Annotated in this window: 45 protein-coding genes and 1 pseudogene (1 of these 46 running past the window's edge); 30 read left to right on the forward strand and 16 right to left on the reverse strand. The window is 73.1% G+C overall.

What is annotated here, in order from left to right:
• The 4 genes from ACZ7MY_RS11585 (at position 1) to ACZ7MY_RS11600 (ending at position 7,098) form a co-directional block, all read left to right on the forward strand.
• A complete protein-coding gene (locus ACZ7MY_RS11585) occupies positions 1 to 2,166 on the forward strand; it encodes a SpoIIE family protein phosphatase (protein WP_499601164.1) in 2,166 nt (721 codons plus the stop codon).
• Between the two features lie 164 nt (positions 2,167 to 2,330).
• Positions 2,331 to 3,038: a sigma-70 family RNA polymerase sigma factor family protein gene (locus tag ACZ7MY_RS11590; protein WP_499601165.1), complete on the forward strand. Its 708-nt coding sequence runs from the start codon at positions 2,331 to 2,333 to the stop codon at positions 3,036 to 3,038.
• A gap of 234 nt (positions 3,039 to 3,272) precedes the next feature.
• Positions 3,273 to 5,411, forward strand: coding sequence for a SpoIIE family protein phosphatase (locus ACZ7MY_RS11595; protein WP_499601166.1), 2,139 nt, complete (start codon positions 3,273 to 3,275; stop codon positions 5,409 to 5,411).
• A gap of 4 nt (positions 5,412 to 5,415) precedes the next feature.
• On the forward strand, positions 5,416 to 7,098 hold the full coding sequence (locus ACZ7MY_RS11600; RefSeq protein ID WP_499601167.1) for a phytoene desaturase family protein: 1,683 nt from the start codon (positions 5,416 to 5,418) through the stop codon (positions 7,096 to 7,098).
• Here the strand turns inward: ACZ7MY_RS11600 and ACZ7MY_RS11605 are convergent.
• Together ACZ7MY_RS11605 and ACZ7MY_RS11610 are read right to left on the reverse strand one after the other, a co-directional pair.
• Complete coding sequence (locus ACZ7MY_RS11605; protein WP_499601168.1) at positions 7,078 to 9,075, reverse strand: FUSC family protein; 1,998 nt, start codon at positions 9,073 to 9,075, stop codon at positions 7,078 to 7,080. The genes ACZ7MY_RS11600 and ACZ7MY_RS11605 overlap by 21 nt on opposite strands.
• A 156-nt stretch (positions 9,076 to 9,231) precedes the next feature.
• The gene (locus tag ACZ7MY_RS11610; RefSeq protein ID WP_499601169.1) at positions 9,232 to 10,299 is read right to left on the reverse strand and encodes an alkene reductase; all 1,068 of its coding nucleotides are present in this window, start codon (positions 10,297 to 10,299) and stop codon (positions 9,232 to 9,234) included.
• Positions 10,300 to 10,438: 139 nt separating this feature from the next.
• Between ACZ7MY_RS11610 and ACZ7MY_RS11615 the strand changes: the two genes are divergently transcribed.
• The gene (locus ACZ7MY_RS11615; protein ID WP_499601171.1) at positions 10,439 to 10,804 is read left to right on the forward strand and encodes a winged helix-turn-helix transcriptional regulator; all 366 of its coding nucleotides are present in this window, start codon (positions 10,439 to 10,441) and stop codon (positions 10,802 to 10,804) included.
• Between the two features lie 51 nt (positions 10,805 to 10,855).
• Here the strand turns inward: ACZ7MY_RS11615 and ACZ7MY_RS11620 are convergent, their stop codons facing one another.
• Positions 10,856 to 11,380, reverse strand: a complete 525-nt coding sequence (locus ACZ7MY_RS11620; RefSeq protein WP_499601173.1) for a signal peptidase II — start codon at positions 11,378 to 11,380, stop codon at positions 10,856 to 10,858.
• Between the two features lie 166 nt (positions 11,381 to 11,546).
• Between ACZ7MY_RS11620 and ACZ7MY_RS11625 the strand changes: the two genes are divergently transcribed.
• The 10 genes from ACZ7MY_RS11625 to ACZ7MY_RS11670 all read left to right on the forward strand — a co-directional run bounded on the left by ACZ7MY_RS11625 (position 11,547) and on the right by ACZ7MY_RS11670 (position 23,698).
• Entirely contained in the window at positions 11,547 to 12,032 is a 486-nt protein-coding gene (locus ACZ7MY_RS11625; protein WP_499601174.1) for a MarR family winged helix-turn-helix transcriptional regulator, read from the forward strand.
• 302 nt (positions 12,033 to 12,334) lie between these two features.
• Positions 12,335 to 13,297 carry a patatin-like phospholipase family protein gene (locus tag ACZ7MY_RS11630; RefSeq protein WP_499601175.1) on the forward strand — a complete coding sequence of 321 codons (963 nt, stop codon included), beginning with the start codon at positions 12,335 to 12,337 and terminating at the stop codon, positions 13,295 to 13,297.
• Entirely contained in the window at positions 13,294 to 14,520 is a 1,227-nt protein-coding gene (locus ACZ7MY_RS11635) for a macrolide family glycosyltransferase (protein WP_499601176.1), read from the forward strand. Before ACZ7MY_RS11630 ends, ACZ7MY_RS11635 begins: the two co-directional genes overlap by 4 nt.
• Before the next feature lie 3 nt (positions 14,521 to 14,523).
• Positions 14,524 to 15,012, forward strand: a complete 489-nt coding sequence (locus ACZ7MY_RS11640) for a hypothetical protein (protein ID WP_499601177.1) — start codon at positions 14,524 to 14,526, stop codon at positions 15,010 to 15,012.
• Positions 15,009 to 15,977: a hypothetical protein gene (locus ACZ7MY_RS11645; protein WP_499601178.1), complete on the forward strand. Its 969-nt coding sequence runs from the start codon at positions 15,009 to 15,011 to the stop codon at positions 15,975 to 15,977. The genes ACZ7MY_RS11640 and ACZ7MY_RS11645 overlap by 4 nt, the downstream gene beginning before the upstream one ends.
• A 279-nt stretch (positions 15,978 to 16,256) precedes the next feature.
• Positions 16,257 to 19,211, forward strand: coding sequence for a M14 family metallopeptidase (locus ACZ7MY_RS11650; RefSeq protein WP_499601179.1), 2,955 nt, complete (start codon positions 16,257 to 16,259; stop codon positions 19,209 to 19,211).
• 452 nt (positions 19,212 to 19,663) lie between these two features.
• Complete coding sequence (locus ACZ7MY_RS11655; protein WP_499601180.1) at positions 19,664 to 21,259, forward strand: ABC transporter substrate-binding protein; 1,596 nt, start codon at positions 19,664 to 19,666, stop codon at positions 21,257 to 21,259.
• 127 nt (positions 21,260 to 21,386) lie between these two features.
• Entirely contained in the window at positions 21,387 to 21,974 is a 588-nt protein-coding gene (locus tag ACZ7MY_RS11660; RefSeq protein ID WP_499601181.1) for a helix-turn-helix domain-containing protein, read from the forward strand.
• A gap of 93 nt (positions 21,975 to 22,067) precedes the next feature.
• Positions 22,068 to 22,970, forward strand: coding sequence for a class I SAM-dependent methyltransferase (locus ACZ7MY_RS11665; protein ID WP_499601182.1), 903 nt, complete (start codon positions 22,068 to 22,070; stop codon positions 22,968 to 22,970).
• Positions 22,971 to 23,158: 188 nt separating this feature from the next.
• Positions 23,159 to 23,698, forward strand: coding sequence for a manganese efflux pump MntP (locus ACZ7MY_RS11670; protein WP_499601183.1), 540 nt, complete (start codon positions 23,159 to 23,161; stop codon positions 23,696 to 23,698).
• 415 nt (positions 23,699 to 24,113) lie between these two features.
• On the opposite strand, the gene ACZ7MY_RS11675 is transcribed toward ACZ7MY_RS11670, so the two are convergent.
• From ACZ7MY_RS11675 to ACZ7MY_RS11725, 11 genes are all read right to left on the reverse strand, one after another.
• A complete protein-coding gene (locus ACZ7MY_RS11675; protein ID WP_499601184.1) occupies positions 24,114 to 24,605 on the reverse strand; it encodes a hypothetical protein in 492 nt (163 codons plus the stop codon).
• 58 nt (positions 24,606 to 24,663) lie between these two features.
• Positions 24,664 to 25,758, reverse strand: coding sequence for a pyrroloquinoline quinone biosynthesis protein PqqE (gene pqqE / locus ACZ7MY_RS11680; protein ID WP_499601185.1), 1,095 nt, complete (start codon positions 25,756 to 25,758; stop codon positions 24,664 to 24,666).
• The gene (gene pqqD / locus ACZ7MY_RS11685; protein WP_499601186.1) at positions 25,751 to 26,080 is read right to left on the reverse strand and encodes a pyrroloquinoline quinone biosynthesis peptide chaperone PqqD; all 330 of its coding nucleotides are present in this window, start codon (positions 26,078 to 26,080) and stop codon (positions 25,751 to 25,753) included. The genes pqqE and pqqD overlap by 8 nt, the downstream gene beginning before the upstream one ends.
• 5 nt (positions 26,081 to 26,085) lie before the next feature.
• On the reverse strand, positions 26,086 to 26,796 hold the full coding sequence (gene pqqC / locus ACZ7MY_RS11690; protein WP_499601187.1) for a pyrroloquinoline-quinone synthase PqqC: 711 nt from the start codon (positions 26,794 to 26,796) through the stop codon (positions 26,086 to 26,088).
• Between the two features lie 4 nt (positions 26,797 to 26,800).
• Positions 26,801 to 27,688, reverse strand: coding sequence for a pyrroloquinoline quinone biosynthesis protein PqqB (pqqB, locus tag ACZ7MY_RS11695; protein ID WP_499601188.1), 888 nt, complete (start codon positions 27,686 to 27,688; stop codon positions 26,801 to 26,803).
• A gap of 113 nt (positions 27,689 to 27,801) precedes the next feature.
• On the reverse strand, positions 27,802 to 27,897 hold the full coding sequence (pqqA, locus tag ACZ7MY_RS11700) for a pyrroloquinoline quinone precursor peptide PqqA (protein WP_499601189.1): 96 nt from the start codon (positions 27,895 to 27,897) through the stop codon (positions 27,802 to 27,804).
• Between the two features lie 45 nt (positions 27,898 to 27,942).
• Positions 27,943 to 29,643, reverse strand: a complete 1,701-nt coding sequence (locus ACZ7MY_RS11705; RefSeq protein WP_499601190.1) for a PQQ-dependent dehydrogenase, methanol/ethanol family — start codon at positions 29,641 to 29,643, stop codon at positions 27,943 to 27,945.
• A 23-nt stretch (positions 29,644 to 29,666) separates the two neighbouring features.
• On the reverse strand, positions 29,667 to 30,128 hold the full coding sequence (locus tag ACZ7MY_RS11710; RefSeq protein ID WP_499601191.1) for an MSMEG_3727 family PQQ-associated protein: 462 nt from the start codon (positions 30,126 to 30,128) through the stop codon (positions 29,667 to 29,669).
• Between the two features lie 206 nt (positions 30,129 to 30,334).
• Positions 30,335 to 32,614: a catalase/peroxidase HPI gene (katG, locus tag ACZ7MY_RS11715; protein ID WP_499601192.1), complete on the reverse strand. Its 2,280-nt coding sequence runs from the start codon at positions 32,612 to 32,614 to the stop codon at positions 30,335 to 30,337.
• Between the two features lie 33 nt (positions 32,615 to 32,647).
• Positions 32,648 to 34,042, reverse strand: a complete 1,395-nt coding sequence (locus tag ACZ7MY_RS11720; RefSeq protein WP_499601193.1) for a DNA-binding protein — start codon at positions 34,040 to 34,042, stop codon at positions 32,648 to 32,650.
• A 214-nt stretch (positions 34,043 to 34,256) separates the two neighbouring features.
• Positions 34,257 to 34,877, reverse strand: a complete 621-nt coding sequence (locus tag ACZ7MY_RS11725) for a TetR/AcrR family transcriptional regulator (RefSeq protein WP_499601194.1) — start codon at positions 34,875 to 34,877, stop codon at positions 34,257 to 34,259.
• 225 nt (positions 34,878 to 35,102) lie between these two features.
• Here ACZ7MY_RS11725 and ACZ7MY_RS11730 point away from each other — a divergent pair, with 225 nt between their 5' ends.
• From ACZ7MY_RS11730 to ACZ7MY_RS11750, 5 genes are all read left to right on the forward strand, one after another.
• Complete coding sequence (locus ACZ7MY_RS11730) at positions 35,103 to 36,143, forward strand: aldo/keto reductase (protein WP_499601195.1); 1,041 nt, start codon at positions 35,103 to 35,105, stop codon at positions 36,141 to 36,143.
• A 304-nt stretch (positions 36,144 to 36,447) separates the two neighbouring features.
• The gene (locus ACZ7MY_RS11735; RefSeq protein ID WP_499601196.1) at positions 36,448 to 37,182 is read left to right on the forward strand and encodes a hypothetical protein; all 735 of its coding nucleotides are present in this window, start codon (positions 36,448 to 36,450) and stop codon (positions 37,180 to 37,182) included.
• 116 nt (positions 37,183 to 37,298) lie between these two features.
• Positions 37,299 to 37,514 carry a hypothetical protein gene (locus tag ACZ7MY_RS11740; RefSeq protein ID WP_499601197.1) on the forward strand — a complete coding sequence of 72 codons (216 nt, stop codon included), beginning with the start codon at positions 37,299 to 37,301 and terminating at the stop codon, positions 37,512 to 37,514.
• A gap of 128 nt (positions 37,515 to 37,642) precedes the next feature.
• Positions 37,643 to 38,329, forward strand: a complete 687-nt coding sequence (locus ACZ7MY_RS11745) for a TetR/AcrR family transcriptional regulator (protein WP_499601323.1) — start codon at positions 37,643 to 37,645, stop codon at positions 38,327 to 38,329.
• Positions 38,330 to 38,481: 152 nt separating this feature from the next.
• Entirely contained in the window at positions 38,482 to 39,471 is a 990-nt protein-coding gene (locus ACZ7MY_RS11750) for an NAD(P)-dependent alcohol dehydrogenase (protein WP_499601198.1), read from the forward strand.
• Positions 39,472 to 39,582: 111 nt separating this feature from the next.
• On the opposite strand, the gene ACZ7MY_RS11755 is transcribed toward ACZ7MY_RS11750, so the two are convergent.
• Together ACZ7MY_RS11755 and ACZ7MY_RS11760 are read right to left on the reverse strand one after the other, a co-directional pair.
• Positions 39,583 to 40,011, reverse strand: coding sequence for a VOC family protein (locus tag ACZ7MY_RS11755; RefSeq protein WP_499601199.1), 429 nt, complete (start codon positions 40,009 to 40,011; stop codon positions 39,583 to 39,585).
• Positions 40,012 to 40,216: 205 nt separating this feature from the next.
• Entirely contained in the window at positions 40,217 to 40,978 is a 762-nt protein-coding gene (locus ACZ7MY_RS11760; protein WP_499601200.1) for an alpha/beta fold hydrolase, read from the reverse strand.
• 427 nt (positions 40,979 to 41,405) lie between these two features.
• Between ACZ7MY_RS11760 and ACZ7MY_RS11765 the strand changes: the two genes are divergently transcribed.
• The 10 genes and pseudogenes from ACZ7MY_RS11765 to ACZ7MY_RS11810 all read left to right on the forward strand — a co-directional run.
• Positions 41,406 to 42,623: a serine hydrolase domain-containing protein gene (locus ACZ7MY_RS11765; RefSeq protein WP_499601201.1), complete on the forward strand. Its 1,218-nt coding sequence runs from the start codon at positions 41,406 to 41,408 to the stop codon at positions 42,621 to 42,623.
• 265 nt (positions 42,624 to 42,888) lie between these two features.
• Positions 42,889 to 43,653, forward strand: coding sequence for a thioesterase II family protein (locus ACZ7MY_RS11770; RefSeq protein ID WP_499601202.1), 765 nt, complete (start codon positions 42,889 to 42,891; stop codon positions 43,651 to 43,653).
• A gap of 208 nt (positions 43,654 to 43,861) precedes the next feature.
• Positions 43,862 to 46,678: a helix-turn-helix transcriptional regulator gene (locus tag ACZ7MY_RS11775; RefSeq protein WP_499601203.1), complete on the forward strand. Its 2,817-nt coding sequence runs from the start codon at positions 43,862 to 43,864 to the stop codon at positions 46,676 to 46,678.
• 29 nt (positions 46,679 to 46,707) lie between these two features.
• A complete protein-coding gene (locus ACZ7MY_RS11780; protein WP_499601204.1) occupies positions 46,708 to 47,208 on the forward strand; it encodes a PH domain-containing protein in 501 nt (166 codons plus the stop codon).
• Positions 47,205 to 48,824: a PH domain-containing protein gene (locus tag ACZ7MY_RS11785; protein ID WP_499601205.1), complete on the forward strand. Its 1,620-nt coding sequence runs from the start codon at positions 47,205 to 47,207 to the stop codon at positions 48,822 to 48,824. Before ACZ7MY_RS11780 ends, ACZ7MY_RS11785 begins: the two co-directional genes overlap by 4 nt.
• 269 nt (positions 48,825 to 49,093) lie before the next feature.
• On the forward strand, positions 49,094 to 72,487 hold the full coding sequence (locus ACZ7MY_RS11790) for a type I polyketide synthase (protein WP_499601206.1): 23,394 nt from the start codon (positions 49,094 to 49,096) through the stop codon (positions 72,485 to 72,487).
• Between the two features lie 75 nt (positions 72,488 to 72,562).
• The gene (locus tag ACZ7MY_RS11795; RefSeq protein ID WP_499601207.1) at positions 72,563 to 83,758 is read left to right on the forward strand and encodes a type I polyketide synthase; all 11,196 of its coding nucleotides are present in this window, start codon (positions 72,563 to 72,565) and stop codon (positions 83,756 to 83,758) included.
• Positions 83,759 to 83,782: 24 nt separating this feature from the next.
• Positions 83,783 to 108,331: a type I polyketide synthase gene (locus ACZ7MY_RS11800; RefSeq protein ID WP_499601208.1), complete on the forward strand. Its 24,549-nt coding sequence runs from the start codon at positions 83,783 to 83,785 to the stop codon at positions 108,329 to 108,331.
• Between the two features lie 148 nt (positions 108,332 to 108,479).
• A pseudogene (locus ACZ7MY_RS11805) lies at positions 108,480 to 113,468 on the forward strand (type I polyketide synthase); the annotation flags it as partial.
• Between the two features lie 415 nt (positions 113,469 to 113,883).
• Positions 113,884 to 115,343: the start of a type I polyketide synthase gene (locus ACZ7MY_RS11810; protein WP_499601209.1), read on the forward strand. It continues 14,056 nt past the right edge of the window; 1,460 of the gene's 15,516 nt are visible here — the first part of the coding sequence; the start codon lies at positions 113,884 to 113,886; the stop codon falls past the right edge of the window.

Below are 115,343 nucleotides of genomic sequence, written 5' to 3' on the forward strand. Positions count from 1 at the left end.
ATGCGCGCCACACCGGACGACGGTGCCGCCCGGGCGTACGCGGCGAGCCCCGCCGACGCCGCCGGGCCGGCGCTCCGGGCGGAACTCGACCGGCTGCTCGACCTCGCCGCCCGTGACACGGGCGCCCACGCGGGCGCGCTGTTCCTGCTGGTGCCCGAGGGCGACGCGCTGCGGCTCGAGGCGAGCACGGGCATGCCGGTGGACTTCCTCGCGCCGTGGTTCGGGGTGGGCCTGACCAGCCACGTGCCCGTGGCCGACGCGGTGCGCGAGCGGCGGCTCGTGTGGCTCGGCAAGCCCCAGGAACTCGCCCGTCGCTACCCGCGCACCGCGATCGCCATGCCGTACCACTTCGCGGTGGCCGCGGCACCGGTCCCCGGCGGCGAGGCACCCAGGGGGGCGCTCATGCTGTTCTGGCCCTGCTGCGACTCCGCCGAGGTCACCGGACCCAGCCACGAGCGGGTCGCTGACGCCTGCCGGCGTCTGGGACGGTTCCTCCAGGACGCCGCGGACGCCGGGCACCCGGTCACCCCCGCGGCGTACCCGCGGACGCTGTCGCAGCCGCCCGCCCGGGAGCGGGCGCCGGCCGAGACGCTGGCCGCCTCGCGGTTCGCCGAACGCCTGCCGGGAGGCAGCTCCACCCTCGACCTCGAGGGCAGGGTCACCTACATCAGCGAGAGCGCTGCGGCCCTGCTCGGTGAGAGCGTCGCGGGTCTCCTCGGCAAACGCCCCTGGGAGGCGATGGCGTGGTCGACCGATCCCGCCTTCGAGGACCGCTTCCGCGCCGCCGTGGTCAGCCGGCAGCCGGAATCCTTCACGGCGATGGTGCCGCCGGACCGGTGGCTCGCCTTCGAGCTCTACCCCGACGCCTCCGGGGTGAGCGTGCGCATCGTCGGCCTCGGCGCCGACCGCGTGCGGAACGCGGCGCGCCCCGGCACGGCGGCGCCGCGGGGCGCACCGATCCCGCTGGGCGAGATCTACCAGGTGATGCACCTGGCCGCCGCCCTCTCCGAGGCGGTCGGCGTGGGGGACGTGGTCGACCTGGTCGCGGACGAGCTGCTGCCGACCTTCCAGGCCACGACGCTGGCCCTGGCCCTGTACGAGGACGGCGGTCTGCGGTTCGTGGGCTGCCGGGGCCACAACCCGTGCCCCCTGGAGCTCTACACAGGTGCGGTGGTCAACTCCCCGGCCGGGGTCGGGACCCTCGCCGAGGGCGTGCCGGCCTTCTTCGCCACCTTCGAGGAGATGGCCGCCGTCTACCCGCGCGCCTCGCGACGCGAGGGCCTGCAGGCCTGGGCGTACCTGCCGCTGATCGCCTCGGGGCGGCCCGTGGGCCTGTGCGTCCTCGCCTTCGACCGGCCCCACCACTTCTCCGGCAACCAGCGCACCGTGCTGACCGCGCTGGCGGGGCTGGTCGCCCAGGCGCTGGAGCGGGCCCACCTCTACGACACCAGCAAGGAGCTGGCGGAGACCCTGCAGGCGGCCATGCTCCCCGACTCGCTGCCGGACCTCCCGGGACTCGACGTCGCCGCCCGTTACCTGCCCAGCGTCCGCGGCATGGACATCGGCGGCGACTTCTACGACCTGGTCCGCGTCGACGACACCACCGCGGCCGCGATCATCGGGGACGTCCAGGGCCACCACGTCAGGGCCGCCGCGCTCATGGGCAGGATCCGGCCCGCCATCCGCTCCCAGGCCGCCGCGGGGGCGGCACCGGCGGAGGCCCTGCGCCAGGCCAACCGGCAGCTGGTCGACCTCGACCCCGGCCGCTTCGTCAGCTGCCTGTACGCCCGGCTCGACCTCGCGCACGGCCGGGCCCTCCTGGCCACCGCCGGCCACCTGCCCCCCGTGGTGCTCCACCCGGACGGGAACGCGGAGGTCCTCAGGGTGCAGCCGGGGCTGCTGCTCGGCATCGACCCCGAGGCGGACTACCCCACCACAGAGATCCCGCTGGAGCGGGGCGGCGTCCTCGCCCTCTACACCGACGGGCTGGTCGAGACCCCCGGGGTCGACCTCGACGACGCCATGGGCGGGCTCGCCGCCCGCCTCGCGCGGATGGCTCCCGGGCCCGTCGACCGTCTCGCCACGGACCTGATCGACCAGGCCCGCAGGACCGCCCCGCGCACGGACGACATCGCCCTGCTGCTGATCAAGTGCGCCGCCGCATGACCTGCGCCGCCGCCTGACCTGCGCCGCCGCGTGACCCGCGCGGGCCGTCACACCCGTGCGGGGCGTCTCGTCTCCCTCACGGGACCGGGAGGAAGCCCCCGACTTCTGCGAGGTTGATGCGTGCGGCCGCGTTGTGTGGTGTCGTACGAGAGGGAGGATGCCGCATGGACGTTGCCAGGGACGCGGTGCCGATCGTGGAGCTGCTCGACGAGCGCCGGCATCTGCTGGACGTCGCCCACCGGATGTCGGGCAGCCGCCGCGAGGCGGAGGGCGTGATCGACGAGACCTACCGGCGCTGGTACGCGCTGTCCGACGCCGAGCGTGCGCGGATCACGTCGCCCCGGGCCTGGCTGTCGGCGACCGCCGACGGCATCTGCCGGGGCCGCCCGGCCACGCACGACGGGGAACGCGAGGCAGGGCCGGCCGCAGCGGGGGCGGGGTACGAAGAGCTCACCGCCGTCGCGCTCCGCCGGCTCCAGGCACGGCGCTCCGGGCCGTCGGCCGCGCTGGAGCACGACGCGGTCGTCCGCGCCGTCGGGGACGCCTGCCGGGCCGGTGACGCCGCGTCCCTCGCGTCCGCGCTGTCCCCCGACGCCATGGCCGTGTTCGACGGCGGTGGCAAGGTCCGGACTACGGTCCGGTCGGTGCACGGCAGTGAGCAGGTCACCCACAGCCTGCTGACGTTGCTCGGCCCCCACCCGCGCACCACGCTGACCGCCCAGTCCGTGAACAGCCGCACCGGTCTCGTGGCGCGCTGCGACCACACCGTGGCCGCCGTGATCAGCCTCGACGTCAGCGAACGCCGGGTGGCCCAGGTCTGGGCCGTGCTCAACCCGGAGAAGCTGCGCCGGTGGAACCGGAATGCCCCCTGACCTGGGGTGATCGCCCTCGCTGACGGTCGTGGACGGTAGCCGGCCTTGTGGATGCCGTAGTGCCCCTTGGGGCGTATGGTCCGTTTATGGGACCAGAGCGGTGTGGTGGCCGCGGGGCTCAGCGGCACCTACGGACGGCTCGGCGCGCACGGTACCGCCGGTGGCCGTCCCACGCGTCGTCCCGGAACGCAGGCGACGGGGGCGAACGCGGTGACCCGGCATGACGTGAGGCCGATGACGGGCGGCCTGCGGCGGCTCGCCGGCCTGTTCGAGGGTCTCGTCCGCGACACCGACACCGCGGTGGGCATGCTCTACGTGCTCGCGCCGGGGGAGCGGTCGCTGGAACTGGTGGCCCTGTCCGGTACGTCCCAGCGGATCGCCGCCCCCTGGGCGCGGATGTCCCTGGACGACGCGGCGCCGGTCGCGCAGGCGGTACGGGATCATGCGCTGGTGTGGGTGGGCAACTCCCGGGAGCTGGCCCAGCGCTTCCCCCGGGTCGCGCTGGTGGCCCCCTACGAGATCATGCTGGCGGCGGCGCCGATCACCGACGGCAACGTGACGTGGGGCGCGGTGTGCCTGATGTGGCCCGCCTGGCACCCGCCGGTCCTGAGCCCCTTCGAGCGGGACGTGATCGGCATCTTCTGCGGCAGGTCGGGGCGGCTCCTGAGGCACTACGCGGACCGGGGGCATCCCGTCGTCGCCGGCCCGGACGTCCTCACCCTGCGGTCGGTGCGCCGCCGCACGCCGGGCCGGGCCGAAGCCCTCGCGGCGTACGACTTCGCCGAGCGGCTGCCGACCGGATGCTGCTCCCTGGACCTGGAGGGCCGGGTCAGGTTCCTCAACGCAGCGGCCGAGGACCTGCTCGGCGTCGGCGCCGCGGACCTGATGGGATCACCGCCGTGGGAGCGCCTGCTGTGGATGGACGGCCCGGCGTTCGAGGACGCGTACCGCGCCGCCGTCATCAGCAAGCAGACCACCGCCTTCACCGCCCTGCGCCCCCCTGACCAGTGGCTGTCCTTCCGCCTCGACCCGGGGCCCTCCGGGATCAGCGTCACCGTCACCCCGGCGGAGGGGGAGCCCGCGCCGCCCGCCGCCGGCCCGGCCGTCCCTCCCGGCGCCCGCGGATCGGTCGGCGCCTCGGCCATGTACCAGCTGATGTACCTGGCCGCGACGCTCACCGAGGCGGTCGGCGTGCAGGACGTGGTCGACCAGGTCGCCGACCAGCTGGTCCCGGCGTTCGAGGCCCAGGGACTGGTCGTGCTCACCGCCGAGGGCGGGCGGCTGCGCGTCGTCGGGCACCGCGGCTACAGCGACGAGTTCATGGCCCAGGTCGACGGTGCGCCCCTGACCTCCTCCATCGTGACCGCCCAGGCCCTCACCCGCGGCACCCCGCTGTTCTTCCCCAGCTACGCCGACCTGCACCGCGCCTACCCGCTGGCCCTGCGCTTCCGCAACAGGGACGCGTGGGCCTTCCTGCCGCTGATCACCTCGGGACGGCCGGTCGGACTGCTCGTCCTGTCCTACGACCGGTCCCGCCCCTTCCCCCAGGCCGAGCGCAACGTCCTCATCGCCCTGGCCGGGCTGATCGCGCAGGCCCTGGACCGCGCCCACCTCTACGACACCAAGCACCAGCTCGCCCGCACCCTGCAGACCGGCCTGCTGCCCAAGGAACTGCCGCGGATACCGGGCCTCGACGTAGCCGCCCGCTACCTGCCGGCCGGCCACGGGAGCGAGATCGGCGGCGACTTCTACGACCTCATACGCTGCGGCCCCCGCTGCGCGGCCGTCACCATCGGCGACGTCCAGGGCCACAACCTGCAGGCCGCGGCCCTCATGGGACAGGTCCGCATCGCCGTCCACGCCCACGCCACCGCCCACTCCTCACCGGGCGACGTGCTGGCCCGGACCAACCGCCTGCTCTCCGACCTGGACACCGGCCTGTTCACGAGTTGTCTTTTCGCCCACATCGACCTGGAGCGGCACGTCGGCCGGCTCGCCACCGCCGGCCACCCGCCGCCCCTGATCCGCCACCCCGACGGCCGCGCGGGCATCCTCGGCATGACGCCGGGCCTGCTGCTGGGCATCGCGCCGGACGGCGACTACCCCACCGAGGAGATCCCGCTGCCCCCGGGCACGCTGCTGGCGCTGTACACCGACGGCCTCGTCGAATCGCCCGGCGTCGACGCCGAGTCCGCCGCGCGCGACCTGGTGCGGCACCTGGTCGACACGGCCGACCGGGGCGTGGACGCCGTCGCGGACGGTCTCCTCGAACACGCCCTGCGGACCTCCCCCGGAACCGACGACACGGCCCTGCTGATCGTCCGCCCGGACGGTTCCGCGGTCACCCCACCGGCGAACGGAGGGCAGGGATGAACCCATGCGGAAGCAGGAGGACCGACGGAGCGGGGAGGGCCGCGCGGTGACGGCCGGCGACTCCTACGACGCGGTCGTCGTCGGCGGCGGCCACAACGGACTGGTGGCGGCCCTGTACCTGGCGCGCGGGGGGTGGTCGGTGGCCGTGCTGGAGCGCAACGCCCGCGTCGGAGGAGCCATCGCGGACGGCGAGGTGACCCTACCCGGGTTCGTGCACGACCTGTACTCCACCAACCAGAACCTCTTCCTCGGCTCCCGGGCGCACGCCGACTTCGGCGCCGAACTCGCCCGCCACGGGCTGCGGTTCCGCACCACGGACCGGCCGTACGCCAATGTGTTCCCCGACGGCCGCAGCGTCCGGGTCTACGTCGACCACGCGCGCACGACGCAGGAACTGGCCGCACACGACGCCCGGGACGCCGAGGGCTTCGAGGGCCTCTATCGCGAGTACCGGCGGTTCGCGCCCCACCTGTTCGCGCTCTACGGGTCGGCGCTGCCGTCCCGTTCGGCGGCGCGCCAGGTGCTGGGCCTGCTGCGCCGCCACGGTGTGCGCGGCGCGGCGGACCTGGCGCACACGCTGCTCATGAGCACCCGCGAACTGGGCGAGGTCTGGTTCGCCACGCGCGAGGCGCAGGCGATGGCGGCCTGCTGGGGCATGCACCTGGACTTCGCGCCGGACGTCTCCGGCGGGGCGATGTTCCCCTTCCTGGAACTGTTCGCGGACATGGAGAACGGCATGTCCGTCGTCGAGGGCGGCGCGGGGCGGCTGCCGGAGGCGCTCGCGGCCGTGCTCGCCGACCACGGCGGCGAGGTGCGCACCGGTGTCGAGGTCACGCGCGTGCTGTGCCGTGACGGGCGGGCCGTCGGCGTGCGTACGGCGGACGGCGCCACGGTGACCGCGCGGCGCGCGGTGGTCGCCAACACCGCTCCCGGCGTGCTGTACCGGCACCTGCTGGAACCGGAGCAGGTGCCCGCGCGCGTGCGCCGTCAGGCGGACCGCTTCCTGTACGGCCCGGGCACGCTGATGCTGCACCTCGCGCTCGACGGCCCCCTGCCGTGGGCGGCGGGCGAGGAACTGTCCGGCTTCGGGTACGTCCATGTGGCGCCGTACGTCGACGACCTCGCGCGCACCTACACCGAGTCGCAGGCGGGGCTGCTGCCCGCGGACCCGCTGCTGATCGTCGGTCAGACCTCCGCGGTCGACCCCACGCGGGCCCCCGCCGGCCGCCACGTCGTGTGGATCCAGGTCCGTACGATGCCCGTCCGCATCCGCGGTGACGCGGCGGGCACGATCCGGCAGACCGGGTGGCCCGAGGTCGCCGAGGCGATGACCGACCGGGTGCTGGCCAAGCTGGAGCGGTACGCACCCGGCTGCCGGGCCCGGATCGCCGGCGTCACCGCGTACACGCCGCGGGACCTGGAGGTGGCCGATCCCAACCTGGTGGGCGGGGACAGCACCGGTGGCAGCCACCACCTGTCCCAGAACTTCCTGTTCCGGCCGATGCCCGGGCACGGCGGCTATCGCACCGCGGTCCCCGGCCTGTACCTGACCGGTGCCGCGACGTGGCCCGGTGCCGGGAACAACGCCGCGTCGGGGCACCTCGCGGCGTGCCGGGTGCTGAAGGACTCCCGTCCGCGGCCGCGCGCCCGACGCCCCCGGGCGGGCTCAGCGCCGGCCGCGCCGTAGTGGGCGGCAGCGACATTCCTCGGGGTGAGGGGTGCTCAGGGCGCTGTGGAGAGCGTCCAGAGCGGCCTCCAGACGGGCCGGCGTCGTCGGGCCGTGAAGGCCGAGGGGTGGGGGAGGGTCACCCGTCGCCGCGGCATCGGCGAGCGTGTCGAAGGCGTGCCCGACCCGCGCGGCGTCGCCCGGTCCGGGCCGTGCCCGCGGGGGGAGCGGACGGGTGGTGGAGATGGCCAGGTAGCCGAGTTGCTGGGTGGCGGCGATGGCGGGCCAGAGCCGGGCGAGTTCGCAGGGCGCGGGGCGGTCGCCCGCGGCGCTGTCGGCGACGGTGCGGAGGTTGATCAGGTCGGTGCGCAGGCGGTGCCGGGCCGTCGCGGCGGCGGTGTGCCCGGCGTCGTCGTCGTCGGCGGTGAGGATCAGGTGCCAGGCCGCGCCTTCCGCGCGGATGACGTGGGCGAGGGTGCCGGCGAGCCGGACGGTCGAGGTGCGCCGCCACAGCGTGAGACCCGCCGCCACGCCGACGGCGCAACCGCACACCGTGTCGAGGAGGCGGGCGGTGACGAGGTGTTCCACGGGCAGCGCCGGCTGCGCTGCCTCGGTCAGGAACAGCGACAGCGGAGTGATGAAGGCGACGCCGAGGGCGTAGTTGTGGGCAAGGACGGCTTCCGCGGCGAACTGGGCGAGCATCACGGCCGCCACCAGCGCCGCCGCGCCGGGGTGGAACGCCAGGACGGCCCCGCCGAGCAGGACGCCCGCGGCGGTGCCGGCGCCGCGTTGCAGGCCGCGCCGGAGCACGGTGGTGACGTTGGCGCCCTGCAGCACGACGATGGCGGCGCCGGAGGCCCAGTACGGCTGCGCGAGGCCGCTCAGGTGGGCGAGCCAGCCGGCGACGACGGCGCCCGATCCGACGCGCAGCGCTGCGGGCAGGACCAGCGAGTGCCGTTTCCTGGCGGAGGCCAGCAGCCGTGTGGCGCTGGACGGTTCGAGGAGTTCCCCCGTGTCGGCCGGCGGCGCCCCCGACACGGCGTCGCGCACCGCCCGTTCGACCTCGCCGCGTACGGCGCGCCGCGCGGCGGGTTCCGTTCCGGGCCCGGCCTCCGTTCCGGGTCCGGGCTCCGTTCCCGGCACGGGTGCCGGGAGCGGGGCGGCCGTACGGCGCCCGCGGAGGCAGCCGGCGGTGCGGCGCAGCGCCGCGGCCAGTTCGCGCGGGAGCGGCTCGCGCGGGCCCGCGGCGGCCCGGACGGCGGCGGCGAACACGTGGTGGGCCTGGCGTACGGCGGGCCGCAGCCGTGCCCGGCCGCCGGCCCGGAGGGGCTGGGGCGGGGCCGCGACGGCGTACCAGGCGGTGCGCAGCGCGATGGCGGCCTGGTGCTGGGCGGCGTCCTGACGGGGTCCGCCGATCGCGTCGAGGTAGGCGGCGAGTTGTTCGTAGGCGTCCGCGACGGCCCTGGTCTCCGGCCCGTCCCGGTCGATCAGGAACCCCGACATCGAGACCAGCCAGGCGCAGGCCGCGCCGGCCGCGGTGAGAGCGACGCGCTGCCCGGTCAGCGCGGCGTCGGCGGGCAGCGGGGTCGACATCGCACAGGCGAGGGCGAACAGGTAGCCGCCGGGCGGCCCGATCCGCAGCGCGTCGCAGACGTACGTGGCGACCGCGCCGACGAGGCCGATGACGACCGGCGCGAGCCAGGCCTTGCCCCCGGCCAGCGACCCGGCGGCGACGGAGAGCACGAAGCCCGCCCCCACCCCGGCCAGCAGCACCGCCCGCCTGCCGTAGGGCTCCTTGGCACCGTAGACGGCGCTGAAGGCACCCATGGTGGCGGTCAGTCCCCACGCCAGGTGGCCCGTTGCGGCACCGGCGGTCAGGGGGATGCCCATGCTCGACGCCGCGCGCAGACCGGCGGCGTACCGGTAACCGGGACCGCCGCCAGGCCGCAGGGCGTCCCGCAGGAAGCGGCCGGCACGGGTGGCTGGGAACTGGGGCAAGCTCGTGGCCTCCGAACGTCCGGACGGCGATGGACCCGGTGCCCCGCCCGCGCCGTGGGACGAGTCCTACCAGAGCGCCGGGCGCGTCCCCGGGAGGGGAGGCGCCCGGCGCGTCCGCCCGTGGCGCGCCGCCGCCGGGGCGGCGCGCGGGCGGGGTCAGACGAGGGCCGGGTAGTCGGTGTACCCCCGCTCGTCGCCGCCGTAGAAGCTCGCCGGGTCCGCGGTGTTGTAGGGCCCCTGGGCCTTGATGCGGCTGACGAGGTCGGGGTTGGCGAGGAAGGCCCGGCCGAGGGTGACGGCGTCGGCGACGCCCTCGGCGAAGACGTCGGCCACCGCCTCGTGGGGCGGGCGCTCGTCGTCGTACTGGGGGTTGAGGACGAGCGTGCCGGGCCAGGCGGCACGGATCTTGCGCGTCAGGTCGCGTCCGGCCTGCTCACGGGTGTGGACGTAGGCGAGCGGGAGGTCCGCCAGGGCGGTGAGCAGGGTGGTGTACAGCTCGACGGGGTCGTTCTCGACGATGCCCTGGTCCGTGATGCCGGGGGAGATGCGCAGTCCGACGCGCTCCGCGCCGACGGCCTCGGCCACGGCCCTGACGGTCTCCACGACGAAGCGGATGCGGTTCTCGGTGCTGCCGCCCCAGCGGTCGGTGCGGAGGTTGACGCTGTCGGAGAGGAACTGGTGGAGCAGGTAGCCGGAGGCGGAGTGGAGCTCCACGCCGTCGAAGCCGGCGGCGATGGCGTTGCGCGCCGCCGAGGCGTGGTCGGCGATCGTCCCGAGGATCTCCTCCTCGGTCAGTTCGCGCGGGACGTCGTGCTCCTTCGGCCCCTCGGCGGTGTACGTGACGCCGGGCGCCCGCACGGCGGACGGCGCCACGGGGACCAGGCCGGTCAGGTCCCGGTGGCCGATCCGGCCGGAGTGCATGATCTGGGCGAAGATGCGGCCGCCCGCCGCGTGGACGGCGTCGGTCACGGTGCGCCACGCGGCCACCTGCTCGTCGCTGTGCAGGCCCGGGGTCGCGTTGTAGCCCTGGCCGACCCGGCTGGGCTGGGTGCCCTCGGTGATGATCAGCGCGGCCGCCCCGGCCCGCTGCGTGTAGTAGTCGACCATGGCCTCGGTGGCGAGTCCGCCCTCGGCGGTCGCGCGGTTGCGGGTCATGGGCGACATGAAGATCCGGTGGGGGACCTGGGTCTCACCGACGGTGATGGGCTCGAACGGTGTGGTCATCTCTGGTGCTTCCTTGTCCGGCGGAGGGTACGGCCACCCCAGGGATAGGGGCTATCCATTCGAAAGTGGCTGGCCGGGTGAAAGCTAACAGGGTCGACCCCCTGTGGGCAAGTCGCTATCCATTGGTAAGCTGGCTGGTATGAGCGGTTACGAGCCCGACTTCTGCCCTCGCTACCACCTGGCCGTCGAGATGATCGGACGCCGGTGGGCGGGGGTGATCCTGCGTGAGCTGCTCCGTGGCGCGACGCACTTCCGCCAGATCAGCGACGCCATCCCCGACATCACCGACAAGCTGCTGTCGGACCGCCTCAAGCGTTTCGAGCAGGAGGGCGTGGTGGAACGCCACGTCCTGCCGACCACCCCGGTGACCATCGAGTACCACCTCACCGCCAAGGGCCGCGCCCTGGAGGAGGTCGTCCGGGAGATCTCGACGTGGGCCGAGTCGTGGCTGCCGGCCGACGAGGAGGCGGCTGCGTCCGGCGAGGACGTCGAGCCGGCGGCGTGAGCCCGCGCCGCGGCCGCAGGCCCTGCGCGTGTGCCGCGTCCTGCGGTGCGGTTACCGCTCCAGCGCCCCGGTTCCGGCGGTGCCGCTCGCTCCCGCGCCGCTCGCGGCGGCGGCACGCAACGGGACGCCGCGGAAGGTCTGGATGAGCACGATCACGGCACCCGCCGTGACGCACTGGTCGGCGAGGTTGAAGATCCCGGAATCGCCGACCTGGATGAAGTCCAGCACGGCGCCCCTGCCGAACCCGGGGGTGCGGAAGAGGCGGTCGGCGAGGTTGCCGCCGGCGCCCGCGAAGATCAGCCCGAGGCCGGCCGCCCAGCCCGTGGAACGCACGGAACCGGCGACCCGCGTGATGGCCGCCAGCGCCACGATCGCCACCAGGGTGAAGAGCAGGGTCGCGCGGGGTGCGAAGGAGCCGGCCGCCCCGGAGTTGCGGAACGCGGTGAAGGTCACCGCACCGCCCAGGGCGTACCTGGGCTCGTGGCCCTCGACGACCACGGCGGCGATCGCCTTCGTGATCTGGTCCACGGCCAGTCCGGCCGCCGCAACCGTCCACAGCAGATACGCCCGCCGCACCGCCCACCTCCTGATCGCTGGTCCGACCGCACCGAGCGTACGCGCCGCTCCCGGCGGAGGAGCGGGCACCCGGAGCGGGCGCCCGGAACGGGGCGGCGGTGCCCGGCCGGTGTGTGGTATCACTCGATACGGTATTGAATGTGTGGATAGCTGGTAATGTGCGTCCATGACTGCCGACACCCCTCGTGAGGCCGGTGCCCCGCGTGCCACCGACCGTCCCGGCGACACCTCGCCGTTCGCCCTGGGCCTGCTGCTGCGCCGGGCGCACTGGCGCGCCGGTGCCGTGATGGTGGAGGCGCTCAGGCCGCTCGGCATCGAGATGCGGCACTTCGCGGTGCTGCTCGTCCTGGTCGGCCGCGGGCCCACGGTGCAGCGGGACCTGGCCGCGGCGACGGGGTCCGACAAGGCGGGGATCATGCGGGTCGTGGACGACCTGGAGCGCAAGGGGCTCGCGGTCCGCAAGGGCGTCCCGGGGGACCGTCGGGTGCGCGCGGTGGAGATCACCCCGGCGGGCCTGCAGCTGTTCGATGCGGCCCACGAGGCGGCGGCGCCGCTGGCCGAGCGTCTGGTCGCCGACCTGGGTCCCGGTGAGGCCGAACTGCTGACGCGCCTTCTGACGCGCTTCGCCCACTCCGCGGGTGACGAGGTGTAGCCGGACCGCAGGGAGGGTCTTCAGCCGCGTGGCGTGTCCGCCACGCGGCTTTTCGCTGTGTTTCCGCAAGGAATTCTCACACGTGATGGTATCGGATGATACTATCGTTTCTGTCATGAGATGGAGGGGGTGGGAGGTCGAGCCGCGGCACTGGTCCGATGCGGTGCCGCTGAGCTCAAGGAAGGTGGATCATGAGGATCATCCGTGGGCGGACACCGGTCCCCTCGCCCCGCACGGAGGCCCGTGGCGGCCGGCCGGCGAGCGGCGCCGGGCCAGGCGGGCGCGCGCCCACCGTGCCCACCGTGCCCACCGCGGCCGACGGCTGTGTCGGCCGGCCCCGGCCTCCGGCGCCGGAGACCCTGGGCGCCCTTCCCCGGCCCGTGGCCGCGGTGGTCGGCGCCGGCGGCGTGCTCGGGGCGGCACACGTCGGCCTGGGCTACGCGCTGGAAGAGCGCGGATTCGTCCCCGACATGATCGTCGGCACCTCGGTGGGGGCCCTGCTGGGCGCGATCGCGGCCGCCCACCCCGACGGGTCGGCGGCCTGGCTGGAGCGCGTCTGGACCGGCCTGCGCCGCCGCGAGGTGTACCCCCTCGGCTACCCGCCCTCACGGGCCAGCGTCTTCGCCGACCGCGGCCTGCGCCGGCTGATCGCCGGGTCGGGGCTGCCGTCCCGGATCGAGGACCTCCCCGTCCCCTTCACGGCGGTCGCCATGGACCTCGACACCGGGGCCGCCGCGCTCCTCGACCACGGCGACCTGGAGTCCGCCCTGCTCGCCAGCGCGGCCGTCCCCGGGATCCTGCCCCCGGTCGACCGCGAGGACAGGACGCTGGTCGACGGCGGCGTGATCGCCTACCTCCCGGTGCTGGCGGCCCTCCAGGCCGGGGCCGCCAGTGTCGTGGCGCTGTCGACCGGGCCCGAGGGCGCACCGGTGGACCGGGCCGTCCGGCGCCGCGGTGCCGGCGCGGTCGCCTCCAGGGCCGGCGTGCTCCTGATGCGGCACCAGATCGAACGCGATCTGCGTGAGGTGTCCCGGCACGTCCCGACCGTCGTGCTGCCGACCGGCATCGACACCTGGCCCGCGCCCTGGGACTTCGGCCACGCGCAGCGGCTGATCAGCACCGCGCACCGTACGGCGGGGGACTTCCTCGACGCGTTGCGCGTCACCGGACCGGGCCTGTACCGGGCCGACGCACCCCTGCCGCTCCCGGCCGGCCCGTCCTGCCCGGCCGGGGCGGCACCCATCGCACCGGAGGACCTCCCGTGAGCACCGTCGCCTTCCTCAACATCGCCATGCACGGGCGGGTCAACCCGACCCTCCCGGTGGTCGCCGAACTCGTCCGGCGCGGACACCGCGTCACCTACCACACCTCGGCCGCCTTCCAGGAGGAGATCGAGGCCGCGGGGGCCGAGGTGTACCCGTACGCCGGCGGCGAGCGGCCCCTCCCCGATCCGCCGACTCCGGTCGCGCTGCTGGAGGGGCTCGCCCACAGCGCCGTGGCCCTGCTGCCCTCCGTGCTCACGGACCTGCGGCGCATCCGGCCGGACCTCGTCGTCCACGACAACGCCTGCCCGTGGGGCGCGATCGCCGCCCGCGAACTGGGCGTGCCGGCCGCCTCCTCGTTCACGACCTTCGCGTTCAACCACCTCGTGCCGAGCCCCACCCGCGTTTCCCGGGAGCTGCTGGCCGCCGCCGCGGCCAGTCCCCGCAGTCTGCACGGCTACCTGCGGTCGCGCCGGGAGCTGTGCCGGCGCTACGACGCACGCGGACTGCCCCTGACCGACCTGGGCAACATCCGGCAGCCGCTCAACCTCGTCTACACCTCCCGGGCGTTCCAGCCCAGGGCCGGGCACTTCGACGACACCTACCGCTTCGTGGGCCCCAGCATCGGCGCGCGCCCCCGCGACCCCTCCTTCCCCGTGGCCGAGTTGCGCGACCCCGTGGTGTACGCCTCGCTGGGCACGGTGTTCACCTCCGACCCACGACTGCTGCGTACCCTCGCCGGCGCCCTGGCCCCCCTGGCCGGCACGGTCGTCGTCTCCTCGGGACGCACCGACCCCGCCGCACTGGGCCCGCTGCCGCCCAACGTGCTCGTCCGCCCGTTCGTCCCGCAGCCCGAAGTGCTGCAGCGCGCCGCACTGTTCGTCACCCACGGGGGCATGAACAGCGTCAACGAGGCCCTGTACGCCGGTGTGCCGATGCTGGTCGTCCCCCAGGGCGCCGACCAGCCCATGGTGGCCGGCCGCGTCGAGGAACTCGGCGCCGGACTCGCGCTCACCGGCCGGGACATCACCGAGGACGCCGTACGCGGCCGCGCCGCACGGCTGCTCCAGGGGCCCGGATTCCGGGCGGCCACGGCCACCCTGCGGGCCGCCCAGCGCGAAGCCGGCGGATACCGGGGTGCCGCCGACGCGCTCGAGGAGTACCTGGGTGCGTCCCGGTCCACCGGCCGGGCGCCCGCAGCCGCCGCCGGCGTGGGGCGGAGCTGAGCCGTGACACCCCTGGTCATCACACTGCTGACGCTCGCCGGGGTGTCCGAGGCCGCCGGGCGCATCGTGCCGCTGGCCGTGCGGCGTCCCGGCATGCCGCGCACGCTCGTGGCGGGATCGCTGCTGGGCGGGGGCCTGGTCGAGAGCGCCGTGTTCGCGCTGTGGCCGCCGACCGCGGCGACACTGGCCGAACTGGTGCTGTCCCGCCCGCCCGTGGGCGCCGCGCCGGTGTGGACCGCGGACCTGGCGGCCCCGCTGGTCTTCGCCGGCGTCCTCGCCTTCCCCTGGCTCGGACCCTTCCTCCACTTCCTGCTCTTCGCCGGGGTCGGGGCCGGTCTGGCCGGCCCGCTCGCCACGGCCACCGGCGCCGGCTGGTGGGAGGCGGCCAGCTGCGTGGCCGTCGCGGGAGCCGGACTGGGTCTCGCGGTCGAGGCCGTACGGCGCCTGGTCGTGCGGCTGGGCGCGACCGAGCCGCCGGAGGCGATCGCGTGAACGGCTACCTGCTCTGGGCGTTCGCGGTCGGGCCGGCCCTGATCGCCGAAGCGCTGCTGGCCCGGTACGAGGTGCTGGCCTACGGTGCCCGCTGGCGTGCCCCCGTCACCGAACTCCCGGAGGGCGTCCCCTACGCCCGCGGCGCCGGTCCGGGTGACCCCCCGGCCGCCTACCTCGTCTACCTGGACGGCATCGGCAAACGCCGGGTCCGCGACACCCGCGACGGCGGTCAACTCGTCACGGCCCTCCTGGCCAGGGCCCCGGAACTGCGAGTGCTCGGCCAGGTCCAGCCGTACTCGCCCCTCGCCGACCCCCTGGCCGAACGGCCGGTGTGGGCACGGCTGCGCCGCCGCATCGGACTGCTGCTGTTCCTGCACAACGTCATGCAGATCTTCGTCGCCGCCGACCGCCACTACCGGCACCTGTACAACCGGGCCGTCGGCCGCCAGATCGCCACCCAGCTCCGGTTCGCCGGCTACCGTCCCGGCAGCGGCACCCCTGTGGTGCTGCTGAGCTACAGCGGCGGCGCCCAGGTCGCCACCGGCGCCGTCGACGAACTGCACGCCCAACTGCCGGCCCCCCTGCTGCTGATCACCCTCGGCGGCTTCCACAACGGCGCCAACGACCTCACCCACGCCGCGCACCTGCACCGGCTGACCAGCGCCGGCGACCGCATCGAACGGCTCGGCGGCTGGATCTTCCCGCAACGCTGGCCACTGCTCCGGCTCAGCGGCTGGAACCGCGCCCGCCGCGCGGGCAAGATCACCACGCACCGTCTGGATCCGGCCACGCACGTCGGCCCGCAGAGCTACATCAGCCGGACCGCCCGGCTGCCCGACGGCCGCAGCCACCTCGACCGCACCGCCGACACCGTGATCGCGGTCATCCGCAGCCATTTGACCGTTTCCGCATCGCTGCCCTGGGACCCCACGCCGCCAAAGGGCCTTCCGGACCGGGAAAGCTGAGCACCGGCCGACCCGCGAACGCGGAATGAGGTATTCCCGTCGATAGCAGGCTACCGCGAAGTAGACGCGGCCTATCACAAAGCGCGTTCACGGCGATCCCGCAATTCCCCACAGTCCGCGACCCGGCTTTCGAGCAATGGCGGCCGAATTCACCGCCACCGGACGGGAAATGACCGCCCTGCGGCGCACCCGCCTCCCCGGACACGTCTTTCCCCGCATCTTGACTGGCGCCCCGACTTCTTATGGGATGGCGCCTCTGTCCTGGAACGACGTGAAGGGATGCTCGTGAGAACCAGATCCTTAACGATCGCTGCTGTCGGTGCCCTCATCCTGTGCGGTGCGACGGTGGCGCCCATGGCACAGGCCCGCGACTCGGGCACGGCCGCCACCGAGGCGGACACCGTCAAGGTGTACCGCGCAGAAGTGACCCGAGGTCAGATCCCGCTGCTGCTCCAGGCCGGCCAGGACGCGCACGAGTTGAGCGAGCGGCCGCCGGCGCAGGGCACGGCCACGGTCGAGGTCTACCTCACCGGCAAGCAGGCGAAGGAACTGGAGAAGGAAGGCGTACGGCTCACCGAGCGCACGCTCGGAGCGAGGGCCGAGGCGCGCGTGCAGGGCGCCGCCGACAAGGTGTTCCGCCCGTACAGCGGCAAGGGCGGCATCAAGGAGGAGATCCTCGCCACCCAGCGCGCCAACCCCGGTCTGACCAAGGTCGTCTCGATCGGGAAGACGGTACGGGGGCAGGACATCCTCGCCCTCAAGCTCACCAAGGACGCCGCCAGGACGAAGGACGGCTCCAAGCCCTCCGTGCTGTACATGTCCAACCAGCACGCGCGTGAGTGGATCACGCCGGAGATGACCCGCCGGCTCATGCACCACTACCTGGACAACTACCGGACCGACAAGCGGATCAAGAAGCTCGTGGACTCCACCGAGCTCTGGTTCCTGATATCCGCGAACCCGGACGGCTACGACTACACCTTCCAGAGCGAGGACAACCGCCTCTGGCGCAAGAACCTGCGGGACAACAACGGCGACGGCGTCATCACCGCGGGCGACGGCGTCGACCTCAACCGCAACTTCGCCTACAAGTGGGGCTACGACAACGAGGGCTCCTCGCCCAATCCGGCCAGCGAGACCTACCGCGGCGCGAGCCCGAACTCCGAGCCGGAGACGCGGGCCCTGGACGCGTTCCAGAAGCGCATCGACTTCACCTACGGCATCAACTACCACTCCGCCGCCGAACTGCTCCTGTACGGGGTGGGCTGGCAGGTGGCCACGGACACCCCCGACGACGTCCTGTACAAGGCGCTCGCCGGCACGCCGGACAACTCCGCGATCCCCGGCTACCACCCGCAGGTCTCCTCCGAGCTGTACACCACCAACGGCGAGGCGGACGGCCACGCGTCCAACGTCAACGGCCTGGCGATGTTCACGCCCGAGATGTCGACCTGCCAGACCGCGTCGGACATCGACCCCGACGACCAGTGGGTGGCCTCCGACTGCCAGTCGGGCTTCAACTTCCCGGACGACGAGAAGCTGATCGAGGACGAGTTCGAGAAGAACGTCCCGTTCGCGCTCTCGGTCGCCGAGACGGCGGCCCACCCCGACGTGCCCTCCTCCTCCGTGGGCCTGGACGCCGCCGACTTCACCCCGGGTTCCTTCACCACCTCCTACTCGCGCGGTGACGACCAGCAGGTCTCGGTCGTCGCCCGCAAGTCGCTGCGTGACAGGGAACTCAACTACCGCGTCAACGGCGGCCGCACGAAGGACGAGTCGCTGCGCTCCTGGCGGGGCGGCGAGACCTACGGCGGCGAGGACAACCTCTACTTCGACGAGTACCGTGCCACGGTCCGCGACGGGGACGTCGGCGACAAGGTCGAGGTGTGGTTCACCGGCCGGACCAAGAGCGGCAAGAAGGTCTCCAGCGAGCACTTCACGTACACCGTCGCCGACCGCCCCTGGGCGGACACCCTCGTCGTCGCCGAGGAGGGCGCGGCCGCCACGCAGACCAAGGCGTACGTCGACGCGCTGAAGGCGAACGGCCACCGCGCGGCCGTCTGGGACGTCGCCACGCAGGGCGTGCCCGACGCGCTCGGGGTCCTGGGCCACTTCGGTACCGTCGTGCACTACACGGGCGCGGCGCTGCCGGGCAACCCCACCCAGCTCGAGCTGCGCGCCTACCTCAACGAGGGCGGCAAGCTGATCGAGGCGGGCGAACGGACCGGCGGCAACGTGGCCCTGGCCGACGGCACCCCGTCGAACGACTTCGCGCAGTACTACCTCGGCGCGTACTCGCGCACGTCGACCAACGGCGCCACGGGCTTCGCCGGCGCGGGTGCGCTGGCCGGAGCCGGCGGTCCGCTCGGTGCCGCCACCGGCAACCCGCTGGACACGGCCGGAACGTACCGGGTGACCTCCGACTGGCTCGCGCCCGCCACGTTCCCGCAGTTCGGCAGCAAGGGAGCCGGCCGCTACACCGGGTCCGTCGCCTCGGACGCGCCCTACGCGGGCTCCTTCATGGCGGCCGCCGTCCACACCGACGACGCCTACAACCGGCTCACCCGGACGATCGACCTCAGCGGTGTGACCGCGGCCGATGCGCCGACCCTGCGCTCGCGGTTCCTGTGGGACACCGAGCCCGGCTACGACAACGCGATCCTGGAGGTCCACACCGTCGGCGCCGACGACTGGACCACCCTCCCCGAGGCGGGCGGTGCCACCGGTACGGCCGTGCCCGCCGAGTGCGAGGCCGGGTTCTACATCGCCGAGCACCCGTGGCTGACGCACTACCTGACCCCGGGCGCGAGCGGCTGCGGGGCGACCGGCACCTCGGGCGTCTGGAACAGCTTCACGGGCTCCTCCAGGGGCTGGCAGCAGGTGAACTTCGACCTGAGCGCCTACGCGGGCAAGAGGATCGAGGTCTCGCTCAGCTACGTCACCGACCCGGGCTCCGGCGGTCAGGGCGTCCAGGCCGACGAGGCCTCGCTGGTCATCGGGGGCGCGGTCACCGAGACCGAGGGCTTCGAGACCTCCCTCGGCCCCTGGGCCGTCTCCGGACCGCCCGCGGGCAGCCCGCCCGCCCAGCGGGACTGGACGCGCACCGGCCCGCTGACGCAGGGGGCGGTCGTCACCGACGACACCGTGCTGCTGGGCTTCGGCCTCGAGCACGTCACCTCGGCGGCCGATCGCGCGACACTGGTCCGCCAGGCGCTCAAGGCACTGCGGCGATGACGGTCCGACCCGCCCGGCGACCCTGAGGGCGGGACACGAGGAGCAGTACGTCAGGCGGTCCGTACCCATCGCGGGTACGGACCGCCTTTCGCTTTCCCCCCGGCGCCGTCCACACGGGAGCGGGCCGGAGCGGGCCGGAGCCGGCCGACAGGGACACGCGGCGGCCGCGACCCCCCGGTAGTTCCGCCGGGCGCGAGGGCTTCTCCACCGTGCGGCAATCCGGCGTTCACCAAGCGGCGGCTAGGTTCGATGTTTTGGGCGTGAGCGCCGGTGCGGCGATGCACGGCCTGATCTGCATATGTCATCCCATGCCGCCGTTCCGGCTGGTCACCCCGGTTTCCCGCCCCCGGGTGACGCCTGGCAGGATGAGCGACCGTCTGACGCGAATCGGAAAATAGTAACTGTATGCGCGTGAGCCAGCACAGGTTACCGCAAAGTAGTGAGGAAGTCTTGTGAGGAATCGAGTCCAGCGACTGGCGCTCCCGCTCTCCGTGACCGTGACGGCGGCCGTGGTCGCCGGCTGCGGCACGGGAGGGGCCGACGGGGGAGCCGCCGGGAAGTCCCTCACGATGGGCATCACGGACAAGGTGACCGCGGTCGATCCGGCGTCCGGCTACGACGTCGGCTCCTGGATCGTCTTCAGCAACGTCTTCCAATCGCTGCTGAGTTTCCCCAAGGGCGCGACCACGCCCGAGCCGGAGGCGGCGGAGAGCTGCAAGTTCACCGACGAGGGCAGCAAGACCTTCGACTGCACGCTGCGCAAGGGCCTGAAGTTCAGCAACGGTGAGGCGCTGACGTCGCAGGACGTGAAGTTCTCCTTCGAGCGGACGGTCAAGATCAACGACGAGAACGGTCCCGCGGTGCTGCTGGACTCGATCAAGACGATCGACACCCCGTCGCCGGAGCGGGTGGTGTTCCACCTGAAGTACTCCGACGCGACGTTCCCGATGAAGATCGCCTCGGGTGCGGGGTCGATCGTGGACCACACGCAGTACCCGGCGGACAAGCTGCGCACCGACGGCGGGGCGACGGGCTCGGGCCCGTACAAGCTGGACTCCTACGAGGCCGGCGACAAGGCGGTGTTCACCGTCAACGAGGGCTACCAGGGGTCGGCGGAGATCCGTAACTCCGGTATGACGATGAAGTTCTTCGGTGACGAGCCGGCGTTGAAGACGGCGGTCGAGGACGGGTCGGTGGACCTGGCCTACCGTGGTCTGGACTCGGCCGACATCGCGTCGCTGCAGCGCAGTTCGATAGCCGGCGACACCGGGATCCAGGTGGTGGAGGGCACCGGTGCCGAGGTCCAGCACCTGGTGTTCAACGTCAAGGACCCGGTGGTGGGCAACAAGGCGGTGCGCCGGGCGGTGGCGTACGTGATCGACCGCAAGGCGTTCATCCGGGACGTGTACCAGCGTACGGCGACGCCGTTGTACTCGATCGTGCCGCAGGGCATCACCGGTCACAACACGGCCTTCTTCGACCGGTACGGCGAGGGCGGCGACGTGGCGGGCGCGCAGTCCGCGCTGTCGCAGGCGGGGATCACCTCGAAGGTGAAGTTCACGCTGTGGGCGACGCCGGTGCGTTTCGGGCCGGGCACGGTGGCGGAGCTGAAGGCGATCGCCAAGCAGCTCAACGACAGCGGGCTGTTCGACGTGGACGTCAAGACCACCGACGCCGACCAGTACGCCAAGGACATCGAGGCGGGCAAGTACGCGGCGTACGTGCGCGGCTGGGTGCCGGACTACCCGGACCCGGACAACTTCACCGCCCCGTTCTTCGGTGACGGCAACGTGCTGTCCAACAACTACGTCAACAAGAAGATCACCGGGCAGCTGATCCCGCGCACCGCCGCCGAGGCCGGCCGCGGCGACACCACCGCCGACTTCGAGGACCTGCAGTCCGCGGTGGCGGACGACGTTCCGATGATCCCGCTCTGGCAGGGCAAGCAGTACGTGGTCTCCAAGGACAACATCAACGGCCTGGAGTGGACCCTCGACCCCTCCACCGTCTTCCGCTTCTGGGAGATCCAGAAGGGCGCGTCCCAGTAGCCGACGCGCGACCGGTCGTCGACCACCGTCGGCGCCGACGCGGCAGCCGTGCTCCTCGCGGTTGCCGCGTCCCGGCGGCGCGGTCACGGAACGGGCGGTCTTGCCGTGAGCGCATAGAATCTTGCCCATGACGCAAGGCGATGGTGATCTGGACGGCCTGGTGAGGCAACGCATCCGCGCCCTGCGCGTCGCCCAGGGCTGGTCCCTGGAGGAACTGGCCGCCCGCGCCAACGTCAGCCAGTCCACGCTGTCCCGGATCGAGAACGGGCAGCGCCGGCTCGCCCTCGACCAGCTCGTCATCCTCGCCCGCGCCCTGGACACCTCCCTCGACCAGCTGGTCGAGACCGCTTCGGACGACGTCATCTCCCACCCGACGGCCGACAGGGCGCGCGGGCAGCTGCGCTGGCCGATCAAGGCGGAACCCGGCATGACCGTCGTACGGCAGCGCATGACGAGCCCGCCGCCCGACCAGCCGTCGCGCATGCGCGCCCACCCCGGCCGGGAATGGCTCGTCGTCCTGTCCGGCACCGCGGTCCTGCTGCTGGGCGACCGGCGGCTGCGGGTCGAGACCAACCAGGCGGCGGAGTTCCCCACGATGCTGCCGCACGCCATCGGGGCCGAGGGCGGACCGTGCGAGATCCTCGGCATCTTCGACCGCGACGCCCGGCGCGGGCACCAGCGCGGCGAGGACGCCGGGAAGGCGTCATCACCGTGACGGTTTGCGCGTGCCGCAGCCCGGCCGGCCATCGTCTTGCGCTTTCCGGAAGCCACCGGGCCGCGGGCCTACCGCCCGGTTAGCGTGGCCGCCATGAACGCCCCCCGCCCTCAGGCAGCGCACCACGGCGCGCCCCACGTCCACGCAGACGTCGACGTCCACGAGCACGGCCAGGACCACGAACACGACACGGAAGGCCAGGCGGAGATCCTCGACCTGGACGCGGACGTGCTCGCCGAGCACACCGCGTCCATCACGGCCTGGCTGCCGGTCGGGAACGGCCCCCGCCGTGTCGTGGACCTCGGCTGCGGCACCGGAGCCGGAACCCTCGCCCTGCTCCGGCGCTTCCCCGACGCCCGGGTGACGGCCGTCGACTCCTCCGCCCCGCACCTGCAGCGCCTGCAGGCCAAGGCAGCCGCGGCCGGAGTGACCGACCGCGTACGCCTCGTCCACGCCGACCTCGACGCGACGGCCTGGCCCGACCTCGGCACCCCGGAACTCGTGTGGGCCTCGGCCTCCCTGCACCACATGGCCGACCCCGGCAGGACCCTGCGCCGGGTCCACGACCTCCTGGCCCCGGGCGGCCTCCTCGCCGCCGTCGAACTGGCCGGGTTCCCGCGCTTCCTGCCCGAGGACGCCCCCGACGACGCGCCGGGCCTCGAGGAGCGCTGCCACGCCGCGCTCGACCGCCGGCACGCCGTGCACCTCCCGCACCGCGGCGCGGACTGGGGGGCCGAGCTGACCAGGGCCGGATTCACCGTCGAAGCCGAACGCACCCTGGCCGTGGACATCGCGCCGCCGCCCACCGAGACCGTCACCCGCTACGCCCTCAGCACCCTGCGCCGGATGCGCGCCGCCGTCGCCGACGCCCTGACGCCGGACGACCTGGCCGCCCTGGACCGCCTGCTCGACGCCGACGCCCCCGGCGGCCTCGCGCGCCGCACCGACCTGCGGGTCCGCACCGAACGCACGGTCTGGGCCGCCCGCCGGCCCTGAGCCGCTCCCCGGCCGGCGGAAGCGGCACCCGGGCCCCGGCGAGTAGTGTGGGAAACGCCCCGGACACCGCTTCGCGGCCGCGTTCCCGGGCCCGTCCGGGGCACGGGCCATCGTCCCTCACCTGACGGCCGGTCCACGGGGCGTACCGGCTCCGCCGCCGTCGGTCGTCGACGGGCAGCGACATCGCCATGATCTGGGAAGTACTGGTGCTGGGCTTCGTGCTCAGCCTCGACAATTTCCGGGTGTCGATCGCGCTCGGCACCGTCCCGTTCAGCCTGAGGCGCGCCGTGCAGGTCGCGCTCACCTTCGGGTTGTGGGACGCGGTCATGCCCCTGGTCGGGCTGTTGATCGGTCGCCGGATCGGGGATTCCGTCGGGGACGTCGCCGACCTGGTGGGCGCGGCCGCTCTCGGCGGGTACGGTCTCTACCTCGTCGTCTCGGCCCTGCGGAACCCCGAGCCCCAGGAGTTGGACCACCCGTGGGCGTTGTTCGGCATCCCGTTGACGCTGAGCCTGGACAACCTGTTCGCCGGGGCGAGTCTGGGTCTCCTCGGGCTCTCTCCGTGGTTCTCGGCCGCCGTCTTCGGAATCGTGACGGCGGTGATGTCGCTGCTCGGGCTGCGCCTCGGGCGGGCCGCGGCACGTCTGATCCGCCTCCGCCCGGACCTGCTGAGCGGGGTCACCCTGATCATCGCCGCGGTGGCGCTGCCGCTGTGGCTCGGTGGCTAGTCGTTCGGCCCGGCCAGGTGGTGGACGCGGCTGGTGGGTGATGTGCCTTTCCACAGGGAGCCGGTTCGTCAACGGGTCGCGGCGTTCGGTCTCATGGCGGTTGGGCGGGCTGGGCCTGTTGCGACAGTCGATTCTCTGCGCAGAAGGCATCAAGCCGGGCCGGGCCGTCCGCGCGGACGCCAGACGGTGCTGGCGAGCCCGCTCGGGTCGCCCCGTGGGGCGATCTGCCGGAAGGCTGTGGGCTGTGAAGGCTGGGCCTACGGTCAGTCCACGCTGCGGCGGCGGGGCAGACGTGGACAAGGGGCCTCGCCGGTCTCCAAAGGGTCTGGGCCCGGAGATCGCCACCTGCCGCCGGTTTCCGTTCTGTCCGTCACAAGCGAAGACGCGGACAAGATGGGGCAGGCAGTCCCGCGGCTCACATCGGAAGCGTGGAGGCCTCGCCGACGGCAGCGAGCAGTTCGAGGGGCAGCTCTCGATCGACTTGGCCAATGGTGAGCCCGAGCCGACGACCAATAGACGGAACCTGCCACATCCGCATGCTCCCGGCAAGCATGCTCAGGGAGCCCATGGGCTCGGGCGGCTCGATGCCTGAGCAGTCCGGGTTGTCGAGCCCGAGATAGGGCCACAGATCGACCACGGTCGGACTGCCCCAACGCGCGGCCAGCACCGTTGCCAGTGCGGTGAGGTCTGCCTCCAGCTCCTCCTCGGCCGCCGTGAACACCTCCGGACCAGGAGCGTTCCAGAAGTCCCGGCTCTTCCGGAGAACAGCGATGTGATAGCCCGGGCCGCCCCATCCGTGTTGCGTCTTCGACTGGCCTTCCTGTTCGGGGAACGGCAGAGCGATCAAGGCGTCGATGATCGACAACTGCTCCTCGGTGGAGCTTGCGGACCGGGGCTGGATCGGCATGGCCGAAGTGTAGGACTGGTGACGGATGTCGTGCCCAGACGACAGCTTTCGCGCCCGGTCACACCCCACCGGCAACGCGGTGCGGGCGGGGGACCAGGCGCGGGGGGCCGGTCCGCGAGCCGGTGCCGGCGGCCTCGACCGCCTCGGCCACCAGGTGGTGGTCGGGCGACAGGTGGCAGACCGGGTCGGTGCGGGCCGCGTCGCCGGTGAGCAGGAACGCCTGGCAACGGCAGCCGCCGAAGTCCACCTCCCGGCGGAAGCAGCTCCGGCAGGGCTCCGGCATCCAGTCCGTCCCCCGGAACGCGTTCATCACCGGCGACTCGGCCCAGATCCACGCCAGTGGGTGCTCCCGCACGCCGGCCCGCGGCAGCGGCAGGGACTGCGCCGCCGGGCAGGGCAGGACGTCGCCGTTGGGCGTCACGGTCAGCTGCCGGGACGCCCACCCGCCCATACAGGGTTTCGGGTAGCGGCTGTAGTAGTCGGAGATGACGTAGACGACGTCCATGCGGTCCCGCAAGCGTTCACGGGCGGCCCGTACGACGGCCTCGGCCGCCTCCAGCTGTGCCCGGCTCGGCAGCAGCGCGGCACGGTTCCGCCAGGCCCAGCCGTAGTACTGGGTGTTGGCCAGCTCCAGCCGGTCGGCGCCCACCTCCTCGGCCAGGCCGAGCACGTCGGCGACACGGTCGATGTTGTGCCGGTGCAGCACCACGTTCACGGTGAGGGGCCAGCCCAGTTCCTTGACCAGGTGCATCGCCTCGATCTTGCGCCGGAAGGACGGAGTGCCGGCGATCCGGTCGGAGGCGGCCGCCTCGGCGGCCTGGACGCTGACCTGCACGTGGTCGAGCCCGGCGGCCCGCAGCCGCTCGGCCCTCGGACGGGACAGGCCCAGCGCGCTGGTCACGAGGTTGGTGTACAGCCCCAGGTCGTGGGCGGCCGCCGTGATCTCCACCAGGTCGCGCCGCAGCAGTGGTTCACCGCCGGACAGGTGGCACTGCAGGACTCCCAGCTCGCCGGCCTCGGCCAGGACCCGCCGCCACTCGTCCGTGGTCAGCTCGTCCCGGTAGCGGGCCATCTCCAGGGGGTTGGAGCAGTACGGGCAGGCCAGCGGGCAGCGGTAGGTGAGTTCGGCGAGCAGCCCGAACGGGCTATCCATCGGTGAGCTCCATCCAGCGCCGGGCGACGAGCCGGGTCAGGAACCGCCGTACCTCGTCCTCGGGGACGGTCCGGTAGCGGGCGCCCAGTTCGGTCACGATCCCGGTCACGGTGTGCCGCCCGTCGCACAGTTCGAGGATCGCCGCGCCGGTGCCGTTCAGGACCACCACGGTCTCGGGGTGCAGCAGGACGTGGCGTTGCCTGGTCCGGCAGAAGCCGAGCCGGACGTGCCGTGCCAGCCGGGGCCGGTCCGGGCCGCACACCTCGACGCCGGGTCCCGTCCTGGTCCTGGTGCGGGTCGCTGCGGTCGGGGTCGGGTCCATGGCGGTCACTCCGGGTAGGCGCGGTCGATGGCGTCCATCAGGCTCCACAGGACGTCGCACTTGAAGGACAGCGCGGCGACGGCGCGTGCCCGGGACCCGTCGGAGAGGCAGTGCGAGGTCACGACCTGGAGGGCGTGCTCGCAGTCCCGCGGCGCCTGTTCCAGGCGGGTCCGGAAGTAGGCGAGGCCCGCGGGGTCGATCCACGGGTACCAGCGCTCGAAGGCGGCCAGGCGTGCGGCCATCAGGTCGGGTGCGAACAGCTCCGTGAGCGAGGACGCCACCGCCTCCACCCAGGGGCGGGTCCGGGCGAAGTCCACGTAGGCGTCGACGGCGAACCGCACTCCGGGCACCAGGTGCCGGTGGTCGCGGACCTCCTCGCGGGTCAGCCCGGCGGCCTCGCCGAGGCGCAGCCACGCCTCGATGCCGCCCTCGCCGGCGGCGGTGCCGTCGTGGTCGGTGATCCGCCGGATCCAGCGGCGGCGGAACTCCAGGTCGGGGCAGTTGGCGAGGATCGCGGCGTCCTTGCGGGGGATGTTCTCCTGGTAGTAGAAGCGGTTGGCCACCCAGCCGCGGACCTGGTGCCGGCTCAGCGCGCCGACGTTCATCCGGACGTGGAACGGGTGCTGGTCGTGGTAGCGGCGCGAGTGGGCCCGCAACGCCTCGACGAAGTCGTCGACGCCGCTGCGCCCGGTCGTCCTCGTGGGTGTCGTCGTCACGGCCCTACACCTGGATCTCGAGGCCGTCCGTGGCCACTTCGACGCCGTTCTCCCGCAGCGCTCGCCGCTCGGGCGCGTCCTCCAGGAGAACGGGGTTGGTGTTGTTGACGTGGACGAGGACCGTCCGTCCCGCGCGCAGCGACGGGAGCTGCGCCAGGCTGCCGTCCGGGCCGTCGATCGGCAGGTGGCCCATCTCCCGGGCCGTGCGGCCGGTCAGGCCGAGCCGTACGAGCTCGTCGTCGTGCCAGCAGGTGCCGTCGAACAGCAGGCATCCGCAGTCCTCGAGCTCCGTGCGCAGCGCCGGCGTCAGCGACTGCACCGCCGGCAGGTAGACCAGTGTGCCCCCGCCGTCCTCGTCGGTGAGCCGGTAGCCCACGACGCGGCCGTGGTCCTGGTCGGCCGCGAACCGGGCGCGCTTGGCGGTGGGCACGTCGAACGCCCGGCAGGTCAGCCCGTCCGCCAGGGCCAGGTCGGTGCCGGGCACCACCGCCCGCCACTCGACCGTGCAGTAGTGCCGCAGCGTGCTGAGGATTCCCGAGCCGTCGCACAGCGTCTTGTGCGCCGCCGGCGTGGCGTACACCCGCAGGGCGCGGGCCTCGCGCAACAGCAGCAGGCCCAGCGTGTGGTCCAGTTCGGCGTCGGTGAGCAGCACCGCCTCCAGCGGCGTCGTCCGGTCGCCCCGCGGGTGCAGGGCCGGGAAGGCCTCGAACTGGGCGCGCAGGTCGGGGGAGGCGTTGAGGAGGAACCACCGGCGGCGGTCGACGCTGACGGCGACCGAGGACTGCGTGCGCGCGGGGCCGGCCCCGGAGCGGACCGCGGCGCACACCGCGCACCCGCAGTTCCATTGCGGGGACCCGCCTCCCGCTGCCGAGCCCAGCACCCGCACCAGCACGCCGGCCCTCCATTCGTCCCCTGACCGGGTCCGTCGAGGGCCCGGCCGCATGTCGGTGTCCCGAGCCGTCCGGGGGGCCGCCGGAACCGTTCCGGCGCGCCGACCCGCACCCTCTAGTCCTCCAGCCGGGCGACGTAGGCGGTCACCTCGGCCGCGACGGGGATCTCCTCGAACTCGGGCGTCTCCCACACGATGAGCTGGGATTCCATGGACTCACCTCCTCTCCGCCGGACACGGCGGTCAGCGGCCGTCGGCTACGACCATTCCGGGAGGGCGAAGGTGATCAGGGCGCTGCCGTGCCCCGCGCCGAGCATGCCGGGGAGGAATCCCTCGGCCCAGCCGCCCCAGCCGACCGGTACGGCGACGTACTGCCTGTCGTCGACCATGTAGGTGGTCGGGCTGCTGTGGTGGCCGCTCCCGCACTGGAACTGCCACAGCGACTGCCCGGTACGGGCGTCGAGCGCGTTGAACTCCCCGGAGGGCTCTCCGGCGAACACCAGGTCCCCGCCGGTGGCCAGCACCGAGGCGCACATCGGCAGTTCGTTGCGCCAGCGCCACTTCTCCTCGCCGTCGGCGTCGAACGCGCTGACGGATCCCGCCATGTCCTCGATGTCCACCTGAACGCCCGCGCCCCAGTACGGGATGCTCTCCTTGAACTCGCGCCGCCGCCGGGTGGCCGTGGCGCCCGTGTCCTGGACGGGGACGTAGAAGAGGCCGGACTTCGGGCTGTAGGCCGCGTGGGTCCATTCCTTGGCGCCGGCCGGACCCGGGTAGAAGTGGACGGGCTCTCCCTCCTTGTCCGGGTACAGCTTGGCCGTCACACGGCCGTCCCTCGTGATGGCGCCCCACGTGATGCGGTCCACGAAGGGGGTGATCCCGACCCGCGCCCCGTTCGTGCGGTCCAGGACGAAGAAGTAGCCGTTCTTGTCGAAGTGCCCGAGCAGTTTGCGGCCGTCCCGCTCGAACAGGATGCACTCGGCGATGCTGTCGTAGTCCCACACGTCGTGCGGGGTGCACTGGTAGTGCCAGCGCAACCGGCCGCTGTCGACGTCGACGGCGATGACGCAGTCGGTGAAGAGGTTGTCGCCCTCGCGGACACCTCCGTCGAAGTCGGGTGCCGGATTGCCGGTGCCGACGTACAGCAGGTTGGTCTCCGGGTCGAACGTGCCGGTCACCCAGCAGTTCGCCCCGCCACGCGCCCAGGCCTCGCCGTCGGCGGGCCAGGTCTGCGAACCCGGCTCCCCGGGCTTGGGCACCGTGTAGCAGCGCCACTGGTGCTCGCCGGTGCCGAGGTCGAACGCGTCGAGGTGACCGCGCACGCCGAACTCGCCGCCGGAACTGCCGACGACGACCATGTTCTTGACGACCAGCGGGGCGAGCGTGGCGCTCTCCCCGGCCCGGACGTCACCGTAGGTCCGGTCCCAGACCCGCTTTCCGGTGGTGGCGTCGAGTGCGAGCAGACGGGCGTTCGGCGTGACGGTGAAGACCTTCCCCTGGGCCACGGCGACCCCGCGGTTCACGTTCCCGCAGCACAGGGACACGTCGAAGGGGACGGCGTGCTTGTACCGCCAGATCTCCACACCGGTCTTCGCGTCGAGCGCCCAGACCCAGCCGTCCCAGCCGGACAGGAACATGACCCCGTCGACGACGATGGGGGCGGCCTCGAACGAGTAGGTCGACGCGCCCGCGATCAGACCGGTCGTGCCGGCCTGGAAGACCCATGCCGGGACGACGCGCTTCACGCTGTCGGTGTTGATCTGGTCCAGCGGGCTGTAGCGCTGCCCGTCGTAGGCGCCGTAGTAGGTGAGCCAGTTGTGCGGCTCCCGGCGCGCGTTGAGCAGGCGTTCGTAGTCGACGCCGGCCACCACGGGCGGTGCGACGTCGCCGCCCGCCACCTTGCCGCTCAGCATGCCCTGGTCGACGGCCTCACCCGCGTCCACGTAGTCCACGGTCATCGGCCTCTCCCTCCTGCTTCTGCCTACGGCCGCGGTTGCTCGGGGCGGTCGAGGCGGGCCTCCGGCGGAGCTTCCCCCATGACGACGATGGCCCCGGTCAGCCCCCGGCCCTCGTCGTTGCCGGTGGGCGAGCCGAACCAGTAGTAACCCGGTCCGTCGAGGTTGAGCGTCGCCCGGCCGCGCGAGTGGTTCACCAGCCAGATGAACTTCCGGTCGCCGTTGCTCGGCAGGAGCGCGCAGTGCGTGTTCTGGTCGTCGTTGAGGAGCTCGAGCTCGATATCCCCTCCATGGGGCATGACCAGGATGGAGGGGTCCCAGGCCAGCTCGTCCGGGTGGATCCGGATGGTGGCCTGCATGGTGCCGTCGGCTTTCTCGACGGCGTACCCGATGCTCCCGGTCCCCAGCACCTGACCCAGCGCCGCCTTGTTCTGTTCGGCCAACCCGATCTTGTCCAGCAGGTCGGATCGCTCCTGCATGGTCGTCATCGGGGCGTCACTCCCCTCATGCCGAATCCCGCTCCGCCGTCCGTCCGGATCGTCCTCGCACCGCGTGCGCCGAATGCCCCGCACCGGACCGAAGCGGACGGGAAAGCGGTCGATCTGCCCCCGAAAATCACGCTACGCCGCACGGATCACAGCGACAAGGGAGGTCCGTCCGGGCGGGACGGCTCCTGCCGTTCGTCCGTGACGGGCTACCGTTCGTCCCCGGTGCGGCACCGCTCGGAGGGCCGGGGGAGGTCGTACCGGTCCAGGTTCATGACCTTGTCCCACGCGGCGACGAAGTCCGCCGCGAACTTCTCCCGCGCGTCGTCGCTCGCGTAGACCTCGGCGACGGCACGCAGTTCGCAGTTCGAGCCGAAGACGAGGTCGACGCGGCTGCCGGTCCACCTGACCTCGCCGGTGGCCCGGTCGCGCCCCACGAAGGTGTCACCGGCCGCGGACGCCGGCTCCCATGCGGTGCCCGGGTCGAGCAGGTTGACGAAGAAGTCGTTGCTGAGCGCCCCGGGCCGCGAGGTGAACACGCCCAGCGGCGACTGCCGGTGGTTGGCACCCAGCACCCGCAGGCCCCCCACCAGGACGGTCATCTCGGGCACGCTCAGGTCCAGCAGGTTCGCCCGGTCGACCAGCAGGTGCTCCGGCGGCAGCCGGCCGCCCTTGCCCCGGTGGTAGTTGCGGAACCCGTCCGCGACCGGTTCGAGGGCCGCGAAGGACTCCGTGTCGGTCCACTCCTGTGTGGCGTCCGTCCGTCCCGGCGCGAAGGGGACCCGTACGTCGTGGCCGGCCGCCGCGGCGGCCCGCTCGACGGCGGCGGCCCCGCCGAGCACGATCAGGTCGGCCAGCGAGATCCTCGCGCCCCCGGCCCCGGACGCGTCGAAGGACTCCTTGATCCCCTGCAGGGTGCGCAGCACCCGCGCCAGCGTGCCGGGGTCGTTGACCTCCCACCCGCGCTGCGGGTCGAGGCGGACGCGCGCGCCGTTCGCCCCGCCGCGCCGGTCGCTGACGCGGAACGTCGACGCCGACGCCCACGCGGTCGAGACGAGCTGGGGGACCGACAACCCGCTCGAGAGGATCCGCTCCTTGAGCGCGGCGACGTCCGCCGGCCCGACGAGTTCGTGGTCCACGGCCGGGACGGGATCCTGCCAGAGCAGCGTCTCCCGCGGGACCAGCGGTCCGAGGTAGCGCCGGACCGGGCCCATGTCGAGGTGCGTCAGCTTGAACCAGGCCCGGGCGAACGCGTCCGCGAGCAGCTCCGGGTCCGCCAGGAAGCGCCGTGAGATCGGCCCGTAGACCGGGTCCAGCCGCAGCGCCAGGTCCGTCGTGAGCATGGTCGGGGCGTGCGACGCCGACGGGTCGTGGGCGTCCGGTACGGTGCCGGCGCCGCCGCCGTCGGCCGGGATCCACTGCCACAGGCCCGCGGGGCTCAGCTCCAGGTCCCACTCGTAGCGGAACAGGGTCTCGAAGAAGCCGTTGTCCCACGTCGTGGGGGTGGGGGTCCACGTGCCGTCGAGCCCGCTGGAGATGGTGTCCGCGCCCTTCCCGGTGCCGTAGCCGCACTTCCAGCCCAGGCCCTGCTGTTCGAGGGGAGCGCCCTCGGGCTCCGGGCCGAGGTGGGTGCCCGGGTCGGCCGGACCGTGGGTCTTGCCGAAGGTGTGGCCGCCCGCGATCAACGCGACGGTCTCCTCGTCGTTCATCCCCATGCGCCGGAAGGTCTCGCGGATGTCCCGGGCCGAGGTGAGCGGGTCCGGGACCGTGTTCGGCCCCTCGGGGTTGACGTAGATGAGGCCCATCTGGTCGGCGGCCAGCGGCTCCTGCAGCTCCCGGACGCCGCCATGGCGTTCGTCACCGAGCCAGTCGCGCTCGGGACCCCAGTGGACGTCCTCGCCGGGCTCCCAGACGTCGGCCCGGCCGCCCGCGAAGCCGAAGGTCCTCAGCCCCATCGTCTCCAGGGCGCGGTTGCCCGCGAAGACCATCAGGTCGGCCCAGGAGACCTTGCGGCCGTACTTCTTCTTCACCGGCCACAGCAGCCGGCGTGCCTTGTCGAGGTTGCGGTTGTCCGGCCAGCTGTTCAGCGGCGCGAAACGCTGCATGCCCGCGCCGGCCCCGCCGCGGCCGTCGTGGACGCGGTACGTGCCGGCGCAGTGCCACACCATCCGGATCACCAGCGGCCCGTAGTGGCCGAAGTCGGCCGGCCACCACTCCTGGGACGTGGTCAGCACCTCGTCGACGTCGCGCGCCAGGGCGTCGAGGTCGAGCGTGCGGAACTCCGCGGCGTAGTCGAAGTCCTCGCCCATCGGGTCGGCGTCGGCGGGGTGCTTGCGCAGGATGCCGAGGTCGAGCCGGTTCGGCCACCAGTCGCGGTTGCGCGTGCCGCCGGCCGGGCAGCCGTGGTGCCCGGCGGGGACGGAGAGGCCGAGCCCGCCCGCCTCGCCGGCGTTCGTCCCGCCGGTGGCGGCGTCCGGATTCTGGGACACGGGGATCTCCTTCCGCATCGGAGGCGTCGGGGTTCAGAGGTTCAGCGCGCGCCGCACGGCCGGCGCGTTCCGCCGGGAGACCGGCACCATCTCGCGCGCACGGTCGTCCATGACCAGGGACAGCTCGCCCTTGAGCCCGCGCTCGACCTCACGGACGCGGCTGAGGTTGACCACGTACCGGCGGTGCACCCGCAGGAAGCCGACGTCCGCGAGGTCGTTGTCGAGCCTGTCCAGGCTGAGGGACGCGGCCCGCAGCCGGCCCTGGTCGGTCGAGAGCCACACATCGTTCCCGTGCGATTCGGCGACGGAGACCTCCGACAGCCGCAGCAGCACCATCCGGTCGCCGCGCAGCGCGACCAGCCGGCGCGGCGGCACCCGGGGGTGCCCGGAGCCCTCCGCCCGGGGGAGCCGCGCTCCGTCGGCGACCCCGAACAGGACCAGGTTCCCGATCAGGTGGCCGCAGGAGAAGACGGGCCGGAAGCTGATCGACGTCGGCTCGTCGGCGAGGTGGGCGAAGATCTGCGTCGACCCGACCCAGCCGGGGTCGTGGACGGCCTGCCTGCCGGCGTACCGGGCGGCCGCGAGGAATTCCGGCAGGCCGGGGTTCCACCGCAGGGTGGGGTCGATCGCCGGGGTGCACGCGGGGACGCCTAGGAGCACGCTCGCCATGTCGTCGGCGATCACCACCTTGCCCGCGGTGTCCACGGCGGCGAGCGCCGCCCCCGTCGTGGCCCTGGCCCGGGTGTACGCCGCGACCAGCTCCGCACCGCTGTCCCGGGCCCGCGTCTTCAGCGGGTACCGGGTCATGGTGACGGCGCTCGACAGCCAGGTCTCGACGCCCGCGGGAAGTCCGCCGCGCCAGCAGGAGACGCCGAGGACCGCGATCGGCTCCCTGGTCACCACGTCACGCACCGCGATGCCCGCGCACACCCAGTCGTGCAGGGCCCGGCACCAGTGCTCCGCGCCCCTGATCGGCACCGGCCCGTGCGCCTCGAGCGCCGTCCCCGTGGCGTTCGTGCCGACCGCGCACTCGGACCAGCAGAACCAGGGCGCCAGGTTGCGTTCGCCGGCCCGGGCGAGCGTGGTGCGGTCACCCCACGCGGCGAGGATCCGGCCGCCGGCGTCGGCGACGGTGACGATGCCGCCGACGTCGCCCACCTCGTGCGCCACGGCGGCGGCGCGGAAGCCCAGCTCGGCGAGGACGACGTCGTCCTCGGGCGCGCGTTCCCGCTCCGCGGCGGCCACCGGGGCCTTGGCGAGGTGGGGGTCGACCCGGTACCGCTCCCGGCAGCGGTGCCAGGAGATCGCCACCAGCGGCCGGACGCCGGGGACATGGTCTTCGCCCTGGACGAACCGTTCCCACGCGGCGAGCACGGGGCCGCTGCCGAGGTTCGCCGAGGTGGGGTCCAGCCGATGTGTGTCCCTCATGGTTCAGAACCGCCTCCGGTCCCTCCCCGATGCCCGACGGCGCGGGCACCATCCGTGCCGGCCGCCGCTCGTGGCGGCCCGCCCGCCACGGACCGGTCGCCGCGTCGCGGATCCTCTCGCCGTCCACCTCCCACCTTAGTACCGCCGGGCTGCCGGGCAGATGCCCGAGAGCCGCGTCCGCGGGGCGGGGCGGCGGCCGAGGCGGGGAGCGACGTTACGCGTCGGGACGGCGGTAGACGCCGTGCCACCAGGTCTGCGCCAGCTCGCGGGCGAACGCGGGGTCGCTCGCGGCGTCGGCGGTGGTGACCTGGTCGGTCAGGGCGCGTTCGCCTCCGATGACGATGATCCGCGTGGCGCCGACCGGGTCGAGGCCGGTGGGGGTGCGGCCGGCCGCCTGCTCGGCGCGGAGGATCGCGACCGTCCAGTCGGTGAACTGGTGGAGCTCGGCCGTGAAGTGGTCGCGCACGGCGCTGTCGTACGTCGCGACCTCCGCGAGCGCTCGCCGGACGGCGACGTGCCGGCGGTAGACCTGGATCACGTCGAGGAAGACCGCCTCGAGGCCCTCGACGCCGTCCGACGGCTGCCAGGCCGACGTGACGTCGAACGAGGAGGCCATGAGCTGGTTCGCCAGCCGCAGCAGCAGGTCGACCTTGTCGCGGAAGTGGCTGTAGAAGGTCGAGCGGGCGACCCCGGCCTCGGTGCAGATCCGCTGCACGCCCAGTTCCGTGAAGTTGGCGCCCGCCGCCAGCAGGCGTTGCGTCGCGGCCAGGACGTCCGCCTCGGCCGAGGTGGGGCGGCCGACCTTCGCGGTGCGCCGGCGGGTGATCGAGGGCATGTCCGGATCCTGGGGTCGTGGCGGTGTCGGTCGGTCGGCGGCCGGTCGGCGGCCGGTCGTGGGCCGGTCGTCGCGAAGGGCCGTGGGCTCGGCGGCGGACGTCAGATTACACGCTGTCCGGACATCGTGTAGCGTAATTTCCGGACGCTGTGTCCGGACGTGTCGGCCGGAAAGCTGGGGGACCCGCCGCCACGGGCAAGCACGTGTGCGCATGAGGAGTGACTGGTGAAATATCGACTGCTGGGACGCACCGGGGTCTGGGTCTCCGAGATATCCCTGGGCGCGATGACCTTCGGCGGCAAGGACCACCCGGTCTACGGCACCCACGGGGCGCTGGGACAGCAGGAGGCCGACCGCGTGGTCGGCGCCGCGCTGGACGCCGGGATCAATTTCATGGACACCGCCGACGTCTACGCCGACGGCGAGAGCGAGGAACTGCTCGGCCGGGCGCTCGGCCGGCGCCGGCGGGACGTGGTCCTGGCCACCAAGCTGCTCGCCCCGGTCGGGCCGGGACCCAACGACCAGGGGCTGTCGCGGCTGCACGTGATGCGCGCCCTGGAGGACAGCCTGCGCCGGCTGGGGACCGACCACATCGACCTCTACCAGATCCACAACCACGATCACCTGACGCCGCTGGAGGAGACGCTGAGCGCCCTCGACGACGCCGTGCGCCAGGGCAAGGTCCGCTACATCGGCTGCTCCAACCTCGCCGCCTGGCAGATCAGCAAGGCGCTCGGCATCTCCGCACTGCACCACCAGGCGGCGTTCGTCGCCAACCAGACGCACTACTCCCTGGTGGCGCGTGACGCCGAGCACGAACTGGTGCCCCAGGCCGAGGACTCGGGCGTGGCCCTGACGGTGTGGCAGCCGCTGGCCGGCGGGTTCCTCACCGGCAAGTTCGACCGCGGCGGGGTCGCCACGGAGCCGGACTCCCGCCGCGCCCGCAACGGCTACGACTTCGTGCCGTTCGACGAGGAACGGGGCTTCGCGGTGCTCGACGTCGTCCGGCTCGTCGCGGCGCGGCACGGGGTGAGCCCGGCGCAGGTCTCGCTGGCCTGGCTGCTCGCGCAGCGCGCCGTCACCAGCGTCATCGTCGGCGTCCGCACGCAGGCGCAGCTCGCGGACAACGTCGCCGCCGGCGGCCTGACCCTGACCGAGCGGGACCTCGCCGAACTCGACGAGGTCAGTCGGCCTCCGGCGGCCTATCCGAGCTGGATCCAGCAAGGCTTCGCACCGGTACGGATCCCGGCCGGCAACCTGGCCTGACGGGCCTGCCGCTCGGGCACCGGCCGCGCCGACCGGCGTGAGGTGCCCGAGCGGGAAGGCCCGTGGGGCGGCGTCCACGGCCGTCTCCGGCGCCCGTGCGTGGACGCGGCGCCGCGCACGGCCGGTTCCCCGTCCGTCACCGGACGCCCTGCCCGGGGAGACCGTCAGGCGATAGGATCCGGGCGTGCGTTGATCTTCCGGGCGGCCGCCTCGCGCAGCCGCGGACGGTGCCGGGCGCCTCCCATGACGGGGGCGCCCGGCAGGCATGCCCGTCGTCGCCGTCACCCCACCGGAGAGCCGCACCATGACCGATCAGCAGCCCCTCACCTACGAGACGTTCGTCGAACTCGCCGCCGCCGATCCAGCCGTGGTCGGCCTCGTCCTGAAAGGCTCGCGAGCCCACGACGGCATGACCACCCGGCACTCCGACCACGACCTGTACGTGGTCGTCGCCGACGACGCCACCACCGGCCTCACGCGGTTCGCGGGCCACCGCACCACCGAACTCGACCTCGTCGTCCTCCGGCTCACGGAGTTCCGCGCGGCCGGGATGCCCGGTTTCGAACGCTACGCCCTCGCCCGGGCGCGGGTCGTGCTCGACCGGCTCGACGGAGGCATCGCCCGCGCCCTCGCCGACAAGGCCCGGCTGGGTGCCGACGAGGCGTTCCGGGTCTCCGTCGGCCGGCTCGACGCCTACGCCAACTCCCTTTACCGCTCCGTCAAGAACCACCGCGACGGGCAGGCCCTCGCCGCCCGGCTCGACGCCGCCGACAGCATGGCGTTCCTGCTCGAGCTCCTCTTCGCCCTCGACCGCCGCCCCCGCCCGTACAACAGGTACCTGGAGTGGGAGCTCGCCCGGTACCCGCTGCCGGGCTGGGACACCGGCGTGCTGCTCGACGCCGTGGACCGCGTCTCGGCGACCGGCGACGTGTCCGCGCAGCGGCGGCTGTTCGCCCGTGTCGAGGCGGTCGCCCGCGCGGCCGGACACGGCGAGGTGCTGGACGCGTGGGGCGAGGACCTCGGCCTGATGCGGCCGTGACGCCTCGGCCGCTGCGCGGCCCGGGCGTCCGGGCGCCGTTACGTGCGCTGGTGCGCCCCTGCGAAGCCGATGGAAAGCACCGCACATGCGACAACTGTGTCCATAGGCTGACAGCGATGTGTCGGGGCGGGGTGTGCGAGCGGGGGGTGCGCGGTGCGGGGTCGGGCCTGGCCGCCCAGGCCCTGTCCTACGGGGCGATCCTGTGCGCCGGGCCGGTCGTCGCGAGCACGACCGGCTACTACGGCGAGGGGGTGACGTTCCTGCTGCTGGCGGCCGCGGCCTGCACCGCCCTGGCCGCCGTACGGCACCCGCGCCGCCGCGGCGAGGGCTGACCGCCCGCTCAACCGCCCGCGCAACCGCCCCGGACGTGGGGGAGGATGGGGCGGGCCCGCGGGTGCGCCGCCGGCGCCGCCGACGGGCCCGGTCGAGCAGTCGGAAGAGAGGGACGGTGGAGATCGCCATGCAGTCCGGTGCCGCGGCGCGGCCCCGCAAGCCGCTCAGCAGGGAGCGGATCCTGGGCACCGCGGTGGCCCTGGCCGACGACGGCGGGGTCGCCGCGTTGAGCATGCGGAAGATCGCGGCGGCGCTCGGTGTGGTGCCGATGGCGCTGTACAAGCACGTGGCGAACAAGGACGAGTTGCTGGACGGCATGATCGACGCCCTGGTCGGTGAGATCGACCCGCCCTCCGGAGGGTCGGACTGGCAGCAGGTCGTGCGGCGGCGCGTGCTGTCGGCGCGCCGGATGCTGTTGCGCCACCCGTGGGCGCCGGGCGTGATCGAGGCCCGGATGAAGGCGCGTTCGGCCCCGACCCCGGCGGTGCTGGGCTACCTGGACTCGATGATCGGGATCTTCAGGGCCGGGGGGTTCACGGTGGACCTGGTCCACCACGCGATGCACATCATGGGCAGCCGTGTCCTGGGCTTCTCCCAGGAGTTGTTCGAGGACGCCCCCGGCGGCGAACCGGACCCGGACGCCCTGCCGCCCGAGGAGATGGCGGCGCGCTACCCGCACGTCACCGAGCTGGCCATGGCGGTCGCCCACGACCCGGAGTCCGTCGTCGGCGGCGGCTGCGACGACCAGCTGGAGTTCGAGTTCGCCCTCGACCTGATGCTGGACGGCCTGGAGCGGCTCCGGCTCGCCGCCTGACCCGGCCGCACGAACTCGCCGGCCCGCCGCTCGGGCGCGCGCCGGCCTCGCCAAACGACGTTCCGCCACCACCTCCCCGCCCGCGCCCCTTGACGGGTGTACGCCGTACACCTACGGTGCGTGGCAAGGGAGTTCGGACATTGGGGGGCTCGATGCGAGCGATCGTCCAGAAGAGGTTCGGCCCGCCGGACGTCCTGCGGCTGCAGGACGTCGACCGGCCCGAGGCGGGCGCCGGTGAGGTGCTGGTGCGGGTGCGCGCGGCGGCGCTCAACCCGTACGACTGGCACATGATGCGCGGCGACCCGTATGTGGCGCGGCTGATGGGCGGCATGGGGCTGACCCGCCCGAAGAAGGAGGTGGCGGGCATCGACGCGGCCGGTCACGTGGAGGCGGTCGGCCCCGGGGTGCGGGGTGTCCGGCCCGGTGACGCGGTGCTGGGTTTCTGCCCGGGTGCCTTCGCCGAGTACGCGTGCACCACCGCCGACCTGCTGGTCCGCAAGCCCGAGGGGCTGACGTTCGAGCAGGCCGCCGCGGTGCCGATGGGGGCGGTGACCGCGCTGCGCGGCATCCGGACCGTCGGCGAGGCGAAGGCCGGGTGCCGCGTCCTGGTCAACGGGGCCGGGGGCGGCGTGGGCAGCTTCGCGGTGCAGATCGCCTCGGCCCTGGACGCCGAGGTCACCGCGGTGTGCAGCCCGGGGAACGCGGAACTGGTGCGTTCGCTGGGCGCCGCCCATGTCGTCGACTACACCCGGGAGGACTTCACGCGCTCCGGCGCGCGCTACGACCTCATCCTGGACAACGTCGGCAACCACCCGCCCGGGCGTCTGCGCCGGGCGCTCACCCCGGCGGGCATCCTGGTGGCCAACGGCGGTGGATCGCCCGGCCGCGTGGTCGGGGCGGTCGGTTCGACGCTGCGCGTGGTCGCGGCCAACGCGTTCGTCCGGCAACGGCTGCGCGTGATCCTCCCGGCGGCACCCGCCGGACCGACGCACGAGGACCTCCTCGCCGTCACCGCGCTCATCGAGGCGGGCCGCCTCGCCCCCGTCGTCGACCGGACCCATCCGCTGGAGGACACCGCCGAGGGCATGCGCCACGTGGAGCGGGGCCACGCCCGCGGCAAGACCGTGATCACCGTCGGCTGAACCGCCGGTCCGCCGGTCCGCCGGTCCGCCGAACCGCCGGTTCTCCGTGCGCGGTCGACGCCGAAGGACCTCGGGGGCCGGGCTCCTGGAGCCCGGCCCCGGGGCCGTCGCCTACGGGCGGGCGTAGGGGCGGGTCATGACCTCCAGGTTGTGGCCGTCCGGGTCGGCGAAGTACGCGCCGCGGCCGCCGAAGAGGCGGTTGATCCGGCCGGGCTCGGTGTGACCGGGGTCGGCGTAGTGGGTGACGCCCACCGCCCGCAGCCTGGCGATGACCGCGTCGAACTGCTCCTCGGTCACGAGGAACGCGTAGTGCTGCGACTGGACCGGCTCGTCGCGCTTCTCGTAGTAGTCGAGTGTGACGCCGTTGCCGAGCTCCACCGGGAGGAACGGCCCGAAGGGGGCGCCGACCTCCAGGCCCAGGACCACGGCGAGGAACTCGGCCGACAGCCGCCGGTCCCTGGCGTAGACGGCGGTGTGGTTCAGCTGGGCGGGGGCCGGTGGCGGCTCGGACGGGTGGGTGCCGCGCTGGTCGTTCTGCATCGGTGGCATCGTTCTCCGGGTCTCGGGTGCGCTGGGAGAGGCGCCGTGTGGAGGCGCCGCGAGGAGACTCGGAAGGGGAGGCGGGGCTCTTGCCCGCCCCGTGCTCACGCCGGGGCCGGGGACCCTTTTCGTGCATGGCTCGCGGCCGACCCGGCAGTCACCTGGGAGAATCTAGTGGCTGCCGGGCGGCCGGGCAACGGCGGGGTCAGCCGGCGGCGTTCGCGGCCGCCTGCTCGATGAGGCGGGCGACCGCCTCGGGCCGGGAGACGGAGACCGCGTGGGAGGCGTCGACCTCCACGGTGTGGGCTCCGGCGCGCTCGGACATGAACCGCTGCGCGGCCGGCGGGATGTTGCGGTCGGCGGTGGCGACGAGGCTCCAGGAGGGGATCGTCCGCCACGCGGCGGCCGTGGCCGGCTCCTCCAGCGCCGCGGCGGCGACGGGGCGCTGGGTGGCGGCTATCAGGTCGGTCACGGCGTGCGGCACGTCGGCGGCGAACTGGTCGTGGAACGCCTCGGCCCTGATGGAGAGGTCGGTGCCGGTGCCGCCGTCGGCCAGGGGGAAGGACCGCGCGTCGAGGGCCGGGCCGAGGGTGCTCCCGGGGTACTTGTTCGACAGCTCCAGGGCGCTCTCACCCTTCTCGGGGATGAAGGCGGCGATGTACACCAGGGCCTTGACGTCGGCGTTCCCGGCGGCCGCCGCGCTGATCACGGCGCCGCCGTACGAGTGCCCCGCGAGGACGACGGGGCCCTCCACGCCCTTCACCACGCTCGCGACGTACGCGGCGTCAGTGGCGAGGCTCCGCAGCGGGTTGGCGGCCGCGACGACCGGATACCCGGCTTCCCGCAGGTGCGCGACGACACCGTTCCAGCTGGAGGAGTCCGCGAAGGCGCCGTGCACCAGGACGACCGTGGGCTTGTGCGGGGCGGGGCGGGTGGCGGTCGTGTCGTTGGCGGTCGTGTCGTTCATGGCGGTCGTTCTCCTCGGGCGTCGCGTGTCGTGTCCTTCGCCGGTGCGCCGTTGTGGCGCCTGCCGACACCGAGAAACTTAGCGCCACACTGCCTCGCGCACAAGTTAATTGTGGGCAACCAAAAGCGGTCCACCCGTCTCCGGTACGGACGACCTGAGCCGGCGAGCGGTGAGGCGGCGAGCGGTGAGGCGGCGAGCGGTTCGGCGGCCGGCTCCCGGTCGAATGCGCCAAGTGCCCTGGTTTCACGGTGACTTGGCGGTGGCCGGATGTAGTGGTGCCGCCCCTGCGGCCGGCGCATCGGGCGCTACGGTCGGCGTCACAGAACCGGTGCGGGGCCGGTCAGTTGACGTGGAGCCGTGAGCGCTGCGGGCGTTCGGCCCGCGTGACTCCGTCCCGCGCTCCTTGACCGACGACAGAGAGAACCGGATGCGCTTCACCGTTGCGAGCATCACGCTCGCGAGCACCGCAGTGATCACCACCCTGGCCGCCTCGCCGGCCGTCGCCGCGACCCCGTCGCCGGCCGCCCCGGACATCGCCGGTGTCCTGGCCGTCCAGAAGCAGGCGATGGCGAACGGCGCCCCGGGCGCGCTGACCCGTATCGACTCGGGAGCCGTCAGCTACCGCATCGCCTCCGGGCAGGCGGACACCGTCGCCCGTACCGCGATGGACGCGGACCGGCGGTTCCGGGTCGGCAGCGTCAGCAAGAGCTTCACCACGGTGGTGCTGATGCAGCTGGTCGCCGAGGGCCGCATCGACCTCGACGCCCCGGCGAACGCCTACCTGGCCCGGCCGCTGCCGGACGACCGCATCACCGTGCGGCACCTGCTCAGCCACCGCAGCGGTCTGTGGGACTACACCAACGACATGTTCTACTACACCGTCCCGGGCTTCGAATCGGTGCGGAACAAGGTCTTCACGTACCAGGAGCTCATCGACCTCTCCACGGCCCACCAGCCGACCAACGAGCCCGGTGCGGCCTACAGCTACTCCAACACCAACTTCGTGGTGCTCGGCGCGCTGATCGAGGACGTCACCGGTGTCCCGATGGCGACCCACTACCAGCAGCGGATCTTCACTCCCCTCAAGCTGAGGAACACCTCCTACGTCCACCCGGACACCGCCATCTCCGGCTCCCACGCCCACGGCTACCTGCGCCCGGACGACACCACGCTGCCGCTGGTGGACTCCACCGAGCAGACCGTCTCCTGGGCCCAGTCCGCCGGTGCGGTGATCTCCAACGCCGCCGACCTCAACCGGTTCTTCTCCGCCCTGGTCTCCGGCAGGCTCGTGCCCGCGGCGCAGCTGCAGCAGATGATGACCATGGTCCCGGTCAACGCCGACGGCACCCAGTCCTACGGGCTCGGCCTGCGCGCCAGGAAGCTGTCCTGCGGTGTGACCGTCTACGGCCACACCGGCACCGTGCAGGGCTTCTACACGTACGCGTTCACCACGGCCGACGGCAAGCGCAGCATGACGTCCATGGCCAACACCTCCAACAACGGCACCGTCAACACCGTCCTCGGCGGCACCCTCGAAGCCGCGTTCTGCGGCACCACCGCCGCCAAGACCGCCACGCTCAAGTCCACCGAGGGCGAGACCTTCACCGAGGACATCGCCCCGCAGGTCGTCCGCCACAACCGGTAGTCACCGCGCTCCGGGTTCACCGGACCGGCGCCGCGCACCGGCACACCCCCCGGCCGGTGCGCGGCGGCGCCGCGACCGGGCCGTAGGGGCCCGGCCCGTGGACGTCCCACCAGGGGTGTTTCGCTGCCCGTAGGGGTGCCGATTAGGGGTACTCCCCGCTTCTGCCGCTCTGCTAGACATGGCGCTGTGAAGGAAACGTGTTCATGCCCATGGAGGCATCGGACACGCGATCCCATCCCGACGTTGAGTGGAAAGTCTCATTCAAGTGGCAGAAAACTTGGTCTCCAGCCGCTGGATCCGTCGCTACCACCCGTCGGAGGAGGCCCGGGTACGCCTGGTCTGCCTGCCGCACGCCGGTGGCTCGGCCTCGTTCTACTTCCCCATGTCGCAGGCGCTCGCCCCCGAGCTGGACGTCCTGTCGGTGCAGTACCCCGGGCGGCAGGACCGCAGGGACGAACCCGGTATCACCGACATGGCCGTCTACGCCGACGCGCTCACCAAGGAACTCCTGCCGTGGATCGACCGCCCGCTGGCCTTCTTCGGGCACAGCATGGGCGCCGTCCTGGCCTTCGAGGTGACACGGCGGCTGGAGCGCGACCACGGGGTGAGCCCGCTGCGGATCTTCGCCTCCGGGCGCCGCGCACCGTCGAGCCACCGGCACGAGACCGTCCACCTGCGCGACGACGACGGCGTCGTCGCGGAGATGCGTGAACTCAGCGGAACCGACGCGCGGATCCTCGGGGACGAGGAGATCCTCCGCATGGTGCTGCCCGCCATCCGCAGCGACTACACCGCCGTGGAGAACTACCGCGCGGCACCCGAGGACGGCGTGCGCGCGCCCATCACGGTGCTCACCGGCGAAACGGATCCGAGGACCAGCCGTGAAGAGGCCGAGGCCTGGGCGCGGCACACGACCGGCGAGTTCGAAATTCACTGTTTCGCCGGGGGTCACTTCTTCTTGGCGAACCATCAGGAACACATCATGAAGCTCGTCTCCGAGGGACTGACCTCGGCTGCCCGGACCCTCTGACCAGGCACTTCGGGCACAACGGGGGCGGAACCCGCCGGACATCGACGTCACGGCGGACAACCGCATGGGGCAGGGCCGGCACAACGGCCCGGCAGTCTGCACGAGCCCCGCGGTGCACAGGTGACAAGACGGCACGGCCCCGGCCCACCGGCACGGCCCGCTGTCGTCACGTCCTCCGTAGACGTGTGGTACCAGGAGGGGAAACTCCGTGTCGGCAAGGCTGTTCGAGCGCGAGAAGCAGCTGGGCACCCTGAACGAACTCCTCGGCAGCGCGATGCGCGGCCGGGGGCGGGTCGCAGTGATCAATGGGGCCGTCGCGAGCGGGAAGACCAGCCTCCTGGAGCAATTCACCGACGAGGCCGTCTCCGCCGGCGCGCTCGTCCTCGAAGCCTCGGGATCCCGCTCCGAGCGCTACCTGCCCTTCGGCATCCTGCGCAGGATCCTCGACAGCGCCGGACAACTGTCGCCCGAGGTCCATGCATACGCCACCGAACTGCTGGACACGGCCGCCGAGGAGACGGCGCAGACCGCCGACGGCACCGAGGCCGGCATGCGCGTCATGCCGCACCTGTCGACCGCCCTGCTGCGGCTCGCCGGGAACCGGACCATCGTCATCGCCGTCGACGACGTCCACCACGGCGACGAGCTCTCCCTGCACTTCCTGCTCTGCCTGGCCCGCCGCGTACGCCAGGCCCGCGTGCTGATCGTGCTCACCGAGGCCGTACGGCTGCGACCGGCGCAACTCGCCTTCCACGCCGAGCTGCAGCGCCAGCCCAACTGCACCGGCATCCGGCTGCGGCTGCTCACCCCCGAGGGCACCGCCGGCGTCCTCGGCGACCACCTGCCCGAGGCGGCGGTACGCCGGCTCTCGGCCGGCATCCACCAGACCACCGGCGGCAACCCGCTGCTGCTGGAAGCACTGCTGGAGGACGGCCCCACGGCCGGCCCCGGCGACACCTTCCGGCAGGCCGTCCTCGACTGCCTGCACCGCGGCGACCCCGAGATGCTGACCGTCGCGCGCGGCGTCGCCGTCCTCGGCGACGGCTGCTCCGCCGTACAGCTCAGCCACATCGTCGACCTGCACGTCAAGCCCACCGAGCAGGCACTGCAGGACCTCGAGCGGTGCGGCGTGCTCCACAAGGGCGCCTTCCGCAGCCCCGCAGCCCGCGAAGCCGTCCTGGACGCGGCGCCGCCCGCCGCGCTGTCCGCGCTCCACCTGCGGGCCGCCAGGCTGCTCCACCACGAGGGCGCCGCCTGCCTCGACGTGGCCCGTCACCTCGTGGCCGCCCGCCGGCACGTCGAGGAGTGGGCGATCCCCGTCCTCCAGGAGGCCGCCGAGTACGCCCTCATCGACGACCAGGACCAACTCGCGCTGCACTGCTGGGAACTGGCCGTCGCCTCGTGCCCCGAGGGCTCGCGGCGCGCCGCTCTCAAGTCCCGGCTGGTGAGCCTGGTGTGGCGCAGCAGCCCCGCCGCCGCCGAGAGCCACCTGCGGCAGCTCTGCCGCGAACTGGCCGCGGGCCGGCTCTCCGACCCCGACGTGATCCAGGCCGTGTCGGCGCTCGTGTGGATGGGACAGATCGAGGGCACGGGCGACGCACTGCGGCACCAACTGGCCGCAGCCGAACCGGCGTACGGCCCGGCCACCCTCGCCACCGCCCGGACCTGGCTGACGACGATCAGCCCGCCGCTCGCCGCCCTCCTCCCGGACGCCGCCCCGTCCGCCGGCCCGCCGCCCGGCGCCGCGGACGCTCCCGTCGCGGCCGGACCGGCCACGGCCGGCTACGACGCGGCGGACTGCGCCTACGTCCAGGCCGCCGGGACCGTCCTGACGGCCCTGCGCGAACGACGGGCCGACGCCGCCATCGCGGAGGCCACCGAGGTCCTGCAGCGCTACCACCTGGGCGACCGCACCGTACAGCCCCTCGTCGTCGCCCTGCTGACCCTGGTCTACGCGGGCCGCCTCGACCTCGCGCTCGCGTGGTGCGAACGGCTCCTCGGTGAGTGCTCCGCGCGCAACGCCCCCACCTGGCACGCCGCCCTCGGCGTCGTCCGCGCCGAGATCGCCCTGCGCCGGGGTGACCTGCCCGGCGCGGCGGCCCAGGCCCGCCAGGCACTGTCCCGGATCTGCACCCAGAGCTGGGGCGTCGGCATCGCCCTGCCGCTGTCCATCCTGATCGAGGCCGAGGTCCAGATGGGCAACCACGAGGAGGCGATGAGCCTGCTCGAACAGCCCGTCCCCGAGGCCATGTTCTCCACCTTCCTCGGGCTCCACTACCTCAGGGCGCGGGGCCGCTGCCACCTGGCGACCGGCCGCTACCACGGCGCGCTGCGCGACTTCCTCACGTGCGGCGAACTGATGGAGGCCTGGGACATGGACGCCGTGGAACTCGTCCCCTGGCGCTTGGACGCCGCCGAGGCATGGCTGGCCCTCGGCAACACCGGACGCGCCCGCGAGTACGCGGAACAGCAGAGCCGGCGCGACACCGGAATCGAGGGCAGCCGCTCCCGCGGCGCGCTGCTGCTCATGCTCGCCCGCACCGGAGGCGACCTCAAGTACCGGCTGGGGCGCCTCACCGAGGCCGTCGAGCTGCTGGAAGGCGGCGAGGACCGTCTGCAGTTCGCCGTGGCACTGGGTGAACTGGGCCGCGGGTACCGCGCGCTGGGCGACTTCAACCGCGCCCGGATCCTCGTCCGCAAGGCCTGGCACGTCGCCAAGTCCTGCGGCGCCGAGCCCCTGTGCCGGCAGTTCATGCCCGGCGGCCAGCCCGGCGCCGAGCCCGCCGAGGGCGCCGGCCGCGAGGCCGAACTCCCCAAGGAGGCCGAGGTCCTGTCGGAGGCCGAGGCGCGCGTGGCGCTGCTGGCCGCACGCGGGCACACCAACCGGGAGATCGCGACCAAGCTCTACGTCACCGTGTCGACGGTCGAGCAGCACCTGACCCGCATCTACCGCAAACTGCACGTGAAGCGCCGCCGGGACCTGCCGGCCCGGCTGTCCGACCTGAGCCTGACCGGCGTCGCCTGAGCCGGCGGCCGGTCGTGGAGGAGGCGGCAGTGGAACGCACGCACGACGTCGGGCTCCGGCCCCCGCGCCACCGCGTCGACCGGCGCGCGCCGGCCTGGTGGACGCTGCAGGCGGCGGTGTTCGCGCTGCCGCTGCCCCTGGTGTTCGGCCTGCTGTACCTGTTCATCCCGCCCGCGCGGTTCGTCTTCGGCTGGCTGTTCCTGGCCTTCCTCGTGCCCGGCGTCGCCTACACGGCCGTCATGCCCGCCTGGCGCTACCGGGTCCACCGCTGGGAGGTCACCGACGAGGCCGTCTACGCCGCTTCCGGCTGGCTCTGGCAGACCTGGCGCGTCGTGCCGCTGTCCCGTGTCCAGACCGTCGAGACCCTGCGCGGCCCCCTCCAGCAGCTCTTCGGACTGTCCGGGGTGACCGTCACCACCGCCTCCACCTCCGGCGCCGTGCGGATCAAGGGCATTGACCAGCGGACCGCGCGGGACCTCGTCGGACACCTCACGACGGCCACCCAGGCCACACCGGGAGACGCCACATGAGCGGGGGCCGAACGGGCGCGGCCGGGGCCGAGGGCACCGGCTGGCGCCGGCTCAGCCCCCGTCTGCTGCTGGTCAACCTCGGCATGCTCACCGGGCCGCTCGCGCTGTTCGCCCTGACGCTGCTCCTGACCGGTCCCGATCTGCAGGCCCTCATCTCCCTCGGCTCGCTGCTGACCACCTTCCTGGTGATCACCTGGATCGGTACGATGCGGCTGCTCACCACCCGCTTCCGGATCGCGGACGGCCGCGTCGAACTGCGCTCCGGGCTGCTCTTCCGCAGCGACCGCTCGCTCCCCGCCGACCGGATCCGCAGCGTCGACGTCCACGCCAAGCCGCTGCACCGCCTGTTCGGCCTCGTCTCCCTGCGCATCGGCACCGGCGGACAGGGTTCGCCTGCCGCCCGCGAACTGCGGCTGGGAGGCATCACCCGCGGCCACGCGGACGAGATCCGCCGGCTCCTGCTGGACCGGGACGGCCGGGCCGGCGCCGGAACCCGGGCCCCGGGGCCGGACGGGGACGGCCCGGGGCCCGGTCCCGTCGCCGAGCTGGACTGGGCGTGGCTCCGTTACGCGCCGTTGAGCCTGTGGGGGCTGGGTGCCGTCCTCATCGGGGTCGGCACGGTCGCGCGGGTCCTGGGCGAGATGAAGATCAACCCCCTGGACCTCGCCGTCGTCGTGGACCTCAGGGACCGCTTCGGCTCCGTCCCCTGGTGGTTCGGCGTCCTCACGACCGTCGTCGTCCTCCTCGTCGTCGGCGCCGCGCTCTCCACCGCGGCCTTCGTGGAGGGCTGGACCGGCTACCGGCTGGAGAGGGAGGGGGACGACGCCTACCGGGTCCGCCGCGGTCTGCTCGTCCACCGGTCCGTCACCATGGAACGCCGCCGCCTGCGCGGCGTCGAACTCGCCGAGCCCATGCCGCTGCGCTGGGCCGGCGCCGCCCGCCTGGACGCCGTCGCCGGCGGCCTCGGCAGCAACGAGGAGAACCGCAGCCGACGCTCGCTCACCCCCGCCGTGCCCCGACGGGAGGCCCTGCGGGTCGCCGCCGACGTCCTCGCGGAAGAGCTGTCCCCGACGGAGACGGCGGACCTGCGGCCGCACCCACCGGTCGCCCTGCGCCGCCGGACCAACCGCGGTCTGCTGGCCCTCGCGCCCCTCGTCGCCGGCCTGTTGGGACTGGGACCGTGGCTCGGACCCGTCCCCGTGCACGCGGCCTGGATCACCGCGCTCGTCGGCGTACCGGTCGTCCTCGCGCTGGCCCACGACGCCTACCGCGCCCTGGGCCACGCCCTGCGCGACCGCTACCTCGTCGTCCGCGCGGGCACCTTCACCCGCCGCACCGCCGCGGTCCACCACGAGGGCGTCATCGGCTGGAAGATCACCCGCACCGCCTTCCAGCGCCGCAAGGGACTGCTGACCCTCGGCGCCGCCGTCGCCGCGGGCGACGGCTGCTACAAGGTCCGCGACGTCGCGGTCGCCGACGGGCTCGCCCTCGCGGAGGAGGTGACGCCCGGGCTGCTCGGCCCGTTCGTCGAACGAGCGGCACGGAACGCGCCGCCGGACGGGACGGGCCACGGCACGCGGAACGCACCCGGGGGGCGGAAGGACACCCGTCCGTAACCGGAAACCCCGCCGGGAACCGTCACTTCGCGGGCCCGATTCCGCGTACCGCCGGAAAGGCCGCCCGGGAATTCTCGCCGTTCTTTCCGTTCTTTCTTGCAATTGCCGCCGAACTCCGCGCATCCTGGTGCAGTCGCACCTCAGACCGCTTGAGTCCGGGATCCCCGACTAGGGGCCCGTAGGGGATTGTTAGGGGTTTCTCCCCCTTCCCGCGCATGCGAGAGTGACCCCTGGTCTTGGGTTCTTGTCCGGGGGTAATGGAGCGTGCGATGCTGAATCAGTCCGGCGATTTCCCGACCGAGATCGACGCCGCTCCCGAATCCGCGCCCGACCCCCTCCCGTGGCCGGAGCGGCTGGCCCCCCTGACCGAGACCGAGCAGCACGCCACCCTGCTCGAATGGGTCGCCTCACTGGTCTCCGCCGCCCTCCGCGACTCCGCCCCCGCCGTACTCGACCCCCGGCGGCCCTTCCTGGAACTCGGCTTCGACTCCCTGGCCGCCGTCGACCTGCACGCCCGCCTCACCGCCGGAACCGGCCTGCGACTCCCCGTCACCCTCGCCTTCGACCACCCCACCCCCGACGCCCTGACCCGGTACCTGCGCGCCGCGCTCCTCGGCCTGGACGACACCGCCGGCACGCCCGTCACCGCCGCCGTCAGCAGCGACGAACCCATCGCCATCGTCGGCATCGGCTGCCGTTTCCCCGGCGGGGTGCAGAGCCCCGAAGCCCTCTGGGACCTCGTCGCCGCCGGCACGGACGCCGTCACCGAATTCCCCACCGACCGCGGCTGGGACCTCGAATCGCTCTACGACCCCGACCCCGGACGGGCCGGAACGAGTTACACCCGCGAAGGCGGATTCCTCCACGACGCCGGCCAATTCGACGCCGGCTTCTTCGGCATATCCCCGCGCGAAGCACTCGCCATGGACCCGCAGCAGCGTTTGCTGCTGGAGACGTCCTGGGAGGCCTTCGACCGGGCGGGCGTCGACCCCGCCGGACTGCGCGGCGGCCAGGTCGGCGTATTCGTCGGCGCGGAAACCCAGGAATACGGCCCCCGGCTCCAGGACGCCACCGACGGATTCGAGGGGTACCTTGTCACCGGCAACGCGGCCAGCGTCGCGTCCGGCCGCATCGCCTACACCTTCGGGTTCGAGGGCCCGACGGTCACCGTCGACACCGCCTGCTCGTCCTCCCTCGCCGCCCTCCACCTCGCCGTCCAGGCCCTGCGCACCGGGGAGTGCTCCCTCGCCCTGGCGGGCGGCGTCGCCGTCATGGCGAGCCCCGGCTCCTTCATCGCCTTCAGCCGCCAGCGCGGCCTCGCCCCCGACGGCCGGTGCAAGCCGTTCGCGGCCGCCGCCGACGGCACCGGGTGGGGCGAGGGCGCCGGCATGCTGCTGGTGGAACGCCTCTCCGACGCCCGGCGCAACGGGCACCCGGTGCTCGCCGTGGTGCGCGGTTCCGCCATCAACCAGGACGGCGCCAGCAACGGCCTGACGGCCCCGAGCGGCCCCTCGCAGCAGCGCGTCATCCGTCAGGCGCTCGCCAACGCCGGCCTGTCGAGTGCGGACGTGGACGTGGTCGAGGCCCACGGCACGGGCACCACGCTCGGCGACCCCATCGAGGCCCAGGCACTGCTCGCCACGTACGGCCGGGGCCGGACCGAGGGCAGCCCCCTGTGGCTCGGATCCCTGAAGTCGAACATCGGCCACACGCAGGCGGCGGCCGGTGTCGCCGGCATCATCAAGATGGTCATGGCGATGCGGCACGGCGTGCTGCCGCGGACCCTCCACGTCGACGAACCCACCCCGCACGTCGACTGGACCGCCGGAGACGTCTCCCTGCTGACCGAGCCCGTCGACTGGCCCCGGGGCGAACGGCCGCGCCGCGCCGGCGTGTCCTCGTTCGGCATGAGCGGCACCAACGCGCACGCCATCATCGAGGAACCCACGGCCGAGGACGCGCGAGCCGGCACCGGCACCGCCACCGGCCTCGACGGCGCGGCACCGGCCGCCGCCCCCCTCGGCCACGACGAAGGAGACGGCGACGACCGGCCGCTCCTGCCCTGGGCCCTGTCCGCGAAGACCCCGGAAGCCCTGCGCGCCCAGGCCCTTCGGCTCGCCGACCGCGTCACCGCCGACCCCGGCCTCACCCCGGCCGACGTCGGCCACTCCCTCGCCACCACCCGCGGCGTCTTCGAACACCGCGCCGTGGCGCTGGGCACCGACCGCGAGACGCTCCTGCAGGCGCTGAACGCCCTCGCCCACGGCACCGGGACCCCCGCCACCGTCCACGACGAGCCCGCCACCGGCCGGCTCGCGTTCCTGTTCACCGGGCAGGGAAGCCAGCGCCTGGGCATGGGCCGTCAGCTGTACGACACCCACCCCGAGTTCGCCGACGCCCTCGACGACGTGTGCTGGTACCTCGAGGACCAGCTCGAACGGCCCCTGCTCGACGTACTGTTCGCCGAAAAGGGCACACCCGAGGCCGCGCTCCTCCACGAGACCGCCTACACCCAGCCCGCGCTGTTCGCGGTGGAAGTGGCGCTGTACCGGCTGCTGGAGAGCTGGGGCCTGCGGCCGGACGTGGTGTCCGGCCACTCGGTCGGCGAGATCGCCGCGGCGCACGTGGCGGGCGTGTTCTCGCTTGAGGACGCGTGCGCCCTGGTCGCCGCACGCGGCCGGCTGATGCAGGCGCTGCCGGGTGGCGGCGTCATGATCGCCGTCCAGGCCGCGGAGGACGAGGTCCTGCCGCTGCTCGACGCACGCGTGAGCGTCGCCGCCGTCAACGGCCCGGAGTCGGTGGTCATCGCCGGCGACGAGGACGCCGCGAAGGACGTCGCCGCCCACTTCACGGCACGGGGACGCAAGACCAGGCGGCTCGCCGTCAGCCACGCGTTCCACTCGCCGCACATGGACGGCATGCTGGACGAGTTCCGCCGCGTGGCGCAGGTGATCGAGTACGGCACCCCGACGCTCCCGCTGGTCTCCCTCCTCACCGGACGCACCGCCACCCCGGACGAACTGGCCGACCCCGAGCACTGGGTGCGGCACGTCCGCGAGGCCGTCCGCTTCCTCGACGGCGTCCGCACCCTCGAAGGCCGCGGCGTCACCACGTACCTCGAACTCGGCCCCGACGCCGTGCTCACCGCGATGGCGCAGGAGTGCGTCGACCCCGAGGGCACCGCCTTCGCCGCGGCCCTGCGTTCCGGCCGCGCCGAGGACGTCACCCTGCTCACCGCCGTCGCCCGCGCCCACGTACGCGGCGCGGCCGTCGACTGGAGCCGCCTCTTCGGCGGCACCGGCGCACGGCGCGTGGACCTGCCGACGTACGCCTTCCAGCGCTCGCGCTACTGGATGGACGCGGGCCCGGGGGCCGCCGCCCACGTGGCACACGGCCCGGACACCGCCGACACCGCCTTCTGGGACGCGGTCGAGCAGGAGGACGTGGCCGGACTCGCGACGGCGCTCGGACTCGACGGCGACCTCGACGGCGACCGGCCGCTCAGCGAACTGATTCCCGCCCTGTCGGCGTGGCGCCGACGGCGGCGTACCGAGTCCGAGGCGGACGGCCGGCGGTACCGGGTGGTGTGGCAGCCGCTCACCGAGGCCTCCGGCGCGCGCCTGTCGGGCGAGTGGCTGGTCGTGGTGCCGACCAGGAGCGACGTTGCCGGGCCGGTGGTGGGCGCGCTGGCGGGGCGTGGTGCGGAGGTGCGCCGGGTCGAGGTCGAGCCGGGGACGGACCGTGCGGCGCTGGCGGGGCTGGTCGGCGGTGCGTACGCGGGTGTGGTGTCGCTGCTCGGGCTCGTCGACACGGTGGCGTTGGTGCAGGCTTTGGGTGATGCCGGGGTGGGCGGCCGGTTGTGGTGCCTGACGCGGGGTGCTGTGTCGGTCGGCCGTTCGGATCGGCTGGTGTCGCCGGTGCAGGCGCAGGTGTGGGGTCTGGGGCGTGTGGCCGCGCTGGAGGTGCCGGAGCGCTGGGGCGGTCTGGTCGACCTGCCGGAGGTGCTGGACGAGCGGGCCCTGTCGCGTGTGGCCGGGGTCCTGGCAGGCTCCGTTGAGGACCAGGTGGCTGTGCGTTCGTCCGGGGTGTTCGGGCGTCGTCTGGTGAGGGCGGTGCTGCGGGAGGGGGCGGGGTCGTGGTCGCCGTCGGGCACGGTGCTGGTGACGGGCGGTACGGGTGCGCTGGGTGGCCGGGTCGCGCGGTGGTTGGCCGAGGCTGGTGCCGAGCGGCTGGTGCTGACCAGCCGGCGGGGGATGGACGCGCCCGGTGCGGCTGAGCTGGTGGCGGAACTGGGCGTCGAGGTCTCCGTCGTCGCGTGCGATGTCTCGGACAGGGAGGCCCTGCGGGCGCTGCTTGCCGAGCACGCCGGCTCGCTGACCGCCGTCGTTCACACGGCGGGCGTCCTGGACGACGGTGTGCTGGATGCTCTGACTCCTGAGCGCATCGACGGTGTGCTGCGGTCGAAGGCCACGTCGGCCCTCCACCTGCACGAGCTGACCATCGAGCTGGGCGTTGAGCTGGATGCCTTCGTGCTGTTCTCGTCGATGAGCGGCACGGTCGGTACGCCTGGGCAGGGTAATTACGCGGCTGCGAACGCCTTCCTGGATGCGTTGGCGGAGCAGCGTCGTGCGGAGGGCCTGGCGGCGACGTCGATCGCGTGGGGTCCGTGGGCCGAGGGCGGCATGGCCGCCGACGAGTCCATGGACGCCCGCATGCGGCACGAGGGCGTGCCCCCCATGCAGCCCGAGCCCGCCTTGGCAGCCCTGGCCCCGGCGGTCGGCACGGGCGAGGCGTCGCTCATGGTCGCGGACGTCGACTGGGACCGCTTCGCCCCCTTCATGACGTCCGTCCGACCGCTCCCGCTGATCGGCGGCTTCGTCGCGCACGGGGAGACCGTCACGGCAGCCGACGTGGCAGGCACCGCCGCCCGCCGGCTCGCGGGGCTGACGGAGACCGAGCAGGAGCGGGAACTGCTCGACCTGGTCCGTACGCACGTCGCGGCCGTCCTCGGCCACGGCGGCGTCGACGCCGTCGGGGCCGACCGCGCCTTCAAGGAGCTCGGCTTCGACTCCCTGACGGCCGTCGAACTGCGCAACCGCCTCGGCGCGGCCACCGACCTGCGACTGCCCACCACCCTCGTCTACGACTACCCCACCTCGGCCGCGCTCGCCGGGTTCCTGCGCCGCGAGCTGCGGGGCGCACGACCCGCGGAGACGGACCCGGTCGCCACGGCGGCGGCGGTCGACGACGACCCGATCGCGATCGTCGCGATGAGCTGCCGGTTCCCCGGCGGGGTACGGACCCCGGAGGAACTGTGGAGGCTGCTCGCCGACGGGGCCGACGCCGTCGGTGACTTCCCGTCCGACCGCGGCTGGGACCTGACCGGCCTCTACAGCGCCGACCCCGACCGTCCCGGGACCACGTACACCCTGGCCGGCGGGTTCCTCCACGACGCCCCCGAGTTCGACGCGGACTTCTTCGGGATCTCGCCGCGTGAGGCGCTGGCCATGGACCCGCAGCAGCGGCTGCTGCTGGAGACGTCCTGGGAGGCCTTCGAGCGGGCCGGCATCGACCCCTCCTCGCTGCGCGGCAGCCGGGCGGGCGTCTTCGTCGGCACCAACGGCCAGGACTACCTGTCCCTCGTCATGGGCGGGACGGACGGCCTCGAAGGCCACGTCGGCACCGGCAACGCGGCCAGCGTCGTCTCCGGGCGGCTCTCCTACGTCTTCGGGCTCGAAGGCCCCGCGATCACCGTCGACACGGCCTGCTCGTCCTCCCTGGTGGCGCTGCACCTCGCCGTCCAGGCACTGCGGCAGGGCGAGTGCTCGCTCGCCCTGGCCGGTGGCGTGACGGTGATGTCGACGCCTGAGGCCTTCGTCGACTTCAGTCGTCAGCGGGGTCTGGCGGAGGACGGCCGGATCAAGGCCTTCGCGGCGGCCGCGGACGGCACGGGGTGGGGTGAGGGCGTCGGCATGCTGCTGGTGGAGCGGCTGTCGGACGCGCGGCGCAACGGTCACCCGGTGCTGGCGCTGGTGCGGGGTTCGGCGATCAACCAGGACGGGGCGAGCAACGGTCTGACGGCGCCGAACGGCCCGTCGCAGCAGCGCGTGATCCGCCAGGCCCTGGCGAGCGCCGGGCTGGCGGCCACTGACGTGGACGCCGTGGAGGCGCACGGCACGGGCACCCGGCTGGGTGACCCGATCGAAGCGCAGGCGCTGCTGGCGACGTACGGGCAGGGGCGGTCGGCGGAGCAGCCGCTGCTGCTCGGCTCGATCAAGTCGAACATCGGCCACACACAGGCCGCGGCCGGTGTCGCGGGTGTGATGAAGATGGTGCTGGCGATGCGGCACGGCGTGCTGCCGTCGACCCTGCACGTCGACGAGCCGACGCCGCACGTGGACTGGACGGCGGGAGCTGTCTCCCTGCTGACCGAGGCCGTCGAGTGGCCGGAGACCGGACGGCCCCGGCGGGCCGGCATCTCGTCGTTCGGTCTCAGCGGCACCAACGCCCACACGATCGTCGAGCAGGCCCCGGCCGCGGCGGCCACAGGGGACGACGCCGAACCCGCGGTTGACGGCACGGTGCCCTCGGTACTGCCGGTCCTCCTCTCCGCGCCGGGCACGACCGGGCTGCGGGCCCAAGCCGCCCGCCTCGGCGCCCACATGACGGCGCACCCCGCGGCGTCCACCCTCGACACCGCCTACACGCTGGCGACCGCTCGCGCCGCTCTGGAGACGCGCGCGATCCTGGTCAGCGGCACCGAGGACCGCGACGCGCTGCTCGCGGGCCTCCACGGCCTCGCCGCCGGGGAACAGCCCCCGGGCCTCGTGCAGGGCACTCCGACGACCGGCGCGCTCGCCTTCCTGTTCACGGGGCAGGGGAGCCAGCGGCTGGGGATGGGGCGTGAGCTGTACGAGGCCTACCCGGTGTTCGCGGACGCGTTGGACGCGGTCTGCGCCCGGATGGACGCGTACCTCGATGTGCCGTTGAGGGATGTGCTGTTCGGGGAGGACACGGGGGTTCTGGATCGTACGGAGTTCGCGCAGCCCGCGTTGTTCGCGGTGGAGGTGGCGCTGTTCCGGCTGTTGGAGTCGTGGGGTGTGCGACCGGACTTCGTGTCGGGGCATTCCATCGGTGAGATCGCGGCTGCGCATGTGGCCGGGGTGCTGTCGCTGGAGGACGCGTGTGCTCTGGTGGCGGCGCGTGGGCGGTTGATGCAGGCGCTGCCGGCCGGCGGCGTGATGATCGCGGTGGAGGCTTCGGAGGACGAGGTCCTGCCGCTGCTGAACGAGCGGGTGAGCATCGCTGCCGTCAACGGGCCTTCGTCGGTGGTGATCGCGGGTGACGAGGATGCCGCTCTCGCGATCGTGGAGTCGTTCCCGGACCGGAAGTCGAAGCGGCTGACGGTCAGTCACGCGTTCCACTCCCCGCACATGGACGGGATGCTGGACGCCTTCCGTGAGGTGGTGGCGGGGCTTTCGTTCGAGGCCCCCCGCATCCCGGTCGTCTCGAACCTGACGGGCGCCGTGGTCGCCGACGAGATGGCGTCGGCGGAGTTCTGGGTGCGGCATGTGCGGGAGGCTGTCCGCTTCCTGGACGGTGAGCGCGCGCTGGAGGCGGCCGGGGTCAGCACGTTCGTGGAGCTGGGTCCGGACGGTGTGCTGTCGGCGATGGCGCAGGAGTGGGTGACGGGCGAGGGCGCGGTCTTCGTTCCGGTGCTGCGCAAGGGGCGTGCGGAGGCTGAGACGGCCGTCACGGCTCTGGCGCAGGCGTACGTGCGGGGTGTGGCGGTGGACTGGGCCGGATTCTTCGCCGGCACGGGTGCGCGGCGGGTGGACCTGCCGACCCAGGCCTTCCAGCGGACGCGGTACTGGCCGGAGGCACGGCAGGCCGACATCACCCTCGCCGGGAAGAGCGTCGACACCATCGACGCGCGCTTCTGGGACGTCATCGAGCAGGAGGACCTGACGTCCCTCGGGGCCATGCTCGGCCTCGACGACACCGCCGCCTGGGGAAGCATGGTCCCGGCTCTCTCGGCCTGGCGCCGGCGCAGTCAGGATCAGGCCCTTGTCGACGGGTGGCGATACCGGACGAGCTGGAAGCCGCTGCAGGCCGCCCCCGAAGCGCGTCTGTCGGGTGCGTGGCTGGTCGTGGTGCCGGCTGGCGGCGACGTTGCCGGCCCGGTGGTGGATGCGCTGGTGGGGCGTGGTGCGGAGGTGCGGCGGGTCGAGGTCGAGCCGGGCACGGATCGCGTTGCGCTTGCTGGGCTCGTTGCTGGTGAGTACGCGGGCGTGGTCTCGCTGCTCGGGCTGGCTGAGTCGGTCTCTTTGCTCCAAGCTCTGGGCGATGCCGGGGTGGGTGCCCGGTTGTGGTGTCTGACGCGGGGTGCGGTGTCGGTCGGCCGGTCGGATCGGCTGGTGTCGCCGGTGCAGGCGCAGGTCTGGGGTCTGGGCCGGGTGGCGGCGCTGGAGGTGCCGGAGCGCTGGGGCGGTCTGATCGATCTCCCTGAGCTGCTGGACGAGCGTGCGCTGTCGCGCGTGGTCGGGGTGCTGGCCGGTTCTGGTGAGGACCAGGTGGCGGTTCGGTCGTCCGGGGTGTTCGGGCGTCGTCTGGTCCGCGCGTCGCTGCCGGAGGGTGCGGGGTCGTGGTCGCCGTCGGGCACGGTGCTGGTGACGGGCGGTACGGGTGCGCTGGGTGGCCGGGTCGCGCGGTGGTTGGCCGAGGCTGGTGCGGAACGGCTGGTGCTGACCAGTCGCCGCGGGATGGACGCTCCGGGTGCCGCGGAACTCGTTGCCGAGCTTGGCGTTGAGGTCTCCGTCGTCGCGTGTGATGCCTCTGACCGTGACGCGCTGCGTGCTGTACTCGCCGAGCACGCCGATTCCCTGACCGCCGTCGTCCACACTGCCGGCGTCCTGGACGACGGCGTTCTCGACTCCCTCACTCCGGACCGTCTTGAGACCGTCCTGCGGGCGAAGGCGACCTCGGCCTTGAATCTGCACGAGCTGACGATCGAGCTCGGTGTGGGGCTGGACGCCTTCGTGTTGTTCTCGTCGATGAGCGGCACGGTCGGTACGCCTGGGCAGGGTAATTACGCCGCTGCGAACGCCTTCCTGGATGCGTTGGCGGAGCAGCGTCATGCGGACGGCCTGGCGGCGACGTCGATCGCGTGGGGTCCGTGGGCCGAGGGCGGCATGGCCGCTGACGAGACGATGGCCGCCCGAATGCGTCGTGACGGTGTGCCGCCGATGCGGGTGGATCTGGCGGTCGACGCCCTGCGGCGGGCGGTCGGTTCCGGTGAGCCCGCGCTCACCGTGGCGGACGTGGAATGGGACCGCTTCCTCGCAGGATTCACCGCCGTCCGCGACAGTGAGCTGTTCAGCGAACTGCGGGTCGCCCGCGAAGCGGGCAGGGCAGGGACTGCCTCGGCGGACGCCACCGGCGAGGCCCCGGATTCCGCGTCCTTCGTCGGCAGGCTGGCCTCTGCTGCCGGGGCCGAGCAGGAGCGGATGATGCTGGACCTGGTGCGTACCCAGGTGGCGGCTGTTCTTGGTCATGCAGGTGTCGATGCGGTCGGGGCCGGGCGGGCGTTCAAGGAGCTGGGCTTCGACTCGCTGACGGCGGTGGAGCTGCGGAACCGGCTTGGTGCGGCGACGGAACTGCGGTTGCCGGCGACGCTGGTCTACGACTATCCGACGTCCGCTGCGCTGGCAGAGTATCTGCTGGGTGAGCTGCTGGAGACGGCCCCCTCCGGGGACGTCGACCTGCCCGCGGTGGTCGCCACGGACGACGATCCGATCGCGATCGTGGCGATGAGCTGCCGTTTCCCGGGTGGTGTGCGGAGCCCCGAGGACCTGTGGCGGCTCCTGGTGACGGGGACGGACGCGGTGGGGGAGTTCCCCGTCGACCGCGGCTGGGACCTGGGACAGCTCTACGACCCCGACCCGGACCGAGCCTGTACGTCGTACACCCGCGAAGGCGGCTTCGTGGACGGCGCTTCGGAGTTCGACGCGGACTTCTTCGGGATCTCGCCGCGTGAGGCGCTGGCGATGGACCCGCAGCAGCGGCTGCTGCTGGAGACGTCGTGGGAGGCGTTCGAGCGGGCCGGGATCGATCCCTCCTCGCTGCGCGGCAGCCGGGCGGGCGTCTTCGTCGGCACCAATGGACAGGATTACCTCTCCCTCGTCGCCCGCGAGCCCGACGGCCTGGAAGGACACATCGGCACCGGGACCGCGGGCAGTGTGATGTCGGGTCGGGTGTCGTACGCGCTGGGGCTGGAGGGGCCGGCGGTGACCGTGGACACGGCCTGTTCCTCGTCGCTGGTGGCTCTGCACTGGGCGGTGCAGGCGTTGCGGCAGGGCGAGTGCTCGATGGCGCTGGCGGGCGGCGTGACGGTGATGTCGACGCCTGAGGCCTTCGTCGACTTCAGTCGTCAGCGGGGTCTGGCGGAGGACGGCCGGATCAAGGCCTTCGCGGCGGCCGCGGACGGCACGGGGTGGGGTGAGGGCGTCGGCATGCTGCTGGTGGAGCGGCTGTCGGACGCGCGGCGCAACGGTCACCCGGTGCTGGCGCTGGTGCGGGGTTCGGCGGTGAACCAGGACGGGGCGAGCAACGGTCTGACGGCGCCGAACGGTCCGTCGCAGCAGCGGGTGATCCGGCAGGCCCTGGCGAGCGCCGGGCTGTCCGCCGCGGACGTGGACGCCGTGGAGGCGCACGGCACGGGCACCCGGCTGGGTGACCCGATCGAGGCCCAGGCGCTGCTGGCCACCTACGGCCAGGAGCGCGCCGAGGGCCGACCCTTGCTCCTCGGCTCCATCAAGTCGAACATCGGCCACACGCAGGCCGCGGCCGGTGTCGCGGGCGTCATCAAGATGGTCATGGCGATGCGGCACGGGGTGCTGCCGCAGACGCTCCACGTGGACGAGCCCACCCCGCACGTCGACTGGACGGCCGGAGCTGTCTCCCTGCTGACCGAGTCCGTCGAGTGGCCCGACACCACGCGTCCGCGCCGGGCCGGCGTCTCGTCGTTCGGCATCAGCGGCACCAACGCCCACACGATCATCGAGCAGGCCCCGGAGCCCGCGCCCGATGCCGCCGAATCTCCGTCGCGTACGCCCGGCGTGCTCCCGCACCTCCTGTCGGCCAAGTCCCCCGAGGCCCTGCGCGCCCAGGCAGCCGCCCTCAGCGCGCGCCTGTCAGAGGCCGGGACGGCGGATGGCAACGCCTTGCGGCCCGTCGACCTCGGCTACTCCCTCGCAACCGGTCGCGCGCACCTGGACCATCGTGCGGTCGTCTCGGCGGACAGCACGGCCGAGGTGGCGGACCTGCTCGCGCGGTTGGCCTCCGGTGACGACGTCCCCGCCATCACTTCCGGCACGGTGGAAGACGGGCGTACGGCGTTCCTGCTCACGGGGCAGGGCAGCCAGCGGCTCGGGATGGGGCGTGAGTTGTACGAGGCCCATCCGGTGTTCGCGGACGCGTTGGACGCGGTCTGCGCCCGGATGGACGCCCATCTCGATGTGCCGTTGAGGGATGTGCTGTTCGGGGAGGACGCGGGGGTTCTGGACCGGACGGAGTTCGCGCAGCCCGCGTTGTTCGCGGTGGAGGTGGCGCTGTTCCGGTTGGTCGAGTCGTGGGGTGTGCGACCCGACTTCGTGTCGGGGCATTCCATCGGTGAGATCGCCGCGGCACACGTGGCGGGTGTCTTCTCGCTGGATGATGCGTGTGCTCTGGTGGCGTCGCGGGGCCGGTTGATGCAGGCGCTGCCGGCCGGCGGCGTGATGATCGCGCTGGAGGCGTCGGAGGACGAGGTCCTGCCGCTGCTGAACGACCGCGTGAGCATCGCGGCCGTGAATGGGCCATCGTCGGTTGTCATCGCCGGTGACGAGGACACGGCCACGGCGATTGCGGGGTCTTTCGCGGGGCGGAAGTCGAAGCGTCTGACGGTCAGTCATGCGTTCCACTCGCCGCACATGGACGGCATGCTGGACGGCTTCCGTGAGGTCGTGGCGGGGCTGTCCTTCGAGGCTCCGCGCATCCCGGTCGTCTCCAACCTGACCGGTGCCGTGGTCACCGACGAGATGGCCTCGCCCGACTTCTGGGTGCGGCACGTCCGCGAGGCTGTCCGCTTCCTTGATGGTGTCCGTGCGCTGGCGGCTGCTGGGGTCAGCACGTTCGTGGAGTTGGGTCCGGACGGCGTGCTGTCGGCGATGGCGCAGGAGTGCGTCGACCCCGAGGGCGCCGCCTTCGTCCCGCTCCTGCGCGCCGCCCGCCCTGAGGCCGAGAGCCTGGGCGACGCCCTCGCGCGAGTCCATGTCATAGGCCTCGCGATCGACTGGCACGCGTACTTCGCCGGTTCGGGCGCTCGGCGCGTGGACCTCCCGACCTACGTGTTCCAGCGGCAGCGGTTCTGGCCGGAGCTCTCCACGGAGGTCGTCCGCGACACCGCATCCGATGCCGCGGATGCCTGGTTCTGGGATGCGGTGGACCGCGAGGACCTCGCGTCGCTGACCGCCACACTCGACACCGAGGCCACGACCGCCTGGGGCAGTGTCCTGCCCGGACTGGCCGCGTGGCGTCGTCAGGCCCGGGAGCGGTCGGAGGCGGACGGCTGGCGGTACCGCGTGACGTGGACGCCGCTGACCGCTCCTGCCGCCGATCGCCTGTCGGGTGCGTGGCTGATGGTGGTGCCGGTCGGGAGCGACGTTGCCGGGCCGGTGGTGGGTGCGCTGGTGGGGCGTGGTGCGGAGGTGCGCCGGGTCGAGGTCGAGCCGGGCGCGGATCGTGCGGCGTTGGCGGGGCTCGTTGCCGGTGCGTACGCGGGTGTGGTGTCGCTGCTGGACCTCTTCGGCACGGTGGCGTTGGTGCAGGCTTTGGGTGATGCCGGGGTGGATGCCCGGTTGTGGTGTCTGACGCGGGGTGCGGTGTCGGTCGGCCGGTCGGATCGGCTGGTGTCGCCGGTGCAGGCGCAGGTGTGGGGTCTGGGGCGGGTGGCTGCGCTGGAGGTGCCGGAGCGCTGGGGCGGTCTGGTCGACCTGCCGGAGATGCTGGACGAGCGTGCGCTGTCCCGTCTGGTGGGTGTGCTGGCCGGTACGGGTGAGGACCAGGTGGCTGTGCGTTCGTCCGGCGTGTTCGGGCGACGGCTGGTCCGCGCGTCGCTGCGGGAGGGGGCGGGGTCGTGGTCGCCGTCGGGCACGGTGCTGGTGACGGGCGGTACGGGTGCGCTGGGTGGTCGTGTCGCGCGGTGGTTGGCGGAGGCTGGTGCCGAGCGGTTGGTGCTGACGAGCCGGCGGGGGATGGACGCGCCGGGTGCGGCTGAGCTGGTGGCGGAGCTGGGTGTCGAGGTGTCGGTCGTCGCTTGTGACGCTTCCGACCGTGATGCCCTGCGGGCGCTGCTCGCCGAGCACGCCGACTCGCTGACCGCCGTCGTCCACACGGCCGGCGTCCTGGACGACGGTGTGCTGGACGCTCTGACTCCTGAGCGCATCGACGGTGTGCTGCGGGCGAAGGCCGCGTCGGCCTTGAATCTGCACGAGTTGACGATCGAGCTCGGTGTTGAGCTGGACGCGTTCGTGCTGTTCTCGTCGATGAGCGGCACGGTCGGTACGCCTGGGCAGGGTAATTACGCGGCTGCGAACGCCTTCCTGGATGCGTTGGCGGAGCAGCGTCGTGCGGAGGGCCTGGCGGCGACGTCGATCGCGTGGGGTCCGTGGGCCGAGGGCGGCATGGCGGCGGATGAGGGGCTTGTGTCCCGGATGCGTCGTGATGGCGTGCCGCCGATGCGGGTGGACCTGGCGGTCGACGCCCTGCGGCGGGCGGTCGGTTCCGGTGAGGCCGCGCTCACCGTGGCGGACGTGGAATGGGACCGATTCCTCGAGGGATTCACCACCGTGCGCCGCAGCTCGCTGTTTGCCGAGCTCTCTGAGGCGCGCGCGAAGCGGGCAGAGGTGGCGGAGGCGGCCGCCGACGCCGGAGGCCCGACGTCTCTCGCGAAGCGGATGTCCACCGTCGCTGGGGCTGAGCAGGAGCGGATGCTGCTGGAGCTGGTCAGGAGCCAAGTGGCGGCTGTCCTGGGCCATGCCGGTGTCGATGCGGTGGGGGCCGGTAGGGCGTTCAAGGAGCTGGGCTTCGACTCGCTGACGGCGGTCGAGTTGCGCAACCGGTTGCATGCGGCGACGGAGCTGCGGTTGCCGGCGACGCTCGTCTACGACTACCCGACGTCCGCTGCGCTCGCCGGGTATCTGCGGGACGAGTTGCTGGGGACGATCCGGGTCACGGATGCCGACCTCCCCGCGGCGGTCGCCACGGACGACGATCCCATCGCGATCGTGGCGATGAGCTGCCGTTTCCCCGGCGGCGTCACGACTCCCGAAGAACTGTGGCAGTTGCTGGTGACGGGGACGGACGCAGTGGGGGAGTTCCCCGTCGACCGCGGCTGGGACCTGGAGGAGCTCTACAGTCCGGACCCGGATCGTCAGGGGACGTTCTATGCCCGTGGCGGTGGATTCCTCTACGGGGCCGCCGAGTTCGACGCGGACCTCTTCGGGATCTCGCCGCGTGAAGCGCTGGCCATGGACCCGCAGCAGCGGTTGCTGCTGGAGACGTCGTGGGAGGCGTTCGAGCGGGCCGGCATCGCCCCCTCCTCGCTGCGCGGCAGCCGGACCGGTGTGTTCGTCGGTACCAACGGACAGGACTACTACCTCTCCCTTCTCGCCGGGGAGACCGAGGGCCTCGAAGGTCACCTCGGGACGGGCAATGCCGGCAGTGTGATGTCGGGTCGGGTCTCGTACGCGCTGGGGCTTGAGGGGCCGGCGGTGACCGTGGACACGGCCTGCTCCTCGTCGCTGGTGGCGTTGCACTGGGCGGTGCAGGCGCTGCGGCAGGGCGAGTGCTCGATGGCGCTGGCGGGCGGCGTGACGGTGATGTCGACGCCTGAGACCTTTGTCGACTTCAGTCGTCAGCGGGGTCTGGCGGAGGACGGCCGGATCAAGGCGTTCGCCGCGGGCGCGGATGGTACGGGGTGGGGTGAGGGCGTGGGCATGCTGCTGGTGGAGCGGCTGTCGGACGCGCGGCGCAACGGCCACCCGGTCCTCGCCCTCGTCCGGGGATCGGCGGTGAACCAGGACGGCGCGAGCAACGGTCTGACGGCGCCCAACGGCCCATCGCAGCAGCGGGTGATCCGCCAGGCCCTGGCGAGCGCCGGGCTGTCCGCTGCCGATGTGGACGCGGTGGAGGCGCACGGCACGGGCACCCGGCTCGGGGACCCGATCGAGGCGCAGGCCCTGCTCGCGACGTACGGCCAGGACCGCTCGCCGGAGCAGCCGCTGCTGCTCGGCTCCATCAAGTCCAACCTCGGGCACACGCAGGCCGCGGCCGGTGTCGCGGGCGTCATCAAGATGGTGCTGGCGATGCGGCACGGGGTACTGCCGCAGACGCTCCACGTGGACGAGCCGACCCCGCACGTCGACTGGACGGCCGGAGACATCGCCCTGCTCACCGAAGGGCGGGAGTGGCCGGTGACGGGCCGTCCGCGCCGGGCCGGTGTCTCGTCGTTCGGCATCAGCGGCACCAACGCGCACACGATCATCGAGCAGGCCACCGAGGTCGCGCAGACGGACGTGGCGGACGAGGCGGACACCGATCGTCCGGCGACATCGGCATGGGTGCTGTCGGGCAAGTCCGAGGATGCCCTGCGTGACCAGGCGGCACGCCTTCACGCCCGCCTCGACGCCCACACCGACCTGCGCCCGGTGGAGATCGGCCGTGCGCTGGCGACCGGTCGGGCCGCGCTCGACCACCGAGCCGTCATCGTCGCCGGCGACCGCGACGCGTTCCTCCAGCGGCTTGCGTCCGTGGCCGGCGGAGAGTCCGCAGGTGTGGTGACCGGATCCCCGGTCGCGGGCAAGCTCGCGTTCCTGTTCACGGGGCAGGGCAGCCAGCGGCTCGGGATGGGGCGTGAGCTGTACGACACGTACCCCGTCTTCGCGGACGCGTTGGACGCGGTCTGCGCCCGGATGGACGCCTACCTCGATGTGCCGTTGCGGGACGTGGTGTTCGGGGACGACGCCGAGGTCCTGGACCGGACGGAGTTCACCCAGCCCGCGCTGTTCGCGGTGGAGGTGGCGCTGTTCCGGTTGTTGGAGTCGTGGGGTGTGCGTCCGGACTTCGTGTCGGGGCATTCGGTGGGTGAGATCGCCGCCGCGCACGTGGCGGGTGTCTTCTCGCTGGAGGACGCGTGCGCTCTGGTGGCGTCGCGGGGCCGGTTGATGCAGGCGCTGCCGGCCGGCGGCGTGATGATCGCGCTGGAGGCCTCGGAGGACGAGGTCCTGCCGCTGCTCACCGACCAGGTGAGCATCGCCGCCGTCAACGGCCCGCGGTCGGTCGTGGTCGCCGGTGACGAGGACGTCGCCATGACGATCGCGGCGTCCTTCGCGGGGCGGAAGTCGAAGCGGCTGCAGGTCAGCCATGCGTTCCATTCGCCGCACATGGACGGGATGTTGCAGGCGTTCCGTGAGGTGGTGTTCGGGCTGTCCTTCGAGGTGCCGCGGATCCCGGTCGTCTCGAACCTGACCGGTGCCGTGGTCACGGACGAGCCGGCGTCCGCGGAGTTCTGGGTGCGGCACGTCCGTGAGGCCGTGCGCTTCCTGGACGGCGTCCGTGCCTTGGAGGACATCGGGGTCACCACGTACGTCGAACTCGGCCCGGACGGCGTGCTGTCGGCGATGGCGCAGGAGTGCGTGTCGGGCGAGGGCGTGGCCTTCGTTCCGGTGCTGCGCAAGGGCCGTCCGGAAGCCGAGACGGCCGTGACGGCTCTGGCGCAGGCACACGTGCGAGGAGTGGAGGTCGACTGGCGGACGTTCTTCGCCGGGGCCGGCGACCGGTACATCGACTTGCCGACTTATGCGTTCCAGCGGCAGAGGTACTGGCCGGAGCCCATCGACGCGTCCCGGCCCGGTGCCACCGCCGATGCCTCGGACGCTCGCTTCTGGGACGTGGTGGAGCGGGAGGATCTGGCGTCGCTCCTGGCCGAGTTGGACGTGTCCGGTGATGCGTCGCTGGGTGAGGTGCTTCCGGCGTTGTCGGCGTGGCGCCGGCAGGGCCGGGAGCGGTCGGAGGTGGACGGCTGGCGGTACCGGGTGGTGTGGAAGCCGCTCGTCGAGGCCTCCGGTGCGCGGTTGTCCGGATCGTGGCTGGTGGTCGTGCCGGCCGGGGGCGCCGACGACGCACCGGTGGTGGGCGCGCTGGCGGGCCGGGGCGCCGACGTCCAGCGGGTCGTGGTCGGCCCGGGCACGGATCGCGCGGCGCTGGCGGACCTGGTCGACGGTGCGTACTCGGGTGTCGTGTCGCTGCTGGACCTCGCCGGCACGGTGGCGTTGGTACAGGCCCTGGGCGATGCCCGAGTGGACGCCCGGTTGTGGTGTCTGACGCGGGGTGCGGTGTCGGTCGGCCGGTCGGACCGGCTGGTGTCGCCGGTGCAGGCGCAGGTGTGGGGTCTGGGGCGGGTGGCTGGGCTGGAGGTTCCGGAGCGTTGGGGTGGCCTGATCGACCTCCCCGGGCTCCTGGACGAGCGGGCGCAGTCCCGTCTGGTGGGTGTGCTGGCCGGTTCCGGTGAGGACCAGGTGGCCGTGCGCTCAACCGGTGTCTTCGGCCGACGGCTGGTCCGCGCGGCGCTGCCGGAGGACACGGAGTCGTGGGTCCCGTCCGGGACGGTGCTGGTCACGGGCGGCACGGGCGCGCTGGGCGGCCGTGTCGCGCGGTGGCTGGCGGGCGCCGGTGCCGAGCGGCTGGTGCTGACCAGCCGGCGCGGCATGGAGGCGCCCGGTGCCGCGGAGTTGGTGGCGGAACTGGGCGTCGACGTCTCGGTCGTCGCGTGTGATGCCTCCGATCGGGAGGCCCTGCGTGCGGTGCTGGCTGAACACGCCGATGCGCTGACCGCCGTCGTGCACACGGCTGGTGTGCTGGACGACGGGGTGCTCGATGCCCTGACCCCGGAACGTCTCGAGGCCGTTCTGCGGGCGAAGGCCACGTCGGCGGCGAACCTGCACGAGCTGACGAGCGAGCTCGGCATCGTGCTGGACGCGTTCGTGCTGTTCTCGTCGGTCAGTGGCACGGTCGGCACGTCCGGGCAGGCGAACTACGCGGCTGCGAACGCCTTCCTGGACGCTTTGGCGGAGCAGCGCCGGGCGGACGGTCTGGCGGCGACGTCGATCGCGTGGGGTCCGTGGGCCGAGGGCGGCATGGCCGCCGACGAGGAGATGGCGGCCCGCATGCGCCGAGGCGGGGTCCCGCCGATGAAGGCCGGGTCCGCCGTCACAGCGATGGGACGCGCCGTCGGCGCCGCGGACTCCACCGTCGTGATCGCGGACTTCGTCTGGGAGCGCTTCGCCTCCGAGTTCACCGCCGGGCGCCCCAGCAACCTCTTCGCCGCTCTGGTGGATGCAAGGCCTGTCCCTGCGGACGCCGCCACACCCGATGCGTCGGTCGTCGTGGCGTCGACCACCCTGGCCGAGCGGCTGGCGGCCCTTCCCGCGGCTGAGCGGGAGCGTGAACTGCTCGCACTGGTGCGTGCCCAGGTCGCTGCTGTGCTCGGTCATGCCGGGGTCGACGCGGTGGGGGCCGGGCGGGCGTTCAAGGAGCTGGGCTTCGACTCGCTGACGGCGGTCGAGCTGCGTAACCGGCTGGGTGCGGCGACCGAGCTGCGGTTGCCGGCGACGCTGGTCTACGACTACCCGACGTCTGCGGCGCTGGCGGAGTACCTGCGGGGTGAGCTGCTGGGGACGGTGCGGGTCGCGGATGCCGATCTGCCCGCGGCGGTCGCCACCGATGACGACCCGATCGCGATCGTGGCGATGAGCTGCCGCTTCCCGGGCGGCGTGCGGACTCCGGAAGACCTCTGGCAGTTGCTGGTGACGGGGACGGACGCGGTGGGGGAGTTCCCCATCGACCGCGGCTGGGACCTGGAACGGCTCTACAGTTCCGACCCGGACCGTCAGGGGACGTTCTACGCCCGCGGAGGTGGATTCCTCTACGACGCCGCCGAGTTCGACGCGGACTTCTTCGGGATCTCGCCGCGTGAGGCGCTGGCGATGGATCCGCAGCAGCGGCTGCTGCTGGAGACGTCGTGGGAGGCGTTCGAGCGGGCCGGCATCGACCCGACCTCGTTGCACGGGAGCCAGGCGGGCGTCTTCGTCGGCACCAACGGGCAGGACTACGCGACGGCACTCCAGGCCATCCCGGAGGGGATCGAAGGGTTCCTGGGCACGGGCAACGCGGCCAGCATCGTCTCCGGCCGGCTCTCCTACGCCTTCGGGCTCGAAGGCCCCGCGATGACGGTCGACACCGCCTGTTCCGCGTCCTTGGTCGCCCTGCACCTCGCCGCTCAGGCCCTGCGCAGCGGTGAGTGCTCGCTCGCACTGGCCGGCGGTGTGACGGTCATGTCGTCGCCTGGCACGTTCATCGACTTCAGCCGGCAGCGCGGGCTCGCCGAGGACGGCCGGATCAAGGCGTTCGCGGCGGCCGCGGACGGTACGGGGTGGGGTGAGGGCGTGGGCATGCTGCTGGTGGAGCGGCTGTCGGACGCGCGGCGCAACGGTCACCCGGTGCTGGCGCTGGTGCGTGGCTCGGCGGTGAACCAGGACGGTGCGAGCAATGGTCTGACGGCGCCGAACGGCCCGTCGCAGCAGCGGGTGATCCGGCAGGCCCTGGCGAGCGCCGGGCTGTCCGCTGCCGATGTGGACGCGGTGGAGGCGCACGGCACGGGCACCCGGCTGGGTGACCCGATCGAGGCGCAGGCCCTGCTGGCCACGTACGGCCAGGACCGGATGCCGGAGCAGCCACTGTTCCTGGGGTCGATCAAGTCCAACCTCGGGCACACGCAGGCGGCGGCCGGTGTTGCGGGCGTCATCAAGATGGTCATGGCGATGCGCCACGGGGTGCTGCCGCAGACCCTCCACGTCGACGAGCCGACCCCGCACGTGGACTGGTCGGCCGGCGAGATCGCCCTGCTCACCGAACGGCAGGAGTGGCCCGACACCGGACGGCCCCGGCGCGCCGGTATCTCGTCGTTCGGCATCAGCGGCACCAACGCCCACACCATCCTGGAGCAGGCCCCGGACGACATCGCCGTGACGGCCGTGTCGGACCGGCCCGCCGTGACGCCGTGGGTGCTGTCGGCGAAGAACGGGACGGCGCTGGCCCTCCAGGCCGACAGGCTCCGGGCTCGTATCGCAGCCGATCCGCTGCTGGAGCCGGTCGACGTGGCCTACACCCTGGCCACGTCGCGGGCGGCTCTGGAGCGGCGTGCGGTGTTCGTGGCGGGGGAGCGGGAGGAGTTCCTGGAGGCGCTCACGGCCGTGGCAGCGGGCGAGGAGGCGTCCGACCTCCACCTGGGGACAGCCGCTGACGGCGCGCTCGCGTTCCTGTTCACAGGGCAGGGCAGCCAGCGGCCGGGGGCGGGACGGGAGCTCTACGACAGCTACCCGGCCTTCGCGGACGCCTTGGACGCGGTCTGCGCCCGGATGGACGCGCATCTCGATGTGCCGCTGCAGGATGTGCTGTTCGGCGACGACGGCGACCTGCTCGACCGGACCGGGTACACGCAGCCGGCGCTGTTCGCGGTGGAGGTGGCGCTGTTCCGGCTGGTCGAGTCGTGGGGCCTGACGCCGGACTTCGTGTCCGGGCACTCGATCGGTGAGATTGCCGCCGCCCACGTGGCGGGTGTCTTCTCGCTGGAGGACGCGTGCGCCCTGGTGGCGGCGCGCGGGCGGTTGATGCAGGCGCTGCCGGGTGGTGGCGTGATGATCGCGTTGCAGGCCTCGGAGGACGAGGTCCTGCCGCTGCTGAACGAGCGCGTGAGCATCGCGGCCGTCAACGGGCCGCAAGCGGTGGTGGTCGCAGGTGACGAGGACGCGGCCACGGCGATCGTGGCGCGGTTCGCGGACCGGAAGTCGAAGCGGCTGACGGTCAGTCACGCCTTCCACTCGCCGCACATGGACGGGATGCTGGCGGACTTCCGCAAGGTTGCCGAGGGCCTGTCCTACGCTTTGCCCCGCATTCCGCTCGTCTCCAACCTGACCGGCGCCCTGGTCACGGACGAAGTGACCTCGCCCGACTTCTGGGTGCGGCACGTCCGTGAGGCCGTTCGCTTCCTGGACGGCGTACGCGCTCTGGAGGAAGCCGGGGTCACGACCTACCTGGAGCTCGGCCCGGACGGTGTGCTGTCCGCGATGGCCCAGGAGTGTGTGACCGGAGAGGGTGCGACCTTCCTCCCCGTCCTGCGCAAGGGCCGTCCGGAGCCGGAGACGGCCGTGACCGCCCTCGCCCGGGCCCACGTCCGCGGCGTCACCGTCGGCTGGGAGCGGTTCTTCGCCGGGACCGGCGCCCGCCGCGTCGACCTGCCCACCTACGCCTTCCAGCGCGAGCGCTACTGGCTGGAGGAGGCCGACGCCGTGACCTCCGGCGAGGACGTCGACAGGCGGTTCGGTGCGGCGGACGGTGCCGACGCACCGTTCTGGGAGGCCGTCGACAACGCGGACCCCGCCGCGCTCACCGGAACCCTGGGCGTCGACGCGGACCAGCCGCTGAGCGCACTGCTGCCCGCCTTGTCGGCATGGCGGCGGCAGCGCCAGGAGGAGTCCGCCGTGGACGGCTGGCGGTACGGCGTCACCTGGAAGCCACTGGGCCTTCCCGCCACCGGCGGCCCGTCCGGGACATGGATCGTCGTGAGCACGGCGGAGGACAGGGAGGGAGGCCTTCCCGGCGTCTCCGGCGCCCTGGCGGCGCGCGGGGCGGACGTGCGGAATCTCGTCGTCACCGAGGCCCAAGCCGGCCGGGAGGCACTCGCGGGCCGGCTGCGCGAGATCGCCGGAGCGAGCGGGACCGGTCGTGTCGCGGGCGTCGTGTCGCTGCTCGCCTTCGCCGAGCAGCCGCATCCCGTGCACGGCGCCGCGCCCGCGGGGCTGTTGCTGACGGGATCGCTGGTGCAGGCACTGGGCGACACCGGCATCACGGCACCGCTGTGGTGCGTCACGTCAGGGGCGGTCGCGACCTCGCCGTCCGACCGCCTGACGAGCGTCCCGCAGGCCCAGGTGTGGGGCCTGGGCCGGGTCGTGGCCCTGGAGCACCCCGACCGCTGGGGCGGCCTCGTGGACCTGCCGGGGACCGTGGACGATCGGGTCCTGGACCGGCTGCTCGGCGTCCTCGCAAGCCGCGGGGACGAGGACCAGATCGCCATCCGCCCAAGTGGCCTGCTGGCCCGCCGCATTCAGCACGACCCCGACCGCACGCCCGCGGCGGAGCGTACGCCGTGGCGTCCCCGCGGCACCGTCCTCGTCACCGGCGGAACGGGCGCCCTCGGCGGCCACGTCGCCCGCTGGCTGGCGGCCCACGGCGCGGAGCACCTGGTGCTGGTCAGCCGGCGCGGGCCGCAGACACCCGGCGCGGACGGACTGGTCGCCGAGATCGGCGCCCTGGGCGCCCGGGCCACGGCCGTGGCCTGCGACGTGACCGACCGCCAGGCCGTCGCCGACCTGCTGGCGCGGCTGCGCGAACCGCAGGCCGACGGAACGGGCGGGCCGGGTCTCACCGCGGTCTTCCACACGGCGGGCGCCGGGCAGTTCGCGCCGCTGGCCGAGACGGGCCCCGGCGACATGGCCGACGTCGTCGCCGCCAAGGTCGCCGGCGCCGCCCACCTCGACGAACTCCTCGGCACGGCCGACCTCGACGCCTTCGTCCTCTTCTCCTCCATCGCGGGTGCGTGGGGCAGCGGCGGCCAGGCCGCCTACGCCGCCGCCAACGCCCACCTCGACGCCCTGGCACAGCACCGCAGGGCCCGCGGGCTGACGGCGACCTCGGTGGCCTGGGGCCCCTGGGCCGAGGGCGGCCTCGTCGCCGACGACGGCGCGGAGGAGCAGCTGCGCCGGCGCGGACTGCTCGCGATGGCGCCGAACCGGTCCATCGCGGCGCTCCAGCGTGCCCTGGACGGGGACGAGACCACCGTGATCGTGGCCGACGTCGACTGGCACCTGTTCGCCCCGGCCTTCACCGCCGCCAGGCCGCGCCCGCTGATCGGCGACCTGCCCGAGGTGCGCCGCGCGCTCGCCGCAGGACAGGAAAGCGCCGCTGCGTCCACGGACGAAGCCCCCGACCTCCAGGCCCAGTTGCGGGGGCTTCCCGTGGCCGACGCGGAGCGGGTCGTGCTCGACCTGGTCCGCGCGCAGGTCGCGGCCGTCCTCGGTCACCAGGGCGCGGCGTCGGTCGAGGCCGGACGCGCCTTCAAGGAACTGGGCTTCGACTCGCTGACCGCCGTCGAACTGCGCAACCGGCTGCAGACCGCCACCGGGCTGCGCCTGCCGGCCGCCCTCGTCTTCGACCACCCGACCCCCGCGGCGCTCGCGGCGCACATCCGGGCCGAGGTCGTCGGCGAGGACACCACCCCCGCACTGCCCGCCCTCGCGGAGATCGACAAGCTCGAGTTCCTCCTGTCGTCCGTCCCCGAGGACACCACCGAACGCGCCCGCGTCACCGCACGGCTCGAATCCCTCCTGGCGAAGTGGAACAGGGCGGAACGAGCGGCCACCGGAGGGGGCGAGGACGAGGACGTCGAAATCGCGTCGGCGTCCGCCGACGACCTCTTCGACCTCATCAACAAAGAATTCGGAAAATCCTGAACCGATGGCTGATCCGACGACCCGACCGATGTCCGTACGGCCGCATTTCGCGATTCCCCAGGGGGTGACGTTCCGGTGACCAGCGCGAACGAAGAGAAGCTTCTCGAAAACCTGAAGTGGATGACGGCCGAGCTGCGCCGGTCCCGCCGCCGTGTCCAGGAGATCGAGGCCGACGCCGCCGAGCCCATCGCCATCGTGGCGATGAGCTGCCGCTTCCCCGGCGGGGTCAGGTCGCCGGAGGACCTGTGGCGACTGGTCGACGAGGGCGGCGACGCCATTTCCGGATTCCCCGCCGACCGCGGCTGGGACGTCGAATCCCTCACCGGTTCCGATCCCGACCGCAAGGGTGCCTTCTACAACACCGGCGGTGGATTCCTCGACGACGCGACGCTCTTCGACCCCGCGTTCTTCGGGATATCGCCGCGCGAGGCGCTGGCGATGGACCCGCAGCAGCGCCAACTGCTGGAGGTCACCTGGGAGGCGTTCGAGCGAGCCGGCATCGACCCCTCGACCGTGCGCGGCAGCCGTACCGGCGTCTACGTCGGTGCCAGCGCGATGGGATACGGAGCCGACCTCAGGGAGGTCCCGGAGGAGCTGGAAGGGCTGCTGCTGACCGGCGGCGCCACCAGTGTCCTGTCCGGCCGCGTCAGTTACGTCTTCGGGCTCGAGGGCCCGGCCGCCACCGTCGACACCGCGTGCTCGTCCTCCCTCGTCGCCCTGCACCTGGCGACCCAGGCGCTGCGCCAGCGCGAGTGCTCGCTCGCCCTGGTCGGCGGTGTGTGCGTGATGCCCAACACCGACGTGTTCGTCGAGTTCAGCCGTCAGCGCGGCCTGGCCCCGGACGGGCGCTGCAAGTCCTTCGCCGCCTCCGCCGACGGCACCGGATGGTCCGAGGGCGTCGGCGTGCTGCTGGTCGAGCGGCTGTCCGACGCGCTCCGCTACGGTCACCCGGTGCTGGCGGTGGTGCGGGGCTCGGCGGTCAACCAGGACGGTGCGAGCAACGGCCTGACGGCACCGAATGGCCCGTCCCAGCAGCGCGTGATCCGTCAGGCCCTGGAGAACGCCCAGCTCTCCGCCGCCGAGGTCGACGTCGTCGAGGCCCACGGGACGGGCACCCGCCTCGGGGACCCGATCGAGGCGGAGGCCCTGCTGGCCACCTACGGTCAGGATCGCCCCGAGGGCCACCCGCTGCGCCTCGGTTCGCTGAAGTCCAACCTCGGCCACACCCAGGCGGCCGCCGGTGTCGCGGGCGTCATCAAGATGGTCATGGCGATGCGGCACGGCGTGCTGCCGCAGACCCTGCACGTCGACGAGCCCACCCCCGACGTCGACTGGTCGGCCGGGGACGTCGCCCTGCTCACCGAGCGGATGCCGTGGCCCGGGACGGGCGCACCGCGTCGCGCCGCCGTGTCGGCCTTCGGCGTCAGCGGCACCAACGCCCACACGATCATCGAGCAGGCCCCGGAGCCCGAGCAGGCCCCGGAGCCGCAGCCCGTCGCACCGGCGCGCGTGGTGCCGTGGCTGCTGTCGGCGAAGGGGCAGGAGGCTCTGCGCGACCAGGCCCGCCGCCTGTCCGCGTACGTGGACGAGCACACCGGGCTGCGCGCCGTGGACGTCGCCCACTCGCTGGCGCAGGGACGTGCCGCGTTCGCGGACCGTGCGGTGGTCGTGGCCGGGGATCGCGCGGGCCTGCTGGCCGCGCTGAACGCACTCGCCGACGGCGACCCGGCCGCCGGTGTGGTGACGGGGTCGCCGGCCGAGGGCAAGGTGGCGTTCCTGTTCACGGGGCAGGGGAGTCAGCGACTGGGGATGGGGCGGGAGCTGTACGACGCCTATCCGGTGTTTGCCGATGCGCTTGATGCGGTGCGTGAGCGGCTGGGTCTGGATGTGCTGTTCGGGGATGACGCGGAGGCGTTGGACCGGACGGAGTTCGCGCAGCCGGCGTTGTTCGCGGTGGAGGTGGCGCTGTTCCGGCTGCTGGAGTCATGGGGCGTGAAGCCGGACTTGCTGTCCGGGCATTCGGTGGGTGAGATCGCCGCCGCGCATGTGGCCGGGGTGCTGTCGCTTGAGGACGCGTGCGTGCTGGTCGAGGCTCGTGGGCGGTTGATGCAGGCGCTGCCGGGTGGCGGTGTGATGATCGCGGTGCAGGCGTCGGAGGACGAGGTCCTGCCGCTGCTGAACGAGCGGGTGAGCATCGCAGCGGTCAACGGGCCGCAGGCGGTCGTGATCGCGGGCGACGAGGATGCCGCTGTCGCGATCGTAGAGGTGTTCCCGGACCGTAAGTCGAAGCGGCTGACGGTCAGCCATGCGTTCCACTCGCCGCACATGGACGGCATGCTGGACGCGTTCCGCGAGGTCGTGTCCGGGCTGACGTTCGCAGCCCCGCGCATCCCCGTCGTCTCCAACCTGACCGGCGCCCTGGTCACCGACGAGATGTCCTCGCCCGACTTCTGGGTGCGGCACGTTCGCGAAGCCGTCCGCTTCTTGGACGGCGTCCGCGCCCTGGAGACCGCCGGCGTCACCACGTACCTGGAACTCGGCCCCGACGGCGTGCTGTCGGCCATGGCGCAGGAGTGCCTGACCGGCGAGGGCGCGGCCTTCGTCCCCGTCCTGCGCAGGGACCGGTCCGAGGCCGAGACCGCCACCTCCGCGCTCGCCCACGCCCACACCCGGGGGATCGCGGTGGACTGGGCCGGGTACTTCGCCGGGACCGGCGCCCGGCGCGTCGATCTGCCCACCTACGCCTTCCGTCGGCAGCGCTACTGGATCGAGCCGCCGGTCCCGGGCATCGGGGACGTGCGTGCCGCCGGGCTGGAGGCCGTCGATCACCCCCTGCTGGGCGCGACCGTCGCCCTCGCCGACGGCGAAGGGTTCCTCCTCACCGGCCGCCTCTCCCTGGACACCCACCCCTGGCTCGCGGACCACACCGTCTGGGGCTCCGTGATCCTGCCCGGCGCGGCCGTCGTGGAACTGGCCGTACGCGCCGGTGACCAGGTCGGCTGCGACGTGCTGGAGGAACTCACCCTCCAGGCCCCGCTGGTGCTGCCCGAGCGCGGCGGCGTGCAGGTGCAGATCCACGTGGGCGCACCGGACGCCGACGGCACGGGTCGGCGCACGTTCACGCTCGCGTCCCGCGTCCAGGACGGCGCCGGCGACGAGCCGTGGGTGCGGCACGCCGACGGCGTCCTCGCCCGGGGTGCCGCGCGCCCGGACTTCGAGTTCACCCAGTGGCCCCCGGCGGGCGCCGAACCCGCCGAGTCGGACGACCTCTACGACGTGCTGGCCGGGCTCGGCATGGGCTACGGGCCGGTGTTCCGCGGTCTGACGGCCGCGTGGCGGCGCGGGGAGAGCGTCTACGTCGACGTCGCGCTGCCCGAGGGGTCCGCTCCGGCCGCGCGGGACTTCGGCCTGCACCCGGCCCTGCTCGACGCCTGTCTGCACGCGCTGGCGCTGGGCGGGCTCGGCGGTACCGTGGGAGTGGGACGCCTGCCGTTCGCCTGGACCGGGGTCACCCTGCACGCCGCCGGCGCCGAGGCGCTGCGCGTCCACGTCGCGCGCACGGGCACGGACGGCATACGTCTGGAGATCGCCGACACCTCCGGCGCACCCGTCGCCACCGTGGACGCCCTCGCCCTGCGCACCGTCTCGGCGGAGCAGGTGCGCGTCGCCGAAGCGGCCCACCTGGAGTCGCTGTTCGGCGTGGAATGGTCGCCCGTTACCGTTGGGCGCGGTGAGGGCCCGCAGGGACGGCGCTGGGCCGTGCTCGGCCGGGACGAACTGGGCCTGGCCTCCACGGGTGCGGAGGTGGTGGAGTACGCCGATCTTGCCGCGCTCCGCAAGGCGTTGACGGCAGGGGAGCCGAGCTTCGACGCCGTCTTCGTCCACCTGCCGGCGACGGATCACGACGATGTGGCCGACGGGGTGCATTCGGCCGTGCGGGGTGCGCTGGCGACCGTGCAGGAGTGGCTCGCGGACGAGCGCCTCGCGGACGCGCGGCTGGTGTGGCTGACGTCGGGTGCCGTGACCACGGTGCCCGGTGGCGCGGTCACGGATCTCCCGGGCGGCGCGGTGCGGGGACTTCTGCGCTCGGCGCAGTCGGAGCACCCCGACAGCTTCGTGATGGTCGACCTCGACGGCGACCCCGCCTCCGCGCGGGCGCTTGCGGCCGCCCTGGCCAGCGGCGAGCCGCAACTCGCCGTCCGCCGAGGCATGGTGCAGACGCCCCGGCTGGCGCGGGTCCCCGCCACGACACCGCTGACCCCGCCGGCGGACACCAGCGCCTGGCGCATGGACATCCGGGACAGGGGTACGGTCGACAACCTCGTGCTCGTCCCGAGTCCGGAGTCCGAGGCGCCGCTGGCGCCCGGTGAGGTGCGCGTCGCCGTCCGAGCGGCCGGCCTGAACTTCCGTGACGTCCTGAACGCCCTGGGCATGTACCCGGGTGACGCGGGCCTGATGGGCGTTGAGGGTGCGGGCCTGGTCGTGGAGACCGGTCCGGGTGTCACCGATCTCGCCCCCGGTGACCGTGTGATGGGCATGCTGCCGGGTGCGTTCGGGCCGTTGGCCGTTGTCGACCGGCGGATGGTCGCGCCGATGCCGGAGGGCTGGACGTTCGCCGAGGCGGCGTCGGTGCCGATCGTCTTCATGACGGCGTACTACGCGCTGCACGACCTTGCCGCACTGCGCGGCGGTGAGTCCGTTCTCGTGCATGCGGCAGCGGGTGGTGTCGGCATGGCCGCCGTCCAGCTGGCCCGCCACTGGGGCGCCGAGGTGTATGCCACCGCGAGCCCCGGCAAGTGGGACACCCTGCGCGGGCTGGGTCTGGCCGACGATCGCATCGCCTCCTCCCGCACCCTCGACTTCGAGGACGCTTTCCGCGCCGCGACCGGTGGGCGGGGTGTCGACGTCGTTCTGGACTCTCTGGCACGGGAGTTCGTGGATGCTTCGTTGCGGCTGCTGCCGCGTGGCGGGCGCTTCGTGGAGATGGGCAAGACCGACGTCCGCTCACCCGAGGACGTCGCCGCCGCCCACCCCGGCGTCACCTACCAGGCCTTCGACCTGACCGAGGCCGGCCTCGACCGCATCCAGGAGATGCTCACCGAACTGCTGGCGCTGTTCCGGTCCGGTGCCCTGCACCTGCTCCCGGTCTCGGCATGGGACCTGCGCCAGGCCCCCGAGGCGTTCCGTCATCTGAGCCAGGCACGCCATGTGGGGAAGATCGTGCTCACGGTTCCCCGTGACTGGGACCCGGACGGCACCGTCCTTATCACCGGCGGAACGGGTGCTCTTGGTGGACTGGTCGCCCGGCACGCCGTCACCGCGCGCGGCGCCCGCCACCTGCTGCTGACCAGCCGCCGTGGTGAGTCGGCGGCCGGAGCCCGTGAACTCGCGGATGAGCTGCGCGCCCTGGGCGCCGAGGTCACCGTCGCCGCCTGCGACACCGCCGACCGCGACGCACTGGCCGCCCTGTTCGACTCCGTACCGGCCGAGCACCCTCTGACGGCCGTCGTGCACACCGCGGGCGTCCTCGACGACGGCGTCATCGACTCCCTCACCCCGCAGCGGCTCGAGAAGGTCCTGCGTCCGAAGGTCGACGCGGCGCTCCACCTGCACGACCTCACCCGCCGGCTCGACCTCGCCGACTTCGTCGTCTTCTCGGCGATCGCCGCGGCCCTCGGGGCGCCCGGGCAGGCGAACTACGCCGCCGCCAACGCGTTCCTGGAAGGCCTCGCGGAGCAGCGGCGAGCCCAGGGACTCGCGGCCACCGCCCTCGCCTGGGGCCTGTGGGCCCCGCAGGTGGGCGGAATGGCCACGCACCTGGACGATAGCGATCTCCAGCGCATGGCCAGAGACGGCGTGGGCGCCCTCTCGAGCCAGGACGGCCTCGCCCTCTTCGACACCGCGCTGTCCGTCGGCGCGGCCGTGCTCCTGCCGATGAAGCTCGATCTCGGCGTCCTGCGCGGTCAGGCCCAGGCAGGTGCCCTGGCGCCGCTGCTGCGCGGTCTCGTGGGTGCCCCCACGCGCCGGGCCGCGGCCTCCGCCGGTGGCGGCGGAGGGGAGGACGGGCTGCGGGCGCGTCTGGCGGGGCTCGTCCCGGCCGAACGCGACCGTGTCCTGCTGGATCTGGTCCGCAAGCAGGTAGCCGTCGCGCTCGGCTATCCGGGTCCGGCCTCCGTCGAGCCGGGCCGCTCCTTCAAGGAACTGGGCTTCGACTCGCTGACCGCCGTCGAATTGCGCAACCTGCTGGGTGCCGCTACCGGTCGGCGCCTGCCGGCCACCCTCGTCTTCGACTACCCGACCGCCACCGCGCTCGCCGGCCACCTGCGCCAGGAACTCCTCGGCGACGTCACGGACGGGAACGCGGACGGGGTCGGGACCGCCCTCGCGCCGACCGGATCGCGCACGGTCTGCGCAGACGACGACCCCATCGCGATCGTCGCCATGGGCTGCCGCTACCCCGGCGGCGTCCGCAGCCCCGAGGACCTGTGGCGCCTCGTCGAGACCGGCGGCGACGCGATCTCCGGCCTTCCCGGCGACCGCGGCTGGGACACCGCCGAACTCCTCGCCCACGGCGACGCGCAGACCTTCCAGGGCGGCTTCCTGTACGACGCCGACACCTTCGACGCGGACTTCTTCGGGATATCGCCGCGCGAGGCGCTGGCCATGGATCCGCAGCAGCGGCTCCTCCTGGAGACCGCCTGGGAGACGATCGAACGCGCGGGCATCGACCCGACCACCTTGCGCGGCAGCCAGGCGGGCGTCTTCGTGGGAGCCGCGTACACCGGGTACGACGCACAGCTCGAGCGGAACGGCACCGACGGCGTCCTGGGCCATGTCATGACGGGCAACGCGGGCAGCGTGATGTCGGGGCGTGTCTCGTACGCGCTGGGGCTCGAAGGCCCGTCGGTGACCGTGGACACGGCGTGCTCGTCATCGCTGGTGGCGCTGCACTGGGCGGTGCAGGCGCTGCGTAACGGCGAGTGCACCGTGGCGCTGGCCGGCGGCGTGACCGTCATGTCGACCCCGGCCACGTTCAGTGAGTTCAGCCTCCAGGGCGGCCTCTCGCCCGACGGCCGCTGCAAGGCGTTCGCCGCCGCGGCCGACGGCACGGGGTGGGGTGAGGGCGTGGGCATGCTGCTGGTGGAGCGGCTGTCGGACGCGCGGCGCCACGGGCACCCCGTGCTGGCGGTGGTGCGGGGTTCGGCGGTGAACCAGGACGGTGCGAGCAACGGTCTGACGGCGCCGAACGGCCCGTCGCAGCAGCGGGTGATCCGGCAGGCCCTGGCGAGCGCCGGGCTGTCTGCTGCCGATGTGGACGCGGTGGAGGCGCACGGCACCGGCACCCGGCTCGGGGACCCGATCGAGGCGCAGGCCCTGCTCGCGACGTACGGGCAGGGCCGCTCGCCGGAGCAGCCGCTGCTGCTCGGCTCGATCAAGTCCAACCTCGGGCACACGCAGGCCGCGGCCGGTGTCGCGGGCGTCATCAAGATGGTGCTGGCGATGCGGCACGGCGCGCTGCCGCGCACGCTGCACGTCGACGAGCCGACCCCGCACGTCGACTGGTCGACGGGGGACATCGACCTGCTCACCGAGCAGCGGGAGTGGCCCGAGACGGGGCGTCCGCGCCGGGCCGGCATCTCGTCGTTCGGCATCAGCGGCACCAACGCCCACACGATCATCGAGCAGCCCCCGGGCGACGTCGCGGAGGCCGCCGAGGCCCCCGCGCAGGCGCCCGGCCTCCTCCCGTACGTCCTCTCGGCCAGGACCCCCGAGGCCCTGCGCGACCAGGCTCGACGCCTGCTGCCGGTGGTCGAGTCCGGCGCCGCGCCTCTCGCCGACCTGGCCCACTCGGTGGCGACCACCCGGGCGGCCCTCGGCGAGCGGGCCGCGATCGTCTCCGGCGACACCGATGGGCTGAAGACGGCCCTCGTGGCACTCGCCGAGGGACGGCAGGCCCCCGGCCTCGTCCAGGCGACGGTCACCGCCAGCCCGCTCGCGTTCCTGTTCACGGGGCAGGGCAGTCAGCGGCTTGGGATGGGGCGCGAGCTGTATGACACGTACCCCGTGTTCGCCGGGTCACTGGACGCGGTGTGTGCGCACCTGGACCGGCATCTCGAAGTGCCGCTCAAGGACGTGCTGTTCGGGGACGACGCCGATGTCCTGAACCGCACGGAGTTCACGCAGCCGGCGTTGTTCGCGGTGGAGGTGGCGGTGTTCCGGCTGGTCGAGTCGTGGGGTGTGCGACCGGACTACCTGTCCGGTCACTCCATCGGTGAGATCGCTGCCGCGCATGTGGCTGGGGTGTTGTCGCTTGAGGATGCGTGCGCGCTGGTCGCGGCGCGTGGGCGGTTGATGCAGGCGCTGCCGGGTGGCGGTGTGATGATCGCCCTCGAAGCGTCGGAGGGCGAGGTCCTACCCCTGTTGGACGAGCGGGTGAGCATCGCCGCGGTCAACGGGCCGCGGTCGGTGGTCATCGCGGGTGACGAGGACGCCGCGGTCGGCGTTGCGGCGTCGTTCGAGGACCGCATGTCGAAGCGACTGACGGTCAGCCACGCCTTCCACTCGCCGCACATGGACGCCATGCTCGCGGACTTCTGGAAGGTCGCCGAGGGGCTGTCCTACCGGGCCCCGCGCATTCCGCTGGTCTCCAATTTGACCGGTGCCCTGGTGACGGACGAGGTGACGTCGCCCGAGTTCTGGGTGCGGCACGTCCGTGAGGCCGTGCGCTTCCTGGACGGCGTCCGCGCGCTGGAGGCCGCAGGCGTCACCACGTACATGGAGCTGGGCCCGGACGGCGTGCTCTCCGCCATGGCCCAGGACTGCGTGACCGGGGAGGGCGCCGCCTTCGTTCCCGTCCTGCGCAAGGGCCGACCCGAGGCCGAGACGGCCGTGACCGCCCTGGCGCATGCCCACACCCGCGGCGTCACCGTCGACTGGGCCCGGTTCTTCGCCGGGACCGGCGCCCGCCGCGTGGACCTGCCCACCTACGCCTTCCAAGGGCAGCGCTACTGGCCCGAGCCCGCCGTTCCGCGCCCCGCGGCCGACGGCACACGTGACGCGGTGGACGCCCGCTTCTGGGAGGTGGTCGGGAACGCCGATCCCAAGGGCGTCGCCGACGAGTTGGGCATCGACGCCGACCAGCCGCTGAGCGCCCTGCTGCCCGCCCTCTCGCTCTGGCGCCGCGACCAGCAGGCGCGCACCCAGGTGGACGCCCGGCGCTACCGCGTCACCTGGAACCCGTGGCCGAGCGGGAACGGGAACGGTGACGGCACCCCCACCGGTGTCTGGCTGGTGGCCCTCCCGGCCGCCCACGCCGACAACCCCTGGGTGGGTGCCGTGACGGCGCGCATCGAGGCCGGCGGTGCCCGCGTCGTACCGGTCGTGCTCGACTCCGCCGACGCCGACCCGGACGCGATCGCCGCTCGCCTGCGCGGACATGGCGCCGTCGCAGGTGTCCTGTCCCTCCTCGCGCTGGACGAGCGACCCCACCCGCAGCACCCCGGAGTCCCCGTCGGCCTCGCGCTGACCTCCGCGCTCGCCGAGGTGCTGACGGGCGAGGCCGCGGGGGTCGACGGGCCGCTGTGGTGCGTGACCCGCGAGGCCGTCGCGGCCGTCGCCGCGGACGGGCTCACCGGCGCCGCCCAGGCCCACGTCTGGGGACTGGGCCGGGTCGTGGCCCTGGAGCACCCCGACCGCTGGGGCGGGCTCGTCGACCTGCCCGCCGAGTGCGACGAACGGACCCTGGACCGCCTGGCCGCGCTGCTCGCCGGAGCGGGCGACGAGGACCAGCTCGCCGTCCGTGCGTCCGGAACCTTCGTACGCCGCCTGGAGCACGCCGCGGCCCAGGGACCGGCCGCCGCGACCTGGACCCCGCGCGGCACCGTGCTCGTCACCGGCGGCACGGGCGCGCTCGGCCGTCACACGGCCCGCTGGCTCGCCGAGCACGGCGCGCAGCGGCTCGTCCTCGTCAGCCGCAAGGGAGCCGACGCCCCCGGCGCGGCGGACCTCGAGAAGGAACTGGCCGGGCTCGGCGCCGAAGTGACGCTCTCCGCCTGCGACGTCGCCGACCGGTCCGCGCTCGCGGCACTCGTCGATCGGCTGGCCGCCGAGGGCAGCCCGGTACGCGCCGTCGTGCACGCCGCCGGCGTCTCCCAGCCGCCCGGGGCGCACACCGATCTGCCCGGCCTCTCCCACGTCGTGGCCGCCAAGACCGCCGGTGCCGTGAACCTCGACGCGCTCTTCGGCACATCGGACTCCCTCGACGCCTTCGTGCTCTTCTCGTCCATCGCGGGTGTCTGGGGCAGTGGCGGACAGGGCGCGTACGCTGCCGCCAACGCCTTCCTGGACGCGCTCGCCGAGCGCCGCAGGGCCCAGGGCCTGCCCGCGACAGCCGTCGCCTGGGGCCCGTGGGCCGACGGCGGCATGGCGGCCGAGGGCGACGCGGAGGAGCAGCTGCGCCGCCGCGGCCTGCCGCCCATGGCCCCGGCCGACAACCTGCTGGCGCTGGAACGCGCCGTCGCCGCCGACGAGTCGACCGTGACCGTCGCCGAGGTGGACTGGGCGCGCTTCGCGCCCGCCTTCACCGCGGCCCGGCCCCGCCCGCTCGTCGCCGACCTCCCCGAGGTCCGCGACGCGCTGCGCGCCGACCCGCCGGCCGCCGCGGACGGCACCGACGACCCGTCCTCCGAGACGCTCCGGCGCCTCGCCGAACTCACCGGCGAAGACAGGCATGCGGCCCTGCTGGACCTCGTGCGAGAGCACGCCGCCGCGGCCCTCGGACACGCCTCCGCCGACGCCGTGGCCGCCGAACGCGCCTTCAAGGACCTCGGCTTCGACTCGCTGACCGCCGTCGAACTGCGCAACCGCCTGGGTGCCGCGTGCGGGCTGCGGCTGCCCTCCAGCCTCGTGTTCGACTACCCCAACCCCCGCGCCCTCACCGGCCACCTGCTCCACAGCCTCTTCCCCGAGGCCGCCGGCACCACGACCGCCCACCCCGTGGACACCGACCCGCAGGACGCCGAACTGCGCCGGACGCTGGCCACCATCCCGCTGGGCCGGATCCGCGAGGCCGGGCTGCTGGACACCCTGCTGCGGCTGGCCGCCCCGGACGACACACCCGCCGGCGCGGCCGACACCGCCGACCCCGCGGATGCCGCGGACTCCATCGACGCGATGGACCTCCAAGCCCTCCTCGACCTGGCACTCGACGGCCACGGCGACCCTGACGGGTCCCACGGCGGCGCCACCGACGACGACAGCAACCGATCCTGACGTGCCCGAAGTGCGGAGTATGTGATGACCACCCCGAACGAAAAAGTCGTTGAAGCGCTGCGGGCATCCCTGAAGGAGACCGAGCGGCTGCGCCGCCGGAACCGGGAGCTGACCGACGCCTCGCGCGAGCCGATCGCCATCGTCGCCATGGGCTGCCGCTTCCCCGGCGGCGTCCGCTCGCCCGAGGACCTGTGGAACCTCGTCGACACCGGCGGCGACGGCATCACCGGCTTCCCCGTCGACCGGGGCTGGGACATCGAGTCGCTGTACGACCCGGACCCCGACCACGAGGGCACCACTTACGCCCGCCACGGCGGCTTCCTCCACGACGCGGGCGACTTCGACCCCGCGTTCTTCGGGATCTCGCCGCGCGAGGCGCTCGCCATGGACCCGCAGCAGCGCCTGCTGCTGGAGGTCACCTGGGAGGCGTTCGAGCGGGCCGGCATTGACCCGGCCACCCTGCGCGGCAGCCGTGCGGGCGTCTTCGTGGGCGCCTCCGCCAACGCGTACGGCGCCGGCGCCGGGGACCTCCCCGACGGCGTGGAGGGCCACCTCCTCACCGGCACCGCCTCCAGCGTCGTCTCCGGCCGCCTCGCCTACGTCTTCGGCCTCGAAGGCCCGGCCGCCACCATCGACACGGCGTGCTCGTCCTCCTCCGTCGCCCTGCACATGGCCGTCCAGGCGCTCCGCCAGGGCGAGTGCTCCCTGGCCCTGGCCGCCGGCGTCACCGTGCTCGCCGGCCCCGACGTCTTCGTCGAGTTCAGCCGCCAGCGCGGACTGTCCCCCGACGGGCGCTGCAGGTCCTTCGCGGAAGCGGCCGACGGCACCGGATGGTCCGAGGGCGTCGGCGTGCTCCTCGTCGAGCGCCTGTCCGACGCGCTCCGCAACGGCCACCCGGTGCTGGCGGTGGTACGTGGTTCCGCCGTCAACCAGGACGGCGCCAGCAACGGACTGACGGCGCCCAACGGCCCGTCCCAGCAGCGCGTCATCCGCCAGGCCCTCGAGAACGCCCGCCTGACCCCCGCCGACATCGACGCCGTCGAGGCCCACGGCACCGGCACGACACTCGGCGACCCCATCGAGGCGCAGGCCCTCCTCGCCACCTACGGCCAGGAGCGGCCCGAGGACCGGCCACTGCTCCTGGGCTCCCTCAAGTCCAACATCGGCCACACCCAGAACGCCGCGGGTGTCGCGGGCATCATCAAGATGGTCATGGCGATGCGGCACGGCGTACTGCCCCGCACCCTCCACGTCGACCGGCCGACCTCGCACGTCGACTGGTCGTCGGGCGCCGTGTCCCTGCTCACCGACGCCGTGGACTGGCCGGAGACCGGCCGCCCGCGCCGCGTCGGCGTCTCGGCCTTCGGCGTCAGCGGCACCAACGTGCACACCATCATCGAGCAGGCTCCGGAGCCCGAGGAGCCGGACGCCCCGGCACCCGCCGCCTTCGGGGGCGCGGTGCCGGTGCTGCTCTCGGCGAAGGGACGCGACGCGCTGCGCGAGCAGGCCCGCCGCCTCCACGCGTACGTCGAGGAGAACTCCGGGTCACGCGCGGTGGACGTCGCGCACGCCCTGGCCACGACCCGTGCCGCCTTCGAGGACCGCGCCGTCGTCGTCGCCGAGGACCGCGCCGGCCTGCTGTCCGGCCTCGCCGCCCTGTCCGAGGGCGAAGCCGCGCCGGGCGTGGTGACGGGCTCGCCCGTCGCCGGCAAGGTGGCGTTCCTGTTCACGGGGCAGGGCAGCCAGCGGCTGGGGATGGGGCGTGAGTTGTACGACACGTACCCCGCCTTCGCGGAAGCGCTGGACGCGGTGCGTGAACGGCTCGGGCTGGACGTGCTGTTCGGGGACGACGCGGAGGCGCTGGACCGGACGGAGTTCGCGCAGCCTGCGTTGTTCGCGGTGGAGGTGGCGCTGTTCCGGCTGCTGGAGAGCTGGGGCGCGAAGCCGGACTTCCTGTCCGGGCATTCGGTGGGTGAGATCGCGGCCGCACATGTGGCCGGGGTGCTGTCCCTTGAGGACGCGTGCACGCTGGTTGAGGCGCGTGGCCGTTTGATGCAGGCGCTTCCGACCGGTGGCGTGATGATCGCGGTGCAGGCGTCGGAGGACGAGGTTCTGCCGCTGCTGAACGAGCGCGTGAGCATCGCGGCCGTGAACGGGCCTTCGTCGGTTGTCATCGCCGGTGACGAGGATGCCGCTGTCGCGATCGTGGATTCCCTCGGGGACCGGAAGTCGAAGCGGCTGACGGTCAGTCACGCGTTCCACTCGCCGCACATGGACGGGATGCTGGAGGCATTCCGAGAGGTCGTGGCGGGGCTCTCCTTCGAAGCCCCGCGCATCGCGGTCGTCTCGAACCTGACCGGCGCTCTCGTCACCGACGAGATGGCGTCGGCGGACTTCTGGGTGCGGCATGTGCGGGAGGCCGTGCGTTTCCTCGACGGTGTGCGCGCGCTGGAGACCGCAGGCGTCACCACGTACGTCGAACTCGGCCCGGACGGCGTGCTGTCGGCGATGGCGCAGGAGTGCGTGACCGGCGAGGGCGCGGCCTTCGTTCCCGTCCTGCGCAGGGACCGGCCCGAGGCCGAGACCGTCACCACCGCGCTCGCCCACGCCCACGTCCGCGGGGTGCCGGTGGACTGGGCCGGGTACTTCGCCGGGACCGGCGCCCGCCGCGTCGACCTGCCCACCTACGCCTTCCAGCGGCAGCGCTACTGGATCGAGTCGGGCCGCGGCGCGGGGGACCTGCGCGCCGTCGGCCTCGAGGCCGTGGGCCATCCCCTGCTGGGCGCCACCGTGGCGCTCGCCGACTCCGACGGCTTCCTCTTCACCGGCCGCCTCTCGCTCGACACGCACCCGTGGCTCGCCGACCACGCCGTCATGGGCTCCGTGCTCCTGCCCGGTACGGCCTTCGTCGAGCTGGCCGTACGCGCCGGTGACCAGGTCGGCTGTGACGTACTGGAGGAACTCACCCTCCAGGCACCCCTCGTGCTGTCCGAGCGGGGCGGCGTGCAGGTGCAGATCCACGTGTCCGCGCCGGACGCGGACGGCACGGGTCGGCGCACCTTCACGCTCTCCTCCCGCGCCGAAGGCGGCGCGGCCGACGAATCGTGGGTGCGGCACGCCGACGGCGTCCTCGCCCAGGGCGCGGCACGCCCGGACTTCGAGTTCGCCCAGTGGCCTCCGGCGGGCGCCGAGGCCGTTCCGACGGAGAACCTGTACGCGGAGCTGTCCGCGCTCGGCATGGCCTACGGCCCCGTCTTCCGCGGGCTGACGGCCGCGTGGCGGGACGGGCAGAGCGTCTACGTCGAGGTCGAACTGCCCGAGGGGAACGCCACGGCGGCCCGGGACTTCGGCCTGCACCCCGCCCTGCTCGACGCCTGCCTGCACGCGCTCGGCCTCGGCGGGCTCGGCGGCAACGACGGCGAAGGACGCCTCCCGTTCTCCTGGACGGGCGTGACCCTGCACGCCGCGGGCGTGGAGGCCGTGCGCGTCCGGCTCGCACCGGCGGGGACGGACGGCGTGCGGCTGGAGATCGCCGACACCTCCGGTGCGCCCGTCGCCACCGTGGACGCCCTCGTGCTGCGCACCGTCTCCGCCGAGCAGGTGCGGGCCGCCCGCGCCGCCCACCACGAGTCGGTGTTCCGTGCCGAGTGGACCCCGCTGCCGGGTACCCCCGACAGCGCCTCCGAGCCGCGCCGTTGGGCCGTCGTGGGCGGGGCCGCCGCTGTCGCCTCGCTGCCGGCTGCGCTGCCCGGCGAGATCGGCGTGCACGCGGACCTCGCCGCCCTCGCCGCGGCCGTCGAAGCCGGGGCGCCCGTGCCGGACGCCGTGGTCGTCGGATACGGCCCGGCGGAGGAGTTGTCGGCCCCGGCCGTGCACGCTGCCACCCACGACGCGCTCGCGCTCGCCCAGGCGTGGTGCGCGGCGGAGCCCTTCGCGGGCGAGGCCTTCGCCGGCTGCCGTCTGGTCGTCGTCACCCAGGGCGCGATCGCCACGGGCGACGGCGCCGGGAGCGCCGACCCCGTGCACGCCGCCGTCGTCGGCCTGCTGCGCTCCGCGCAGTCCGAGTACCCCGACCGCCTGCTGCTCGTCGACACCGACGGACACGAGGACTCCGCCCGCGCCCTGCCGTACGCCCTCGACGCGGCCCTCGCGGCGGACGAACCCCAACTCGCCCTGCGCGCGGGCTCCGTGCACGCCCTGCGGCTGGCCCGGGCCGCCCGCCGGGACGACGACGGCGACGCCGCCGTCACCGCGTACGCACCCGACAGGACCGTGCTCATCACCGGCGCGGGCGGCATGCTCGGCGGCCTGGTCGCGCGCCGCCTCGTCACCGAGCACGGCGTACGCCACCTGCTGCTCGTGGGACGCCGGGGCGGTACCACCCCGGAGGCCGAGCGGCTGCGGGACGAACTGACCGCGCTGGGCGCCACCGTCACCTGGGCGGCGTGCGACGTCGCCGACCTCGAAGCGCTCGCGGACGTGCTGCGCGGCATCCCCGCCGCACACCCGCTCGGCGCGGTCGTCCACACCGCGGGCGTGCTCGACGACGGTGTCATCACGTCCCTCACCCCGGAGCGGCTCTCCGCCGTCCTGCGTCCCAAGGCGGACGCGGCGCTCAACCTGCACGACCTCACCCGGGACCTCGACCTCTCGGCCTTCGTCCTCTTCTCCTCCATCGGCGGCGTCTTCGGCGGCCCCGGCCAGGGCAACTACGCGGCCGCCAACGTCTTCCTCGACGCCCTCGCCCACCACCGGCGCGCCCAGGGCCTCCCCGCCACCTCCATGGCCTGGGCCCTGTGGGCCGGCGACGCCGACGACGCGACCGGCGGCGCGGGCATGGCCGGCACCCTGGACGAGGCCGACATCAGCCGCATGCGGCGCACGGGCCTGCCCCCGCTGACCACCGCGGAAGGCCTGGAACTCTTCGACCTCGCGCACCGCGTCGACGAGGCGACTCCCGTCCTCATGCACGCCGACCTGGCCGCCCTGCGCAACCAGGCCGGGTCCGGCGCCCTGTCGCCGCTCCTGCGCGGCCTCGTCCGGGTGCCCGCCCGCCGGGCAGCCGCCACCACCGGCACCGCGGGAGAGGACGGCCTCCGGCAGCGGCTCGCGGGGCTCGCCCCGGCCGAACGCGACCGCGCCCTGCTCGACCTCGTACGCAAGCAGGTCGCCACCGCCCTCGGCTACCCCGGACCGGCCTCCGTCGAGCCCGGACGCTCGTTCAAGGAGCTCGGCTTCGACTCCCTCACGGCGGTCGAACTGCGCAACCTGCTCGGCGCCGCCACCGGCCGACGCCTGCCCGCCACCCTCGTCTTCGACTACCCGACCGCCACCGCGCTCGCCGGCTTCCTGCGCGAGGAAGTCGTCGGCGACCTGACGGACGGGGCCTCCATCACCACCCACCGGGCCGGCGACCCGGCGCAGGCCGGCTCGCGCGCCGGGACGACGCGGACCGGCGCGGACGACGACCCCATCGCCATCGTCGCGATGAGCTGCCGCTTCCCCGGCGGCGTCACGTCCCCCGAGGACCTGTGGGAGCTCCTGGCCGACGGGCGCGACGGCATCACCGGTTTCCCCGCCGACCGCGGCTGGGACCTCGACCACCTCTACAGTGACGACCCCGACAGCGAGGGCACCAGCTACGCCCGCGAAGGCGGCTTCCTCCACGACGCCGCCGAGTTCGACGCCGACTTCTTCGGCGTCTCGCCGCGCGAGGCGCTCTCCATGGACCCGCAGCAGCGGCTGCTGCTGGAGACCACCTGGGAGACGTTCGAGCGCGCCGGCATCGACCCCACCACGCTGCGCGGCAGCCGCACCGGCGTCTTCGTCGGCTCCAACGCCCAGGACTACCTGCACCTGTGGCTCAACGACGCCGACGGCCTCGAAGGCCACCTCGGGACCGGCAACGCGGCCAGCGTCGTCTCCGGCCGCATCTCCTACACCTTCGGCCTCGAGGGCCCGGCCGTCACCATCGACACCGCCTGCTCGTCGTCCCTGGTCACCCTGCACCTGGCGGCGCAGGCACTGCGCCGCGGCGACTGCTCGATGGCACTGGCCGGCGCCGTCACCATCATGTCCACCCCGGGCGCGTTCACCGAGTTCAGCCGCCAGCGCGGCCTGGCCGCCGACGGCCGCATCAAGGCGTTCGACGCCTCGGCCGACGGCACGAGCTGGTCCGAGGGCGTCGCCCTGCTCCTCGTCGAGCGCCTGTCCGACGCGCGCGCCAACGGGCACCCGGTGCTCGCTGTGATGCGCGGCTCGGCCGTCAACCAGGACGGCGCGAGCAACGGCCTCACGGCGCCGAACGGTCCGTCCCAGCAGCGCGTCATCCGGGAAGCCCTCGCCGACGCCGGCCTGTCGGCCACGGAGGTCGACGCGGTGGAGGCCCACGGCACCGGCACGACCCTGGGCGACCCGATCGAGGCCCAGGCCCTGCTCGCGACGTACGGCCAGGGCCGCCCCGACGGCCGGCCGGTGTGGCTCGGCTCCGTGAAGTCGAACATCGGCCACACCCAGGCCGTCGCCGGAGCCGCCGGCGTCATCAAGATGGTCATGGCGATGAGCCACGGCGTCCTGCCCCGCACCCTGTACGTGAACGAGCCGACGCCGTACGTCGACTGGTCGGCGGGAGACATCGCCCTGCTGACGGAGGCGGTCCAGTGGCCGGAGACCGGCCGCCCGCGCCGCGCCGGCATCTCCTCCTTCGGCTACAGCGGCACCAACGCCCACGCGATCATCGAGCAGGCGCCTGATGTCGTCGTGCCCGCCCAGCAGGAGCCGGCCCGCGACCTGCCCGTCGTGCCCTGGCTCGTCTCCGGCCGGACGGCGGACGCCTTGCGTGCCCAGGCCGAGCGCCTGCACCCGACGGCCGCCGGCATCGCGGACACGGGCGAGCTCGACTTCGCCTACTCCCTCGCCACCAGCCGCGCCGCCCTGGAACACCGTGCCGTCGTTGTCGCCGGGGACCCGGCCGCCCGACTCGACGCCCTCACCGCCCTGGCCCGCGGCGACCACGCACCGGGCCTGGTGCACGGCGCCGTGACGACCGGCGCGCTCGCCTTCCTGTTCACGGGGCAGGGGAGCCAGCGGCTGGGGATGGGGCGTGAGCTGTACGACGCCTATCCGGTGTTCGCACGGGCGTTGGACGCGGTGCGTGAGCGGCTTGGGCTGGATGTGCTGTTCGGTGAGGACGCGGAGGCGTTGGACCGGACGGAGTTCGCGCAGCCGGCGTTGTTCGCGGTGGAAGTTGCCTTGTTCCGGCTGCTGGAGAGCTGGGGAGTGCGCCCGGACTTCGTGTCCGGTCACTCCATCGGCGAGATCGCCGCGGCCCATGTCGCCGGGGTGCTGTCGCTGGACGATGCGTGCACGCTGGTCGAGGCTCGTGGGCGGTTGATGCAGGCGCTGCCGACGGGTGGCGTGATGATCGCGGTGCAGGCTTCGGAGGACGAGGTTCTGCCGCTGCTCACCGAGCGGGTGAGCATCGCCGCGGTCAACGGTCCGCAGGCGGTGGTGATCGCGGGTGATGAGGATGCCGCGGTCGCGATCGTGGATTCTCTCGGGGACCGGAAGTCGAAGCGGCTGACGGTCAGTCATGCCTTCCACTCCCCGCACATGGACGGGATGCTGGACGCGTTCCGTGAGGTGGTGGCGGGGCTTTCGTTCGAGGCTCCGCGCATCCCGGTTGTCTCGAATCTCACCGGTGCGGTCGTAGCGGATGAGATGTCCTCGCCCGACTTCTGGGTGCGGCACGTCCGTGAGGGCGTTCGCTTCCTGGACGGTGTCCGTGCCTTGGAGGCTGCCGGGGTCGGCACGTTTGTGGAGCTGGGTCCGGACGGTGTGCTGTCGGCGATGGCGCAGGAGTGGGTGACGGGCGAGGGCGCGGTCTTCGTTCCGGTGCTGCGCAAGGGCCGTCCGGAGGCTGAGACGGCCGTCACGGCTCTCGCGCAGGCGTACACGCGGGGCGTGGCGGTGGACTGGGCCGGGTACTTTGCTGGCACTGGCACGCGGCGCGTGGACCTGCCGACGTATGCCTTCCAGCGGCGGAGGTTCTGGCCGGAGACCGTGCTCTGGGCGGCCCCGCAGGCCACAGCGCCGGATCAGGCGAGCGCGGTGGACGCCAGGTTCTGGGATGCGGTCGAACGCGAGGACTTGGACTCCCTGGCCGCCGAGTTGGACGTCTCCGGTGATGCGTCGCTGGGTGAGGTGCTTCCGGCGTTGTCGGCGTGGCGTCGGCAGGGCCTGGAGCGGTCGGAGGTGGACGGCTGGCGGTACCGGGTGGTGTGGAAGCCGCTGGCCGAGGCTTCCGCCGCCCGTCTGTCCGGGTCGTGGCTGGTGGTCGTGCCGGCCGGGGGCGCGGACGACGCACCCGTGGTGGATGCGCTGGTGGGGCGTGGTGCGGAGGTGCGCCGGGTCGAGGTCGAACCGGGTATGGATCGCGGGACGCTGGCGGGTCTGGTTGCCGGTGAGTACGCGGGTGTGGTCTCGGTGCTGGGGCTCGTCGACACGACGGGTCTGATCCAGGCGCTGGGCGATGCCAGGGTGGATGCACCGCTGTGGTGTCTGACGCGAGGCGCTGTCTCGGTTGGCCGGTCGGATCGGCTGGTGTCGTCGGGGCAGGCGCAGGTCTGGGGTCTGGGCCGGGTGGCGGCGCTGGAGGTGCCGGAGCGTTGGGGCGGTCTGATCGATCTCCCTGAGCTGCTGGATGAGCGTGCGCTGTCGCGTGTGGTCGGGATCCTGGCCGGCTCCGTCGAGGACCAGGTGGCGGTTCGGTCGTCCGGTGTGTTCGGGCGACGGCTGGTTCGGGCTGTGCTGCCGGAGGGGGCTGGGTCGTGGTCGCCGTCGGGCACGGTGCTGGTCACGGGCGGCACGGGCGCGCTGGGTAGTCGTGTCGCGCGGTGGCTGGCGGAGGCTGGTGTCGAGCGCCTGGTCCTGACCAGTCGGCGCGGCATGGAGGCGCCCGGTGCTGCCGAGTTGGTTGCGGAGCTGGGCGTCGAGGTCTCTGTCATCGCGTGTGACGCCGCTGACCGCGAAGCGCTGCGCGCCGTGCTTGCCGAGCACGCCGACTCGCTGACCGCAGTCGTCCACACCGCTGGCGTCCTGGACGACGGCGTCCTCGACTCGCTGACCCCGGACCGTCTCGAGACCGTCCTGCGGGCCAAGGCTACCTCCGCCCTCAACCTGCACGAGCTGACGACTGAACTCGGCGTGGAGCTTGACGCCTTCGTCCTGTTCTCGTCGATGAGCGGCACGATCGGCGCCGCCGGGCAGGGCAATTACGCTGCCGCGAACGCCTTCCTGGACGCTCTTGCCGAGCAGCGGCGTGCGGATGGTCTGGTGGCGACGTCGATCGCGTGGGGTCCGTGGGCCGAGGGCGGCATGGCGGCCGACGAGGCGATGGCCGCCCGGATGCGCCGTGGTGGGGTTCCGCCGATGCGGGCAGACCTGGCCATGGTGGCGATGCACCAGGCCGCCGGATCTGCTGAGGCGGCCCTCCTGATCGCCGACTTCGACTGGGAGCGTTTTGCGGCCGGTTTCACGTCTGCGCGTCCCAGCAGGCTGCTCGTGGAGCTCCAAGAGACGGCCATCGTTGCGCACAAGGAGAATGCGAACGACGGCTCCGATTCTGCTGGTTCGTCGTTTGCTGTGCGGTTGCGGGGGATGTCTGAGGGCGACCGTGCGCCGTTTGTGCTGGAGTTGGTGCGTCGGCTGGTTGCCGAGGTTCTGGGGCATGGGGGTGTCGGTGATGTCGAGGCGGGTCGGGCGTTCAAGGAGTTGGGTTTTGACTCGCTGACGGCGGTGGAGCTGCGTAATCGGTTGGGTGCGGCGACGGAGCTGCGGTTGCCGGCGACGTTGGTCTACGACTATCCGACGTCGGCTGCGCTGGCGGAGTATCTGCGGGGTGAGTTGCTGGGGACGGTCCGTGTTGCGGATGCGGATCTGCCGGCGGTGATCGTTGCGGATGATGATCCGATCGCGATTGTGGCGATGAGTTGCCGGTTCCCGGGTGGTGTGCGGAGCCCCGAGGACCTGTGGCAGTTGCTGGCGTCGGGGACGGATGCTGTTTCGGGGTTGCCGTTGGACCGTGGCTGGGATGTCGCGGGGTTGTATGACGCTGATCCTGGTGCGCAGGGCACGTCGTATGCGCGTGAGGGTGGCTTCGTTTATGACGCGGCTGACTTCGATGCGGACTTCTTCGGGATCTCGCCGCGTGAGGCGCTGGCGATGGATCCGCAGCAGCGGATGCTGTTGGAGACGTCGTGGGAGGCGTTCGAGCGGGCCGGCATAGACCCGGCTTCTCTGCAGGGCAGTCAGACCGGTGTGTTCGTCGGCACGAACGGCCAGGACTACCTGTCGGTGCTGCTGGAGGATTCCGAAGGCCTGGAAGGCCACTTGGGCACGGGCAACGCGGCGAGCGTGGTCTCGGGTCGCATCTCCTACACCTTCGGCCTCGAGGGCCCGGCGGTGACGGTCGACACGGCGTGTTCTGCCTCGCTGGTGGCGTTGCACTGGGCGGTGCAGGCCCTGCGCAATGGCGAGTGTTCGCTGGCGCTGGCCGGTGGTGTGACGGTGATGTCGACGCCCGGCACCTTTGTGGAGTTCAGCCGTCAGCGTGGTCTGGCGGAGGACGGCCGGGTCAAGGCGTTCGCCGCTGCCGCTGATGGCACGGGCTGGGGTGAAGGTGTCGGCCTGCTGCTGGTCGAGCGGCTGTCGGACGCGCGGCGCAACGGTCACCCGGTGTTGGCGTTGGTGCGGGGTTCGGCGATCAACCAGGACGGTGCGAGCAACGGTCTGACGGCGCCGAACGGCCCGTCGCAGCAGCGCGTGATCCGCCAGGCCCTGGCGAGCGCCGGGCTGGCGGCCACTGACGTGGACGCGGTCGAGGCGCACGGCACCGGCACCCGGCTGGGTGACCCGATCGAGGCGCAGGCGCTGCTGGCCACCTACGGTCAGAACAGGCCCGAGGACCGGCCGCTGCTGCTCGGCTCGATCAAGTCGAACATCGGTCACACGCAGGCCGCGGCCGGTGTCGCGGGTGTGATGAAGATGGTGCTCGCGATGCAGCACGGGGTGCTGCCGCAGACCCTGCACGTGGACGAGCCGACCCCGCACGTGGACTGGACGGCGGGTGACATCGCGCTGCTCACCAAGCAGCAGGAGTGGCCGGAGACCGGACGGCCCCGTCGAGCGGGTATCTCGTCGTTCGGGTTCAGCGGCACCAACGCCCACACCGTCATCGAACAGGCACCGGAGGCCGCCGAGCTCGATGACTCGGAACTGCCCATCGAAGAACTGCCGTTCCTGCCGCTGGCACTGTCCGCGAAGACCGACATCGCCCTGCATGAGCAGGCGGCGAATCTCCGGGACCGGCTCGTTGCGGCTCCGGAGGTGCGGCTGTCCGACGTGGGGCGAACGCTGACGACGGGCCGCTCGGCTCTCGAACGTCGTGTGGTGGTGACGGCACAGGGCCGTGACGACGTACTGGCCGCGCTTGAGGCGCTGGCCGAGGGCGCCCCCGCTCCCGGCACGGTGACCGGATCCCCGGTCGCGGGCAAGCTCGCCTTCCTGTTCACAGGCCAGGGCAGCCAGCGGTTGGGGATGGGGCGTGAGCTGTACGGCGCGTACCCGGCCTTCGCGGACGCCCTGGACGTGGTCTGTGCGCATATGGATGCGCACCTTGATGTGCCGCTGAGGGACGTGCTCTTCGGGGAGGACACCGCGGTTCTGGACCGGACGGAGTTCACCCAGCCGGCGCTGTTCGCCGTCGAAGTGGCACTGTTCCGGCTGGTTGAGTCGTGGGGCGTGAGGCCCGACTTCCTGTCCGGCCACTCCATCGGCGAGATCGCCGCTGCCCATGTGGCCGGGGTGCTGTCGCTGGAGGACGCGTGCGCGCTGGTCGCCGCTCGTGGGCGGTTGATGCAGGCGCTGCCGGGTGGCGGTGTGATGATCGCGCTGCAGGCCTCGGAGGACGAGGTCCTGCCGCTGCTGAACGACCGCGTGAGCATCGCCGCGGTCAATGGCCCTTCGTCGGTGGTCATCGCCGGTGACGAGGACGCGGCGGTCGCGGTCGTCGCGCGCTTCGAGGGACGGAAGTCGAAGCGGCTGCAGGTCAGTCACGCGTTCCACTCGCCGCACATGGACGGCATGCTGGACGCCTTCCGTGAGGTCGTGGTGGGGCTTTCGTTCGAGGCCCCGCGTATCCCCGTGGTCTCCAACCTGACGGGTGCCGTGGTCACCGACGAGATGGCCTCGCCCGACTTCTGGGTGCGGCACGTCCGTGAGGCTGTGCGCTTCCTGGACGGTGTCCGTGCGCTGGAAGCGGCCGGGGTCAGCACGTTCGTGGAGCTGGGTCCGGACGGTGTGCTGTCGGCGATGGCGCAGGAGTGCGTGACGGGCGAGGGCGCGATCTTCGTTCCGGTGCTGCGCAAGGGCCGTCCGGAGGCGGAAACGGCTGTTTCGGCTCTGGCGCAGGCGCACGTCCGGGGTATCGAGGTCGACTGGCGGAAGTTCTTCGCCGGGACCGGTACGCGGCGGCCGGACCTGCCGACGTATCCCTTCCAGCGAAAGCGGTACTGGCCGGAGGCGGCGCTCCCGGGGAACGCTCTGGCCGGTGGTGCCGTGGACACCGTGGACGCCCGCTTCTGGGACGCCGTCGAGCGCGAGGACCTCACGTCACTGGTCACCACCCTCGGTGCCGATGACGACACTGCTTGGGCGAGCGTCCTGCCTGGTCTGTCGGCGTGGCGTCGGCAGGGTCGTGAGCGGTCGGAGGTGGACGGCTGGCGGTACCGGGTGGTGTGGAAGCCGCTGGCCGAGGCTTCCGGTGCTCGTCTGTCCGGGTCGTGGCTGGTGGTCGTGCCGACCGGGGACGACTCGCTGGTGGCGGACGCACTGGCGGATCGAGGCGCGGAGGTGCGCCGGGTCGCGGTCGAGCCGGGTATGGATCGCGGGACGCTGGCGGGTCTGGTTGCCGGTGAGTACGCGGGTGTCGTGTCGCTGCTCGGGCTTGTGGAGTCGGTCTCGCTGCTGCAGGCGCTGGGCGATGCCCAGGTGGATGCCTCGTTGTGGTGTCTGACGCGGGGTGCGGTGTCGGTCGGCCGGTCGGACAGGTTGACCTCGCCGGTCCAGGCTCAGCTGTGGGGTCTCGGCCGGGTGGCCGCCCTGGAGGTTCCGGAGCGTTGGGGCGGTCTGATCGATCTCCCTGAGCTGCTGGATGAGCGTGCGCTGTCGCGTGTGGTCGGGATCCTGGCCGGCTCCGTCGAGGACCAGGTGGCGGTTCGGTCGTCCGGGGTGTTCGGGCGGCGGCTGGTCCGCGCTGCGCTGCCGGAGGGCACGGCGTCGTGGATCCCCTCGGGCACAGTCCTGGTCACCGGCGGCACGGGCGCGCTGGGTGGCCAGGTTGCGCGGTGGCTGGCCGAGGCTGGTGCCGAGCGGTTGGTCCTGACCAGCCGGCGCGGCATGGACGCGCCGGGTGCGGCTGAGCTGGTGGCGGAGCTGGGCGTTGACGTCTCCGTTGTGGCGTGTGATGCCTCCGACCGGGAGGCCCTGCGGGCGCTGCTCGCCGAGCACGCCGGCTCGCTGACCGCTGTCGTCCACACGGCGGGCGTCCTGGACGACGGCGTGCTGGATGCCCTGACGCCGGAGCGCATCGGCGGTGTTCTTCGGGCGAAGGCCACGTCGGCGCTCAACCTGCACGAGCTGACGAACGAGCTGGGCATCACCCTCGCCGCCTTTGTCCTCTTCTCTTCTGCCGCCGGTGTATGGGGAGCCGCGGGTCAGGGCAATTACGCTGCCGCGAACGCCTTCCTGGACGCTCTTGCCGAGCAGCGTCGTGCGGATGGTCTGGCGGCGACGTCGATCGCGTGGGGTCCGTGGGCCGAGGGTGGCATGGCGGCCGACGAGGCGATGGCCGCCCGGATGCGCCGTGGCGGGGTCTCCCCGATGAACGCGGCGACGGCGGTGACCGCCCTGCACCGCGCGGTGGGTGCCAAGGACACCGTCGTTGCCGTCGCGGACATGGACTGGGAGCGCTTTGCTCCTGGATTCACGTCCGCGCGTCCCAGCAGGCTCCTTGCCGAGCTGCCGGAGGCGATGGCGGTCGCCCGCGTTGAAGAGGGCACGGATGAGTCCTCTCAGGCGGTCGGTTCGTCGTTTGCTGTGCGGTTGCGGGGGATGGCGGAGGGCGATCGTGCCCCGTTTGTCCTGGAGTTGGTGCGGCGTCTGGTTGCCGAGGTTCTGGGGCATGGGGGTGTGGGGGATGTCGAGGCGGGTCGGGCGTTCAAGGAGCTGGGCTTTGACTCGCTGACGGCCGTCGAACTGCGTAATCGGTTGGGTGCGGCGACGGAGCTGCGGTTGCCGGCGACGTTGGTCTACGACTATCCGACGTCTGCTGCGCTGGCGGATTATCTGCGGGGTGAGGTGCTGGGGACGGTCCGTGTTGCGGATGCGGATCTGCCGGCGGTGATCGTTGCGGATGATGATCCGATCGCGATCGTGGCGATGAGTTGCCGGTTCCCGGGTGGTGTGCGTTCTCCGGAGGATCTGTGGCAGTTGCTGGCGTCGGGGACGGATGCTGTTTCGGGGTTGCCGTTGGACCGTGGCTGGGATGTCGCGGGGTTGTATGACGCTGATCCTGGTGCGCAGGGGACGTCGTATGCGCGTGAGGGCGGCTTCGTTTATGACGCGGCTGACTTCGATGCGGACTTCTTCGGGATCTCGCCGCGTGAGGCGCTGGCGATGGATCCGCAGCAGCGGATGCTGTTGGAGACGTCGTGGGAGGCGTTCGAGCGGGCCGGCATTGATCCTGTGACGCTGCAGGGCAGTCAGACCGGTGTGTTCGTCGGCACGAACGGCCAGGACTACCTGTCGGTGCTGCTGGAGGATTCCGAGGGCCTGGAAGGCCACCTCGGGACCGGCAACGCGGCCAGCGTCGTGTCGGGTCGGCTGTCGTATGTGTTCGGGCTGGAAGGCCCGGCGGTGACGGTCGACACGGCGTGTTCGGCGTCGTTGGTGGCGTTGCACTGGGCGGTGCAGGCGCTGCGTAATGGTGAGTGTTCGCTGGCGCTGGCCGGTGGCGTGACGGTGATGTCGACGCCGGGCACCTTTGTGGAGTTCAGCCGGCAGCGCGGCTTGGCGGAGGACGGCCGGGTCAAGGCGTTCGCCGCCGCCGCTGATGGCACGGGGTGGGGTGAGGGTGTTGGTCTGCTGCTGGTCGAGCGACTCTCGGACGCCCGGCGCAACGGTCACCCGGTGCTGGCGTTGGTGCGGGGTTCGGCGATCAACCAGGACGGGGCGAGCAACGGTCTGACGGCGCCGAACGGCCCGTCGCAGCAGCGCGTGATCCGCCAGGCCCTGGCGAGCGCCGGCCTGTCGGCCACCGATGTGGACGCGGTCGAGGCGCACGGCACCGGCACCCGGCTGGGCGACCCGATCGAGGCGCAGGCGCTGCTGGCCACCTACGGTCAGAACAGGCCCGAGGACCGGCCGCTACTCCTGGGCTCGATCAAGTCGAACATCGGTCACACGCAGGCCGCGGCCGGTGTCGCGGGTGTGATGAAGATGGTGCTCGCGATGCAGCACGGGGTGCTGCCGCAGACCCTGCACGTGGACGCGCCGACGCCGCACGTCGACTGGTCGGCGGGCGACATCGCGCTGCTCACCGAGCAGCAGGAGTGGCCGGAGACCGGACGGCCGCGTCGGGCGGGCATCTCGTCGTTCGGGTTCAGCGGCACCAACGCCCACACCGTCATCGAACAGGCACCGCTGAACGACGACGTGGAGCAGGTCGCTCCGCAGGACGAGGAGAAGCGGTACCTCCCCCTGGCGCTCTCGGCGAAGAGTGACAGTGCCCTGCGTGAGCAGGCCGGGAATCTTCGTGCGCGGTTGGTCGGGGCTCCGGAGGTGCGGCTGTCCGACGTGGGGCGGACGCTGACGACGGGCCGTTCGGCTCTCGAACGGCGTGTGGTGGTGACCGCCCAGGGCCGTGAGGATGTGCTGGCGGCGCTTGAGGCGCTGGCCGAGGGAAGCCCCGCTCCCGGCACGGTGACCGGATCCCCGGTCGCGGGCAAGCTCGCCTTCCTGTTCACGGGCCAGGGCAGCCAGCGCCTGGAGATGGGCAGGCAGCTCTACGACACCTACCCGGCATTCGCCGAAGCCCTGGATGCGGTCAGCGCCCACCTCGACACCCAGCTCGAACGGCCCCTGCAGACCGTTCTGTTCGGGGACGACGCGGAGGCGCTGGACCGGACGGAGTTCACCCAGCCGGCGCTGTTCGCCGTCGAGGTGGCACTGTTCCGGCTGCTGGAGTCCTGGGGGGTGAAGGCCGACTTCGTGTCCGGCCACTCCATCGGTGAGATCGCCGCCGCGCACGTTGCGGGAGTCTTCTCACTGGAGGATGCCTGCGCGCTGGTCGAGGCGCGTGGGCGATTGATGCAGGAACTGCCCGGCGGTGGCGTGATGATCGCGGTGCAGGCGTCGGAGGACGAGGTCCTGCCGCTGCTGAACGACCGCGTGAGCATAGCTGCGGTCAACGGTCCGCAGGCGGTGGTGATCGCGGGGGATGAAGACGCCGCCACGGCGATCGTGGAGTCCTTCCCGGACCGCAAGTCGAAGCGCCTGACGGTCAGCCACGCCTTCCACTCCCCGCACATGGACGGCATGCTCGACGCCTTCCGCGAGTTGGTGTCCGGGCTGTCGCTCGAGGCCCCGCGCATCCCCGTGGTCTCCAACCTGACGGGCGCGGTGGTCACCGACGAGATGGCCTCGGCGGACTTCTGGGTGCGGCACGTCCGCGAGGCCGTCCGCTTCCTCGACGGCGTCCGCACGCTGGAGGCCGAAGGAGTCACGACCTACCTGGAGCTCGGCCCGGACGGTGTGCTGTCGGCGATGGCGCAGGAGTGCTTGACGGGCGAGGTAGCCGCGGCTTTCGCCCCGGTGCTGCGCAAGGGTCGGCCCGAGGCGGAGACCGCCGTCACGGCGCTCGCGCAAGCGTACGTCCGAGGCGTGGAGGTGGACTGGACCGGATTCTTCGCCGGGGCTGGCGGACGACTTGTCGATCTGCCGACATACGCCTTCCAGCGCAAGCGGTACTGGCCAGAGGCGGCACTGACCGTTAACGCGTCCGGCGGCGGGACCGTGGACACCATCGACTCCCGGTTCTGGGACGCCGTCGAGCGCGAGGACCTGGCCTCGCTGCTGGCGGAGTTGGACGTCGCGGGCGATGCGTCGCTGGGTGAGGTGCTTCCGGCGTTGTCGGCGTGGCGTCGGCAGGGTCGGGAGCGGTCGGAGGTGGACGGCTGGCGCTACAGGGCAGTCTGGAAGCCGCTGACCGAGGCCCCCGGCGCGCGCCTTTCCGGGTCGTGGCTGGTGGTCGTGTCGACCGGGGGCGCTGATGATGCAGCGGTCGTGGGCGCGCTGGCCGGGCGTGGTGCGCAGGTGCGCCGGGTCGAGGTCGAGCCGGGCACGGATCGTGCGGCGCTCGCGGGTCTCGTCGCTGGTGAGTACGCCGGTGTGATCTCGCTGCTGGGGCTCGTCGACACGGTGAGTCTGATCCAGGCCCTCGGCGATGCCCGAGTGGGTGCCCGGTTGTGGTGCCTGACGCGAGGCGCCGTTTCGGTCGGCCGTTCGGACCGGCTGACCTCGCCGGAGCAGGCTCAGCTGTGGGGCCTGGGTCGGGTCGCCGCCCTGGAGGTGCCGGAGCGCTGGGGCGGTCTGATCGACCTGCCCGAGGTGCTGGACGAGCGGGCGCTCTCGCGCGTGGTCGGTGTGCTGACCGGCTCCGGTGAGGACCAGGTGGCCGTGCGCTCCTCCGGGGTGTTCGGGCGACGGCTGGTCCGCGCTGCGCTGCCGGAGGGTACGGCGTCGTGGGCCCCGTCGGGCACGGTGCTCGTGACCGGTGGCACGGGCGCGCTCGGTGGTCATATCGCCCGGTGGCTGGCGGGTGTGGGTGCCGAGCGGCTGGTGCTGACCAGCCGGCGCGGCATGGACGCGCCGGGTGCCGCGGAACTCGTTGCCGAGCTGGGCGTCGACGTCTCCGTCGTCGCCTGTGACGCCTCCGACCGCTATGCGCTGCGGGCACTGCTCGCCGAGCACGCCGGCTCGCTGACCGCAGTCGTCCACACGGCGGGCGTCCTGGACGACGGCGTCCTCGACTCCCTGACCCCGGACCGTCTCGAGACCGTCCTGCGAGCCAAGGCCACGTCCGCCCGCAACCTGCACGAGCTGACGACCGAACTCGGCATCACTCTCGACGCCTTCGTCCTCTTCTCCTCGACGAGCGGCACGATCGGCGCCGCCGGCCAGGGCAACTACGCGGCCGCCAACGCCTACCTCGACGCCCTCGCCGAGCAGCGCCGGGCCGACGGCCTGGCCGCGACGTCGATCGCGTGGGGTCCGTGGGCCCAGGGCGGCATGGCGGCCGACGAGGCGATGGCCGCCCGGATGCACCGCGGCGGCATTCCTCCCATGGACGCCGCTCGTGCCATCTCGGCCCTGCGGCGTGCGCTGGAGGCAGGGGACGCCGCCGTCGCCATCGCGGACATCGACTGGGAGCGGTTCGCCCCCGGCTTCACCTCCGTCCGGGGCAGCATGCTCCTCGCCGATCTGCCCGAGGTCCAGCGAGCCCTCGCCCCGCGTACCGGCGAGGCCGGGGACGCCCGGGGCGACGGGAACGCGGCACACGGTGCCGACTCGCTCGCGGAACGGCTCGGGAAGCTGAACGAGCCGGAGCGGGAGCGGGCGCTGCTCGACCTCGTGCGCGGGGAGGTGGCGGCGGTCCTCGGTCATGCCGGAACGGAGACCGTCGGCGCGGAGCGGGCGTTCAAGGAACTGGGCTTCGACTCGCTGACCGCCGTCGAGCTGCGCAACCACCTGGGTGCGGCGACCGGGATGCGCCTGCCGGCCACCCTGGTCTACGACTACCCGACGTCGGCGGCCCTCGCCGACTACCTGCGAGGGGAGCTGTTCGGCACGCAGCCCGTGGTGCCGGGCCCGGTCGTCGCCTCCGTACCGGTGGACGAGGACCCCATCGCGATCGTGGCGATGAGCTGCCGCTTCCCGGGCGACGTCCGGACCCCGGAGGACCTCTGGCACCTGCTGGCGACCGGAACGGACGCGGTCGGGGAGTTCCCGGCGGACCGCGGCTGGGACGCGGAAGCGCTCTTCGGCTCGCAGACGGCCGGCGAGGAGGTGCCGCCGTACGCCCAGGAGGGCGGATTCCTCTACGACGTGGCGGACTTCGATCCCGGCTTCTTCGGGATCTCCCCGCGCGAAGCCGTCGCCATGGACCCGCAGCAGCGGCTGCTGCTGGAGACGTCGTGGGAGGCGTTCGAGCGGGCCGGGATCGACCCGGCCTCGCTGCGTGGGAGCCAGGCGGGCGTCTTCGTCGGCACGAACGGTCAGGACTACCTCTCCCTCGTGCTCAACTCCGCTGATCGTGACGGGGGTTTCCTCGGCACCGGCAACTCCGCGAGCGTGGTGTCGGGCCGTATCTCGTACGTCTTCGGTCTGGAGGGGCCGGCCGTGACGGTCGACACGGCGTGCTCCGCGTCCTTGGTGGCGCTGCACCTCGCGGCGCAGGCGCTGCGCAACGGCGAGTGCTCGCTCGCCCTGGCCGGCGGCGTGACGGTGATGTCGACGCCGGGTGCCTTCGTGGAGTTCAGCCGCCAGCGCGGTCTGGCGGCGGACGGCCGGGTCAAAGCCTTCGCCGCTGCCGCCGACGGTACGGGCTGGGCCGAGGGCGTCGGCATGCTGCTGGTGGAGCGGCTGTCGGACGCGCGCCGCAACGGCCACCCGGTACTGGCTCTCGTCCGGGGCTCGGCGGTCAACCAGGACGGTGCGAGCAACGGCCTGACGGCGCCGAACGGCCCGTCACAGCAGCGGGTGATCCGCCAGGCCCTGGCCAGCGCGGGTCTTGCGGCCACCGATGTGGACGTGGTCGAGGCGCACGGCACGGGCACCCGCCTGGGTGACCCGATCGAGGCCCAGGCACTACTGGCCACCTACGGTCAGGGGCGCTCGCCGGAGCAGCCGCTGCTGCTCGGCTCGATCAAGTCCAACATGGGCCACACGCAGGCCGCGGCCGGTGTGGCCGGTGTGATGAAGATGGTGCTGGCGATGCAGCACGGCGTGCTGCCGCAGACCCTGCACGTGGACGAGCCGACCCCGCACGTCGACTGGTCGGCCGGAGAGATCGCGCTGCTCACCGAGCAGCGGGAGTGGCCGGACACCGGTCGCCCCCGCCGCGCCGGCATCTCGTCGTTCGGCGTGAGCGGCACCAACGCGCACACCATCGTGGAGCAGGCCCCGCCCGCCCCGCAGGTCGCCGACGCGGAGCCCGGCTGGACGAACGAGGAGAGCGCCGCGACGCCTTCGGTGTGGGTGCTGTCCGGCAGGACCGAGACCGCCCTGCGCGACCAGGCGGAACGCCTGCGCGACCATCTGGCCGCACACGGGGAGTCGCGTCCGCTCGACGTCGCCTTCGCGCTGGCGACCGGACGGGCGGCGCTTGACCACCGTGCCGCGATCGTCGCCGATCACCGCGAGGCGTTCGGGGACGGACTCGCCGCCCTGGTGGCGGGGGACTCCACCGCGCAGGCGGTCCGCGGCGTGGCGGACACGGAACAACGAGTGGCGTTCCTGTTCACGGGGCAGGGCAGCCAGCGGCTCGGGATGGGGCGCGAGCTGTATGACACGTACCCCGTGTTCGCCGGGTCACTGGACGCGGTGTGTGCGCACCTGGACCGGCATCTCGAAGTGCCGCTCAAGGACGTGCTGTTCGGGGACGACGCCGATGTCCTGAACCGCACGGAGTTCACGCAGCCGGCGTTGTTCGCGGTGGAGGTGGCGGTGTTCCGGCTGGTCGAGTCGTGGGGTGTGCGACCGGACTACCTGTCCGGTCACTCCATCGGTGAGCTCGCCGCCGCGCATGTGGCCGGGGTGCTCTCGCTGGAGGACGCGTGCGCGCTGGTCGCGGCGCGTGGCCGGTTGATGCAGGCGCTGCCGGGTGGCGGTGTGATGATCGCCCTCGAAGCGGCTGAGGACGAGGTCCTACCCCTGTTGGACGAGCGGGTGAGCATCGCCGCGGTCAACGGCCCGCGGTCGGTGGTCATCGCGGGTGACGAGGACGCCGCGGTCGGCATTGCGGCGTCGTTCGAGGACCGCAAGTCGAAGCGACTGACGGTCAGCCACGCCTTCCACTCCCCGCACATGGACGCCATGCTCGCGGACTTCCGGAAGGTCGCCGAGGGGCTGTCCTACGGAGCCCCGCGCATTCCGCTGGTCTCCAACCTGACCGGTGCCCTGGTGACGGACGAGGTGACGTCGCCCGAGTTCTGGGTGCGGCACGTCCGTGAGGCCGTGCGCTTCCTGGACGGCGTCCGCGCGCTGGAGGCCGCAGGCGTCACCACCTACATGGAGCTGGGCCCGGACGGCGTGCTCTCCGCCATGGCCCAGGACTGCGTGACCGGGGAGGGCGCCGCCTTCGTTCCCGTCCTGCGCAAGGGCCGCCCCGAGGCCGAGACGGCCGTGACCGCCCTGGCGCATGCCCACACCCGCGGCGTCACCGTCGACTGGGCCCGGTTCTTCGCCGGGACCGGCGCCCGCCGCGTCGACCTGCCCACCTACGCGTTCCAGCGCGAGCGCTACTGGGCGGAGTACCTGCCCGAGTACGAGGACGTGGCATCGGTCGGCATCGGCGCGGCCGGGCACCCGCTGCTCGGGGCCGCGGTCGAGCTGCCCGGCTCGGACGGCTTCGTCCTCACCGGGCGGCTGTCCACCCGGACGCACCCCTGGCTCGCCGACCACGTGGTGGCCGACACGGTCGTCCTCCCCGGCGCGGCCTTCGTCGAGCTGGCCCTGCGCGCCGGCGACGAGGCCGGGTGCGCCGGAGTGGAGGAGCTGACGCTGGAAGCGCCGCTGGTCCTCCCCGACAAGGGCGCCGTGCAGCTGCGCGTCACCGTGGGCGGCGCGGACGAACGGGGGCGGCGTCCCGTGCAGGTGTACAGCCGGATCGACGCGGCGACCGGGACGGGCGCAGGCGCGGACGGGGAGTGGACCCGGCACGCCGACGGTCTCCTCTCCGGTGTCACGGACCTGCCGACGACCGTCACCACGGACCAGGAAGGGGCGGCGCAGTGGCCGCCCGCCGGTGCGGAGCAGGTCTCCGTGGACGACGTCCGTGAGCGGCTGTCGGGCGCCGAGCTGTACCACGGTCCCGCCTTCCGGTCCCTGACCCGGGCCTGGGTGCGGGGCGGGGAGGTCTTCGCCGAGGCCAGGCTGCCGCAGGAGCAGCAGGCGTCGGCCGGGCGGTACGCGCTGCACCCGGCGCTGCTCGACGCCGCTTCGCAGGCGCTGGCGGCCGGCCCCGCCGGCACGGGCCGGACGTCCGTGGCGTGGCGCGGCGTGCACCTGCACGCCGTCGGCGCGGACGCCCTGCGGCTGCACGTTGCACCGGCCGGTGAGGACACCGTCTCGGTCGTCGCGGCCGACCTGAAGGGCGCGCCCATCGCCACGGTCGACGCGCTGGTGACGGAGCGGCCCGACCCCGCCCGGTTCACGCAGGCCCCGGTGGGTGTCCGCGAGTCGCTGTTCCGGCTCGACTGGACCCCTGTGCCGACGACCGGTTCGCCGACCGCGGGCGCCGTCCCCTTCGCGGTGGTCGGGGACTCCGCCGGCGCGCTGCAGCAGGTCGGCGTCGCCATGGAGACGTACGCCGACCTCGCGGCGCTCGACGCGGCCGTCGCGGCGGGCGGGACGATGCCGGGGACGGTGCTCGTGCCGCTGACCGGGATGACCGGTGCGCAGGCCGGCATCGACACCGCCGACGGCGTCGCGCGCCTCGCGGGCGAGGTGCGCGACACGGCGCACCGGGCGCTGGAACTGGTACAGGACTGGCTGGGCAACGGCAGGTTCGCCGGGGCGCGGCTCGTCGTCGTGACCCGGGGCGCGGTGGCCGTAGGCGCCGGCGAGGCCGAGGACCTGGCGCAGGCGCCGGTGTGGGGCCTGGTGCGTACGGCGCAGACGGAGAACCCGGACCGCTTCGTCCTGGTCGACGTCGACGGGACCGACGCCTCCTGCCGGGCGCTGCCGGCCGCCCTCGCGTCCACGGAGCCCGAACTCGCCGTACGCGGGGGAGCGGTGTTCGCCTCCCGCCTGGCCAGGACCGAGGCGACGGGCACGGACAGCGCCGTTCGCCCCTTCGACACCGAGGGCACCGTCCTGATCACCGGCGCCGGCGGCGGCCTGGCCGGGCTCGTCGCCCGGCATGTCGTTGAGACGTACGGAGCGCGGCGGCTGCTGCTGGTGAGCCGTCGCGGCGCGGCGGCGGACCACGCCCCCGAGCTCACCGCGCAACTGCGGGCCGCGGGCGCGGAGGTGACGTGGGCGGCGTGCGACGTGGCCGACCGTGACGCGCTCGCCGCGGTCCTGGCGGGCGTACCCGCCGAGCATCCGCTGACGGCGGTCGTGCACACCGCGGGCGTCCTGGACGACGGGATCGTGGACCTGCTCACCCCGGAGCGGATGGACCGGGTGCTGCGGCCCAAGGCCGAGGCCGCCCTCCACCTGCACGAGCTGACCCGGGACCTCGACCTGTCGGCGTTCGTCCTCTTCTCGGCCGCCGCGGGCACGCTCGGCGGCGCCGGACAGGCCAACTACGCCGCGGCGAACGTCTTCCTCGACGCCCTCGCCCGGCACCGCGACCGCAGCGGTCTTCCCGCGCTGTCCCTGGCCTGGGGCATGTGGGCCGAGGAACGCGGCATGGCGGGCCGGCTGACCGAGGCGGAGCGGGGCAGGGTCGCCCGCGGCGGCATCGTGCCGCTGTCTGCGGAGGAGGGCCTGGCGCTTCTCGACGCGGCCCTCACGGCGGGCGAACCCGTGCTCGTACCGGTCGGCATCGACCTGCCGACGCTGCGGGCGAGGGCCGCGGACGGCGCGCTCCTGCCGATGTTCCGGGGCCTGGTGCGCACCCCCGCGCGCAGGACGGTGCAGGCTACGGGGAGCGCGGCGGCCACGGCCACGGACGGTGGTGCGGACGAGCTCACGCTGACGGAGCGCCTCAGCGGGCTCCCCGCGGCGGAGCGGGAGCGGACCGTCCTGGACCTGGTGCGTACCCAGGTGGCCGCCGTCCTCGGGTACCGGTCGGCCGATCTCGTCGGTGACGGGCAGGCGTTCAAGGAGCTCGGCTTCGACTCGCTCACGGCGGTGGAGCTGCGCAACCGCCTGAGCGCCGCCAGCGGCCTGCGACTGCCGGCCACCCTGGTCTACGACTACCCCAACCCGGCGGCCCTCGCCGGACACCTCCTGGGGGAGATGGCCCCGGAGCCGGCCGAGCGCGGGCTGTCGGTACTCGAGGAGATCGGCCGGCTGGAGAGCACCTTCTCCTCGCTGACCCCGGAGGAACTGTCCGAGGCAGCGGCGGACGACGCCGCGCACGCGCGCGTGGCGGTGCGTCTGCAAGCGCTGCTGGCCCAGTGGAACGAGGCCCGTGGGACGGCCGGCGAGTCCGGGGCCGACGAGATCGAAGAGGCCAGCGACGACGAGCTGTTCGCGCTCATCGACAAGAAGTTCGGCAAGGCCTGACCCGACACGTCGCGGACGCACCGCCGCCCTCCGGCGGTGCGTCCGCCCCGACCCCCGAACCCTCGACCCCCGAACCGAGACATCCCGAGATCCCGAGCACGTGCGAGAAGACTCCACGGTCTCGACCACGCGAATAGGTGAAGCGCCAGTGGCGAACGAAGCGAAGCTCCGCGAGTACCTCAAGAAGGTCACGACCGATCTCGACGAGGCGTACGGACGCCTGCGGGACATCGAGAGCCAGGCTCACGAGCCGATCGCCGTCACGGCGATGAGCTGCCGCTTCCCGGGCGGCGTACGCTCCCCCGAGGACCTGTGGGACCTGCTCGCCGCCGGCGGCGACGCGCTCACCGCGTTCCCCGCGGACCGGGGCTGGGAGCTCGAAGGGCTCTTCTCGGACGACCCCGACGAACCCGGCACGTCGATCACCCGCGAGGGCGGTTTCCTCGCCGACGCCCCCTCCTTCGACGCCGGGTTCTTCGGGATCTCGCCGCGTGAGGCGCTGGCCATGGACCCGCAGCAGCGGCTGCTGCTGGAGACGTCCTGGGAGGCGTTCGAGCGGGCGGGCATCGACCCGGGCACCCTGCGCGGCAGCCAGGCCGGCGTGTACGTCGGCGTCAACGGCTCGGACTACCTGACCCCGCTGCTTGAGGCCGCCGAGGACTACGCCGGTCACCTGGGCACCGGGAACGCGGCCAGTGTGATGTCCGGCCGCATCTCATACACCCTCGGCCTCGAAGGCCCGGCGGTCACCGTCGACACGGCCTGCTCGGCCTCGCTGGTGGCGCTGCACCTGGCGGTGCAGGCGCTGCGGGCGGGGGAGTGCTCGCTGGCGCTGGCCGGCGGCGTCCACGTGATGTCGACGCCGGGCCTGTTCATCGAGTTCTCCCGGCAGCGCGGCCTCGCTCCGGACGGACGCTGCAAGGCGTTCTCGTCCGACGCCGACGGCTTCGGCCCGGCGGAGGGCGTGGGTCTCCTCCTGCTGGAGCGGCTGTCGGACGCGCGGCGCAACGGCCGCCCGGTGCTGGCGGTGGTGCGGGGTTCGGCGATCAACCAGGACGGCGCGAGCAACGGTCTGACGGCGCCGAACGGTCCCTCGCAGCAGCGGGTGATCCGCGCGGCCCTCGCCAACGCGCGCCTTTCGGCGGGCGATGTGGACGTGGTGGAGGCGCACGGCACCGGCACGGCGCTGGGCGACCCGATCGAGGCCCAGGCGCTGCTGGCCACCTACGGCCAGGATCGGCCGGCGGAGCGGCCCTTGCTCCTGGGTTCCGTGAAGTCGAACATCGGTCACACGCAGGCCGCGGCCGGTGTGGCGGGCGTGATGAAGATGGTGTTGGCGATGCGGCATGGTGTGGTGCCGAAGTCGTTGCATGTGGATGAGCCGTCGCCGCATGTGGATTGGGCGTCGGGTGCGGTGTCGTTGGCGTCGGATGCGGTGGTGTGGCCGGATTCGGGGCGTGCGCGGCGGGCGGGTGTGTCGTCGTTCGGGTTCAGTGGGACGAACGCGCACGTGATCGTGGAGCAGGCGCCGGAGCCCGAGCTCGAGGATGAAGCCGCCTCGCCCTCCGGTGGTCCTGCGGTGGTGCCGTGGGTGTTGTCGGGCAAGAGCGTGGCGGCGTTGCGGGGTCAGGCGGAGCGGGTGTCGGGCTGGCTGGTGGGTGAGGCCGGCTCGGCGGCTTCGGTGGCTGATGTGGGGTGGTCGTTGGCGTCGTCTCGGGCGGCGTTGGAGCACCGTGCGGTGGTGCTGGGTGACCATGCGGCGGGGTTGTCGGCGGTGGCGCAGGGTGTGCCGGCGGCGGGTGTGGTGTCCGGGCGGGTTGTCGGTGGCAAGACGGTGTTCGTGTTCCCGGGTCAGGGCTCGCAGTGGGTCGGTATGGCCGTGGAACTGCTGGATTCCTCGCCGGTGTTCGCGGAGCGGCTGGGGGAGTGCGCGCGGGCGTTGGAGCCGTTGACCGGTTGGTCGCTGGTGGATGTGCTGCGTGGTGTGGAGGGTGCTCCGTCGTTGGAGCGCGTGGATGTGGTGCAGCCTGCGTTGTTCGCGGTGATGGTGTCGCTGGCGGAGGTGTGGAAGGCCGCGGGGGTGCGTCCGGCGGCGGTGATCGGGCATTCGCAGGGCGAGATCGCCGCTGCGTGCGTGGCGGGGATCCTGTCGCTGGAGGACGCGGCCCGGGTGGTGGCTCTGCGCAGTCAGGCGATCGGTCGGGTGCTGGCAGGCCTGGGCGGGATGGTGTCGGTGGCGCTGCCCGCAGCGCATGTGCGCGAGCGGATCGCTGCGTGGGGCGAGGAGCGGATCTCCGTTGCCGCGGTGAACGGCCCGTCCTCCGTGGTGGTCTCCGGTGAGGTGCAGGCGCTGGATGAGCTGCTGGCCTCCTGCGAGGCAGACGGCGTGCGGGCGCGGCGGATCGCGGTGGACTACGCCTCGCACTCCGCGCAGGTCGACCTCCTCGAAGAAGAGCTCGGGAAGTTGTTGGCGCCGATCGCGCCGGGTGAGGCTGGGGTGCCGTTCCTGTCGACGGTGACCGGCGAGTGGATGTCCGGGCCGGAGTTGGACGGCGGTTACTGGTTCCGGAACCTTCGCCAGACCGTCGAGCTGGAGCAGGCGGTCCGGATGCTGCTGGAGCAAGGCTTCGGTGTGTTCGTGGAGTCCAGCCCGCACCCCGTCCTGACGGTCGGGCTGCAGGAGACCGTGGAGGACGCCGGTCGTGAGGCCGCGGTCCTGGGCTCGCTGCGCCGCAACGAAGGCGGTCTGGAGCGGTTCTGGCTGTCGCTTGGCGAGGCCTACGTGCACGGCGCGTCCGTGGACTGGCAGGCGGGGTTCGCCGGAGCCGGCGCCCGCCGCATAGACCTGCCCACCTACGCCTTCCAGCCGCAGCGGTTCTGGCCCGAGATCACCGCTCGTTCCGACGCCGACGCGCCGGTGGAGAACACGGTCGACGCACGCTTCTGGGAGGCCGTCGAACGCGAGGACCTCGAAGCCCTTGCGGGCACCCTCGATCTGGACACCCCGGAAGCGATCGGTTCGTTGGGCGATGTCCTGCCCGGACTGTCTTCGTGGCGTCGGCAGAGCCGTGAGCAGTCCACGGTCGACGGCTGGCGTTACCGCGTGACGTGGAAGCCGGTGCCCGAGCCGGCCGCCGCCCACCTGACCGGCACCTGGCTGCTCGCCGTCCCCGACACGCTCACCGGAGCGGACGAGGAGTGGGCGGCCGCCGTCGAGCGCACTCTCGCCGAGCGCGGGGCGCAGGTGCGTGCCGTGCGCGTCGAGCACGGCACGGCCGACCGCGAGCAGCTGACGGCGACCGTGAAGGCCGCACTCGACGGCACTGCGCCCGGCGGTGTCCTCTCCCTCCTCGCCCTCGGCGGCGAGGGCGCGTTCGCCGGTGAACTCGCGTTCGTCCAGGCACTCGGCGACGCCGAGGTGACCGCCCCGCTGTGGTGCGTCACCCGCGGTGCGGTCGCCGCCGGCCGCTCCGAGCAGGTGACCGATCCCGCCCAGGCACTGATCTGGGGTCTCGGCCGGGTCGCCTCCATGGAGCAGGGCGGCCGCTGGGGCGGCCTCGTCGACCTGCCCGGCACGGACATCGCGGACGACCGTACGCTGGCGCGCCTGGCCGGTGTCCTCGGTGGTGACGGCCCGGAGGACCAGGTCGCGCTGAGGGCTTCCGGGATCTTCGGCCGCCGTCTGGTACGTGCGCGGCTGGCGGAGACCAGCACCGTCCGTGAGTGGCGACCGCGGGGCACGGTGCTGGTCACCGGTGGTACGGGCGCGCTCGGCGCGCACGTCGCCCGCTGGCTCGCGTCCAACGGCGCCGACCACCTCCTGCTCGCGAGCCGCCGGGGCATCGACGCCCCCGGTGCCACCGAGTTGCGGGACGAACTGACGGCGCTTGGCGCCGAGGTGACCGTCGCCGCCTGCGACGTAGCCGACCGGGACGCCCTGGCCGCGCTCCTCGACACCGTCCCGGCCGACCGGCCCCTGACCGCCGTCGTCCACGCGGCCGCGGCGGTGGACGACGGGGTCATCGAGGCGCTGAGCCCCGAGCAGGTGGAGGCGGTGCTGCGCGTCAAGGTCGACGCGACGCTGCACCTGCACGAGCTGACCCGTGACCTGGACCTGTCCGCCTTCGTGCTGTTCTCGTCCTTCGCCGCCACCTTCGGCGCGCCCGGACAGGGCAACCAGGCGCCGGGCAACGCCTTCCTGGACGCGTTCGCCGAGCACCGCAGGGCGGCCGGTCTCCCCGCCACGTCCGTGGCCTGGGGCCCCTGGGGCCCCTGGGGCAGCGGCGAGGGCGACGGCAGCGCGGTGGGCGACCGCATGCGCCGCCACGGCATCCTGACGATGGCGCCGGAGCGCACGCTGTCCGCCCTGCAGCACGCGCTGGACCGGGACGAGACGACGCTGACCGTCGCCGACATGGACTGGAAGCGCTTCACCCTCGCCTTCACCGCGGACCGCGACCGGCCGCTGCTCGGGGAACTGCCCGAGGCCCGGCGCGTGATCGAGTCCGCCGAGCGCGAGTCCGCCGACGACCTGGCGGGGGGCGTGCCGCTCGCCAAGCAGCTCGGCGGGCTCCCCGAGGCCGAGCAGGAACGGCTGCTCCTCGACCTCGTCCGCACCGCCGTCGCCGCCGTCCTCGGCCACGCGGACCTGTCGGCCGTGGAGGCGAACCGGGCGTTCAAGGAACTGGGCTTCGACTCGCTCACCTCGGTCGAACTCCGCAACCGACTCGGGGCCGTGAGCGGGCTCAAGCTGCCGGCCAGCCTGGTCTTCGACCACCCGACGCCGGCTGCCGTCGCCGGTTTCCTGCGCGCCGGTGTCGTGCCCGACGCCGCTGCGGGCGGGGCGCCGTTGCTGGAGGAACTGGACAGGCTGGAGGCCGTGCTGCAGCGGGGGACCGGCGACAACGTCGTACGGGCCCGGGTGACGATGCGGCTGCAGTCGCTGCTGGCCAAGTGGAACGAGAGCGACGAGCCGGAGCCGGCCGGTCCGGCGGTGCCGGTGCCGGTGGCGGGGGAGGCCGAGGACGGTGCCGGGGCGGGCTCGCCCGACGGTGTGCTGGACGAGGTGGCGCAGCTCCAGGACGCCAGTGACGAGGAGCTGTTCGCGTTCATCAACAAGGGGCTCGGCCGCGCCTGAACCGCGGTCCGGGGGCCGGGCCGCCGCCCAGTGGCGGCCCGGCCCCCCGGGGTTCCCCGGTGCAGCGGCCCCCGGCCCCTTCGGGGGCCCCGAACTACCGAATCCGGGGCCGTCCCCGTCCCGTCCGGCCCGGGAATTACGGAACAGATGGCGGCGCATTATTGACGGCAGTGTCCTCCGCCGGTCACCATGGTCGACACCCTTTGAATTGCCGCACGGTGGCCATGACCCGTGCAACCTGCGATGCAGGGGTGTGTAGGGGGCCGTTAGGGGTTGTCCGCGGAATCACGGGCTGAATATTCTGACCGCTGGCCAGCCGATTTGATCAGCAAAGAAGCGGCTGAATACCAGATGCGATTCCCGGCTTTCCGATAATTTTCTGACGGCGCCCGCGGCAAATAGGTGGTTGCGTTAAATGGCGAACGAAGAGACGCTGCGGGACTACCTGAAGCTGGTGACGGCGGATCTGCATCAGACGCGTCAGCGGCTGCGCGAGGCCGAGGCCAAGAGTCAGGAACCCATCGCCATCGTGGGCATGGCGTGCCGCTACCCCGGCGGCGCGACCTCCCCCGAGGACCTCTGGCGGATCGCCGCCGAGGGCGTCGACGCGATCTCCGGTTTCCCCGCGGACCGCGGCTGGGACCTGGAGGCGGTGTTCCACCCGGACCCCGACCACCCGGGCACCAGCTACGCCGACCAGGGCGGCTTCGTCTCCGACATCGCCCGCTTCGACCCGTCGCTCTTCGGGATCTCGCCGCGTGAGGCGCTGGCCATGGACCCCCAGCAGCGGCTGCTGCTGGAGACGTCCTGGGAGGCGTTCGAGCGGGCCGGCATCGACCCGACGTCCATGCGCGGCAAGCAGGTCGGCGTCTTCGTCGGCACCAGCAACCACGACTACCTCGCGGCGCTGCTCAGCTCGTCGGAGAACATCGAGGGCTACATCGGCATCGGCAACGCGGCGAGCGTCGCGTCGGGCCGGCTCTCCTACACCCTCGGCCTCGAGGGACCGGCGCTCACCGTCGACACCGCCTGCTCGTCCTCCCTGGTCGCCCTCCACCTGGCCGTCCAGGCGCTGCGCAACGGCGAGTGCACGCTCGCGCTCGCCGGCGGCGCCACGCTGATGTCCGCCCCCGGCACGTTCGTCGACTACAGCAAGCAGCGCGGCCTCGCCGACGACGGCCGCTGCAAGGCGTTCTCCCCGGAGGCCGACGGCTTCAGCCTCGCCGAGGGCGTCGGCGTGCTCCTGGTCGAGCGGCTGTCCGACGCCCGCCGCAAGGGCCACCCCGTCCTCGCCGTGGTCCGCGGGTCCGCGGTGAACCAGGACGGGGCCAGCAACGGCCTCACCGCGCCCAACGGCCCGTCGCAGCAGCGTGTCATCCTTCAGGCGCTCTCCAATGCCCGGCTCACCCCCGACGAGGTCGACGCCGTCGAGGCGCACGGCACCGGCACCAGCCTCGGCGACCCCATCGAGGCGCAGGCGCTGATCGCCACCTACGGCCAGGACCGGCCCGACGGGCGGCCGCTGTGGGTCGGCTCGCTCAAGACGAACATCGGCCACGCCCAGGCCGCCGCCGGCGTGGCGGGCGTCATCAAGAGCGTGATGGCGATGCGGCACGGCGTGCTGCCGCGCCTCCTCCACCTGACCGAGCCGACGCCGCACGTCGACTGGGAGGCGGGAGAGGTGTCGCTGCTCGCCGAGGCGCGCCCCTGGCCCGAGGGCGACCGGCCGCGCCGCATCGGTGTCTCGTCCTTCGGCATGAGCGGCACCAACGCGCACATCATCCTGGAGGGCGCCGAGACCTCGTCCGACCGGCCGGAGGCGGCCGAACCGGCGGATCCCGCCGGGCAGACGACCGCGCCGGCCGTCCTGCCCGT

The organism is Streptomyces sp. NPDC111520 (genome assembly GCF_055635295.1).

Bases quoted from the DNA above. Each gene is read 5' to 3' on its own strand.
- ACZ7MY_RS11585 (WP_499601164.1), top strand. From the start codon at position 1: ATGCGCGCCACACCGGACGACGGTGCCGCCCGGGCGTACGCGGCGAGC.
- ACZ7MY_RS11590 (WP_499601165.1), top strand. From the start codon at position 2,331: ATGGACGTTGCCAGGGACGCGGTGCCGATCGTGGAGCTGCTCGACGAG.
- ACZ7MY_RS11595 (WP_499601166.1), top strand. From the start codon at position 3,273: ATGACGGGCGGCCTGCGGCGGCTCGCCGGCCTGTTCGAGGGTCTCGTC.
- ACZ7MY_RS11600 (WP_499601167.1), top strand. From the start codon at position 5,416: ATGCGGAAGCAGGAGGACCGACGGAGCGGGGAGGGCCGCGCGGTGACG.
- ACZ7MY_RS11610 (WP_499601169.1), bottom strand. From the start codon at position 10,299: ATGACCACACCGTTCGAGCCCATCACCGTCGGTGAGACCCAGGTCCCC.
- ACZ7MY_RS11615 (WP_499601171.1), top strand. From the start codon at position 10,439: ATGAGCGGTTACGAGCCCGACTTCTGCCCTCGCTACCACCTGGCCGTC.
- ACZ7MY_RS11625 (WP_499601174.1), top strand. From the start codon at position 11,547: ATGACTGCCGACACCCCTCGTGAGGCCGGTGCCCCGCGTGCCACCGAC.
- ACZ7MY_RS11650 (WP_499601179.1), top strand. From the start codon at position 16,257: ATGCTCGTGAGAACCAGATCCTTAACGATCGCTGCTGTCGGTGCCCTC.
- ACZ7MY_RS11660 (WP_499601181.1), top strand. From the start codon at position 21,387: ATGACGCAAGGCGATGGTGATCTGGACGGCCTGGTGAGGCAACGCATC.
- ACZ7MY_RS11665 (WP_499601182.1), top strand. From the start codon at position 22,068: ATGAACGCCCCCCGCCCTCAGGCAGCGCACCACGGCGCGCCCCACGTC.
- ACZ7MY_RS11670 (WP_499601183.1), top strand. From the start codon at position 23,159: ATGATCTGGGAAGTACTGGTGCTGGGCTTCGTGCTCAGCCTCGACAAT.
- ACZ7MY_RS11675 (WP_499601184.1), bottom strand. From the start codon at position 24,605: ATGCCGATCCAGCCCCGGTCCGCAAGCTCCACCGAGGAGCAGTTGTCG.
- pqqE (WP_499601185.1), bottom strand. From the start codon at position 25,758: ATGGATAGCCCGTTCGGGCTGCTCGCCGAACTCACCTACCGCTGCCCG.
- pqqD (WP_499601186.1), bottom strand. From the start codon at position 26,080: ATGGACCCGACCCCGACCGCAGCGACCCGCACCAGGACCAGGACGGGA.
- pqqA (WP_499601189.1), bottom strand. From the start codon at position 27,897: ATGGAATCCCAGCTCATCGTGTGGGAGACGCCCGAGTTCGAGGAGATC.
- ACZ7MY_RS11705 (WP_499601190.1), bottom strand. From the start codon at position 29,643: ATGACCGTGGACTACGTGGACGCGGGTGAGGCCGTCGACCAGGGCATG.
- ACZ7MY_RS11710 (WP_499601191.1), bottom strand. From the start codon at position 30,128: ATGACGACCATGCAGGAGCGATCCGACCTGCTGGACAAGATCGGGTTG.
- ACZ7MY_RS11720 (WP_499601193.1), bottom strand. From the start codon at position 34,042: ATGAGGGACACACATCGGCTGGACCCCACCTCGGCGAACCTCGGCAGC.
- ACZ7MY_RS11725 (WP_499601194.1), bottom strand. From the start codon at position 34,877: ATGCCCTCGATCACCCGCCGGCGCACCGCGAAGGTCGGCCGCCCCACC.
- ACZ7MY_RS11735 (WP_499601196.1), top strand. From the start codon at position 36,448: ATGACCGATCAGCAGCCCCTCACCTACGAGACGTTCGTCGAACTCGCC.
- ACZ7MY_RS11740 (WP_499601197.1), top strand. From the start codon at position 37,299: ATGTGTCGGGGCGGGGTGTGCGAGCGGGGGGTGCGCGGTGCGGGGTCG.
- ACZ7MY_RS11745 (WP_499601323.1), top strand. From the start codon at position 37,643: ATGCAGTCCGGTGCCGCGGCGCGGCCCCGCAAGCCGCTCAGCAGGGAG.
- ACZ7MY_RS11750 (WP_499601198.1), top strand. From the start codon at position 38,482: ATGCGAGCGATCGTCCAGAAGAGGTTCGGCCCGCCGGACGTCCTGCGG.
- ACZ7MY_RS11755 (WP_499601199.1), bottom strand. From the start codon at position 40,011: ATGCAGAACGACCAGCGCGGCACCCACCCGTCCGAGCCGCCACCGGCC.
- ACZ7MY_RS11760 (WP_499601200.1), bottom strand. From the start codon at position 40,978: ATGAACGACACGACCGCCAACGACACGACCGCCACCCGCCCCGCCCCG.
- ACZ7MY_RS11765 (WP_499601201.1), top strand. From the start codon at position 41,406: ATGCGCTTCACCGTTGCGAGCATCACGCTCGCGAGCACCGCAGTGATC.
- ACZ7MY_RS11785 (WP_499601205.1), top strand. From the start codon at position 47,205: ATGAGCGGGGGCCGAACGGGCGCGGCCGGGGCCGAGGGCACCGGCTGG.
- ACZ7MY_RS11790 (WP_499601206.1), top strand. From the start codon at position 49,094: ATGCTGAATCAGTCCGGCGATTTCCCGACCGAGATCGACGCCGCTCCC.
- ACZ7MY_RS11800 (WP_499601208.1), top strand. From the start codon at position 83,783: ATGACCACCCCGAACGAAAAAGTCGTTGAAGCGCTGCGGGCATCCCTG.